The 112,848-nt window shown below is 68.3% G+C and carries 100 protein-coding genes and 1 tRNA gene (1 of these 101 only partly in view); 57 read left to right on the top strand and 44 right to left on the bottom strand.

The genetic code is table 11. The annotated features are described in order from the left end of the window. A protein-coding gene (locus ABIN76_RS02410; protein WP_346958123.1) for a DUF5655 domain-containing protein crosses the window boundary here: on the bottom strand, positions 1 to 54 show its start. The gene continues 384 nt to the left of window position 1, outside the view; only the first 54 of its 438 coding nucleotides appear in the window; the start codon lies at positions 52 to 54; the stop codon falls past the left edge of the window. A 290-nt stretch (positions 55 to 344) separates the two neighbouring features. On the opposite strand from ABIN76_RS02410, the gene ABIN76_RS02405 reads away from it, so the two are divergent. Further along, positions 345 to 1,109, top strand: a complete 765-nt coding sequence (locus ABIN76_RS02405; RefSeq protein WP_346958122.1) for an SDR family oxidoreductase — start codon at positions 345 to 347, stop codon at positions 1,107 to 1,109. 90 nt (positions 1,110 to 1,199) lie between these two features. Here ABIN76_RS02405 and serB read toward each other — a convergent pair whose 3' ends face one another. Next, positions 1,200 to 2,096, bottom strand: coding sequence for a phosphoserine phosphatase SerB (serB, locus tag ABIN76_RS02400; RefSeq protein WP_346958121.1), 897 nt, complete (start codon positions 2,094 to 2,096; stop codon positions 1,200 to 1,202). Positions 2,097 to 2,229: 133 nt separating this feature from the next. On the opposite strand from serB, the gene ABIN76_RS02395 reads away from it, so the two are divergent. From ABIN76_RS02395 to ABIN76_RS02375, 5 genes are all read left to right on the top strand, one after another. Next, positions 2,230 to 3,015, top strand: coding sequence for an ABC transporter ATP-binding protein (locus ABIN76_RS02395; protein WP_346958120.1), 786 nt, complete (start codon positions 2,230 to 2,232; stop codon positions 3,013 to 3,015). Between the two features lie 18 nt (positions 3,016 to 3,033). After that, the gene (locus ABIN76_RS02390) at positions 3,034 to 3,819 is read left to right on the top strand and encodes a sulfite exporter TauE/SafE family protein (RefSeq protein ID WP_346958119.1); all 786 of its coding nucleotides are present in this window, start codon (positions 3,034 to 3,036) and stop codon (positions 3,817 to 3,819) included. 7 nt (positions 3,820 to 3,826) lie between these two features. Continuing rightward, entirely contained in the window at positions 3,827 to 4,636 is an 810-nt protein-coding gene (locus ABIN76_RS02385) for an RNA methyltransferase (protein ID WP_346958118.1), read from the top strand. Between the two features lie 186 nt (positions 4,637 to 4,822). After that, the gene (locus ABIN76_RS02380) at positions 4,823 to 5,080 is read left to right on the top strand and encodes a type B 50S ribosomal protein L31 (protein ID WP_056739465.1); all 258 of its coding nucleotides are present in this window, start codon (positions 4,823 to 4,825) and stop codon (positions 5,078 to 5,080) included. A gap of 143 nt (positions 5,081 to 5,223) precedes the next feature. After that, positions 5,224 to 6,327 carry a biotin/lipoate A/B protein ligase family protein gene (locus ABIN76_RS02375; protein ID WP_346958117.1) on the top strand — a complete coding sequence of 368 codons (1,104 nt, stop codon included), beginning with the start codon at positions 5,224 to 5,226 and terminating at the stop codon, positions 6,325 to 6,327. Positions 6,328 to 6,346: 19 nt separating this feature from the next. Here the strand turns inward: ABIN76_RS02375 and pepN are convergent, their stop codons facing one another. After that, positions 6,347 to 8,956, bottom strand: coding sequence for an aminopeptidase N (pepN, locus tag ABIN76_RS02370; RefSeq protein WP_346958116.1), 2,610 nt, complete (start codon positions 8,954 to 8,956; stop codon positions 6,347 to 6,349). Between the two features lie 55 nt (positions 8,957 to 9,011). Further along, positions 9,012 to 10,046, bottom strand: a complete 1,035-nt coding sequence (locus ABIN76_RS02365) for a putative sulfate exporter family transporter (RefSeq protein WP_346958115.1) — start codon at positions 10,044 to 10,046, stop codon at positions 9,012 to 9,014. Between the two features lie 111 nt (positions 10,047 to 10,157). Here ABIN76_RS02365 and ABIN76_RS02360 point away from each other — a divergent pair, with 111 nt between their 5' ends. The 3 genes from ABIN76_RS02360 to ABIN76_RS02350 are packed head-to-tail and all read left to right on the top strand — an operon-like array spanning position 10,158 to position 13,520. Then, positions 10,158 to 11,753: a circularly permuted type 2 ATP-grasp protein gene (locus ABIN76_RS02360; RefSeq protein ID WP_346958114.1), complete on the top strand. Its 1,596-nt coding sequence runs from the start codon at positions 10,158 to 10,160 to the stop codon at positions 11,751 to 11,753. Next, positions 11,746 to 12,672, top strand: coding sequence for an alpha-E domain-containing protein (locus ABIN76_RS02355; RefSeq protein WP_056739454.1), 927 nt, complete (start codon positions 11,746 to 11,748; stop codon positions 12,670 to 12,672). The genes ABIN76_RS02360 and ABIN76_RS02355 overlap by 8 nt, the downstream gene beginning before the upstream one ends. Further along, positions 12,669 to 13,520 (top strand): transglutaminase family protein, encoded by an 852-nt coding sequence (locus tag ABIN76_RS02350; RefSeq protein ID WP_346958113.1) that lies wholly within the window; start codon positions 12,669 to 12,671, stop codon positions 13,518 to 13,520. Before ABIN76_RS02355 ends, ABIN76_RS02350 begins: the two co-directional genes overlap by 4 nt. A 50-nt stretch (positions 13,521 to 13,570) precedes the next feature. On the opposite strand, the gene ABIN76_RS02345 is transcribed toward ABIN76_RS02350, so the two are convergent. After that, complete coding sequence (locus ABIN76_RS02345; RefSeq protein ID WP_346958112.1) at positions 13,571 to 14,056, bottom strand: pyridoxamine 5'-phosphate oxidase family protein; 486 nt, start codon at positions 14,054 to 14,056, stop codon at positions 13,571 to 13,573. Positions 14,057 to 14,217: 161 nt separating this feature from the next. Between ABIN76_RS02345 and ABIN76_RS02340 the strand changes: the two genes are divergently transcribed. Continuing rightward, the gene (locus ABIN76_RS02340; RefSeq protein WP_346958337.1) at positions 14,218 to 15,915 is read left to right on the top strand and encodes a GAF domain-containing sensor histidine kinase; all 1,698 of its coding nucleotides are present in this window, start codon (positions 14,218 to 14,220) and stop codon (positions 15,913 to 15,915) included. Positions 15,916 to 15,959: 44 nt separating this feature from the next. Here ABIN76_RS02340 and ABIN76_RS02335 read toward each other — a convergent pair whose 3' ends face one another. Beyond that, positions 15,960 to 16,685 carry a response regulator transcription factor gene (locus ABIN76_RS02335; RefSeq protein ID WP_346958111.1) on the bottom strand — a complete coding sequence of 242 codons (726 nt, stop codon included), beginning with the start codon at positions 16,683 to 16,685 and terminating at the stop codon, positions 15,960 to 15,962. 363 nt (positions 16,686 to 17,048) lie between these two features. Here ABIN76_RS02335 and ABIN76_RS02330 point away from each other — a divergent pair, with 363 nt between their 5' ends. Further along, a complete protein-coding gene (locus tag ABIN76_RS02330; RefSeq protein ID WP_346958110.1) occupies positions 17,049 to 17,492 on the top strand; it encodes a universal stress protein in 444 nt (147 codons plus the stop codon). 51 nt (positions 17,493 to 17,543) lie between these two features. Here the strand turns inward: ABIN76_RS02330 and ABIN76_RS02325 are convergent, their stop codons facing one another. The 3 genes from ABIN76_RS02325 to glgC form a co-directional block, all read right to left on the bottom strand. Then, on the bottom strand, positions 17,544 to 18,011 hold the full coding sequence (locus ABIN76_RS02325; protein WP_346958109.1) for a pyridoxamine 5'-phosphate oxidase family protein: 468 nt from the start codon (positions 18,009 to 18,011) through the stop codon (positions 17,544 to 17,546). 96 nt (positions 18,012 to 18,107) lie between these two features. Continuing rightward, a complete protein-coding gene (locus tag ABIN76_RS02320) occupies positions 18,108 to 19,601 on the bottom strand; it encodes an SDR family NAD(P)-dependent oxidoreductase (protein WP_346958108.1) in 1,494 nt (497 codons plus the stop codon). Positions 19,602 to 19,701: 100 nt separating this feature from the next. Continuing rightward, entirely contained in the window at positions 19,702 to 21,120 is a 1,419-nt protein-coding gene (glgC, locus tag ABIN76_RS02315; RefSeq protein WP_346958107.1) for a glucose-1-phosphate adenylyltransferase, read from the bottom strand. 102 nt (positions 21,121 to 21,222) lie between these two features. Here glgC and glgA point away from each other — a divergent pair, with 102 nt between their 5' ends. Next, positions 21,223 to 22,422 carry a glycogen synthase gene (gene glgA / locus ABIN76_RS02310; RefSeq protein ID WP_346958106.1) on the top strand — a complete coding sequence of 400 codons (1,200 nt, stop codon included), beginning with the start codon at positions 21,223 to 21,225 and terminating at the stop codon, positions 22,420 to 22,422. 111 nt (positions 22,423 to 22,533) lie between these two features. Here glgA and ABIN76_RS02305 read toward each other — a convergent pair whose 3' ends face one another. Together ABIN76_RS02305 and ABIN76_RS02300 are read right to left on the bottom strand one after the other, a co-directional pair. Further along, entirely contained in the window at positions 22,534 to 24,717 is a 2,184-nt protein-coding gene (locus ABIN76_RS02305; protein ID WP_346958105.1) for an acyl-CoA dehydrogenase, read from the bottom strand. Between the two features lie 110 nt (positions 24,718 to 24,827). Continuing rightward, on the bottom strand, positions 24,828 to 25,538 hold the full coding sequence (locus ABIN76_RS02300; protein ID WP_346958104.1) for a TetR/AcrR family transcriptional regulator: 711 nt from the start codon (positions 25,536 to 25,538) through the stop codon (positions 24,828 to 24,830). Between the two features lie 62 nt (positions 25,539 to 25,600). On the opposite strand from ABIN76_RS02300, the gene ABIN76_RS02295 reads away from it, so the two are divergent. The 3 genes from ABIN76_RS02295 to ABIN76_RS02285 are packed head-to-tail and all read left to right on the top strand — an operon-like array spanning position 25,601 to position 29,232. Continuing rightward, positions 25,601 to 26,971, top strand: coding sequence for an acetyl-CoA C-acetyltransferase (locus ABIN76_RS02295; protein WP_346958103.1), 1,371 nt, complete (start codon positions 25,601 to 25,603; stop codon positions 26,969 to 26,971). Between the two features lie 9 nt (positions 26,972 to 26,980). Next, on the top strand, positions 26,981 to 28,321 hold the full coding sequence (locus ABIN76_RS02290) for a 3-oxoacyl-ACP reductase (RefSeq protein WP_346958102.1): 1,341 nt from the start codon (positions 26,981 to 26,983) through the stop codon (positions 28,319 to 28,321). Further along, positions 28,318 to 29,232 (top strand): MaoC/PaaZ C-terminal domain-containing protein, encoded by a 915-nt coding sequence (locus tag ABIN76_RS02285; protein ID WP_346958101.1) that lies wholly within the window; start codon positions 28,318 to 28,320, stop codon positions 29,230 to 29,232. Before ABIN76_RS02290 ends, ABIN76_RS02285 begins: the two co-directional genes overlap by 4 nt. An 89-nt stretch (positions 29,233 to 29,321) precedes the next feature. Here the strand turns inward: ABIN76_RS02285 and ABIN76_RS02280 are convergent, their stop codons facing one another. The 5 genes from ABIN76_RS02280 to ABIN76_RS02260 form a co-directional block, all read right to left on the bottom strand. Further along, positions 29,322 to 30,482 carry an aromatic acid exporter family protein gene (locus ABIN76_RS02280; protein ID WP_346958100.1) on the bottom strand — a complete coding sequence of 387 codons (1,161 nt, stop codon included), beginning with the start codon at positions 30,480 to 30,482 and terminating at the stop codon, positions 29,322 to 29,324. A 69-nt stretch (positions 30,483 to 30,551) separates the two neighbouring features. Then, entirely contained in the window at positions 30,552 to 31,700 is a 1,149-nt protein-coding gene (locus tag ABIN76_RS02275) for a serine hydrolase domain-containing protein (protein WP_346958099.1), read from the bottom strand. A 42-nt stretch (positions 31,701 to 31,742) separates the two neighbouring features. Beyond that, on the bottom strand, positions 31,743 to 32,804 hold the full coding sequence (locus ABIN76_RS02270) for a glutathione S-transferase family protein (protein WP_346958098.1): 1,062 nt from the start codon (positions 32,802 to 32,804) through the stop codon (positions 31,743 to 31,745). Positions 32,805 to 32,852: 48 nt separating this feature from the next. Continuing rightward, positions 32,853 to 33,626, bottom strand: coding sequence for a M50 family metallopeptidase (locus tag ABIN76_RS02265; RefSeq protein WP_346958097.1), 774 nt, complete (start codon positions 33,624 to 33,626; stop codon positions 32,853 to 32,855). Between the two features lie 23 nt (positions 33,627 to 33,649). Continuing rightward, positions 33,650 to 34,003 (bottom strand): TraR/DksA C4-type zinc finger protein, encoded by a 354-nt coding sequence (locus ABIN76_RS02260; protein ID WP_346958096.1) that lies wholly within the window; start codon positions 34,001 to 34,003, stop codon positions 33,650 to 33,652. A gap of 164 nt (positions 34,004 to 34,167) precedes the next feature. Between ABIN76_RS02260 and ABIN76_RS02255 the strand changes: the two genes are divergently transcribed. The 3 genes from ABIN76_RS02255 to ABIN76_RS02245 all read left to right on the top strand — a co-directional run bounded on the left by ABIN76_RS02255 (position 34,168) and on the right by ABIN76_RS02245 (position 38,216). Next, positions 34,168 to 34,710: a hemerythrin domain-containing protein gene (locus tag ABIN76_RS02255; protein ID WP_346958095.1), complete on the top strand. Its 543-nt coding sequence runs from the start codon at positions 34,168 to 34,170 to the stop codon at positions 34,708 to 34,710. 7 nt (positions 34,711 to 34,717) lie between these two features. Continuing rightward, positions 34,718 to 36,994, top strand: a complete 2,277-nt coding sequence (gene malQ, locus ABIN76_RS02250) for a 4-alpha-glucanotransferase (protein WP_346958094.1) — start codon at positions 34,718 to 34,720, stop codon at positions 36,992 to 36,994. 589 nt (positions 36,995 to 37,583) lie between these two features. Beyond that, positions 37,584 to 38,216, top strand: coding sequence for a GNAT family protein (locus tag ABIN76_RS02245; RefSeq protein ID WP_346958093.1), 633 nt, complete (start codon positions 37,584 to 37,586; stop codon positions 38,214 to 38,216). A gap of 177 nt (positions 38,217 to 38,393) precedes the next feature. Here the strand turns inward: ABIN76_RS02245 and ABIN76_RS02240 are convergent, their stop codons facing one another. Together ABIN76_RS02240 and ABIN76_RS02235 are read right to left on the bottom strand one after the other, a co-directional pair. Beyond that, entirely contained in the window at positions 38,394 to 38,870 is a 477-nt protein-coding gene (locus tag ABIN76_RS02240; RefSeq protein WP_346958092.1) for a hypothetical protein, read from the bottom strand. A gap of 186 nt (positions 38,871 to 39,056) precedes the next feature. Further along, positions 39,057 to 39,139: transfer RNA gene (locus tag ABIN76_RS02235), tRNA-Leu, on the bottom strand. 151 nt (positions 39,140 to 39,290) lie between these two features. Here ABIN76_RS02235 and ABIN76_RS02230 point away from each other — a divergent pair. Then, positions 39,291 to 40,595 carry a M20/M25/M40 family metallo-hydrolase gene (locus ABIN76_RS02230; protein WP_346958091.1) on the top strand — a complete coding sequence of 435 codons (1,305 nt, stop codon included), beginning with the start codon at positions 39,291 to 39,293 and terminating at the stop codon, positions 40,593 to 40,595. A gap of 31 nt (positions 40,596 to 40,626) precedes the next feature. Then, a complete protein-coding gene (locus tag ABIN76_RS02225; RefSeq protein WP_346958336.1) occupies positions 40,627 to 41,787 on the top strand; it encodes an acyl-CoA dehydrogenase family protein in 1,161 nt (386 codons plus the stop codon). Here the strand turns inward: ABIN76_RS02225 and ABIN76_RS02220 are convergent. Continuing rightward, positions 41,784 to 42,017: a DUF5703 family protein gene (locus tag ABIN76_RS02220; RefSeq protein ID WP_346958090.1), complete on the bottom strand. Its 234-nt coding sequence runs from the start codon at positions 42,015 to 42,017 to the stop codon at positions 41,784 to 41,786. The two genes, ABIN76_RS02225 and ABIN76_RS02220, sit on opposite strands and share 4 nt — an antisense overlap. A 39-nt stretch (positions 42,018 to 42,056) precedes the next feature. Here ABIN76_RS02220 and ABIN76_RS02215 point away from each other — a divergent pair, with 39 nt between their 5' ends. Next, a complete protein-coding gene (locus tag ABIN76_RS02215) occupies positions 42,057 to 42,326 on the top strand; it encodes a hypothetical protein (RefSeq protein ID WP_346958089.1) in 270 nt (89 codons plus the stop codon). Between the two features lie 293 nt (positions 42,327 to 42,619). After that, the gene (locus tag ABIN76_RS02210) at positions 42,620 to 45,055 is read left to right on the top strand and encodes a DUF2156 domain-containing protein (protein ID WP_346958088.1); all 2,436 of its coding nucleotides are present in this window, start codon (positions 42,620 to 42,622) and stop codon (positions 45,053 to 45,055) included. A 67-nt stretch (positions 45,056 to 45,122) separates the two neighbouring features. On the opposite strand, the gene ABIN76_RS02205 is transcribed toward ABIN76_RS02210, so the two are convergent. Together ABIN76_RS02205 and ABIN76_RS02200 are read right to left on the bottom strand one after the other, a co-directional pair. Next, complete coding sequence (locus ABIN76_RS02205; protein ID WP_346958087.1) at positions 45,123 to 46,442, bottom strand: alpha/beta hydrolase-fold protein; 1,320 nt, start codon at positions 46,440 to 46,442, stop codon at positions 45,123 to 45,125. Positions 46,443 to 46,504: 62 nt separating this feature from the next. Then, complete coding sequence (locus tag ABIN76_RS02200) at positions 46,505 to 47,440, bottom strand: aldo/keto reductase (protein WP_346958086.1); 936 nt, start codon at positions 47,438 to 47,440, stop codon at positions 46,505 to 46,507. Between the two features lie 51 nt (positions 47,441 to 47,491). On the opposite strand from ABIN76_RS02200, the gene ABIN76_RS02195 reads away from it, so the two are divergent. Both ABIN76_RS02195 and mshC read left to right on the top strand, forming a co-directional pair. Then, positions 47,492 to 48,325 carry an undecaprenyl-diphosphate phosphatase gene (locus tag ABIN76_RS02195; protein ID WP_346958085.1) on the top strand — a complete coding sequence of 278 codons (834 nt, stop codon included), beginning with the start codon at positions 47,492 to 47,494 and terminating at the stop codon, positions 48,323 to 48,325. Positions 48,326 to 48,340: 15 nt separating this feature from the next. Continuing rightward, positions 48,341 to 49,630: a cysteine--1-D-myo-inosityl 2-amino-2-deoxy-alpha-D-glucopyranoside ligase gene (gene mshC / locus ABIN76_RS02190; RefSeq protein ID WP_346958084.1), complete on the top strand. Its 1,290-nt coding sequence runs from the start codon at positions 48,341 to 48,343 to the stop codon at positions 49,628 to 49,630. Between the two features lie 118 nt (positions 49,631 to 49,748). On the opposite strand, the gene ABIN76_RS02185 is transcribed toward mshC, so the two are convergent. Continuing rightward, positions 49,749 to 50,654, bottom strand: coding sequence for a PAC2 family protein (locus ABIN76_RS02185; RefSeq protein ID WP_346958083.1), 906 nt, complete (start codon positions 50,652 to 50,654; stop codon positions 49,749 to 49,751). A gap of 121 nt (positions 50,655 to 50,775) precedes the next feature. Between ABIN76_RS02185 and ABIN76_RS02180 the strand changes: the two genes are divergently transcribed. The 18 genes from ABIN76_RS02180 (at position 50,776) to ABIN76_RS02095 (ending at position 71,718) form a co-directional block, all read left to right on the top strand. Next, positions 50,776 to 51,522 (top strand): HAD family phosphatase, encoded by a 747-nt coding sequence (locus ABIN76_RS02180; protein WP_346958082.1) that lies wholly within the window; start codon positions 50,776 to 50,778, stop codon positions 51,520 to 51,522. Continuing rightward, positions 51,515 to 52,744 carry a site-2 protease family protein gene (locus ABIN76_RS02175; protein WP_346958081.1) on the top strand — a complete coding sequence of 410 codons (1,230 nt, stop codon included), beginning with the start codon at positions 51,515 to 51,517 and terminating at the stop codon, positions 52,742 to 52,744. Before ABIN76_RS02180 ends, ABIN76_RS02175 begins: the two co-directional genes overlap by 8 nt. Before the next feature lie 110 nt (positions 52,745 to 52,854). Beyond that, positions 52,855 to 53,979, top strand: coding sequence for a tRNA (adenine-N1)-methyltransferase (locus ABIN76_RS02170; RefSeq protein WP_346958080.1), 1,125 nt, complete (start codon positions 52,855 to 52,857; stop codon positions 53,977 to 53,979). Positions 53,980 to 54,060: 81 nt separating this feature from the next. Then, entirely contained in the window at positions 54,061 to 55,875 is a 1,815-nt protein-coding gene (gene arc / locus ABIN76_RS02165; protein ID WP_346958335.1) for a proteasome ATPase, read from the top strand. Between the two features lie 47 nt (positions 55,876 to 55,922). After that, positions 55,923 to 57,533, top strand: a complete 1,611-nt coding sequence (gene dop, locus ABIN76_RS02160; protein ID WP_346958334.1) for a depupylase/deamidase Dop — start codon at positions 55,923 to 55,925, stop codon at positions 57,531 to 57,533. Between the two features lie 110 nt (positions 57,534 to 57,643). Further along, complete coding sequence (locus tag ABIN76_RS02155; protein WP_146337557.1) at positions 57,644 to 57,844, top strand: ubiquitin-like protein Pup; 201 nt, start codon at positions 57,644 to 57,646, stop codon at positions 57,842 to 57,844. A gap of 100 nt (positions 57,845 to 57,944) precedes the next feature. After that, the gene (gene prcB / locus ABIN76_RS02150; RefSeq protein ID WP_346958079.1) at positions 57,945 to 58,772 is read left to right on the top strand and encodes a proteasome subunit beta; all 828 of its coding nucleotides are present in this window, start codon (positions 57,945 to 57,947) and stop codon (positions 58,770 to 58,772) included. Position 58,773: 1 nt separating this feature from the next. Then, on the top strand, positions 58,774 to 59,481 hold the full coding sequence (prcA, locus tag ABIN76_RS02145) for a proteasome subunit alpha (RefSeq protein ID WP_346958078.1): 708 nt from the start codon (positions 58,774 to 58,776) through the stop codon (positions 59,479 to 59,481). Position 59,482: 1 nt separating this feature from the next. Next, entirely contained in the window at positions 59,483 to 60,847 is a 1,365-nt protein-coding gene (pafA, locus tag ABIN76_RS02140) for a Pup--protein ligase (RefSeq protein ID WP_346958077.1), read from the top strand. A 112-nt stretch (positions 60,848 to 60,959) separates the two neighbouring features. Continuing rightward, positions 60,960 to 61,895: an FKBP-type peptidyl-prolyl cis-trans isomerase gene (locus ABIN76_RS02135; protein ID WP_346958076.1), complete on the top strand. Its 936-nt coding sequence runs from the start codon at positions 60,960 to 60,962 to the stop codon at positions 61,893 to 61,895. 40 nt (positions 61,896 to 61,935) lie between these two features. After that, positions 61,936 to 62,331: an FKBP-type peptidyl-prolyl cis-trans isomerase gene (locus ABIN76_RS02130; protein ID WP_175323652.1), complete on the top strand. Its 396-nt coding sequence runs from the start codon at positions 61,936 to 61,938 to the stop codon at positions 62,329 to 62,331. 174 nt (positions 62,332 to 62,505) lie between these two features. Continuing rightward, positions 62,506 to 64,596: a WYL domain-containing protein gene (locus ABIN76_RS02125; RefSeq protein ID WP_346958075.1), complete on the top strand. Its 2,091-nt coding sequence runs from the start codon at positions 62,506 to 62,508 to the stop codon at positions 64,594 to 64,596. A gap of 5 nt (positions 64,597 to 64,601) precedes the next feature. Continuing rightward, entirely contained in the window at positions 64,602 to 65,000 is a 399-nt protein-coding gene (locus ABIN76_RS02120) for a hypothetical protein (protein ID WP_346958074.1), read from the top strand. Between the two features lie 35 nt (positions 65,001 to 65,035). After that, a complete protein-coding gene (tatA, locus tag ABIN76_RS02115) occupies positions 65,036 to 65,305 on the top strand; it encodes a Sec-independent protein translocase subunit TatA (RefSeq protein WP_346958073.1) in 270 nt (89 codons plus the stop codon). A 48-nt stretch (positions 65,306 to 65,353) separates the two neighbouring features. Beyond that, a complete protein-coding gene (gene tatC, locus ABIN76_RS02110) occupies positions 65,354 to 66,148 on the top strand; it encodes a twin-arginine translocase subunit TatC (protein WP_346958333.1) in 795 nt (264 codons plus the stop codon). A gap of 24 nt (positions 66,149 to 66,172) precedes the next feature. Beyond that, entirely contained in the window at positions 66,173 to 69,076 is a 2,904-nt protein-coding gene (locus ABIN76_RS02105) for a DEAD/DEAH box helicase (protein WP_346958072.1), read from the top strand. 84 nt (positions 69,077 to 69,160) lie between these two features. Further along, complete coding sequence (locus ABIN76_RS02100) at positions 69,161 to 70,834, top strand: amidohydrolase family protein (RefSeq protein WP_346958071.1); 1,674 nt, start codon at positions 69,161 to 69,163, stop codon at positions 70,832 to 70,834. Positions 70,835 to 70,980: 146 nt separating this feature from the next. Further along, positions 70,981 to 71,718 (top strand): polyprenol monophosphomannose synthase, encoded by a 738-nt coding sequence (locus ABIN76_RS02095; protein WP_346958070.1) that lies wholly within the window; start codon positions 70,981 to 70,983, stop codon positions 71,716 to 71,718. A 77-nt stretch (positions 71,719 to 71,795) separates the two neighbouring features. Here the strand turns inward: ABIN76_RS02095 and ABIN76_RS02090 are convergent, their stop codons facing one another. The 4 genes from ABIN76_RS02090 to ABIN76_RS02075 all read right to left on the bottom strand — a co-directional run bounded on the left by ABIN76_RS02090 (position 71,796) and on the right by ABIN76_RS02075 (position 74,974). Further along, a complete protein-coding gene (locus tag ABIN76_RS02090) occupies positions 71,796 to 72,143 on the bottom strand; it encodes an RNA polymerase-binding protein RbpA (protein ID WP_026266329.1) in 348 nt (115 codons plus the stop codon). Between the two features lie 293 nt (positions 72,144 to 72,436). Then, positions 72,437 to 73,393, bottom strand: a complete 957-nt coding sequence (locus ABIN76_RS02085) for an SPFH domain-containing protein (protein WP_346958069.1) — start codon at positions 73,391 to 73,393, stop codon at positions 72,437 to 72,439. Between the two features lie 131 nt (positions 73,394 to 73,524). Further along, complete coding sequence (locus ABIN76_RS02080) at positions 73,525 to 73,986, bottom strand: NfeD family protein (protein WP_346958068.1); 462 nt, start codon at positions 73,984 to 73,986, stop codon at positions 73,525 to 73,527. Positions 73,987 to 74,110: 124 nt separating this feature from the next. Then, positions 74,111 to 74,974 (bottom strand): methyltransferase domain-containing protein, encoded by an 864-nt coding sequence (locus ABIN76_RS02075; protein WP_346958067.1) that lies wholly within the window; start codon positions 74,972 to 74,974, stop codon positions 74,111 to 74,113. 110 nt (positions 74,975 to 75,084) lie between these two features. Between ABIN76_RS02075 and ABIN76_RS02070 the strand changes: the two genes are divergently transcribed. Next, positions 75,085 to 77,178, top strand: a complete 2,094-nt coding sequence (locus ABIN76_RS02070) for a S9 family peptidase (RefSeq protein ID WP_346958066.1) — start codon at positions 75,085 to 75,087, stop codon at positions 77,176 to 77,178. A 9-nt stretch (positions 77,179 to 77,187) separates the two neighbouring features. Here ABIN76_RS02070 and ABIN76_RS02065 read toward each other — a convergent pair whose 3' ends face one another. Next, positions 77,188 to 77,895 carry a peptide deformylase gene (locus tag ABIN76_RS02065; protein ID WP_346958065.1) on the bottom strand — a complete coding sequence of 236 codons (708 nt, stop codon included), beginning with the start codon at positions 77,893 to 77,895 and terminating at the stop codon, positions 77,188 to 77,190. Between the two features lie 9 nt (positions 77,896 to 77,904). Then, positions 77,905 to 78,834 carry a hypothetical protein gene (locus ABIN76_RS02060; RefSeq protein ID WP_346958064.1) on the bottom strand — a complete coding sequence of 310 codons (930 nt, stop codon included), beginning with the start codon at positions 78,832 to 78,834 and terminating at the stop codon, positions 77,905 to 77,907. Positions 78,835 to 78,969: 135 nt separating this feature from the next. On the opposite strand from ABIN76_RS02060, the gene ABIN76_RS02055 reads away from it, so the two are divergent. After that, positions 78,970 to 79,380 (top strand): nuclear transport factor 2 family protein, encoded by a 411-nt coding sequence (locus ABIN76_RS02055; protein ID WP_346958063.1) that lies wholly within the window; start codon positions 78,970 to 78,972, stop codon positions 79,378 to 79,380. A 14-nt stretch (positions 79,381 to 79,394) separates the two neighbouring features. Here the strand turns inward: ABIN76_RS02055 and ABIN76_RS02050 are convergent, their stop codons facing one another. From ABIN76_RS02050 to ABIN76_RS02040, 3 genes are read right to left on the bottom strand one after another with little or no spacing between them, the layout of a single operon-like run. Next, on the bottom strand, positions 79,395 to 80,555 hold the full coding sequence (locus ABIN76_RS02050) for an NAD(P)/FAD-dependent oxidoreductase (RefSeq protein WP_346958062.1): 1,161 nt from the start codon (positions 80,553 to 80,555) through the stop codon (positions 79,395 to 79,397). Continuing rightward, entirely contained in the window at positions 80,552 to 81,268 is a 717-nt protein-coding gene (locus tag ABIN76_RS02045; protein WP_346958061.1) for a class I SAM-dependent methyltransferase, read from the bottom strand. The genes ABIN76_RS02050 and ABIN76_RS02045 overlap by 4 nt, the downstream gene beginning before the upstream one ends. Positions 81,269 to 81,279: 11 nt before the next feature. Next, positions 81,280 to 82,509: a type III polyketide synthase gene (locus ABIN76_RS02040; RefSeq protein WP_346958060.1), complete on the bottom strand. Its 1,230-nt coding sequence runs from the start codon at positions 82,507 to 82,509 to the stop codon at positions 81,280 to 81,282. 171 nt (positions 82,510 to 82,680) lie between these two features. Between ABIN76_RS02040 and ABIN76_RS02035 the strand changes: the two genes are divergently transcribed. Further along, positions 82,681 to 85,080, top strand: a complete 2,400-nt coding sequence (locus ABIN76_RS02035; RefSeq protein ID WP_346958059.1) for an excinuclease ABC subunit UvrA — start codon at positions 82,681 to 82,683, stop codon at positions 85,078 to 85,080. 1,843 nt (positions 85,081 to 86,923) lie between these two features. Here the strand turns inward: ABIN76_RS02035 and ABIN76_RS02030 are convergent. Together ABIN76_RS02030 and ABIN76_RS02025 are read right to left on the bottom strand one after the other, a co-directional pair. Further along, positions 86,924 to 87,247 carry a hypothetical protein gene (locus ABIN76_RS02030; RefSeq protein ID WP_346958058.1) on the bottom strand — a complete coding sequence of 108 codons (324 nt, stop codon included), beginning with the start codon at positions 87,245 to 87,247 and terminating at the stop codon, positions 86,924 to 86,926. Between the two features lie 220 nt (positions 87,248 to 87,467). Beyond that, positions 87,468 to 88,040: a cysteine hydrolase family protein gene (locus tag ABIN76_RS02025; RefSeq protein WP_346958057.1), complete on the bottom strand. Its 573-nt coding sequence runs from the start codon at positions 88,038 to 88,040 to the stop codon at positions 87,468 to 87,470. A gap of 98 nt (positions 88,041 to 88,138) precedes the next feature. Here ABIN76_RS02025 and ABIN76_RS02020 point away from each other — a divergent pair, with 98 nt between their 5' ends. Beyond that, on the top strand, positions 88,139 to 88,555 hold the full coding sequence (locus tag ABIN76_RS02020) for a DUF3054 domain-containing protein (protein WP_346958056.1): 417 nt from the start codon (positions 88,139 to 88,141) through the stop codon (positions 88,553 to 88,555). A gap of 87 nt (positions 88,556 to 88,642) precedes the next feature. Then, on the top strand, positions 88,643 to 88,924 hold the full coding sequence (locus ABIN76_RS02015; protein WP_138769293.1) for an Lrp/AsnC family transcriptional regulator: 282 nt from the start codon (positions 88,643 to 88,645) through the stop codon (positions 88,922 to 88,924). A 24-nt stretch (positions 88,925 to 88,948) separates the two neighbouring features. On the opposite strand, the gene trpD is transcribed toward ABIN76_RS02015, so the two are convergent. Continuing rightward, positions 88,949 to 90,007 (bottom strand): anthranilate phosphoribosyltransferase, encoded by a 1,059-nt coding sequence (gene trpD / locus ABIN76_RS02010; RefSeq protein ID WP_346958055.1) that lies wholly within the window; start codon positions 90,005 to 90,007, stop codon positions 88,949 to 88,951. Between the two features lie 208 nt (positions 90,008 to 90,215). Here trpD and ABIN76_RS02005 point away from each other — a divergent pair, with 208 nt between their 5' ends. The 4 genes from ABIN76_RS02005 to ABIN76_RS01990 all read left to right on the top strand — a co-directional run bounded on the left by ABIN76_RS02005 (position 90,216) and on the right by ABIN76_RS01990 (position 94,497). Next, entirely contained in the window at positions 90,216 to 90,794 is a 579-nt protein-coding gene (locus tag ABIN76_RS02005) for a heme-copper oxidase subunit III (RefSeq protein ID WP_346958054.1), read from the top strand. 87 nt (positions 90,795 to 90,881) lie between these two features. Continuing rightward, positions 90,882 to 91,670, top strand: coding sequence for a c-type cytochrome (locus tag ABIN76_RS02000; protein WP_346958053.1), 789 nt, complete (start codon positions 90,882 to 90,884; stop codon positions 91,668 to 91,670). Positions 91,671 to 91,769: 99 nt separating this feature from the next. Further along, positions 91,770 to 92,840, top strand: coding sequence for a Rieske 2Fe-2S domain-containing protein (locus ABIN76_RS01995; protein ID WP_346958052.1), 1,071 nt, complete (start codon positions 91,770 to 91,772; stop codon positions 92,838 to 92,840). After that, positions 92,818 to 94,497, top strand: a complete 1,680-nt coding sequence (locus ABIN76_RS01990) for a cytochrome bc complex cytochrome b subunit (RefSeq protein WP_346958051.1) — start codon at positions 92,818 to 92,820, stop codon at positions 94,495 to 94,497. Before ABIN76_RS01995 ends, ABIN76_RS01990 begins: the two co-directional genes overlap by 23 nt. 138 nt (positions 94,498 to 94,635) lie before the next feature. Here ABIN76_RS01990 and ABIN76_RS01985 read toward each other — a convergent pair whose 3' ends face one another. Beyond that, positions 94,636 to 95,403: a GntR family transcriptional regulator gene (locus ABIN76_RS01985; RefSeq protein WP_346958332.1), complete on the bottom strand. Its 768-nt coding sequence runs from the start codon at positions 95,401 to 95,403 to the stop codon at positions 94,636 to 94,638. A 227-nt stretch (positions 95,404 to 95,630) separates the two neighbouring features. Here ABIN76_RS01985 and ABIN76_RS01980 point away from each other — a divergent pair, with 227 nt between their 5' ends. After that, on the top strand, positions 95,631 to 95,921 hold the full coding sequence (locus ABIN76_RS01980) for an HPr family phosphocarrier protein (protein ID WP_346958050.1): 291 nt from the start codon (positions 95,631 to 95,633) through the stop codon (positions 95,919 to 95,921). A gap of 111 nt (positions 95,922 to 96,032) precedes the next feature. Here the strand turns inward: ABIN76_RS01980 and ABIN76_RS01975 are convergent, their stop codons facing one another. From ABIN76_RS01975 to ABIN76_RS01955, 5 genes are all read right to left on the bottom strand, one after another. Then, a complete protein-coding gene (locus ABIN76_RS01975; protein WP_346958049.1) occupies positions 96,033 to 96,434 on the bottom strand; it encodes a cytochrome c oxidase subunit 4 in 402 nt (133 codons plus the stop codon). Then, complete coding sequence (ctaD, locus tag ABIN76_RS01970; protein ID WP_346958048.1) at positions 96,431 to 98,155, bottom strand: cytochrome c oxidase subunit I; 1,725 nt, start codon at positions 98,153 to 98,155, stop codon at positions 96,431 to 96,433. The genes ABIN76_RS01975 and ctaD overlap by 4 nt, the downstream gene beginning before the upstream one ends. Before the next feature lie 12 nt (positions 98,156 to 98,167). Continuing rightward, positions 98,168 to 99,040, bottom strand: coding sequence for a cytochrome c oxidase subunit II (coxB, locus tag ABIN76_RS01965; RefSeq protein ID WP_346958047.1), 873 nt, complete (start codon positions 99,038 to 99,040; stop codon positions 98,168 to 98,170). A gap of 205 nt (positions 99,041 to 99,245) precedes the next feature. Next, a complete protein-coding gene (locus ABIN76_RS01960) occupies positions 99,246 to 99,635 on the bottom strand; it encodes an iron-sulfur cluster assembly accessory protein (RefSeq protein WP_138769282.1) in 390 nt (129 codons plus the stop codon). A gap of 171 nt (positions 99,636 to 99,806) precedes the next feature. Further along, positions 99,807 to 101,231 (bottom strand): dipeptidase, encoded by a 1,425-nt coding sequence (locus ABIN76_RS01955; RefSeq protein ID WP_346958046.1) that lies wholly within the window; start codon positions 101,229 to 101,231, stop codon positions 99,807 to 99,809. 109 nt (positions 101,232 to 101,340) lie between these two features. Between ABIN76_RS01955 and ABIN76_RS01950 the strand changes: the two genes are divergently transcribed. Then, entirely contained in the window at positions 101,341 to 101,940 is a 600-nt protein-coding gene (locus ABIN76_RS01950; protein ID WP_346958045.1) for a DUF3043 domain-containing protein, read from the top strand. 109 nt (positions 101,941 to 102,049) lie between these two features. Here the strand turns inward: ABIN76_RS01950 and ABIN76_RS01945 are convergent, their stop codons facing one another. Continuing rightward, positions 102,050 to 103,123 carry a quinone-dependent dihydroorotate dehydrogenase gene (locus ABIN76_RS01945; protein ID WP_346958044.1) on the bottom strand — a complete coding sequence of 358 codons (1,074 nt, stop codon included), beginning with the start codon at positions 103,121 to 103,123 and terminating at the stop codon, positions 102,050 to 102,052. 90 nt (positions 103,124 to 103,213) lie between these two features. Between ABIN76_RS01945 and ABIN76_RS01940 the strand changes: the two genes are divergently transcribed. Genes ABIN76_RS01940 through ABIN76_RS01930 form a run of 3 tightly spaced genes read left to right on the top strand, consistent with a single transcriptional unit; the run spans position 103,214 to position 107,023 of the window. Then, a complete protein-coding gene (locus tag ABIN76_RS01940; protein WP_346958043.1) occupies positions 103,214 to 104,923 on the top strand; it encodes an FAD-binding dehydrogenase in 1,710 nt (569 codons plus the stop codon). A 55-nt stretch (positions 104,924 to 104,978) separates the two neighbouring features. Beyond that, positions 104,979 to 105,965 (top strand): alpha/beta hydrolase, encoded by a 987-nt coding sequence (locus ABIN76_RS01935; RefSeq protein ID WP_346958331.1) that lies wholly within the window; start codon positions 104,979 to 104,981, stop codon positions 105,963 to 105,965. Then, the gene (locus tag ABIN76_RS01930) at positions 105,965 to 107,023 is read left to right on the top strand and encodes an alpha/beta hydrolase (RefSeq protein ID WP_346958330.1); all 1,059 of its coding nucleotides are present in this window, start codon (positions 105,965 to 105,967) and stop codon (positions 107,021 to 107,023) included. The genes ABIN76_RS01935 and ABIN76_RS01930 overlap by 1 nt, the downstream gene beginning before the upstream one ends. Positions 107,024 to 107,063: 40 nt before the next feature. Here ABIN76_RS01930 and ABIN76_RS01925 read toward each other — a convergent pair whose 3' ends face one another. From ABIN76_RS01925 to leuA, 3 genes are all read right to left on the bottom strand, one after another. Next, entirely contained in the window at positions 107,064 to 107,903 is an 840-nt protein-coding gene (locus ABIN76_RS01925; RefSeq protein WP_346958042.1) for an isoprenyl transferase, read from the bottom strand. 2 nt (positions 107,904 to 107,905) lie between these two features. Then, positions 107,906 to 108,661, bottom strand: coding sequence for a DNA repair protein RecO (gene recO, locus ABIN76_RS01920; protein WP_346958041.1), 756 nt, complete (start codon positions 108,659 to 108,661; stop codon positions 107,906 to 107,908). Positions 108,662 to 108,779: 118 nt separating this feature from the next. Further along, a complete protein-coding gene (gene leuA, locus ABIN76_RS01915) occupies positions 108,780 to 110,519 on the bottom strand; it encodes a 2-isopropylmalate synthase (RefSeq protein WP_346958040.1) in 1,740 nt (579 codons plus the stop codon). 252 nt (positions 110,520 to 110,771) lie between these two features. On the opposite strand from leuA, the gene ABIN76_RS01910 reads away from it, so the two are divergent. Continuing rightward, positions 110,772 to 112,724, top strand: a complete 1,953-nt coding sequence (locus tag ABIN76_RS01910; protein ID WP_346958329.1) for a M13-type metalloendopeptidase — start codon at positions 110,772 to 110,774, stop codon at positions 112,722 to 112,724. The last annotated feature ends 124 nt before the right edge of the window (positions 112,725 to 112,848 follow it).

Below are 112,848 nucleotides of genomic sequence, written 5' to 3'. Positions count from 1 at the left end.
GGGCGACCCGTAAAAGACTTCCTCCGGTGTGGACTCGGTGCCCTGGCTCCCCATGGCCGCGAGCCTACGCCGCCACCGGTCCCCGCAGCCACTCGCACCGTCTTCCACCAGGGGGACATGTCCAGTCTTCGTCGCGGCGGGTGGGCATATGGGTACTATGTCCATTGCCCGACGCACCCGGAGGGCATGTCCCGCGGAGCGTGCCGCGACCCGAACGACGCGGCCGCCGGAACTAGGCCTGCGCGGCTTCTTTGTGGACCCCGGACAATCGAATTGCTGCGGACCGCTGGCATGATGGACAGCAGACCCCACAGTATTTGGACGTTTGGAACAAAGGAGCTCGAATGGGACTGCTGGACAACAAGACCGCGATCGTTACCGGTTCATCGCGCGGCATTGGCGCAGAGGTAGCCAAGTTCCTCGCCGCCGAGGGTGCCGCCGTCGTCGTGAACTACCGCCAAAAGGCGCCGCGCGCCAACAAGGTGGTCGCGGAAATCGAGGCAGCGGGCGGCCGGGCCGCAGCCGTAGGCGCTGACCTCACCACGCAGGAAGGCGTCCAGGCCCTCGCCAGCGCAGCGATGGAGAACTTCGGCTCGCTGGATCTGCTGGTCCTCAACGCCTCCGGTGGCATGGAGTCCGGCATGGAAGAGGGCTACGCGCTCAAGCTCAACCGCGACGCCCAGGTGAACATGCTCAACGCAGCCGTGCCGCTGATGTCCGAAGGGTCGCGGGTGGTCTTTGTGACCAGCCATCAGGCCCACTTCATCGAGACCGTGCCCACCATGCCCGAGTATGAGCCCGTCGCCCGCAGCAAGCGCGCCGGCGAGGACGCGCTCCGGGAGCTCGTTCCGAGCCTCGCCGACAAGGGCATCTCCCTGGTGGTGGTCTCCGGCGACATGATCGAAGGCACCGTCACCGCCACGCTCCTGGACCGCTCCAACCCGGGCGCCATCGAGGCCCGCCGCGCCGAGGCCGGCAAGCTGTACTCGGTGAACGAATTTGCCGCCGAGGTCGCCAAGATGGCCACCGCCGACGTCGAGACCGGCCACACCGAATACGTCGGCGGCGCCGACTACTTCGACAAGTCGAGCGGCGCGGGCAGCAACTAGCAACCGCCGAGATGGCACTTGGCGGCAGTGGTTTTCAAGAACACTGCCGCCAAGTGTCATCTGGCGTTAACGCGGACGCCAGGCCGGGCCCTACACTCCGGCGATGTGCCGGACGGCGTCGAGGTACGGCATGTTCACGGCTGCGTCCGCCACGGCGCGGACTGCCGGCTTGGCGTTGAACGCGACCCCGATGCCCGCGGCGCCCAGCATGTCCAGGTCATTGGCCCCGTCGCCCACCGCGATGGTGTGCTCCATCGGGATGCCCTCGGCCGCGGCCCACTCCCGCAGGTACTTTTCCTTGGCGGCGCGGTCCACCACGTCGCCGAGTACTTTCCCGGTCAGCGCGCCGTCCACAATTTCCAGTTCGTTGGCTATCCAGTAGTCCAGCCCCAGGTCCTCGGCTATCGGCCGCAGGATCTGGTTGAAGCCGCCCGACACCACCGCGACGGCGTGCCCGGCCGCCTTGAACGCCGCCACCAGCTCGGCCGCGCCGTCGCTCAGGGTCACCTCCGCCCGGACGGACTCGACGACGTCGGCCGGCAGCCCGGCGAGCACCGCCACCCGGGCGTGCAGGCTCTGCGCGAAGTCCAGTTCCCCGCGCATGGCCGCCTCCGTCACGGCCGTCACTTCCTCGCGCTTGCCGGCGTAGGCCGCCAGGAGCTCAATGACTTCCTGCCGGATCAGCGTGGAGTCCACGTCCATGATCAGGAACTTCCGCGGGGCCTCCCGCAGGGCGGCGGGGACAACGGCCGTGTCGACGCCGTCAATCCGCGCCGCGGCGATGCTCCGGCGGAGCCCGGCCAGCCCTTCCGCCGTGGGGGCGTCCGGCATGGTGCAGTCGGCGGAGTAAACCGAGAATCGGCCGTCGCCAGCGGTGCTTTCGGCGCCGATGGACAACCCCGCTCCGGCCAGCGACCGGCGCAGCTGCGCTACTTCGGGAAGGGACAAATTGACGCCGTAGCTGACCGCGGTCACGTTCGAACTCATGGCCTCAATCCTAGCGAGCGGGCCGCAGCCGCCCTGAATTCGTTTCACGCCGGTGACGCACCCCGGGGGCGCCACTGCGGGCCCGCCGCCCCGGTTATCAGTCGTCCGCTTTTTTGTCCTAGTGTCTACTCCTATGAGTGATGTTCTTGAAATGGCCGCCGTCAGCGTTGTACGTGGGGCAAAAACGCTCCTGGACAAGGTTGACTGGCAGGTCAAGGAAGGCGAGCGTTGGGTGATCCTGGGCCCCAACGGCGCCGGCAAGACCACTCTGTTGCAGGTGGCCGCCGCCCGCCTCCACCCGACCAGTGGTATGGCCGGGATCCTCGAAGAGATCCTCGGCGCCGTGGACGTCTTCGAACTCCGCCCGCGGATCGGCCTGTCCTCCGCCGCCCTCGCCAACCAGATCCCGGAGCACGAAAAGGTCCTCAACGTCGTGGTGACCGCCGCGTACGGCGTCACCGGCCGCTGGCGCGAGGGCTACGAAAAGGACGACGAACGCCGCGCCTTCGCCCTGCTCAATGAGTGGGGGATGGGCCCGCTGCTCAACCGCCCATTCGCGTCACTCTCCGAGGGCGAACGCAAGCGTGTGCAGATTGCCCGCGCGCTCATGACGGACCCGGAACTGCTGCTGCTCGACGAGCCTGCCGCCGGCCTGGACCTGGGCGGCCGCGAAGACCTCGTCCACCGGCTCAGCGAGCTGGCCCGGGACGAAGCCGCCCCGGCGATCGTGCTGGTCACGCACCACCTCGAAGAAGTGCCCCCCGGGTTCACGCACGCCCTGCTGATGCGCGACGGCGGCGTGGTCGCCTCCGGCCCGCTGGCAGACGTGCTGACCGCGGACAACCTCAGCAAGACGTTCGGCGTCGACCTCGACGTCAGCGAGACCGGCGGCCGGTACACCGCCACCGCCCGCCGCTGAAGGGCCCGCTGACAGCGCGTGGAGTTCCTCAGTAGCGTCTTCATTTTCGTCGCCGGCCTCTGGGCCGGCACCATCAACAGCGTGGTGGGTTCCGGCACCCTGGTGACGTTCCCGGTGCTGATCGCCCTTGGCTTCGCCCCGGTGACCGCCTCGATCAGCAACGCCATGGGCCTGGTGGCCGGCAGCGCGGCCGGGGCCTGGGGATACCGCAAGGAGCTCGCCGGCCGGCGGAACCAACTCCTGCGGCTGCTGCCCGCCTCGCTGCTGGGCGGAATCACCGGCGCCTACCTGCTGCTGCACCTGCCGGAGCAGGTTTTCCACTACGCTGCGCCCGCCCTGATCGTGGTGGCCCTGCTGATGGTGGTGTTCCAGCCCAGGCTGCAGCGTTGGGTGCAGAACCGCGAAGAGAACCCGGAACACGCCATCCGGGACAAGCGACACGGCTTCCTGTTGGTGGTACTGGTCTACCTCGCGGGCGTCTACGGCGGGTACTTCGTGGCGGCGCAGGGCATCCTGCTGGTCGGCATCCTCGGCGTATTCATGGCCGGAACCATGCAGAACGCCAACGCCATGAAGAACATCCTGGTCCTTGGCGTGAACCTCGTCGCCGCAGCGTCCTACCTGCTGTTCGCCTTCGACCGGATCAGCTGGCCCGCGGTCGGGCTGATCGCCGTCAGTTCGCTAATCGGCGGCCTGGTCGGTTCCAAGGTGGGCCGCCGCCTGTCGCCGCCGGTGCTGCGCGGTGTCATCTTCATCCTGGGAACGGTGGCACTGGGCTTCATGATCGCGAAGCTGGTGAATTGAGCGGCCCATGAGCTTCCACCACCTCGAATCCGCCGACGACCCCCGGGTCGCCGACTACACCCAGCTGACCGACGTGCACCTGCGCAAACTCCGTGAACCCGCGGAGGGCATGTACATCGCGGAGTCCTCCCGGGTGCTGCGCCGCGCCCTCGCCGCCGGGCACCGGCCGCGCTCGTTCTTCCTCGCGGAGAAATGGCTCGAGGACCTCGCCGACGTGTTTGAGGCCTACCCGGACGTGCCGGCGTACATCGGCTCGGCCGCGCTGCTGGAGGAAATCACCGGCTTCCACCTGCACCGCGGCGCAATGGCGGCCATGCACCGCCCGGCTCCCGTGCCGCTGCCCGAACTGCTCGCCGGTGCCCGCCGGATCGCGGTCCTGGAGGACATCGTGGACCACACGAATGTCGGCGCGATTTTCCGCTCCGCGGCCGCCCTGGGGCTGGACGCCGTACTGGTCTCCCCGCGCTGCGGGGACCCGCTCTACCGGCGCAGCGTCCGCGTGAGCATGGGCACCGTGTTCCAGGTCCCGTGGGCCCGGCTCGAAGACTGGCCAGGGGAGCTGGCGGTGCTCAAGGAACACGGTTTCCTCGTCGCCGCGATGGAACTGACACCGGACGCCGTGGATGTCGACGTGCTCGCGGCCCGGAACCCCGACCGGCTGGCCCTGGTGCTCGGCACCGAAGGCGCCGGGATGAGCGGGGCAACCCTCGCCGCCGTCGACCTGGCCGTGAAGATCCCGATGCGCGCCGGCGTCGATTCGCTCAACGTCGCGGCCGCGTCCGCCGTCGCGTTCTGGGAACTGCGGCCCCGCGACTGACGCCCCATCCGGGCCGCCGCTGCCGTCGGCAGGATCCCGGGAGTCCGCCCGCGGGCCGGTTCGTCCAGGCGCAGGATCTGGGCTATTATTGATAGCTGGCCGTGCTGCGCCTTTCGGCGCCGGGCAGCCACTCCCACTCATACCTGGCAGCTGGCAAAATCCAGTTGCGCGAACAAAGGTCCAATTATGCAGTCTGATATCCACCCGAAGTACGAAGCTGTTGTTTTCAACGACCTGGCTTCCGGCGTCAAGTTCCTGACCAAGTCCACCGTGTCTTCCTCGAAGACCATCGAGTGGGAAGACGGAAACACCTACCCGGTCATCGACGTCGAAATCTCCTCCGAGTCCCACCCGTTCTACACGGGCAAGCAGCGCATCATGGACTCTGCAGGCCGCGTCGAGCGCTTCAACGCTCGCTTCAAGGGCTTCGGCGGCAAGAAGTAACCTTCTTCACCCCAAGGTCTTTTGGAAAAGCCCGCACCGGCAACGGTGCGGGCTTTTTGCGTCCCGAAGCCGGCCGGGTGCGGGGCCGCTGCGGTTCACGGCCGGGTTCTGTTTCGGCCGGGCAGTGGGGCAGGATTGAGGGTATGACTTCCTTCCCTTCCCCCGCAGCGCCCAGCACCGAGGACGACGGCGGCCGGCGACACGGAGAGTATAAGGTTCCCGGCGGCAAGCTGGTGGTAGCCGATCTCGACGTCGTGGACGGCGTCCTGGCCCACGTCTCGATCAGCGGGGATTTCTTCCTCGAACCCGACGAGGCGCTCCTGGACATCAACCGCAGCCTCACCGGGCTGCCGGTGGACGCCGGCGCGGCGGACCTGGCCGCAGCCGTGACCGCGGCCCTGCCGGAGGACGCCGTGCTCTTCGGATTCTCGGCCGAAGCGGTCGCCATCGCGGTCCGCCGGGCCCTGGCCAAGGCCACCGGCTGGGGCGACCACCACTGGAACATCATCGCCCCGTCCGTGCTGCCCACGCACGTGAACGTAGCCCTCGACGAGGTCCTCACCGAGGAGGTCGGTGCCGGGCGCCGCAACCCGACGCTGCGGTTCTGGGACTGGGAGGAACCGTCGGTTGTGATCGGCAGTTTCCAGTCCGTCCGCAACGAGGTCCACCCCGACGGCGTCAGCCGACACGGCATCAGCGTGGTCCGCCGGATCAGCGGCGGCGGAGCCATGTTCATGGAGGCCGGCAACTGCATCACCTACTCGCTCTACCTGCCGCAAACCCTCGTGGACGGCATCAGCTTCGCGGACTCGTACGCTTTCCTGGACGCCTGGGTCATGGCCGCGCTGGAAAAGGTCGGCATCAACGCCTTCTACGTGCCGCTGAACGACATTGCCACCGACCAGGGCAAGATCGGCGGTGCCGCGCAAAAGCGTCTCGCCAACGGCGGCATGCTGCACCACGTCACCATGAGCTACGACATCGACGCCGACAAGATGGTCGACGTGCTGCGGATCGGCAAGGAGAAGCTCTCCGACAAGGGCACCACCAGCGCCAAGAAACGCGTCGACCCGCTGCGGCGGCAGACCGGGCTGGCCCGCGCCGAGATCGTCGCCGCCATGATCGAGGTCTTCACTGAACGGTACGCGGCGACGCCGGCGGAACTCACCGAGGCCGAACTCGACGCCGCCCGCCGCCGGGTGGAGACCAAGTTCGGCACCACGGAGTGGCTGCACCGGGTCCCGTAGCGGCCGCGGGGCGGGGTTGCTAGGCCGCCGCCTGCGCGGTGAGCGCGCGGAGCAACTGGCTGCGCTGTTCGATGATGATCCGGCGCAGTGCCCGCGGCGCGTCCGGATGTTCGGCCAGCCACTGGTCCGTCCGGGCGATCACCGGGTGCCCGGCCGGGGCGCCGCCGCCCCGGCCGAGGTCCTGGCCGGCCGGGTAGAGCCCGCGGACGATCCGGCTGGCGATCTCGATGCTGCGGTCCGCCCAGACCCGTTCGAGGCACTCGAAGTAGGGTTCCACGTAGTTATCCAGCAGGGTGGCCGGCGCCGTGTTGAAGCCCGCGATGGTGGCACTGAGTAGCTGGTTGGACAGTTCCGTGCCGTGGACCGCGGCGTCCCAGGCGGCATCCTTGACCGCCGGGTCGGGCCGGGCCGCGAGGGCCGTGGCGTGACCGGACTTGCCCGAGGCGGTGTTGTCCCGGTCCAGTTCGGCGTCCAGCTGCGCCGGGTCCGCCTGCCCGTTGGCCGCGAGGGCGTGCCAGAGGTTCCAGCGGAGCTCCGCGTCGACGGAAAGGCCTTCGATGACGGTGCTGCCGTCCAGCAGGCCCCTGACCAGGTCCAGCTCTCCCGCGTCGTAGCGGCTCGTGGCGGCCACGGTGCGCGCCCAGGCCAGCTGTTGGTCGGAGCCGGGCGCCGCGTTCCGCAGCTCCGCGGCCGCTGCGCTGAGGAAGGCGCTGCGGACGGTGCTCCGCGTGGCGGCGGGCACGTAGCGTTCGATTGCCGTTCCGGCGTTGCCCAGGACATTCAGGAGCACACCGATGCCGGTCTCGGCGGGGCCGAAGCGCTGCACAGCCTCGACGTAGCGGGCCGCGGGCGTGACGGCGTCCCGGGCTGAGTCCCACAACGCGGTCCAGCACAGGGCCCGTGCCATCGGATCGCCGATCGAGCCCAGCGAACTGCGCACGGTGGCCTCCGAGTGCGGATCCAGCCGGACTTTGGCGTAGCTGAGGTCCTCGTCGTTGACCAGCAGCAGCGCCGGGCGGGCCATCCCGGCGAGCTGGCCCACCAGGGTGCGTTCGCCGTCGACGTCGGTCTCCACACTGTCGGTGCGGACCAAGGCTCCGGCGGCGTCGGGGTTGTACAGGCCGATCCGCAGCCGGTGCGGGCGCGGCTCCTGGCGGCCGGTGATCGGGTCTTCGGCGTGCTGGAGCAGGGACACGGCGCCCAGGACGCCGTCGTGCTCTTCGATCTCGGTGCTGAGGGTCGAGATGCCGGAGGTCTGCAGCCACTGCCGGGCCCACGTGGCGAGGTCCCGGCCGGAGGCAGCGCTGAGTGCGGCCAGCAGGTCCGCCAGGGTGGTGTTGCCGTAGGCATGGTCGCGGAAGTACCGGCGTGAGCCGGCGATGAACGCGTCGAAGCCCACGTAGGCGACCAGTTGCTTGAGCACCGAGGCGCCCTTGGCGTAGGTGATGCCGTCGAAGTTCTGCTTCGCGGCCTCGAGGTCCGGGATGTCCGCGACGATCGGGTGCGTGGTAGGCAGCTGGTCCTGGACGTAGGCCCAGGCCTTGCGGTTGTTGGCGAAGTTGACCCACGCGGTCGCCCAGTCCGTGGTCCGGTCCACCCCGAGGGTGCCCATGTAGTCGGCGAAGGACTCCTTGAGCCACAGATCGTCCCACCACCGCATCGTGACGAGGTCTCCGAACCACATGTGCGCCATCTCGTGCAGCAGCGTGTTGGCACGGCCCTGGTACTGCGAGTCGGCCGCCCGGGAGGTGAAGACGTAGCTTTCGGTGAATGTGACCAGGCCCGGGTTCTCCATGGCGCCGAGGTTGTACTCGGGCACGAAGGCCTGCTCGTATTTGCCCCAGGGGTACGGGTAGTCGAAGAGGTCGTTGAAGAAGTCCAGGCCGTTCCTGGTCAACCGGAACAGTTCTGCCGCGTCGAAGGACGGTGCCATGGAAGCGCGGCAGTAGAGCCCCAGCGGCACGTCAAGGGCGGTTCCATCCGCGAGGTTCCCGTGCCAGGTGTCCTCGGCCTTGAAGTAGGGGCCGGCGAGCACGGTGGTGATATAGGTGGACATCGGCTTGGTGGGGGCGAAGTCCCAGCGGCTTGTTGCCGGGTCGCTGGTCAGCTGGGTGCGGAGGGTTTCGGCGCCGTTGGAGGACACCTGCCACTCGGACGGGGCCATCACGTGGAAGGTGAACTCGGCCTTGAGGTCGGGTTGTTCGAAATTCGCGAATACGCGCCGCGCGTCGGCCGGCTCGTACTGGGTGTAGAGGTAGCACTGGCCGTCGGCGGGGTCGAAGAAGCGGTGCATGCCCTCGCCGGAGGTGCTGAACAGGGCGGTGCCGGTGACCGTGACCTGGTTATCGGCCTGCAGGTTGTCCAGGCGGATCCGGGAGCCGTCCACGACGTCGGCAACGGGCAGGCCCTTGCCGTTGAGGAAGACGCTGTGCACCGAACTGCCGATGAAGTCCAGGAAGGTGGAAGCGCCGGGTTCGCTGGCGGAGAAGGTGATGACACTGCGGCTGGTGTAGCCCGCAACCGCGGGATCCGCCGCCTGGCGGACGTCGAGGGAGACGTCGTAGCTGTGGGTGGTGATCAGGGCTGAGCGGGTTGCCGCTTCGTCACGGCTCAGGTTCTGGTTCGACACTCCGCTATCTAATCACGGGCGGTGCCGCGGGGCCGGGAATCGGCGGGGCGGTCGGTCAGCGGCCGGGGATAAGGACGACGGCGGCGGCCAGTCCCAGCGCGGCGATCAGCAGCCACGACGCCAGCGCGGCCAACAGGGCGGGGGTACCGGTCCGCAACAGGTGCCCGACCCGGACGGCCGACCCGAGGCCGAAGAGTGCCATGCCCAGCAGCACGTCCTGCAGCACCGCGGCCGCCCCGAGTACCTCTGGGGAGAGCCAGCCGGCGGACCGCAGGGCGGCCATGGCGATGAACCCCAGCACGAACAACGGCACGACCGGGGGAAGCTTCCCGCCGTCGTCGGACCCGAGCCGGTGGTGGATCCCGGCCGCTGCGACCATGGGTGCGAGCAGCAGTACCCGGGTGAGCTTGACGATGACGGCGACGGCGAGCGCCGAGGCGCCGGCAGTCTGCGCGGTGGCGACGACCTGCCCGACGTCGTGCACCGACGCGCCCGCCCAGGCCCCGAAAGCCTCCGGGCCCAGCCCCAGCGGCCCGATCAGCAGCGGCAGGACGCCGATCGCGAGTGTGCCGCAGAGCGTGACCAGCGCGATCGGCAGCACGGTGTCCTGCTGCCGGATGCGGCGCACGGCGGCCATCGCGCCGATCGCGGAGGCGCCGCAGATGGCGAATCCGGTCGCGAGCAGCAACGACACCGCCGGCGGCAGCCGGAACAGCCGGCCGATGCCGTAGGTGCCGGCGAACGCCGCCAGCACCACCCCGGTGATCACTAACAGCGCGGGCACGCCCAGGCCCAGCACGTCCACCACACTGACCTTGAGCCCCAGCACCACGATCCCGCTGCGCATCAGGTGCTTGCCGGCGAAGTCCAGTCCAGGCCGGCCGGCCCCGGCGCTCCAGCCGGACACGCCGGGAAGGTTCGCGGCGAGCAGCCCCAGCAGCACGGCCACGGTCATGGCCGGCAGCGCGGGCAGCGCCAGGTGGACGGCGAGGGCGGCGGCGACGGCAGCAGCGCAGGCCAGCAGGCCGGGCACCAGCGGCTGCAGGCGGCCCGGGCGGCGGTGCGGAAAGGAGGGGCGGATCAAAGGCACGCACCCCACCTTGCCGCAACCGCCGGCTAAATATCGCAGCGTGGGCCGCAACACGCCCCGCGGGCCTGCGCCGAAATGATTTCGTAACGAAAAGGTGGTTGGCTAGTGGGCATGTCTGACCTATTCCAGGATTACTCCGAGGCCGCCGGCCGCAGCGGCGCCTACGACGAGATGTTCACCCCGGACCAGCAGGCCCGGCGCTCCTACGGGCAGGTGGCCGGGGCACTGCAGGAACTGTCGCTGGCCGACGTCACCGCCCGCGCCGACTCCATGGCGCGGACCTTCCTGGACCGCGGCGTGACTTTCGACTTCGCGGGGGAGGAGCGGCCCTTCCCGCTGGACATTGTGCCCCGGGTGATCCCGGCCGATGAGTGGACGGTCCTGGAACGCGGCGTCGCCCAGCGTGTCCGGGCGCTTGAGGCGTTCCTCAACGACGTGTACGACAAGATGACGGTGGTCTCCGACGGCGTCATTCCGCGGCAGCTGGTGACCACCAGCGCGCATTTCCACCGCCAGGTCCACGGCTTCGAACCGGCCGGCGGCGTCCGCGTCCACATTTCCGGCATCGACGTCGTCCGCGACGCGGCGGGAACCTTCCGGGTGCTCGAAGACAACGTCCGGGTCCCCTCCGGTGTCAGCTACGTCCTGGAGAACCGCCGTGCCATGGCCAAGGGCCTGCCGGAGGCGTTCGGCCAGCAGCTCATCCGCCCGGTGGAGGAATACCCGCGCCGGCTGCTGTCCGCGCTGCGCAAAACGGCGCCGTCCGGCGTCGACGACCCCACCGTGGTGGTCCTGACCCCCGGCGTGTTCAACAGCGCCTACTTCGAGCACACCCTGCTGGCGGGCCTGATGGGCGTCGAGCTGGTCGAGGGCCGGGACCTGATCTGCCGCGGCAACCGGGTCTACATGCGCACCACCGCCGGTGAACAGCGCGTGGACGTGATCTACAAGCGGATCGACGACGAGTTCCTCGACCCGCTGCAGTTCCGCTCCGACTCCATGCTCGGCTGCCCGGGACTGGTCAACGCCGCCCGCGCCGGCGGCGTCACGATCGCCAACGCGGTGGGCAACGGCGTCGCGGACGACAAGCTGGTCTACAGCTACGTGCCGGACCTGATCCGGTACTACCTCAGCGAGGAACCCGTGATCGCCAACGTGGACACCTTCCGGCTCGAAGAGAAGGAAGCCCGCGAGCATGTGCTGGACCGGCTCGACGAGCTGGTGGTCAAGCCGGTGGACGGCTCCGGCGGCAAGGGCCTCGTGATCGGCCCCGACGCGTCCAAGGACGAGCTCGAGGCCCTGCGCAAGCGCATCATCGCCGACCCGCGCGGCTGGATCGCGCAGCCGGTGCTGCAGCTCTCCACCGTGCCCACACTCAGTGGCGACAAGTTCGGCCCGCGGCACGTGGACCTGCGGCCCTTCGCGGTGAACGACGGCGACGACGTCTGGGTCCTGCCCGGCGGCCTCACCCGGGTGGCGCTCAAGGAGGGCTCCCTGATCGTGAACTCCAGCCAGGGCGGCGGCTCCAAGGACACCTGGGTGCTGGCGGATTCCCCGCAGGTCCCGGTCGAGGTCATCCCGCGGCCAGCCATCGCGGTCCGCGAGCGGGTGTCGGTCTGGCCGGTGGAGAGCAACTGGCGCGACAGCCAGAAGGAACAGCAACAGCAGCAGATGTCCGAGGCGCAGGAGGTAGCCGCGAATGCTTAGCCGTATCGCCGAGTCACTGTTTTGGATCGGCCGTTATGTGGAACGTGCCGACGGCACCGCCCGCATCCTGGACGTCCACCTGGAACGGCTGAACCACTTGCCGATGGAGGAGCAGCGCAGCGTCGCGCAGGAACTCCTCGCCGTGATGGGTGCGCGGCCGCAGTCCGAGGAGTTCGGCCTCGATGAGCTGCTGCACGCCCTGGCCTACGACAAGCACAGCGCCACCTCGATCGCCGGGTCCCTCGGCGCCGCGCGTGAGAACGCCCGGCGGGCCAGGGAAACCGTGTCTTCCGGGCTCTGGGAAAGCCTGAACACCACCTATTACGGGCTGAACCAGCATCGGAAGGACGTGGTGGGCACGTACCGCTTCTGCAACTGGGTACTGGAACGCACCGCCATGGTCAGCGGCCTCGCGGACACCACGGTCAGCCACGACGAAAGCTGGTTGTTCCTGGTGCTGGGCCGTTCGCTGGAGCGCGCCGACATGACCGCGCGGATGCTCTCCACCCGGGACGTGCTCTCGGCCGGCATGTCCTGGGTGAACATGCTCCGCTGCGCCGGCGCGTACGAGTCGTTCCTGCGGACCCGGCGCGCCGCCTTCGGTGACCAGCACGCGGCCGAGTTCCTGCTGCTGGACCGGCTGTTCCCGCGGTCCATCGTCTACGCCCTGCGCGACGCCGACGACTGCCTCGCCAAGCTGGATCCGTCGGCCCAGCGGGTCGGCTTCATCAACGACGCCCGCCGGATCGTGGGCCAGGCCCGGACGTTCCTGGAGTTCCACCGCACCGATGACCTGATGTCCGAACTGCCGGAGCACATGGAGCGTGTGCAGAAGGCCGTGTCGCAGGCCTCGGACGCCATTTCCCGTAAGTACTTCAATCAGGCAGACGAACTGGCCTGGGTGGGAGAAGTTTCATGACCCGGCTCAGCATCACCCACAAGACCGCGTACAAGTACAACAAGCGGGTCACGCTCTCGTACAACGAGGCACGGATGACGCCGCTGACGGACCCCCAGCAGGTGGTGCTTGAGTCCTCGATGAAGGTCTCGCCGTCGCAGGCGGCGCTTAGCAGCTACCGCGACTACTGGGGCACCCGGGTGACGGCGTTCGACATGCAGATGCCGCACGACCACCTTGAGGTCCTCTCCACCACCACGGTGGAGGTCCACCGCGTGGAGCGGATCCCGGCCGAGGCGGACATTGTGGGCTGGGACGTACTCGCCGCGCCGGAGACGCTCAACCAGTTCAGCGACTGGATCCCGCAGTCGCAGCTGACCGGTCCGGGCGCCGAGGTCCTCGCGATCGTCCCCGGCGTCGTCGAGGGGCGGAACCCGCACGAGGCGGCCATGGCCGTCTTCGAATGGATGCGCGGCGAGATGAGCTACATGAAAGGCTCCACCGGCGTCACCACGAACGCCGAAGAGGCGTGGAACCAGCGCCAGGGCGTCTGCCAGGACCTCGCGCACCTGGCCATCGGGGCGCTGCGCAGCTGCGGGATCCCGGCCCGGTACGTCTCCGGCTACCTGCACCCGCGTTCGACGGCGGAGCTCGGCGAGACGGTCGCCGGGCAGTCCCATGCGTGGCTGGAGTGGTGGGACGGCGAGTGGCGCAGCTGGGATCCGACCAACCACAAGCCGGCCGGGGACTTCCACGTGACCGTGGCGCGCGGCCGGGACTACCGCGACGTACCGCCGCTGAAGGGCATCCTGTCCGGCGGCGGAGGCTCCGCGCTGGCCGTGACGGTGGAAATCACCCGGCTGGCCTGAACCGCGCCCTAGCCGCATCCGACGCGGCTGGGGGCTGTTCGGGCTGGGGGTTATTCGAAGCCGGAGCGGGTCGCGTCATCCAGCGGCGTCCACCAGGTCAGCGGGGGCACAATCTTGAAACGCCGTCCGGTGACGGAGTCCGGCGTGATCCGGACGAAGTGCTCCTTCTTGCCCGCCTGCCAGGGGAACAGCAGCAGGCCCACGGTGTCCAGGACCTCCTCCTGGTTCTTCACCGCGGCGGCCTGGCCTTTGATGACCACGCTCCAGGCAATCCCGCTGTCCGCGTCCACGCCGTCGGCCTCGACGGCCACCGGGGTGTCTCCGGTGGCGGCCTGCAGCTTGGTGCCCTCCGCGGTACGGAACACGAGGGTTCCGTGGTCCACCTTGTAGTTGATCGGGAAGATGTCCGGGTGGTCGTCCACCCAGACGGCCATCCGGCCCACCGTGACGCTGCGCAACAGCCTCCAGCACTCGTGGTTCTCCAGGTTTTCGACGTCGTGGGGCTGGCCGGCGGCAGCTTTCGGATCAGTGCTCATGGCGCCGAGCCTACGTCAGCCCGCGGCGGTGGGGCTAGGGCATAACGGCCCGGCGGCGTAACAAACCTCAGCCCCTTTTAGGTCCCCGCGCTGCGGATGGGGGTATTCTGGCAACACGTCATCGGCGCGGATGTACGTCGTGAGAATTGGGGCCAATGAAGATGCATTCACCTGGTAACAGCCCGGACATCGTCTCCTCCGGCAACCCCCGGATCGAGGACCTGCTCAAGGACTTTGTCTCCCGCGCCGGAGAGCTGCTCCAGTCCCAGGAGCGCATGGCCGGCCTGCTCGAAGCGGTCGTCGCCGTGGCCGAGGACCTCAGCTTGGACGCCGTGCTGGAACGTGTGGTGCAGTCCGCCTGCGGCCTTTTGCATGCACGCTACGGCGCCCTCGGCGTGATCGGCGACGACCATGCGCTCAGCCACTTCATCACCGTCGGAATCGACGGCGAACTCGCCCGGCAGATCGGCCCGCTGCCCACCGGGCACGGGGTGCTGGGCCTGCTGATCAGCGATCCCAGGCCGCTGCGGCTCCATGACCTGCGCAAACATCCGGAGGCCTACGGTTTCCCGGAGCACCATCCGCCCATGCAGTCCTTCCTCGGCGTCCCGGTCCGGGTCCGGGACACCGTGTTCGGCAACCTTTACCTGACCGAGAAGGAAGGCGGCGGGGACTTCACCGCGGAAGATGAGGCGCTTGCGGTGGCGCTGGCCGCCGCCGCCGGCGTCGCGATCGAGAACGCGAAACTTTACGACGACTCCCGGCGCCGTGCCCGTTGGCTGGAAGCGTGCATGGACGTGTCCGGGCTGATGCTCGGCAGCGACCGGGACTACACCTCGGGTGGCCTCGATCCCATCGCGGCCCGGGCGCTGCAGGAGTCCGACTCCCAGCTGGCCCTGATTGTGGCACCGGATGTGTCCGGCCCCGGTTACATCGTGGCCGGTGCCGCGGGGGAGCGGGCGAAGAACTTCGCCGGCAAATCCCTGACCCTTGACGCACCCGAGCTGCAGGACGTGCTTAACGGCGGCGAACCGGTCATCTTCGAGCACACGGACGGGATGCTGGAGGGCACCGACGGCGGCTGCCTGGGCCCGCTGCTCGCGGTCGCCCTCAGCACCCAGGGCGCCCACCACGGGCTGCTGCTGCTGGCCCGCAAACAGGAATCGCTGCGGTACGCGCGCACCGACATCGAGATGGGGGCCGTCTTCGGCTCGCATGTGGCCCTGGCCCTGGAACTCGCCCGGGTGCACCGGCTCCGCGAGGAACTGCTGGTCTTCACCGACCGGGACCGGATCGCCCGGGACCTGCACGACCTGGTCATCCAGCGCTTGTTCGCCGCCGGGCTGAGCGTCCAGAGCCTGACCCGGTTCACCAAGGACGAACTGGCAACGGAGCGGATCCGCAACATCACCGGCGAACTGGACGAGGCGATCCGCAGCCTGCGGGACACCATCTACTCGCTCAAGAGCAGCAGCGGGGAGACCGAACTGCTCAGCGGCAGGATCCGGCGCGTGACCCGCAGTTCGGCCAAATCCATGCCCTTCACGCCCCGGCTCACGCTGACCGGGCCGGTGGACGCGGTCACGCCGGACAAGGCGGACAACGTAGTGGCGGTGGTCTCCGAAGGGCTGAGCAACGCCGTCCGGCATTCCGGCGCGGATGCCATCTCGGTCTCCGTCGCCGTCATCAAGGGCCAGGTCACGGTGGTCATCACGGACAACGGCTCCGGGTTCAACGACAGCCAGGAACGCAACGGCCTGGCCAACCTGGAAGACCGGGCACGGATGCTGGACGGCCAGTGCACCATCACGACGGCGCCGGACGCCGGCACCAGCGTTGAATGGTCCGTCCCGCTCTAGCGGCTATCGGCCCCGCTCCCGGCGTGGCCTGTCCGCCCGAGCCGTCAGCGCACGCTGTGCTGCCGGGCAGCGTCGGCAGGTGTGCCCGCCGGGGCGCCGGCCGGGCTGGCGATGAAGACCGCCGCCTGGGTCCGGCGCTCGAAGCCCAGTTTGGCCAGCAGGGACGAGACGTAATTTTTCACGGTCTTTTCGGCCAGGAACATCTCGGCCGCGATCTGGCGGTTCGTCAGGCCGCCGCCGACCAGCTCCAGCACCCTGCGCTCCTGCGGCGTGAGGGCAGCGGTGCGCGGATCGACCTCCTCGGTTTCCACCAGGCTCTCAACGATCCCGGCAGCGACGCCATCCTCGAAGAGGGATTCGCCGGCCGCGGCGCGGCGCAGCGCACCGATCAGGTCGGTGCCGCCGATCTCCTTGAGGACGTAACCGGAGGCCCCGGCGAGGACGGCACCGCGCAGGGCCTGCTCGTCGTCAAAACTGGTGAGGATGATGCAGTTCAGCGAGGGATCGATGGAGCGCACGTCCCGGCAGACCTCGATTCCGGTGCCGTCGGGCAGCCGGGCGTCCAGGACACAGACGTCGGGGTGTAGCGCCGGGATCCGGCGGGTCGCCTCCACCGCAGATCCGGAGCTGCCGACCACGAGGAAGCCCTCGCCCTCCAGCAGTTCCTGCAGGCCGCGGCGGACCAGTTCGTGGTCGTCGAGGATGAACACACGGATCACAGCCGGATGGCCCTCGGCTGCAGTGAGACCGGCATCTGCCCAGGCAATCATGTTTCTCCCGTCAGGGCGCCGTTGCTGCCACGCTTCCCGCGGAGCTCCCCAGCTCGCGTCGCAGGTGCGTAACAGACTTCGCCCGTCCATCTTGTGCGGAACCCTAACCGCTGGATCCTGAGTTGTGGTGGAGTCGTACCTTCCATTGTGACCTCCAGAGGCCGCCAATGGTCGCGGGGCCCGAATATTTCTTCGCCCCGCACAGCCAGTCTCCGGCCGGCCGCCGGTCCCGGGCAAGGGCCGTTCGGCCCACGGCGGCCCGTGGGCCGGTTCGGGGCCGTGACTTTCGGCCCTAGCCCGGGCTACGCGGGCGGCGGAATCCTTGGAGCTACGCGCCGCGGGGGCACGACGAAGGGACCAGTCATGAGCGAGGCTACGGGCATTCGGACCATCCTGGTCGGCGTCGACGGATCGGAGGCCTCGGTGGAGGCGCTGCGCCAGGCCCAGGGCCTGGCGCTTCCGTTGTCCGCCAACATCGTTGCGCTGGCCTGCTGGGACGTGCCGCCGGTGTACGACGGCTACGTGGCCATGGGGATTAATGACTTTGACGTGCGCGCCGGTGAAATCCTGCAGGAAACAGTGGTGAAGGCCTTCGGCGACACCCTTCCTGCCAACGTGGAAACCCGGCTGGTCCAGGGGCATCCGCGCCGGATGCTGCTCGAGGAAAGCCGCAACGCGGACCTGCTGGTGCTGGGCCGGCGCGGACATGGCGGCTTCGGCGGCCTGCTGCTCGGCTCGGTGAGCTCCGCGCTCGTGGCGCACGCACACTGCCCCGTCCTGGTGGTGCACGCGCCGGGAAAGCGCTAGCCGGGCCGGCCCCGGGACGGATCAGCCCGGGGAAGCATTCACGGCTCCGGACTACTCAAAAGCGGCCCGGCGCGGGTCCGCAAGTCGTGTGTGCCACACATCCGGGTTGTTGACCTTGAAACGGCGACCGGTGAGGGCCTTCGGCGCCAGCCGTACGTAGTAGTTCTTTTCACCAGGCTGCCAGGGCTCCAGCAGCAGCCCGTCCACCGCGTCTTTGTCCGCCTGGTCTTCGATCAGTTCGGCCTCACCGCGGGCAACGACGCTCCATGCCGTCTGCTCGTGGGCGTCGTACCCGTCGATTTCAAACGCCACCGGCTTGGAGGTGATGGCGCCCCAGAGCTTTGTCCCTCCGGCGGTGCGGAACACGATCGAGCGGCGCTGCAGGACAAAGTTCACCGGGAAAACCTCCGGATGGCCGTCCACAATCAAGGCAATCCGCCCGACCACTTCGCCGTCGAGCAGCACCCAGCACTGGTCGATGGACAACTGGAAATTTGGCGGTGGCGTCGTCGTATTCACAGCTCCACGTTACGGACAGCCCTTGGGGCCCATTAGGGCCATAAGGCCCGTGGCGCCGCCACCGCGGCGCTGCTAGAACACCGCACGGGCCCGGGCCTACCAGGGGCTGGGCTTGTAGTCCTTGAGGAACACGCCGTACTGGTCCTCGCCCGACTCGCCCATAACGATCGGGTCGTAGACCCGGGCCGCGCCGTCGACAAGGTCCAGCGGGGCGTGGAAGCCTTCCTTCATCAGCCGAACCTTCGTGTAGTGGGGACGTTCGTCGGTGATCCAGCCGGTGTCGACGGCGGTCATCAGAATGCCGTCGGAGTCCAGCATTTCCTTGGCGGACGTGCGCGTCATCATGTTCAGCGCGGCCTTGGCCATGTTGGTGTGCGGGTGACCGGGGCCCTTGTAGGCGCGGGAGAACTGGCCCTCCATGGCGCTGACGTTCACGATGTACTTCCGCCGCGCCGTGGAGCGCTTCATCGCCCCGCGCAGCCGGCTGACCAGCAGGAACGGCGCGGTGACGTTGCAGAGCTGCACTTCGAGCATCTCCAGCGGATCCACTTCGTCCACCACCTGGGTCCAGCTGTTGATGCTGGCGAGGTCCGGGACCAGACCGCCGGCGTCGATCGCGGTGCCCGCGGCGATCCGCTCCAGTGAGGCGGAACCGGTGGACAGCGCCAGCGAGGTGATGGCGTCGCCGGCCAGCACGGGGTGCTCCAGGACCGAGCTGGCCAGGGCGAGCGGGTGCTTGTCGTGGGCGTGGCCGAAGGTGACCAGTTCGGGGCCGCCGTTGGCCGCCTGCAGCTCCGCCGGCAGCGGCTCGTCCTCGGCGTCGACGAGCGGCTTGTAAGCGTTGCCCGAGCGCCGGACCGTCTGGGCCGCGTTGTTGATGATGATATCCAGCGGGCCGGCGGCGTCGAGAGAGTCCGTCAGCGCCATCACCTGGGAGGGATCGCGCAGGTCGATGCCCACGATCCGCAGCCGGTGCAGCCAGTCCGCGCTGTCCTCCATCGCGGCGAAGCGCCGGGCGGCGTCCTTGGGGAAGCGGGTGGTGATGGTGGTGTGGGCGCCGTCGCGGAGCAGCCGCAGGGCTATGTACATGCCGATCTTGGCCCGGCCGCCGGTCAACAGTGCGCGGCGGCCGCTCAGGTCGGTCCGCGCATCGCGCTTGCTGTGGCTGAAGAGGGCGCATTCGGGGCAGAGCTGGTGGTAAAAGGCGTCCACCTGCGTGTAGTGCTGCTTGCAGATGTAGCAGGGCCGCGAGCGGATCAGGTGCCCGGCGACCTCGCCGGTGGCAGAGGGCGCCAGCTTGTTGCCGCGCGTCTCGTCATCGATCCGGTCCGGGGCCGCCGTCGCGGTCTGGGCGATCACGGCGCGGTCCGCCTCGGCGATGAGGTCCCGCTTGGTGGTCCGGCGGTGGCGCTTGACCGCCTTGAACATCTTGCCGGTCGCACGGCGGATCGAGACGTAGTCCGGGTGCTCTTCGTCGTAGACGTGGATGCTGTTGAGCACCTTGAGGCAGGCCGCGATTTCCGCGGGGGTCAGGTCAACCGGGGCCGGTGAATCGCTGGCCGGCACGGGGGGCAGGTCGGGAGAGCTCATTGGGCCAATTTTACAGCCTGTCACGGCCCCGACCCGACGCCGGATATTGCTGGCCCGGAACCGGGGGCGCCGATTGGCGGCCCCGGCTCAGGCCCGCGGCTCAGTACGCCTTTGTGGAGGTCTTCCCGGGAGGCTCGACGCCGACGGCGGCGGCGTGCACCTCGCCGACCTTTTCCACGGACTCGCGCCCGGCCGGCCAGTTTTCGGTGGCCGTCTTCACGGCGTCCGGCACCAGGTACAGGTTGGCCGCGGACAGGGAGCGTTCGGCGTCGCCGGGTTCGGGCACCTCCTGGCCCTTTGACAGGACCGTGATGCCGGAGTCGGTGACCTTGAACCCGCGGGCCCGGTCCAGTTCGGGGTCCAGGCCGATCGCGGCGCCGGCGGGGATCCGGACGTTCTTGTCGACGATGGCGCGCTTGATCACGGCGCCCGCGCCGACCTGGACCTTGTCCATCAGCACCGAGTCGAGCACGCGGCTGGCCGTGCCGACGTAGACGTCGTTGGAGAGTACGGAGCCCTCCACGATGCCGCCGGAGATCACGACGCCGCTGGCCACGATCGAGTCCAGCGCTGTGCCCACGGTGCCGCCCTCGCCGCGGACGAACTTCGCCGGCGGGGAGATGCTCTGGCGGGTGTAGATCGGCCATTCCGAGTTGTACAGGTTGAACACCGGCACGGGGGAGATCAGGTCCATGTGGGCGTCGTAGAACGAATCGATGGTGCCGACGTCGCGCCAGTAGGTGCGGTCGCGTTCGGTGGAGCCGGGGATGTCGTTGAGGGTGAAGTCGTAGACCCCGGCCTCGCCCTGGTCGACGAAGTAGGGAATGATGTCCCCGCCCATGTCGTGCTTGGTGTCGAGCCGCTCGGCGTCGACGTGCAGCGCCTCCACGAGGGCGTCGGCGTTGAAGACGTAGTTGCCCATGGACGCCAGGAACTGGCTGGGGTCCGCGGCGAGGCCCGGGGTCGAGGAGGGCTTCTCCACGAAGGCCGCGATCTTTTCCGGGTTCTCCTGGTCCACCTCGATCACACCGAACTGGTCGGCCATGTGCAGGGGCTGGCGCACGGCGGCCACCGTTGCCTTGGCGCCGCTGGCGACATGCTGGGCGACCATCTGCGCGAAATCCATGCGGTACACGTGGTCCGCGCCGACCACGACGACGATGTCCGGGTTGGCATCGTGGATCAGGTTCAGGGACTGGTAGATGGCGTTGGCGCTGCCCAGGAACCAGCTCTTGCCGACGCGCTGCTGGGCGGGCACGGAGGCGATGTAGTTGCCCAGCTGCGTGGACATACGCCACGTTTCGGAAATGTGCCGGTCGAGGCTGTGGGATTTGTATTGCGTGAGGACAACAATCTGCAAATACCGGGAATTCACCAGGTTGGAAAGGGCAAAATCAATGAGCCGGTAACTTCCGGCGAACGGAACGGCCGGCTTGGCCCGGTCGGCCGTCAACGGCATCAGCCTATTTCCCTCGCCACCTGCGAGGACAATGGCCAAGACTTTCTTCTGCTGCGGCATGTGATCGCTCCTGAACGCCTTCGTTGCTCCCCAAAAACCGTCCGGTGTGCCCGGACCTCTTCACACTAGAACAGATCAGCCGGAAGGACTACCTTGGGGTTTGTGCGAATAGACATTGTGACCAAGGAATTCCCGCCCGAAATCTATGGGGGCGCCGGCGTCCACGTGGCCGAACTCAGCCGGGTGCTGGCCCAGAGGGTGGATCTGCAGGTGCGGGCCTTCGGTGCGCCGCGCACCCCGGACTACCACGGGGCGACCGTAACGTCCTACGCCGTGCCGGAGGATCTGGCCGGCGCCAACGCGGCGGTGCAGACCCTCGGCGTGGACCTGCGGATCGTTCCGGACATCGCCGGCGCGGACCTCGTGCACTCGCACACCTGGTACGCCAACATGGCGGGGCACATCGCCTCGCTGCTGCACGGCATCCCGCACGTGCTCAGCGCGCACAGCCTCGAGCCGCTCCGGCCCTGGAAGGCAGAGCAGCTCGGCGGCGGCTACGCCCTCTCGTCCTGGGTGGAGAAAACCGCCTACGAGTCCGCCGCCGCGATCATCGCCGTGTCCGAAGGAATGCGGCAGGACATCCTGCGCAGCTACCCTGAGGTGGACCCGGCCAAGGTCCGCGTGGTCCACAACGGCATCGACGTCAGCCTCTGGAACCGTGACGAGAATGACGACGTGGTCCGTGCCCTGGGCATTGACCCGGCGCGGCCCAGCGTGGTCTTCGTGGGCCGCAACACCCGGCAGAAGGGCGTCCCGTACCTGCTGCGGGCCGCTGCGAAGCTGCCCGCCGACGTCCAGCTGGTGCTGTGCCTCGGCGCCGCGGACACGCCGGAACTCGCCGCGGAGACCGCCCGGCTGATCGAGGAACTGCAGGGCCAGCGCAGCGGCGTGATCCTCGTGGAGCGGATGCTGCCGCGCAACGAACTGGTCCAGGTCCTCAGCCACGCCACCGCGTTTGCCTGCCCGTCCATCTATGAGCCGCTCGGGATCGTGAACTTGGAGGCGATGGCCTGCGGCGCCGCGGTGGTGGCCAGCGCCACCGGCGGCATCCCCGAGGTGGTCCAGCACGGCGAGACCGGTTTGCTGGTGCAGCTTGAGCAGGTCACCGACGGGACCGGCACCCCGCTGGATCCGGAGAAGTTCGTGACGGAGTTCGCCGCGGCCCTGACCGAGGTGGTCTCCGACCCGGCCCGCGCCCGCGCGATGGGCCAGGCCGGCCGCCGCCGGGCCGAGGAGCACTTCTCCTGGGAGTCCATCACGGAGACCACCCTTGAGGTCTACCGGTCGGTCCTCCCGCAGTAGCAGCGCCTGCAATGGAAGACCGCAACAACGACGACGGCGCCGCCCCGGCCATGGGGCGGCGCCGTCGTCGTGCGGTGCTGTCAGTTCGCCGCACCGTTTTTCGCCGCGCTGTTATTTAGTGCGCTGGGCCTTGCCGAGGGCCTTCCCGGCCTGGGCCTTTCCGGGGGCCTTGTCTTCCCGCGCTGTGCGGGCCAGCAGGATCTTCTCGTCCAGCGGCGCCTGGCCGCTGGCGCGCTGCTGGCGGAAGAATTCCCGGGCTTCGTCCTGGCGGGTTTTCTCCGCCCCGGTGGCGATCGCGGCGCGGAGGTGCTCCGGGCCGAAATCGAAGGCGTCCACCAGGTCCAGGGCGTGCGGGCGGAGCTTGACGAGGAGCCGGTTGATGTATTCGCCCACGGTGCGGGCGCGCTGCATGGAGAGCCGGCCGTTCATCAGGTACCAGGACAGGTTTTTCTCGATCAGGGACAGGCCGAACAGGTCGCGCAGCCAGGTCAGGACCGCCTTGGTGCCGGGGTCCGCGACGTGGCCCAGCGCCTCGGTGAAGGCCTCCCACTGCAGCAGTTCGGCGTGTGCCTGGGCCGCCTCGATGAGCTCGTTCTGGTGGCTGTTGAACAGCGCCGCGGCCTGCTGTTGCGGCAGCTTGTTCGCCCCCTTCAGCGCGGAACCGACGTCGGCGACCATGGCCTGGACCCGCTCGGTCAGCAGGGCCCGCTGGCCCGCCTCGTCCTTGATGGCGCTGGCGGCTTTCTGGACCGAACCGGAGTCCGCCACAAACTGGGCGACGCCGCGCAGCCCGGTCCGGTGGATGGCCGCGCCGGTGGCCTGGCCCACGACGTAGCGGGCCAGCACGCCGAAGTCCACGTTGCGGAATTCCTTGGCGTAGTCGGCCAGCAGGCGCTTCGCGACCAGCTGCAGCAGCACGGTGTTGTCGCCTTCGAAGGTGGCGTAGACGTCCAGGTCGGCGCGCAGCGAGGCGAACCGGTTCTCGATCAGGAAGCCGGCGCCGCCGCAGGCTTCGCGGCACTCCTGCAAGGTGTCGAGGGCGTGCCAGGTGCTGAGCGGTTTCAGCGCCGCGGCCAGGGTTTCGAGGTCCTGGCGGTCCTCGTCGGTGTCGTTCCGGCCGGAGAACACGTCGTCGAACTTCTGCAGCAGCTGCTCGCTGGCGAAGCTGGCCGCATAGGTGGTGGCGAGCCGGGTGAACAGCCGGCGCTGGTGCCGCTGGTAGTCCAGCAGCACCTCCTCGTCCGTGGCGGAGGAGGCGTTGAACTGGCGGCGTTCGGAGGCGTACTGGATGGCAGTCTTGAGGGCCAGTTTCGACGCGGTTACGGCGGCGCCGTCCAGCGACACCCGGCCCTGGACCAGGGTGCCCAGCATGGTGAAGAAGCGGCGCCCCGGGCTGGCGATGGGCGAGCTGTAGGTGCCGTCGGCGTCGACGTTGCCGTAGCGGTTGAGCAGGTTTTCCCGCGGTATCCGTACCTGGTTGAAGTGCAGCCGGCCGTTGTCGATGCCGTTCAGGCCGCCCTTGACCCCGTCGTCCTCGCCGCCGATGCCGGGAAGGAATTCCTTGGTCTGCGGGTCGCGCAGCTCCATGTAGAACGCGTGCACGCCATGGTTGATGCCGTTGGTCACCAGCTGGGCGAAGACGACGGCGGCCAGTCCGTCGGTGGCCGCGTTGCCGATGTAGTCCTTCCAGGCGGCGCGGAACGGTGTGTGCACCACGAATTCGCCGGCGACCGGGTCGTAGGTGGCGGTGGTGGCGATGCTGGCGACGTCCGAGCCGTGGCCGGTCTCGGTCATGGCGAAGCAGCCGGGGATCTCCAGGCTCATGATGCCCGGCAGCCACTTCTTGTGGTGTTCCTCGGTGCCGAGATGGTTCACGGCGGAGCCGAAGAGGCCCCACTGCACGCCGGCCTTGATCTGCAGCGAGGGGTCGGCAATGACCAGCTCCTGGAAGCCCGCCACGTTGCCGCCGTGCTCGTCCGCGCCGCCGACCTCCGCCGGGAAGGCGCGGTGCACGGCGCCGTTGTCCACCAGGATCTTTAGCTGGCCGAAGACCCGCTGCCGGTGTTCGGTGTGGGTCAGCCCCTCGGTCTTGTGCAGTTCCGGCCGGCCGGCCAGCTCGCGGGCCTGCCGGCGGACCGCTGCCCACTTGCCCAGCAGCTGCTCGCCGAGCGCGGCGACGTCGACGGCGGGGGTTCCGCCGGCATGGGTTCCGGCGGCGGAGGCGGCCGGCGGGGTGCTGGTTCCGGTGGCCGGGGGAGTGAGGCGGCCCGCAGCGCGGTCGGCTAGTTCAGTCATGTCGATTCCTTCGTTGGCACTGACATTGCGGTTTCTGGCAACTTGCGGTGCTGGCAATTTGCCGCTTTGGCGATTGATGGTTGGCAGTAAGAGGTTCGGGCAGTGGTGGTCTAGGGCCGGGTGTCCGGTGCGGGGCCCGGCGGGTCCTGCAGTTCGGGCGCGATGCCGAAACAAAGCCAGTCGGTGATCTGGCGGGCCATCGCTTCCTGGCCCGGCTTGGCCGGGGAGGCCGGACTGGCCAACCACTGTTCGCCCGCGCTCCGGACCAGGCCGATCGCGGCGTTCGGCCAGAAGCCGATCACGGCTTCCTTGCCCGGAACGGCGCGCAGCTGGTTCCGCATGGGCAGGGCGATCATCTCGCTGATCGCAGCGAAGAAATGGCCCAGCGCCCCGGCCGCGGCGAGGGAACCTGCGTGGCTCTCGGCGTCGCCGGGTGCGTAACGGGTGACAAAGGTGTAGACGTTCGGGCTGGTCTCGGCCATTTGCAGGTAGGCCGAGACCATGGCGTACAGCCCTTCGCGCGGGGTCTGGGCGGCCTGGGCGGCTTCCTGGATGCGCCGCTGCATCTGGTTCAGCACCACTTCGCCCACGGCCTGCTGGAGACCGGCCTTGTCGCCAAAGTAGCGGTAGAAGACAGACTTGGACGTCCCGGCGGCCGCGGCGATGTCCTCCATCGAGGCTTCGCTACCCAGTGCGTGCACTGCCTTGCGCGCGGACTTGATCAACTCGCGGCGCCGCTCCTCGCGGTGGGACTGCCAGCGGGAGGCGCGGCCGTCGACGGGGCCGCCCGGAGCGGGGGGTTCAGCCTGGAGGATGTTCACGATACCCAGCGTATCAGGTACGCTGGGTATCAGTAATCCGCTTTGATCAAAGGAGACAGCACATGCCTGAAAACGGAACGTCCACGACCGGACCGAAGGACAGCACGGGGCCGGCCGCAGCAGCAGCCGCGGCCCCGCAGCTCCGCAAGGCCGTGGTGGTCGGCGGCAACCGCATCCCCTTTGCCCGGACCGGCGGCGCCTACACGAAGTCCTCCAACCAGGACATGCTCACCGCTGCCCTGGACGGACTCATTGCCCGGTTCGGCCTGCAGGACGAGCGGATCGGCGAGGTTGCTGCCGGGGCGGTCCTGAAGCATTCCCGCGACTTCAACCTCACCCGCGAGGCTGTACTCGGCTCGGCGCTGTCCGCCGAGACCCCCGCGTATGACCTGCAGCAGGCCTGCGCCACCGGCCTTGAGACCGTGCTGGGCCTGGCCAACAAGATCAAACTGGGCCAGATCGAGTCCGCCATTGCCGGCGGCGTTGACTCCGCCTCGGACGCCCCGATCGCCGTCAGCGAGGGGCTGCGCGAAATCCTGCTGGACCTGAGCCGCGCCAAGACCCTGCCGCAGCGGCTGCAGGTGCTCAGCCGGCTCCGGCCCAAGGACCTCGCCCCGGACGCCCCGAACACCGGCGAGCCGCGGACCGGACTGTCCATGGGCGAACACCAGGCGCTCACCACCGCGCAGTGGAAGATCACCCGGGAGGCCCAGGACGAACTGGCGTACAACAGCCACCGCAACCTGGCCGCGGCCTACGACGCCGGTTTCTTCGATGACCTCCTCACCCCGTACCGCGGGCTCAGCAAGGACTCCAACCTGCGCCCGGACACCACGCTCGAGAAGCTCGCGGGCCTGAAACCGGTCTTCGGCAAGAACCTCGGCGCTGAAGCGACCATGACGGCCGGCAATTCCACCCCGCTCACCGACGGCGCTTCCACCGTGCTGCTCGCCACCGAGGAATGGGCCGACGCGCACGACCTGCCGAAACTGGCCACCGTCCTCGACGGCGAGGCTGCCGCCGTCGACTTTGTCCACGGCAAGGACGGCCTGCTGATGGCGCCGGCGTTCGCCGTCCCGCGCCTGCTGGCCCGCCACGGCCTGGGCTTTGCGGACATCGACTTCTTTGAAATCCATGAGGCCTTCGCCGGCACCGTGCTGAGCACCCTGGCCGCGTGGGAAAACGAGGAGTTCTGCCGCACCCGGCTCGGCCTCGACGGCGCCCTCGGCAGCATCGACCGGGCCCGGCTCAACGTCAACGGCTCCTCCCTCGCCGCGGGGCACCCCTTCGCCGCCACCGGCGGACGGATCGTCGCCTCGCTGGCGAAGATGCTGCACGCCAAGGGGCAGGTCGACGGCCGGCCGGCACGCGGACTGATCTCCATCTGCGCCGCCGGCGGCCAGGGCGTCGTCGCTATTCTCGAAGCACACTAGGGGAACCGAATGACTGACAAATACACCCAGTTCGTGAGCAAGGGCCTCGGCAAGGACATCGCCCGGAAGCTCGGCCTGCCGCAGCCCGTAGCGCTCCGGCGTCACCGGCCCGGCCAGCCGCTGGTCCAGGGACCCGTGCTGGTGCAGGGCACCGGCAGTGGCGCCGATGAACTCGCCGCCGCGCTGCTTTCCTGGGACCTCGACGTCCGCCGCCACGCCGTGCCGCGCGAGAAGCTCGGCGCGATCATCCTGGTGCTGGACGAGGCGACCCGGCCGGAGGACCTGGAAAAGCCCGTGCTCAACGCCGCGGCCTCGCTCCGGGACCTCGCCGCCAACGCCCGCGTTCTGACCATCTCCCGCGCCGCCGCGGGCACCGCGGATCCGGCCGCCGCGGCGGCCCGGCAGGGCATCGACGGGCTGCTGCGCTCCCTGGCCAAGGAACTGCGCGCCGGCGCAACCGGCAACGGCATCCTGCTGGCCAACGACGCGCGGACCACGAGCCCCAGCGCCCTGGGCGCGCTCCGGTTCTTCCTCTCCGGGCGTTCCGCTTTCGTGGACGGCCAGTTCCTCACCGTTTCCTCCGAGGCCGGTCAGCTGCCGGCCGACGCCGAGAAGCCGCTGGCGGGCAAGGTTGCGGTTGTGACCGGAGCCGCCCGCGGAATCGGCGCGGCGATTGCCCGCACGCTGTACCGCGACGGCGCCACCGTCGTCGCCGTCGACGTCCCGGCCGCCGGGGACCACCTCGCCAAGGTCGCCAACGAGGTGCACGGTACCGCCCTGCAGCTGGACATCAGCCGGGACGACGCCGGACAGCGCATCATCGACCACGCCGTGGAGCGCCACGGCGGGCTGGACATCGTGATCCACAACGCCGGCATCACGCGGGACAAACTGCTCGCCAACATGGACCAGTCCCGCTGGAGCTCGGTGATTGCCGTGAATATCGCCGCCCAGCTGCGGATCAACGAGGCGCTGCTGGCCTCGGAGCACTTCCGGAACTCTCCGCGGATTGTCTCCGTTGCCTCCACCAGCGGCATCGCCGGGAACCGCGGGCAGACCAACTACGCCGCGTCCAAGGGCGGCGTAATGGGCATGGTCCGTGCCACGGCGCCGCTGCTCGCCGCGCACGGCGGCTCCATCAACGCCGTCGCGCCCGGTTTCATTGAGACCGAGATGACGGCCCGGATCCCTTTCGCCACCCGCGAGGTGGCCCGGCGGCTCAATTCACTGCAGCAGGGCGGCCAGCCCGGGGACGTGGCGGAGGCCATCGCGTTCCTGGCCAGCGACGCCGCCGGCGGGATCTCCGGCGAGGTGCTGCGCGTCTGCGGGCAGAACCTGGTGGGCGCATGACCGGCAGGCAGCCTGTAATCCTGGCCGAGATGCCGTCGCTCTCCAAGCTGTACGTCAACGCCGCCGCCACCGCGGCGCGCCGCCGGCTCCTGGGGGCGCACGCCGGCACGCAGCTTCCCGGTGTCAGCCACGAGGTCCGCGGTGTCAAAGCCGGAGTCACGAACCTGACGGCCTACCAGCACCTGATCGGCGAAACAGCCAGCGATGTGCTGCCGGCCGGATTCATCCACGCCCTGACGTTCCCGCTGTCCATGTCCGTGATGAACCGGGACGACTTCCCGTTGCCGCTGCTGGGGATGATCCACCTCACCAACAAGGTGGTCCAGTCCGCCCCGGTGCTGTTTACCGAAGCGCTGGACATCCGTGCCTGGGCGGAAAACCTGCGCGGGCACCGGTCCGGCACCCAGCTGGACGTGGTGGCGGAGGTGCGCGGGGCCGGGGAGGACTTCGTCCGCTGGCGCGGCGTCTCCACCTACCTTGCGAAGGGTGTGTTCCTGCCGGGGATCGACAAGCCGTCCGCGGCCGCCGCGCCCGGGGGGTTCCGCGTGCCGGATCCGACGGCGTTGTGGCAGCTCGGCGTGGACACCGGCCGGGCGTACGCCGCCGTTTCCGGTGACTTCAACCCGATCCACCTCAGTGTCCTCAGCGCCAAGGCCCTGGGCATGCGGCGCTCCATCGCGCACGGCATGTACCTCGCCTCGAGGGCGTTGGCCGACGTCGGCGCCGCCAAGGGCGACGCGTTCAGCTGGGACGTGGCGTTCGAGGCGCCGGTGTTCCTGCCGGCGAGGGTGGCGCTGGACATCAGTACCGTGCAGTCGGACGACGGAGCGTGGCTGCGCTCCGAGTACGTGGCGTGGAGCCCGCATTCGGGGCGCAAGCACTTCAGCGGAGCGGTGGCGTCGCTGAAGTAGCCCGTGCAGCTGTTCAACGGCGGCGGCGGCCGTTCCCGGAAGTTTCGGGGACGGCCGCCGTTCTGCTGCCGCGGCTGGCTGTGTGGCGGCTAGCTGGGGCCCGCGGGCGCGGCATCCGCTTCGCGGTTTCCACCGCCTGGTTTCGCCACGCGCATCATCCGGTGCAGGCTCAGCAGGATCGACTCGACGGCGCTGGGGGCGCCGACGGAGTGGTCCTCGGCCGCGACCCGGGCGGTAAAGGCCTTGACCGCGGAGTCGGCTTCCTCGATGAGTTCGGCCTGCCGCTGTGGTTCCTCCTCCTCGGCGGCGCGCAGGACGTCGCCCACCAGGGTCATGGCCTCGGCAAGCGGCTCGGCGTACCCGTCGGGGATCACAAAGGGGGTGTCCGTCGCCCAGATGACGTCCGAGAGCACCTGCGTCACATCCTGGATGTGGAAGGTTAGCCGTTCCAGATCGCGCAGGTCGCGGTAGTCCGCCTCCACGTCGCGGGGATGCAACCGGCGCCGCGGATTGGCTTGGCGGCTCGCGTCCGCTTTCTGCACGGCGGCCCGCACGGACCGCGCGCGCCCGGCGAGCGCCTCGGAGCGGCGCGACCAGTCCTCATGTTCCGGCGGCCAGTTCTCACGCAGGGCCTTGCCCATGTCCCAGAGCTGCTGCGCCAGCGCCAGCCGCAGCTCGGCCAGGCTGAGTGCGGCGGCCTTGAAGTGCAGCGGCGGGAAGACGAGCAGGTTCACCACGATGCCGACGCAGACTCCGACGCCCATCTGGAAGAGATAGCCGAAGGAGAACTTGTCCGGGTTGTGCCCGCCGACCAGCAGCACCAGCAGCGCCGCCGTCGGGATCCAGTCGCTGCCCGAGCCGATCCGGGGCAGCCCGGCGAGGATGACGCCGAGTCCCATCACGATGGCGACGGTGACGGGACTCGGGTCGCCCAGGCTGAACAGCACAAAGGCCAGGCCGATCCCGATGGCCAGTCCGACGAGGGTCTGGAAGCCCTGGCGCATGGAACCGGAAACATTTTCGTACATCGCGACCAGCGCGCCGAGCGGGGCGTAGTACGGGTAGTCCGCCGCGGATCCGGGCATAAACGGGGCAATGAAAAACGCCAGGCCGGCGGCAATCGCCGCCTTCGTGGCCAGTTGCAGGCGCGGCCACAGCAGGGCAGCGGACACACTCCCGGCCGCGGCGCGGCCCAGCCGGCGGATTCGCGAGGGGTGTGCTCCGTCGACGTGTTCTTTTTCGTGTGCCATCCCGGCTCACCCTAGGGCCGCGTCGTTGCTGCGACAACTGGACGAACTCCGCCGGCGCCGCTGATGGCGTCAGGCGCAGGCGTGGCAGGCTTGCCGGACCGCGGCGGAGAGCCGGTGGGCCTTGCCGCCGGTGCGGCCTTGCTCACTGCGCCGGGGGACGTAGCCGAAGCCGATCCCGTAGCCCGGGTCGGCGAAGCCCAGCGCGGCGTTGGCGCCCTCGTGGCCGAAGGCGAGGTGGCTGCCGAAGTCCCGGCCGGGCTGCGGCTTCATAAACACCACGGCGAACGCATTGTCCTGTCCCGAGGAACGGTCCAGGCCCCAGACCTGCTCTTCGGCCATCAGCCCGATGGTCGCGGGCGCCAGGAAACCGGGACCGCCGTCGACGCCCGTGGTGGCCGCGGCATAGAGCCGGGCGAGCCCTTCCGCCGAGCCGGTCCCCCCGGCGCTGCTCATGCCGGCGGCACGGACGCTGCGGTGGTTGGGCAGCTCCATGATGCCGCTGACCGGAGCGTTGCTGTTCAGGCCGGCATAGCCGAGCGGGTCCAGCCACTCCGCGGCCGGGTCATCCGTGTAGAGCACCTCCCGGAAGCGCGGCTCCTCCCCGGCGGGCAGGCCCAGGAAGAAGTCGATGCCGAACGGACGGCGGAGCCGGTCATCGTAGAGTTCCTGCAGCGGCGCGCCCGCGGTCCTCCTGCAGAGTTCCTCCATCAAAATGCCGATGGTCAGCGCGTGGTAGCCGAAGATGTGTCCCGGACGCCACAGCGGCGCGGCGTCGGCCAAGCGGCGGGCGGCTTCCGGCGTCGTGAACTCCTCGAGCGAGAAGCCGCCAGGGATACCCGGCAGGCCCGCCTGGTGGGAGAGGGCCTGCCGGACGGTGAGCCTGTCCTTGCCGCGGGCGCCGAATTCGGGCCAGTAGGACGCCACGGTGGCGTCCAGGTCCAGCAGCCCGTCCTGCACCAGCAGGGCGATGACGAAGGCCGCGGCGCCCTTCGAGCAGGAGTAGGTTCCGGTGATGTCACCCGGGCCCAGGCCGGGACCGCCGCTTAGGTCAAGGACCTTGGCGCCTCCGCGGTACACCGCCAGCTGCGCACTGAACTCGGGGTCCTGGGCCAGGAACGTGTCAAAGAGTTCACGGACGGCCGCAAACTCCGGGTCGGCGGTTCCGACCGAGAGTGACGGAGCCAGGGGCTGCGCGGCCGGGGTGGGGGAGAGTTTCATGGCCCCACCGTAGCGCCGCCCGCCGGCCGGCGCCGCCGGTGTTCAGCCGGCGCCGTGTCCGGCGGTGACTTCCTCGCCGGCCCGGACGGGGCCGGGCGGCGTACCGTCGCCGAAGGGGCGGCCGCCGAGGGCTTCCCGGCCATGCGCCGTGAGCCAGTTGCCCAGCGCCGGGCCCTTCGGGACGACGCCGGTGGGGTTGATGTCCTCATGGACGATGTAATAGTGCTGCTTGATCTGCACGAAATCCGTGGTGTCGCCGAAACCTGGGGTCTGGAACAGATCGCGGGCGTAGCCCCACAGCGCAGGCATTTCGCTGAGCTTCTGCCGGTTGCACTTGAAGTGCCCGTGGTAGACGGCGTCGAAGCGCGCCAGCGTGGTGAACAGCCGGACGTCCGCTTCGGTGATCGTGTCGCCCACGAGGTAGCGCTGGCTGGTAAGCCGATCCTCCAGCCAGTCCAGCGCCGTCCACAGGCGGTCGTAGGCGGCGTCGTAGGCGTCCTGGGAGCCGGCAAAGCCGCAGCGGTAGACGCCGTTGTTCACCTCGGTGAAGACGCGCTTGTTGACGGCGTCGATCTCTTCGCGAAGGGCCTCGGGGTAGAGGTCCGGGGCGCCGGCACGGTGGTACTCGGTCCACTCGGTGGAGAAGTCGAGGGTGATCTGCGGGAAGTTGTTGGTCACCACCGCGCCGCTGGGGATGTCAACGATGGCCGGGACCGTGATGCCGCGCGGGTAGTCCGGGAAGCGGCGGAAATAAGCCTCCTGGATCCGCTCAATGCCGAGGACGGGGTCCTTGCCGCCGGGGTCAAGGTCGAAGGTCCAGGACCGGGCATCGTGGGTGGGTCCGGGCTGGCCAAGGGAGATCACGTCTTCCAGTCCCAGCAGCCGCCGCACAATCACGGTGCGGTTGGCCCAGGGGCAGGCCCGGGCAGCGACCAGCCGGTAGCGTCCGGGCTCAACGGGCCAGCCGGGCTCGCCGTTGGCACCCGGGGCGCCGTCGCGGGTGATCCGGTCCTCGATGTAGTTGGTGTCCCGGTTGAACTCCGCGCCGCCGGTGACGTAGGCGCCCCTGGTGCTGAATTCCGTGCTTGTGGTTGTCTCACTCATGCCCCCAGCCTATGTGCAGTGCCTGGCGGGCGCATGCTGGGGGCGTGCCTAGGGCAGCAGGCCGGCGAGGACGGGTGCCATCGGCTGCCAGGCGGCCCACCAGGCCGCTGCCACCACCAGCGCGAACAGTCCAATCCAGGCGAACGCCGGCAGCGGCGTGGACCGGGACAACAGGTACGCGTCCGACGTCGAGAGCCGGTTCCGGTGTCTGGTGTGCACCGCCGCCAGCTTGCCCAGGTCCCGGACGGCGGCCACCAGCAGCGCGAGGCCCAGGCCGATCATCACGTGGCCAATAAACACCGCCGGGACGAACAGCACTAGCAGCACCGCGGCGAGCACCGCCGCGGCCGTAATCAGTACACCGGCGCCGTTGCGCAGGAAGGCAAAGGACAGCAGCAGCAGGAGCGTGCCGGCCGACATCGCCGCCGGGCCCCAGCCATTGAAGCCGGACCAGACCATCGCGGCGCCCACCACGGCGGGGACCGGGTAGCCCCAGAACGTCGACCAAACCGCGGCCAGCGGGCGGCGGCTGTAGCTGGTGGTGGTGCCGGAATGGTCCAGGCCCAGCCGGATGCCGCCAAGCCGCTGCCCCGTCATCAGGGCGGCGAACGCGTGGCCCAGCTCGTGGGTCACGGTGGCGAGCAGGCCAAAGTACCGCCAGCTGGCGCGCGGCAAGGACAGCACGACGGCGACGGCGACCACCAGCAGAAGCTCGGTACCGGTCACCACCGGAGCGGGGGCGTGGCTGAACCCGGCCACGATCCGCTGCCACCACGTGCCGGCGAGGTCGTTGGCGGCGAGGGCTGTTGCGTCAATGCTCATGGGGGACTGCGACGCCTTCCCGGTCAGGCGCGCCCGGCGCTGTGCCGGATGCAGTAGGGCGTCCACGGCCTGGCTTCCAGCCGGCCCTCGGCGATGGGCTCGCCGCAGACTTCGCAGATCCCGTAGCTGCCGGCGTCGATGCGGGCCAGCGCCGCCTCGATGTGGGTGAGCCCCGCCCTGCTCTGTTCCAGCAGCGCGGTCGCCTGGGAGAGTTCGAAGGCGATCGTCGCGCCCTCCGGATCGTGTTCGTCGTCGACGTTGGAGTCCTGCCGCGCGGCGTTCACTGAGGTGATGTCCTTGCGGAGGGCGGGCAGCAGGGCAAGTTTCCGGTCGCGCTCCTCGGTGAGGAGGACCCGGAAACGTTCGACGTCAACCATAAGATACAAGGCTAGCGCGGCGGGCTGTGCGGCGGCGAAACGCTCCCGGCCGCCGAGCATCGCGGCACGGACCGGGAGAGCGTGCGCCGGGCCGAAAGGCCTGTTGCCGGGAGCCGGACCGGACGTACAGTGGGACCAGAATCCCGCCCAGCCAGGGAGATGCCATGCAGACGCCGGTTCCCAAGAACGCCGAGGACGAAGCCCGGGCGCTCGCTGCCGTACAGACCCACCACGCGGGGATGCTCAAACGGCTTGATGCGCTGGTCACCGCGCTCACCCATGCGGTGCGGGCAGATGATGCCGCAGCGGAGCACGACGCTCACGAGGTGCTGGTCGAATGGTGCGAGACCGAACTGGTCCCGCACGCGCTCGCCGAGGAGGGGCCGCTGTACGGCGGCGCCGGTGACGCCCCGGAGGGCCGGCTGCTGGTAGCGGGGATGCTCGCTGAACACCAGGTGATCGTTGGGCTCGTCGAACGGCTCCGGGCCGCGCAGGGGGTCGACGCCGCCGTCGCCGCCGGCGCGATCGGCGAGGTGTTCACCCTGCACCTGGACAAGGAGAACCGCCTCTTGATGCCGTTCATCGTGGCGTCGCCCGGGCTCAGCCTGGCCGAGTCCGTCGCCGGGCTGCACGAACTGGTGGGAGAGGCCCACCTCCACGCCATCCAGCACAGCGCCGAGCCGCCGGCACGCCCGGTCGACGGCTGACGCGCCCATGACGGACGGCAGCGAGCCGCGCGACGCCGGACCGGGACCGGCGGACGACGCCGACGCCCTGCTGCGTGAACTGGCGGCGGTCCACCGGGTGGGAACCTCTTACTGGGGCTGGGACGGGGTGGAACGCGCGGTGGCCGGCAGCACCCTGCGCCGGGTCCTCACTGCCCTGGGCATAGCCACCGATGGCGCGGGGCAGCTGCGGGCTTCCCTGGCCGAGGCTGAGGTGGCTCACTGGCGGCGGCTCCTGCCGCCCATTGTGGTGGCACGTGAGGGGTCCGCGGTCACTTTCCACGTCCACGTGCCGCATGGCAGCCACGTCAGCGTATGGGTCGTCACGGAGGACGGAACGCGGCGCGAGGCCCGGCAACTGGAGAACTGGGAGGCGCCCCGCGACGTCGACGGTGTCCTCACCGGGCGGGCGAGCTTCGGTATCCCGGACGGTCTGGCGCTGGGCTGGCATAACATCCTGGCCGACGGGGCCGGCACCCGCGCCGAGTGTCCCCTTGTGGTCACCCCGCAGCGGCTGCGGACCACCGAGGCGTTGGCGGGCCGCCGCAGCTGGGGACTCACGGCCCAGCTCTACTCCGTCAGGTCCGCGCGGTCCTGGGGGATTGGCGACTTCGCCGATCTGGCCGACCTCGCCGTGGTGGCAGGGGCCGAGGGGGCGGGCTTCGTCCTGGTCAATCCGCTGCACGCCGCGGAGCCACGTCCGCCGGTGGAGGACTCGCCGTACCTGCCCACCACCCGTCGCTTCTTCAACCCGTTGTACATCCGGGTGGAGGAGATCCCGGAGTACGCCTACCTGGCCCCGCAGTCCCTGGCCGAAACCGAGCGGCTGGCGTCCCGCCTGCGCGCCGCCAACCGGGAGTCGGCGCTGCTGGACCGCAACTCCAGTTATCAGGCGAAGCTGGACGCGCTCGAGCTCGTGTTCCGGGTCCGTCGGGGCCCGGCGCGCTCACGCCGCTTCAGCGATTTCTGCCGTGACCAGGGGCAGGGGCTCGACGACTTCGCCCTGTGGTCGGCTCTCGCGGAGTCCCTCGGCCCGTCGGCCCGCGACTGGGACGACGTCGCGTCCTCACCGGACACCGGGTACGCCACGGCGCAACGGGCGGCGCTCGCGGACCGCATCGAGTTCCACCGCTGGCTGCAGTGGATCTGCGACCAACAACTCGAATCGGCACAGGACGCTGCTCGGCGGTCCGGCATGGACATCGGGATCGTGCACGATCTGGCGGTCGGTGTGAAGCTCGGCGGCGCCGACGCCTGGGCGCTCGGCGGCGTCCTCGCGCAGGGCGTGACGGTGGGCGCGCCGCCGGACATGTTCAACCAGCAGGGCCAGAACTGGACACAGCCTCCGTGGCACCCGGGGAAGCTGGCCGAGTCCGGCTACGCCGCCTACCGGGACATGCTGCGGACCGTACTGCGCCATGCCGGCGGAATCCGGGTGGACCACGTCCTGGGCCTGTTCCGGCTCTGGTGGATTCCGGAGGGCGCCGGGCCGGGCGAGGGCACTTACGTGTACTACGACCACGAAGCCTTGGTCGGCATCCTGGCCCTCGAAGCACAGCACGCCGGTGCCATTGTCATCGGCGAGGACCTCGGCGTCTTCGAGCCCTGGGTCCGGGACTACCTGGCGGAACGCGGGATCTTCGGCACCTCGATCCTGTGGTTCGAACACGACGATGACGGCCCGCTGGCGCCGGAACGCTACCGGCAACAATGCCTGACCAGCGTCAATACCCATGACCTGCCGCCCACCGCGGGCTACCTGGCCGGCGCACATGTAACCCTGCGGGAGTCCCTCGGATTGCTGCGGCGTCCGGTGGCAGAAGAACGTGCCGCCGACGCCGCGGACCAGGACGCGGTGCTGGCGCTGGTGCGGCAACACGGACTGCTGCCGGCGGCGGGAGCCGCAGGGGAGCAGGCCACAGTGGAGGCGCTGTACGAGTTCACGGCCCTTACGCCGTCGTCCCTGCTGGGAGTGGCGCTGGTGGATGCTGTGGGGGAGACCCGCACCCAGAACCAGCCGGGCACCAGCACCGAATACCCCAACTGGTGCATACCGCTCGCCGGGCCGGACGGCGTCGTCCTCATCGAGGAGCTGCCGGACAACGCCAGGTTCCATACCCTCCTCGGCACCGTCCAGCAGGCCCTGCACCGCGGTGCCCGGACGGAGGAAGCTGATGAGGCGAGCCCCGAGGATGGCCGGGGCGGCACCGGCGCGGGGAATATCCGGCGCCGTCACGGGAACGGCGGGCGCGGCGACGAGTTATAGCCTCGCGGTGATCGGCGGCGTTCCCTACGGCTCAACCCGGCAGGGGGAACCCGCTGGAGCGGCTTGCCCCTGTCCGTTCGGTCTTCTTCCCGGTCCCCGGCCGCGCCCTCGAAATGGAAGTCGTTCTACGGTCCCTCGGGCACTGTCTCGAACCTGAGCCGGGTGACCATCGAGGGTGCTTCCACCGCTAACGAATGGGTTCGCCTCAACGTCGTTTCCGGCTATGAAGTACTCCAGATCCAGCGTGTCCCCTACATTTAGCGGATGGTCTCAAACCGGCCTTGCGGGTTCGGCGAGGAGGACATCCGTGGGCTGGAATCTCGCTGACGCGATTTCCGCGCCGGTTCCGGGCGGACGCACCTTGGGCCCGGGGTGCGTCGGTCCGATTCCGCAGCGTTTTTGGAAACCGCCGCGGGGCCCCGACACGGCCTTACGCCCTCGGCGTGGACCCCCGTGGTGCCGCCCGCCAGCGTGTCGTTGCGGGGTGGGGCACCGGGGTGATAATTTCTGTTGCCGCCGCATATTTGCGGACAACGACGGCTCCCGGATTTCCCGCTCCGACGCATCCCCGCGCACCAGAAAGGCCGCAATGGCGCTGCTCCTTCCCGACACTTTGCCGACCCTTCAAACGGTCACCGGCAGGTTTGTCCTGGCACCATTCACGCCGCTCGACGTCGAGCCGCTGGCCCGGCTGCTGGGCCGCGACGAAATCTGGTCCCAAGGCTTCAGCGACAGTGAGGCCCGGCCTGCCGGCGAGGCGGACCTGACGGCGTTCGTGGAGCGGCGCTTCGCAGGGCTGCAGGTCTTCTCGGTGTACCAGAAGCTCCCGCTGGGACAGTCCCGCTTCATCGGTACCACCGGCATCACCGAACACGACGACGGGACCGAGCGGGTGAAGATCGGCCGCACCGTGCTGGACCCGGACTTCTGGGGGGCGAAGGTGAACCACGAGGTGAAAATCAGCCTGCTTGACTGGTTATTCTCCTGCGGGGCTGGCCGGATCGAATGCGATGTGGATGCCCGCAACCAGCGGTCGCTGTCCTCGCTGGCGCGCTTCGGCTTCACGGCCGAGGGAACCCGGCGCCGGTCCTCCCGGAACGCCGACGGCCTCTGGCGCGACTTCGTCATCTTGTCGCTGCTGACCGAGGAGTGGCCGGTCCTGCGGCCCCGCGCGCTGGCCTCGCTGGCCGGCCACATGCCCGCCGGGCTGCTCGCCGTTTAGGTTCTCCCGGCCGGCACGTGGAAACGGCCGGAGCCCAGCTCCAGCGGCCAGTAAGGCCTGCTGTTCCGGCGGCAAGCTGGTTTCAAGCGGCCAGTAAGGCCTGCTGTTCCGGCGGCAAGCTGGTTTCAACGGTCACGAAAGGCCGGACTCGAGGTGTGGACACATCACCGCCGGCGCTTACTCGCGCCGGTAGCTTTGCTCTGAGAGGTGAAGTATGTCACCGACGGGCGTTTCTTCCAGGTACCACGAAAAGGACTGGATGGACTTGTCCTCGCCGAAGAACGTCGCGGTGGAGCCGTTGAAGGCGGCTTTTCCTTTATAGATGGGTGCGCCCTCACGGGCCGTGTCCCACAAGACGTAGCCCGCCTCCTTCGTCAGCATCAGGTGGCGGCTTGAATCTTTGCCCACCCCGCCAATCCAGGAACCTTCCAAGCCGTCCGGCAACATCGACGTCGGCGACTGCGGTGGCGGGACCGGGGGCACGGGGGCCACCGCGGACGATGACAGTGGAGCCTGAGGTGACCCGGACGGGTTACCGCCATCGCCCACAATCTTCGGACCGGCGAAAATCAAAGTCAGCACAGTGCCTACAAGGGCAAAGCCGCCGGTGATCCAAGCAGCCTTCGTAGCGGAGTCTTTGCCGGACTGATCCATGGTGCCTCCTGGCCTCAGCCCCCTGTTACAGATTGGTACCGAGTGCGGCTGGGTGTCAACGCCGCAAGCGCTACCCGGCGATTGATAGGCCGGGAGCGAGGTGAAAGGCGGGCATCACCTGACCCGCCCGGCGAGAAAACAAAAATGCCCCGGAATCCATGAAGGATTCCAGGGCATTTCCTGTTGTGCGCGGAGGGGGACTTGAACCCCCACCCCCTTTCGAGGACTAGCACCTCAAGCTAGCGCGTCTGCCATTCCGCCACCCGCGCAGGTGGTATTTCCGGGAAGAAATTCGCCTTTCAGCGTTTTGCTTTTCTCGGAAGCAGCGAGAAAGACTCTAGCACGAAGATTCCGGAAACAAATAATCGGGGCCAGTGGGTAGGCTGAAGCCAGCACTGAGCCACTGCCACGAGGAGCGATATGACTGACGTTCGGCCCGAAGATGAGGTTGTCCGGATCTGCCAGGAACTGATCCGGATCGACACGTCCAACTACGGTGACGGTTCCGGGCCGGGGGAGCGGGCGGCGGCCGAATACACCGCCGGCCTCATCACGGAGGTCGGGCTGGACGCCGAAATCTTCGAGTCGGCGCCGGGCCGGGCGAATGTTGTCACCCGGCTCGCCGGTGAGGACCCATCGGCCAGCGCCCTCGTGGTCCACGGCCACCTCGACGTCGTCCCTGCGCTGCGCGAGCAGTGGTCCGTGGACCCCTTCGGGGCCGAACTCAAGGACGGCCTGATCTGGGGCCGCGGCGCCGTGGACATGAAGGACATGGACGCCATGATCCTCTCGGTCCTGCGGGACTTCGCGCGCACGGGCCGTAAACCCAAGCGTGACCTGATCTTCGCCTTCTTCGCCGACGAGGAGGCCGGCGGCAAGTACGGCGCCGGGTACGCCGTCGAACACCGTCGCGAACTCTTCGATGGCGCCACCGAAGCGATCTCCGAGGTGGGCGGATTCTCTGCCACCATCGGCGGCCAGCGCACCTACCTCCTGCAGACCGCCGAGAAGGGGCTGTCCTGGCTCCGACTGGTGGCCCACGGCCGCGCAGGCCACGGCTCCCAGATCAACACGGACAACGCGGTGACCCGGCTGGCCAGCGCCGTCTCGAGGATCGGCGAATACCGCTGGCCGGTGGAGCTGACGCCCACCACCCGGCAGTTCCTCGACGGCGTCACCGAACTCACCGGCGTCGAATTCGACCCAGACGACCCGGACAAGATCCTGAAGGAGCTCGGCACCGTGGCCCGCTTCGTCGGCGCCACACTGCAAAACACCACCAACCCCACCCTGCTCAAGGGCGGCTACAAGCACAACGTGATCCCGGAATCGGCCGAGGCCTTGGTGGACTGCCGCACTCTGCCGGGACAGCAGGAGCAGGTCCTCGAGATCGTCCGGGAACTGGCCGGCACCGGCGTGGACGTCAGCTACGTCCACCAGGACGTCTCGCTCGAAGTCCCGTTCGCCGGCAACCTGGTGGACTCCATGATCGACGCGCTCCACTCCGAGGATCCCGGCGCGAAGGTCCTGCCCTACACGCTCTCCGGCGGCACGGACAACAAAGCCCTGAGCCGGCTCGGCATCACCGGCTACGGCTTCGCCCCGCTGATGCTCCCGGACGAGCTGGACTTCACCGGCATGTTCCACGGAGTGGACGAGCGGGTGCCGGCCGACTCTCTGAAGTTCGGCGCACGCGTGCTGAACACCCTGCTGAGCAACTACTGAGCGGCACCTACGAGGAATGGCCCCCACCGACATGACGCCCGACGACATCCTGCCCGACGCGCTGCTGGAGCGGATCCGCGGCCGCGCAGCCGGCTACGACCGCGACAACGCGTTCTTCACCGAGGACCTCCGGGACCTCACCGCCGCCGGATACCTGAAGATCTTCGTCCCGGTGTCCGAGGGCGGCCTGGGCCTGGGACTCGCCGGTGCCGCGCAGTTGCAGCGGCGGCTGGCGACGGCGGCCCCCGCCACCGCGCTGGCGATCAACATGCACCTGGTCTGGACCGGCGTCGCACACGTGCTCGCCGCCCGGGGCGACTCCGCGCTGGACTTCGTCCTGAAGGAGGCGGCGCAGGGTGAGATTTTCGCGTTCGGCAACTCCGAGGCAGGCAACGATTCCGTGCTCTTCGACTCGCGGACCGAGGCGACACCCCTGCCGGACGGAAGCTATGGCTTCACCGGCCGGAAGATCTTCACCAGCCTCTCGCCGGCCTGGACGCGGCTGGGCATTTTCGGCAAGGACGCAACGGCCCGGGACGGCGACGGCGAACTGGTGCACGGCTTCATCGACCGCGAGACTCCCGGCTACGAAATCCTGTCCGACTGGGACACCCTGGGCATGCGGGCCAGCCAGTCGAACACCACGGTCCTGGAAGGGGCCGTGGTGCCGCCGGAGCGGATCTTCCGCAAACTTCCCGTCGGCCCCAACGCGGACCCGCTGATTTTCGCCATCTTCGCCTGCTTCGAGACGCTGCTGGCCGCGGTATACACGGGGATCGGAGAACGGGCGCTGCAGCTCGGCGTCGAAGCGGTCAAGCGCCGCACCTCGTTCAAGAACGGCGGACGCAGCTACGCACAGGACCCGGACATCCGCTGGAAAGTCGCAGAAGCGGCCATGGCGATGGACGCGCTCTACCCGCAGCTCGCCGCGGTAGCGGCCGACGTCGATGCCCTCGCCGGGCACGGCGGGCAGTGGTTTCCTAAGCTGGTCGGGGTGAAGGTGAACGCCACCGAAACGTCGCGCAGGGTGGTCGACCTGGCGATCAGGGTCTCCGGCGGATCCAGCTATTTCCGCGGTTCCGAACTCGAACGCCTCTACCGGGACGTGTTGGCCGGCATGTTCCATCCCTCCGACGACGAATCGGCGCACAACACGGTCGCCAATGCCTGGCTCGGCCCGCTGGAGTCCTAAACCGTCCGCTGGACCTGGATGACTTTCCGGCGGAGCCAGAAGCGCCGCCCGCCGCCCACGTAGAGGACACTGCGTTCGAGTTCCCACTTGCCGTACTCCGAGTGCGCGGCGAGGAGGCGGCGCGCCTCGGGCAGCGAATCTTCAGGACTGACCGTCAGCACGAGGTACTCGTACTGACGTGCGTAGTCCCGTTCCCGACGGACCGAGCTGCTCAGAAATTGTTCCTTCATTGCTCTCCATTTTCGTCTTTTTCGGGCTAACGTGAAGTCATGAGCATCGATCCGCGTGTCGCGCTTCAGTCCCTTACCTCCGCGCTGGAAGAACATTTGGCCGCTGCTGCGGCGCGGCGCGGGGACGGGGATCCCGCGGTCGAAGCGGCGTTTTTCGCCGTCGCCGATGCCTTTGAAGTCTACGATGACTCGCTTTATGAAGCGTATGGCGAGGTGACCCCGCTTGAGGTCATCGATGAAGAAGATGACGACGACGATAGCGAAGACGTCGACGACGAGGAAGACCTCGAACTGCTCCAGGACAACTAAGGAACTCCCCAGCTTCCGGGCGTATCCTGACCACGGTTGCTGCGGGACGCCGCCAGGCTTCCCGTCAGTTGCCGGGTTTCGGAAAGGTTCGGAGGTTGTCGTTGGCTGCACCATGGCGCCGTGGCAGCCTGCCCGGGGCAGGCGTCAGCGAAACCGCCCCGACGGTGAATTCTGTTGCCGCGGAGGCCCCGGCTGCGGTGCCTGCGCCCGGCAACGCCTTTCGGGATAGCCGGCCGGTCCGGCTGCTCAGGCGTTGGGGCCGGAGTATCTGCAGGATCCCGTTGGCGCTGTCCATGGTGTTGCTGCTGTGGGCAGTTGGAATTTTCACCGGCTCCGTGATCTCCGGGCCTCCGGCCGGGCTCCGGACCGCAGTGACCGCGGACCCGGACTTGCTGGTGCGCGGCCCATGGTGGCCAGTGTTCACCTCCGCGCTCTTTCCCGGACCGTTCGCCTCCTATGTCCTGGCGACAGCCGTCATCCTGGGGTGCGTCGGCCTGGCCGAAACAACCTTGGGAATCGGCCGGGCCGCCCTCGCCTTCCTCGCCGGACACCTCGGGGCGCTGCTCCTGTATTTCGCGGTGGCCGATCTCGGGGCTGCCGTCGGCAGCGAATGGCTGTCCGCTTTGCGCCATCCCGGGCCGATGGGGCCGTTCGCCGCGTCCCTGGCCTCCGTGATGGCCGCTAGCCCGCGGATCAGCGCCCTCTGGCGCCGAAGAATCCGGTCGGTGGGCATCGCCGTGACGGTGATGCTCCTGCTCTATATCGGGCATCCGCAAAACCTCCACACCCTGCTGGGTGTGGTCTCCGGGCTCGGCATCGGTGTGGTGATGGGCGGCAGGCACGGCGGCGGCCGCTTGACCCATTCCACCAGCCGGGAAGTCAGGGCACTGCTGTCCATGGTGGTGGCAGTTTTCGCGGCCGGACCGGTGCTGGCCAGTCTGGCGAAGGCACCCTCGGGGCCACTGGCCGTGCTCAGGAACCTGATTGTCAACCCGCTCCCCACTATCAACGATCTGCAGGCCAGCTGCTCGGCCGCGGTCGACCTTTCCTGCCTTCAGATCATCCACAGCCCGGGGCTGCGCGGCCCGGGCGGGGAGGCCCTGGCCCTGGTTCCCCTGGTGCTCCTGCTGGTCTGCGCGGAGGGGCTGCGCCGGGGAAACCGCGCCGCCCTGTGGGTGACGATTTCCGTCCAGTTGGTCATTGGTGTCCTGTCCGCCGTCTACCTGCAGCTTTTCGCCCAGTTCGGACGGTCCGTGCGGAGCGGGTCACGGCTGCTCTCGGTGGACTCGGGCGTTGCGGAGGTCCTCCCCGTAGTGCTGGTGCCGTTGCTGATAGCGGCGGCGCTGTTCGCCGCCCGGAGGCACTTCAACGTCGACGCCGACCCGGTCCTGGGCCGCCGTTCGCTGATCCTCCTGGCTGGCGTTTTCGCCCTGTTCGTTACGGGATACGTGGTGGCGTGGTTCGCCGAGGACAACTACTACCACCGGGCCGGGCTGCTGGCCCTGTTGGCCACCCTGCCGCGGATGTTCCTGCCGTATCCGTTCTCGTTCCGGTACTCGGTCTCGGTCTACCCGCACGGAGTGTGGTCGCCGCTGATCTTCAGTTATGGCGGCGCCGTGTTCTGGTTCATCTGCCTGGTCAGCATCCTCGCCATGTTCGTCAGCCGGAAACTCCGGGACCTCCGTGCGGACAGCGGCATCTCGCTGGCCCGGCGGCTGGTACGCCAGGGCGGCGGCTCGCTGTCCTGGATGGCGCTCTGGCCCAACAACCAATACTGGTTCAACGACGCCGAGACGGTGGGCATCGCCTACCAGATCCACTACAACGTGGCGCTGACAGTCGGCGGGCCCTTCGGCAAACCCGAGGACTTCGAACCGGCCGTTGAGGCCTTCACGGCGTTCTGTGCTCAACAGTCGCTCTCGCCGTGCTGGTACTCCGTTACGGACGAACACTGGCCGCAGCTCCGGGACCTCGGGTTCAGCCGGGTGAGGGTGGCTGAGGAAACCCTGCTGCCGCTGGACACGATCGAGTTCAAAGGCAGTCAGTGGCAGGGAGTCCGCACGGCCCTGAACAAAGCCAGGAAGCTGGCCGTTGAGGCCAGGTGGTGTACCTACGCCGAGCTCACAGGTTCACTGCGGACCCAGGTACACGAAATCTCCGAGGCGTGGGTCTCCGAGAAGACCCTGCCGGAGATGGGGTTCACCCTGGGCGGCCTCGAGGAACTCAAGGACGAGAACGTGCTGCTGTGTCTGGCGGTGGATTCCGCCGGTAAGGTCCACGGTGTGACCAGTTGGCTGCCGGTGTTCAAGGACGGAGCCGTCGCCGGCCGCACGCTCGATTTCATGCGCCGGAGCCCGGACGGCTTCAAGGGCGTGATGGAGTTCCTGATTGCCTCCGCCGTGCTGCATTTCGACGGAACCATGGACCAGATTTCCTTGTCCGGCTCGCCGCTGGCGCCGCCCCACGGCGGTGACGCGGCACCCGAATCCACCGACGGCGCCGCGGTCGGCCGCTTCCTTGACTGGCTGGGCGCGGTGCTGGAACCGGTGTACGGTTTCCGGTCGCTGGCGGCGTTCAAACAGCGCTTCCACCCCCGGCACCGGACTCTCTACATGATGTACCACGACCCTCTGGCGCTCCCGGTCATCGGCCGGGCGCTCACCGAGGCGTACATGCCCACCATGTCCCTCCGGCATACGGCCAGACTGGTCCGCGGCGTTATCGGGTGACGGCCGCCGTTGCCGCAGGAGGGCTGGCGGCCGCCGGCGCCGGGTCCTGCGGTCCCGCGGCGGCAGTTTAGCCGGTGACGCCCAGACGGCCCATCAGCCAGTCCATGTTCTTCTCGACGCCGTATTTCCAGGCTGTCCAGGCATGTCCGCCGGGTGCTTCCTGGAACTGGACGTTGATGCCTGCGCTCCTCATGGCCTGGTAGACCTGAACGCCCTGGGGCCGGTAGAAAGAATCCGCGGCGCCGACGGAGATGATCCCGGCGGTACCCGGATACGCGCGGGTCTTGATGACGTCGAGAGCGTTCTGCTTCTTGAATTCGGCGACGCTGCCGCCAAAGTATTCCTGCAGGAGCACCTGGTGTCCCTGCCTGATGGTCGGCTGGTTTTCGCCGGAACTGTCGATGAAGGTGGGGTACACCCCCGGGTAGTTGATGGCCAGCTGCATCGCGCAGGTCCCGCCGTAAGAGAACCCGCCTACCGCCCACTGGCTGCTGGAGTGCCGGCCGGCCCCGAACGTCGCCTTGACCCAGTTCGGCACGTCCCGGCTCAGGTACGTTCCGGCCTGCCCCTGCTTGCTGTTCAGGCACAGCGGCGGGTAATTGGCTCCCTTCCCGCCGGCGTCGGGCATCACCACGATCGGCGCCAGCCCCTTGTGCGAGGACGCATAATCGTCCATGAACTGGGCGATCCGGCCGTTGCGCAGCCAGTTGGAGGGTTCACCCGGGACGCCGTGGATGAGGACCAGGACCGGCAGGTCGGCCCGGGGGGTGGCCAGGTATGCCGGGGGGAGATACACAAAGGCTGCGGAGGACACCTGATGGGAGAGCGGCGCCGGGATCAACGCTCGGACCACGGTCCCCGAACCCGGCATGCCCGCCGGCGCCGTCCAGTTCGACAGCGTGGTCGGTGGTTGTCCCTGGCGCGGCTGCGGGTCCCGCCGTTCCTGGCTCTTGAACTGGTCCAGGGTTTCAATCTTGACGCCCGTATCCCCGAAAACGGAACCCAGGGTGGGGTAGTACTCGAAGTTCTGGTTAATCAGCGACCCTGAGGCCAGGACGACGACGAGCGCTGCGGGCAGCACGGCGACGCGCGCCGTCAGCCGGCGCAGGTCCTGGATCTTCGGCACAACCAGGAGCAATGCCAGGATGCCGAGGCCGGCGTAGACGTAGACACGTTTGGGCAAGGGCGCGCCCCAGAGGTTCCACACCCGCTCGGTTAACAGCCAGGCGAGGGCGCTGAGAACCACTGCGGCCACGGCCGCGGCCGGAACCCGCCTCCTCAGATGCCGTCGGTGGCCCCAGACCAGCCAGGCCAGGGCCGCCGCCGCCAGAAGGTAGAGGACCACAGGCACGACGCCGGTTGTGATCGCAAGGTTCTGCAGGTTCATGGCCCCAGATTAGGACCGCTACCCGGGAGTCCGCCCGGAAACGGCAGAAAGATTGGCCACGATCAGGACGGGCTCGAGACATCCTCCAGTGCGGTGGCGATTTCGGGCGGCAGCGGCGCCAGCACCGCGTCCATGATTTCCTTCAGCTGGACCGGCGTCCGAGCGCCCACCACGGCTGTAGCGACCCCGTGCTGGGACAGCAGCCAGCTCAGCGAGACGTCCAGCGCGGTGCGTCCCAGTCCCTTGGCCGCCATGGCCACCGCCTCTACCACGCTGGAGGCGGCCCCTTCGAGATAGGGCTCCACGTAGCCGGCCAGTTTTTGCTGCGCGGCCCGGGAATCGGCGGGAATATGGCCGCGGTACTTGCCCGTCAGGACGCCGCGTCCCAGCGGGCCCCACGCCATCAGGCCCAGCCCCGCATCTTCGATGGCCGGGATCAGCTCGTCCTCGGCCTTGCGCTGCAGCAAGGAGTACTCGGCCTGGCAGGCCACCAGCGGGAAGCCCGCCACGGCGGCGGCCTTGGCCGTCTGCCAGCCGTTGAAGTTGGAGACTCCGGCGTAGCGTGCCCGGCCGGAGCGGACAGCGAATTCCAGGGCGGAGAGAGTTTCTTCCAGCGGCACGTTCGGATCCCAGGCCTGGGCGAACCAGAGGTCCACGTAGTCGGTGCCGAGGCGGGCCAGGCTGGCGTCCAGGCCGGAGAGCATCCCGTTGCGGGAGGTGTCGACGCTGCGCCGCCCGCCCGACGTCGTCAGGCCGGCTTTGGTGGAGATCACCACTTCGGAGCGGGCGACGACGTCGCCGAGCATTCCGCCGAGCATGACCTCCGCCCCGCCGCCGGCGTAGGACGCCGCGGTGTCAATCAGTGTGCCGCCCCCGTCGACAAAAGCCCGGAGCAGCCCGGCGGCATCCTGTTCATCGGTCTCACCGGCCCACGACATAGTGCCAAGGGAAAGGGACGAGACACGCAACCCACTGTTGCCGACATAACGCTGCTGCATGCCTGCAAGCTTACGATGCTTCGGAACCTCCATAACGTAGGGTCTATAAACGTGAACTGGTTAGAAGCGGCCTTTCTGGGCCTTGTGCAGGGACTGACAGAATTCCTCCCGATTTCCTCCAGCGCCCATCTGCGGATCGTGGGGGCGTTCCTGCCGAACGCAGCCGACCCCGGGGCCGCCTTCACCGCCATCACCCAGCTGGGTACGGAAACTGCGGTGATTGTCTACTTCTGGCGCGACATCGTCCGGATTGTCCGGGCCTGGTTCGGCTCGCTCACCGGCAAGGTGTCCCGGCAGGACCCGGATGCCCGGATGGGCTGGCTCGTGATCCTGGGCAGCCTGCCCATCATCGTCCTTGGCCTGCTCTTCCAGGACCAGATCGAATCGGTCCTCCGCAGCCTGTGGATTGTCGCCACCACCCTGATCGTCTTCGGCATGATCCTCGCCGTCGCCGACGCCGTCGGCCGCCAGGAACGTGACCTGACCAAACTCAGCTACAAGCACGGCATCCTCTACGGGCTCGCGCAGGCGATGGCCCTCATCCCCGGGGTGTCCCGCTCCGGGGGCACCATCACCGCCGGCCTGCTGATGGGATACACCCGGGAGGCCGCCGCCCGCTACTCGTTCCTGCTCGCGATCCCTGCCGTGTTCGGCAGTGGCCTGTACCAGCTCTACAAGGTGGTTTCCAAGGACGGGATCACCGGACCCTACGGCCTGCCCGAGACCGGCCTGGCCACCGCCATTGCCTTCGTGGTGGGCTACCTCATCATCGGCTGGTTCCTCAAGTACGTCTCCACCCGCAGCTACCGGCTCTTCGTCTGGTACCGCATCTTCCTGGGCCTGGCGCTGTACCTGCTGCTCGGTTTCAATGTCATCAGCGCCTAGCACTAGGCTTGGGTTGTGAAATCCTGGATCTCCCGCCCTGTTCCCCAGCTCCCGGGCAGCATGCCCGCGCTTCGCCTTTTTGACACCGCCAAGGGCGGCCTCGTCACCCTCGAGGCGACGGGGGAACAGTCCATGTACGTATGCGGCATCACCCCGTACGACGCCACGCACATGGGCCACGCGGCCAGCTACGTCGCCTTTGACCTGCTCAACCGGGCCTGGCGCGACGGGCGCCAGCGGGTCGCCTACGTGCAGAACGTGACCGACGTCGATGATCCCCTGCTGGAGCGTGCGACGGCGACCGGCGTGGACTGGCGTGAGCTCGCCGCCAGCCAGATCGAGCTGTTCCAGACCGACATGGAAGCGCTCAACGTGCTGGCCCCGGACAACTACGTGGGCGCCGTCGAGGCCGTGCCGCTGATTGTGCCGGCGATCGAATCCCTCCTGAAGCGGGGGCTGGCCTACCGGGTGTCCGGCACCGCCGGCGAGCCCGACGGTGATGTCTACTACGACGTCGAGGCCGCCGGAAAGCATTCCGCCGAGGCGCGGGACGCCTGGACGCTGGGTTCCATCTCCGGGCTCTCGGATGCCGAAATGCTGGAACTGTTTGCCGAGCGCGGCGGCGACCCCGGCCGGGCCGGGAAGCGCCAGGCCCTGGACCCGCTGCTCTGGCGGGTGGCCCGGGAGGGCGAGCCCAGCTGGCCCGGCGGGGAACTGGGGGAGGGGCGCCCCGGCTGGCACATTGAATGCACCGTGATCGCGCAAAAATACCTGCCCGCACCGTTTACGGTGCAGGGCGGCGGGTCCGACCTGGTCTTCCCGCACCACGAGATGGGTGCAGGGCACGCGTACTCGCTGACCGGCGTTCCGCTGGCCAAACATTTCGCGCACGCCGGCATGGTGGGCCTTGAGGGCGAAAAGATGAGCAAGTCCAAGGGCAACCTCGTCCTCGTCTCCAAGCTCCGTGCCGCCGGCGAAGAACCCGGCGCGATCCGGCTGGCCATCCTGGCCCACCACTACCGCAGCGACTGGTCCTGGACCGAGGAGGGCTTCGCCGAGGCTAAAGACCGGCTCCGCACCTGGCGGGCCGCCCTCCAGACCGCCCCGGCAGGCTCGGCCGGACCGCTCGTCGCAGAACTGCGGGCTGCGCTCTCGGACGACCTCAACGCCCCGCGCGCCCTCGCAGCCGTAGACGCCTGGGCCGCGGCAGCGCTGGCGGACGGATCAGCAGAGGGTGCCGCTTCGGCCGCCGACGCGGCACTGGTGAGCGACGCCGTCGACGCGCTGCTCGGCGTCGAACTCTAAGTCCGGCGGCCCGCCAGCAGGCGGGCGACACGAAAAAGCGCTGGCGACACCCGGATTTCCGGTGTCGCCAGCGCTTTTGCGTCGCGCCGGGCAGCATGCGCCTCCCCGGGCTGCAGCCCTAGGGTTTGTCCTTGCCGCGGCGCTTAAGGTAGCGCTCAAACTCGCGGGCGATCGACTCGCCGCTGGCCTCGGGCAGGTCCGCGGTGTCCTTGGCTTCCTCGAGCTGGCGGACGTAGGCGGCGATCTCCGGGTCCTCGGTGGCGAGTTCGTCCACACCGCGTTCCCACGCGTCCGCGTCCTCCACCAGTTCTTGCGTGTCCAACGGGACCTGCAGGAGCTCTTCGATTCGGTTCAGCAGGGCCAGCTGGGCCTTGGGCGAGGGCGCCTGGGCCACGTAGTGCGGGACGGCGGCCCAGAGCGAGACCGTGGGCAGCCCGGCCAGCAGGGCCACCTCCGCGAGGACCCCGACAATCCCCACGGGGCCCTCGTACTGGGATGCCTCCAGGTCCATCCGCTCCCGCAGCGCTGCGTCGTCAGTCGAGGCGCTGACCGGGATGGGGCGGCTGTGCGGCACATCCGCCAGCAACGCCCCGACCAGGATCACGTAGTCCACCTTCAACGCTTCGGCGTGCACCAGCAGTTCGGCCGTGTAGGCGCGCCACTTGTAGGACGGCTCGGTGCCCTGGACAAAGATGACATCCACGTTGGAACCGGGCACGCTGGCCTTGAAAATCCGGGTGGACGGCCACTTGATCTTCCGTTCACCGGATGCGGTGCGGCGGATCGTGGGGCGGGTGAACTGGAAGTCGTAGTACTCGTCAGCGTCAATTGAGCCCACCTTCTTGCCGCCCCAAAGCTTGTTCAGGTAGCGCAGCGCATCGCTCGCGGCTTCGCCGGCGTCGTTCCAGCCTTCGAAGGCCGCAAGCATTACGGTGATGCGCTGGCCCTCGGGCACGGGCTGCAGCAGCCGCTCCGGCTCGGGCGTGACGCCCGTTTCCGTGGTGTCTGGCTCGAAGCTATTCATGTGTTCACCCTACGTCCAAGTCCCGGGCGCGCGCAGGAAGGCACCCGTCCCGAGTACCCCGAAATTCGCCATCGGCGTAGCGTTGGATGCCGCGCCGGGCCCGCACCGTAGACTGAGGGACATGCGATCCACAGCCTCCCAGCCCCTGCTCAAAGCCGCGTTATGGGACATGGACGGCACCATCGTGGACACCGAACGGTACTGGATTGAAGCCGAACACGCCCTCGTGGCCGCGCACGGCGGACAGTGGTCGCATGAGAAGGCCATGCAACTCGTGGGCCAGTCGCTGGTCTACTCGGCCGGCATCCTGCAGGACGCCGGCGTGGCCCTGGAAGTGCGCGACATCATTGACACCCTCACCGGGCATGTCGTCAGCCTGGTCCGGGAGTCCGTGCCGTGGCGTCCCGGCGCACGCGAGCTGTTGGACGAGCTGCATACGGCAGGCGTGCGCTGCGCCCTGGTCACCATGTCCGAGGCGCCGCTGGCGCGGGAGATCGTTGCCAGCCTGCCCAAACCCTATTTCGAGTTCCTGGTGACCGGGGACACGGTCACGCAGGGCAAGCCGCACCCCGAGGCCTACCTGAAGGCCGTGGAACTCCTGCAACAGGAGGACCCCGACCTGGACCACCGGCACTGTGTGGCACTGGAAGACTCCGCCCCCGGGGTTGCCGCGGCCGTGGCCTCCGGCGTCCTCACCGTCGCCATCCCGCACATCGTCCCGCTGCCGGACGATCCGCGGCGCGCGACGTGGGAGACCCTGGCCGGGCGCACCGTCGCGGATCTTGAAGAACTCATCGCGCTCCGGCACGAAGCTGCCGGTGCAGGCCTGGCACAGGCCGCCGGCACCGGAGGGCGGGGCCTTGACTGAACCGTCGGCGCCGCGGCCGAAGCAGCAGCCGGAGGAACGTCCCTTTTCGCTTCGCGGCGGGATTCCGCTGGGCCGGATCGGCGGCATCCCCGTGGTGCTGGCCTACTCATGGTTCGCCATCGCGGCTTTCACAGTGATTGCCTACGGCCCGGTGCTGGCCCACAACGACCCCCGGCTGGGCGCCACCGCCTACCTCGTGGCGTTCGCTTATTCGGTGCTGCTGCTGATCTCCGTCCTGGTCCATGAGCTTGCCCACGCGCTCACCGCCCGGCTCTACCACTGGCCCACCCAGAAGATCGTCCTTAACTTGTGGGGCGGCCACACCCAGTTCGAAGAGTTCACCGCCTCGCCGGGCCGGTCCGTACTGGTTGCCATGGCCGGTCCCGCCGCCAACCTGATCCTCGCGGCCGGCGGCTGGCTGCTGGTCTCCGGCGGGCAGCTGGAGGGCGTGGCGGACACCCTGGCTAACATCTTCGTCTGGGCCAACCTGCTGATCGGCATCTTCAACGTGCTGCCCGGGCTGCCGCTGGACGGCGGCCGGTTGGTGGAATCCGCGGTCTGGAAGGCCACCGGCAGTCACGAGAAGGGCACCATCGCGGCAGGCTGGGCCGGCAGGATCATCGTGATCGCCCTCGCCGTCTGGTTCGTGGTCCTGCCCCTGCTCAGCGGCAACCGGCCGGACACCTCGCTGATGCTGATCACCCTCCTGGTGGGCAGCTTCCTCTGGATGGGTGCCAGCGCCTCGATCCAGCAGGCCCGCTACCGGAGCCGGCTGCACCTGGTAGACGCCGCCGCCCTCGCCGAGCCGGCGGTGGGCCTGCCGGACACCGCCTCCGTCCTGGACGTGCTGCGGCACTCGCCGCGCGGGGTTCCCGCCGTCGTGCTCTACGGCCCGGATCAACGGCCGTCCGCCGTCGTCGACGAAGCCGCCGCGGCGGACGTTCCCGCCGCACTGGCCGCCGCCACCCCGGCGACCGCCGTGTCCTATCCGCTGGCCGCGGGCGCGTACGTCAAGGAAGCCGACCGCGGCGCCGAACTGCTTGCCTACCTCGCCCAGCTCGAAGGATCGGACTACGCGGTGGTCAACGACGGCGGAACCGTCACGGGCCTGTTGCGCCAGCTGACCGTCCTCAACGCCCTGACCGGCAAGCAGCCGCCAAGTGCCGCCGGTTCACAGGCCGCCGGTTCACAGGCCGGCGGCGAGGGCCGTGATCAGGACTAGAACCGGTAGAGTTACCTGCCGGTCGTGAATTTCCCGGCCCAACGACGCGGGCCGGTGCCAGCCGCCACATCCGCGGCCACCAAAGCTTTACAGGAGCGAGGAAACATCTCATGAGCAGCGACACTGCCGCCAGCGGCACCCCCAACGGGGCCAGCACAGCCGCGGCGAGCACAGCCGCGAACAGCACCCCGGCGCCAGCCACTGCCACAGGCCCGGCAGCAGGCGCTGCGCCAGCCAACGCGCCGACCGGCGCGAACCGGCGCCGCGGGCCGTTCCGTGAAGGCGAGCGGGTGCAGCTCACGGACGAACGCGGCCGGATGAACACCATCAGCCTTGAGGCCGGCGGGGCGTTCCACACGCACCGCGGTTTCCTCAACCACGACGAAATCATCGGCAAGCCGGACGGCTCCGTCGTGGTCAACAACGTCGGCCAGCAGTACCAGACGCTCCGCCCGCTGCTCTCGGACTTCGTGCTCTCGATGCCGCGCGGCGCCGCCGTGGTGTACCCCAAGGACGCCGGCCAGATCGTCACCATGGCGGACATCTTCCCGGGCGCCCGGGTGGTCGAAGCCGGCGTCGGTTCCGGTGCGCTGTCCATTTCGCTGCTGCGCGCGGTCGGGGACAACGGCTACCTGCACTCGTTCGAACGGCGGGAGGAATTCGCCGACATCGCCCGCGGCAACGTCGAGACGATCTTCGGCGGCCCGCACCCGGCGTGGCAGATCAGCCTGGGCGATTTCCAGGACGAGGTCGTGCGCACCGAGGCTCCCGGCTCCGTGGACCGGGTGGTCCTGGACATGCTCGCGCCGTGGGAATGCCTCGACGCCGTCGCAACCGTGCTGGCCCCGGGCGGCGTGTGGATCAACTACGTCGCGACCGTCACCCAGCTGTCCCGCACCGCGGAGGCCATCCGCGCCGACGGCCGCTTCACCGAGCCGGACGCGTGGGAATCCATGGTCCGCGGCTGGCACCTCGAGGGGCTCGCCGTCCGCCCGGACCACCGGATGGTTGCGCACACCGGATTCCTGCTGGTCACCCGCCGGCTGGCCGACGGCGTGACCGGCATCTCCGTGAAGCGCCGGCCGTCCAAGACCGAATTCGACGCCGAAGACGTCAACGCCTGGACCCCCGGCGCCGTCGGCGAGCGGGCGGTCTCGGACAAGAAGCTGCGCCGGGCCGCCCGCGACGCGATCGCCGGCACCAACGTCAAGGACGACCCCGAGGTTACGAACTAGTCCGTATTTCGGAAGTCTTCGGCAGCACCCGCCGACTTGGGGCTATGGTCTTAATAGAAGTACTGAAGGGGCTGATGCATGATGGAGACTCCGAACACCGACCACGGCCGGACGCCGGCGGAGGACGAGGCCCAGGCGGCTGCCGCTGCCGCACGGGCGGAACGCGCGGGGGCAGCTGACGTCGACGGCTACGCCGCCAATGAGCTGTCCGTCGCCGAGCGCCAGGTGAATATCCTGCGCGACAAGCTCCGCCATATCGACCGCCAGCTGGCCGCGGCCACGCAGAACAACTCGAAGCTGGTCGGCATGCTGGAAACGGCCAAGGCCGAGATCCTGCGGCTGAAAAACGCCCTGGACCAGGAAGGCCAGCCGCCGTACAGCTTCGGCACCATCCTGCAGCTGAACCCGAAGCGCCACCCGGAGCCGGGCAGCAGCGGCCAGGCCGCCACCGAAGAGTCCGTGGACATCTTCAACGCCGGACGCAAAATGCGGGTGGGCATCAGCCCGCTGGTGAACATCAACCAGCTCGCCGTCGGGCAGGAAGTCCTGCTCAACGAGGCCCTGCTGGTGGTGGCCGGCCTCGGCTACGAACGCGCCGGCGATCTGGTCACGCTCAAGGAAATGCTGGGATCTGACCGCGCCCTGGTGGTGGGCCGCGCCGATGAGGAGCGGGTCATCCGGCTCTCCGGCGCACTCCTGGCGCAGAAACTGCGGGTAGGGGACGCGCTCTCGATCGATAGCCGCACGGGCTACGCGCTGGAGAAGATCCCGCGGTCCGAAGTCGAGAACCTTGTCCTCGAAGAAGTCCCGGACATCACCTACCAGGACATCGGCGGTCTGGGACCGCAAATCGAACAGATCCGTGACGCCGTCGAACTGCCGTTCCTGCACCCGGACCTGTACCGGGAACACGGTCTCAAGGCGCCCAAGGGCATCCTGCTCTACGGCCCGCCGGGCTGCGGCAAGACGCTTATCGCCAAGGCGGTGGCCAACTCGCTTGCGGCGCGGGCTGCCGAGCGCGCCGGCAAGACGGACATGAAGAGCTACTTCCTGAACATCAAGGGGCCCGAGCTCCTAGACAAATACGTGGGGGAAACCGAACGGCACATCCGGCTGATCTTCGCCCGGGCCCGTGAAAAGGCCTCCGAGGGCAGCCCCGTGGTGGTGTTCTTCGACGAGATGGACTCGCTGTTCCGCACCCGCGGCACCGGCATCTCCTCCGACGTCGAGACCACCATCGTGCCGCAGCTGCTCAGCGAGATCGACGGCGTGGAGCGGCTGGACAACGTGATCGTGATCGGCGCCTCCAACCGGGAGGACATGATCGATCCGGCCATCCTGCGGCCGGGCCGGCTGGACGTGAAGGTTAAAATCCAGCGCCCCGACGCTGAAGCCGCGGCGGACATCTTCAACAAGTACATCACCACGGACCTGCCCTTCCACGAGCAGGACCTGGCCGAGCACAACGGCGACATCCAGGCGACGGTGGACGCCATGATCCAGCGCACCGTGGAAGCCATGTACTCCACCGAGAAGTCCAACGAGTACCTTGAGGTCACCTACGCCAACGGCGACACCGAGATGCTCTACTTCAAGGACTTCAACTCCGGCGCCGTGGTGCAGAACGTAGTGGACCGCGCCAAGAAGTCCGCCATCAAGGACCTTCTTACCAGCGGGCAGAAGGGCCTGCGCATCGACCACCTGCTCCGGGCCGTGATCGACGAGTTCCGGGAGCACGAGGACATGCCCAACACCACCAACCCGGACGACTGGGCTCGGATTTCGGGAAAGAAGGGCGAACGCATCACGTACATCCGCACCATCGTCCAAGGCAAGGCCGGCCAGGAGCCCGGGAAGTCCATCGAGACGATGCCCAGCACGGGCCAGTACCTGTGACCGCGGGGCCCGCAGCGGTGTCCGGAGGCCTGCCCGTCGGCGGCGCCATGCGGGTGATGGGCTCGGAGACCGAATACGGCATCCACGCGCCCTCCGCACCGGGAGCGAACGCCACCATGATGTCGGCCCGGGTGATCCAGGCGTACGCCCAGGTGACGCGGCAGCGCGCCGCCGGAGGCGCCGAGACCCGGTGGGACTATACCGACGAGGAGCCGCTGCACGACGCCCGGGGCTGGACCCTGGAGCGGAGCGCCGCCGAACCGGAACAGCTCACCGACCGGCCGCCGGCGCTGGACGCGGAAGCGATCGCCCTCGCCTACGGCCGTGCCGAACTGGACCACGACGGCGAGGACGAGTCCGGCTCGCTGCTGATGAACATGGTGCTGGGCAACGGCGCCCGGCTTTATGTGGACCACGCGCACCCCGAATATTCCAGCCCGGAAGTGACCACCCCGCGCGACGCCGTGACCTGGGACGCCGCGGGGGACCTCGTGGCGCTGGCCGCGGTCCGCCGGCTGGCCGCTGACCCGGACCTCCCGCCGATCAACCTGTATAAGAACAACACGGACAACAAGTCGGTTTCCTACGGCTCGCACGAGAACTACCTGATGCCCCGCTCGGTCCCGTTCGGTGACATAGCCCGGGGGCTGACACCGTTTTTCATCACCCGCCAGATCATGTGCGGCGCCGGCCGCGTCGGCCTGGGCCAGGACAGTTCACGGCCCGGCTACCAGATCAGCCAGCGGGCCGACTTCTTCGAAACCGAGGTGGGACTCGAAACCACCATCCGGCGCCCCATCATCAACACCCGGGACGAACCGCACGCCACGGCTGACAAGTACCGCCGGTTGCACGTCATCATCGGCGACGCGAACCTCAGCCAGGGCGCGAACTTCCTGAAGTTCGGCAGCACTGCCATGGTCCTGAGCCTGATCGAGGCGGGCCTGGCGCCCCGCGTCGAGGTCCACGAGCCGGTGGCCGCCCTGCAGGCGGTCAGCCACGACACCTCGCTCACCGCGACGCTGCGGCTGCTCGACGGGCGCCGCGTCACCGCCCTGGACCTGCAGTGGATGTACTTCGAGGCCGCCGCCAAGCTCGCGCAGGACACCGGCGTGGCGGACGCCGTCGACGGCGACGGGCATACCCATGCGGTGCTGGAGCGCTGGTCCGCGACCTTGACCGAACTGGACAGCGACCGGGCGGCCGCCGCGTCGACCGTGGAATGGCTGGCCAAGCTCTCCCTGCTCGAGGGCTACCGCCAGCGCGACGGGCTGGACTGGTCCGATGCGCGGCTGGGGCTGGTGGACCTGCAATGGGCCGACATCCGCCCCGAGAAGGGCCTCTACCACCGGCTGCTGGCCCGCGACCGGATGCAGCGGATCGTCGACGACGAAGCGATCGCCCGGGCGGTCACCGAACCGCCGTCGGACACCAGGGCGTTCTTCCGCGGCCGCTGCGTCAGCCGCTTCGGCACCGATCTTGTGGGGGCGAGCTGGGATTCGGTGATCTTTGACCTGCCCGGCCGCGGCAAGCTGCAGCGGGTGCCAACCCGCGAACCGCTGCGCGGGACGGAGGCCCTGACCGGGGGCCTGTTCGCCCGGCACCGGGAGGCCGGGCCGTTCCTGGCGGAGCTGCTGGGGCTGCCGCCCGGTTCGTAGGCCCAAAGACCCCCCGTACGGGGTCCGGGCGTGGCAATATGGCTTACAGGATGTCCTGTGCAGGAGGGGACAGCCAGTGCGATTAAACAGTGGGATAGAAGGAGAAAACAATGGCAGGCCAGGAGCAGCAGCAGCCGCAGTCCCGCGACACCGAGGTCGAGGAAGACATCCCCGCGCCTCCCGCGGCACCCGAAGCGCAGGCCTCGGCCGCGACCCAGGGCGTGGACGACCTGCTCGATGAGATTGACGGCGTGCTGGAGTCCAACGCCGAGGAGTTCGTCCGGGCTTTCGTCCAGAAGGGTGGCCAGTAGCCCGCCCGGGCGCGGCCGCCAGCGAGGGAGGACCGGAACTGCGCATATACAGGGCTGAATACCGGAAGTCGTTGATCCACTACGTTGAGGGAGTGCACCAGTGCAGGAATCATCAGCCAACCAGGTAGCAGCGAACGCGACGTCCTCATTCACCGAGCACCTGCAGCGTTCACGGCCCGAACTGCTGCCGTACAACGCCCTCCCGCACGGCTTGCCCTCCGGCCCCGCCGCCGCGCCGCTCCAGACCCCGCACGCGACCACCATCGTGGCTATGACCTACGCCGGGGGAGTGCTGATGGCGGGGGACCGCCGCGCGACCATGGGCAACGTGATCGCCAGCCGGCACATCGAGAAGGTGTTTCCCGCTGACCAGTACTCCGTCCTCGGCATTGCCGGAACCGCAGGCATCGCGCTGGACATCACCCGGCTGTTCCAGGTGGAACTCGAGCACTACGAAAAAATCGAAGGCACCCAGCTGAGCCTGGACGGCAAGGCCAACCGGCTCGGCGCCATGATCCGCGGAAACCTGCCGATGGCAATGCAGGGCCTCGCGGTCATCCCGCTGTTCGCCGGATTTGACCGGCCCGCCGGCGTCGGCCGGCTGTTCTCCTACGATGTGACCGGCGGCCGCTACGAGGAGCAGGAACACCACACCGTGGGTTCGGGATCCATGTTTGCCCGCGGCGCGCTGAAGAAGCTCTGGCGGCCCAACCTCTCCGAGGCGGACGCCGTCCAGGTGGCCGTTGAAGCGCTCTATGACGCGGCCGACGACGACTCCGCCACGGGCGGACCGGACCCGGTCCGGCAGCTGTGGCCGGTGGTCTACACCGTGAGCCGCTCCGGTGCCATCCGGGTCCCGGAGCGCGAACTCGCCGCGGTTGCCGGCGCCATCATCGAGTCCCGGGCCGTGGCCCAGCGGGAGGCCTGAGATGACCCAGCAGTTCTATGTCTCCCCGGAACAGCTGATGAAGGACCGGGCGGACTTCGCCCGGAAAGGCATCGCGCGGGGGCGTTCTGTGGTGGTCATCAGCTGCCGGGACGGTATTGCGCTGGTGGCGGAGAACCCGTCGCCGTCGCTGCACAAGATCGGCGAGATTTACGACAAGATCGCCTTCGCCGCGGTCGGCAAATACAACGAGTTCGAGAGCCTGCGCCAGGCCGGGGTGCGGTACGCTGACGTTCGCGGCTACTCCTACGACCGCGAGGACGTCACAGCCCGGGGCCTGGCCAGCGTCTACGCGCAAAGCCTCGGTGCGGTGTTCACGGCCGAGCAGAAACCCTTCGAAGTGGAGCTGGCGGTGGCCGAAGTGGGGCCCGGGCAGGAATCGGACCACCTGTACCGACTGACCTTCGACGGGTCGATCGCCGACGAGCACGGGTTCATCGTGATGGGCGGCCAGGCGGACAAGGTGTCCGAAGCGGTCGCGGCAGGCTGGCGCGGCGAACTCGACTTCGCAGGGGCCATCCGGCTGGCCCTGGCCGGACTGATAGCGGACAAGGAAGCCGCCGCGCTGCCGGCGTCGGCCGTGGAGGTCGCCGTGCTGGACCGCGGCTCCGAAAGCAGCCGCGGCACCCGCCGCGCTTTCCGCCGCCTCGACGACGCCGACGTCGAGGCACTGCTGGCTGAGGAGAACTGACATGGACAAGCGCATCTTCGGAATCGAAACCGAGTTCGGAATTTCCTATTCCAGCCCGGAATCCCGCCCGCTGGCGCCGGAGGAGGTGGCCCGCTACCTCTTCCGCAAGGTGGTCAGCTGGGGGAGGTCCTCCAACGTGTTCCTCACCAACGGATCCCGGCTCTACCTCGACGTCGGTTCGCACCCCGAGTACGCCACCGCCGAGTGCGATGACCTCGCGCAGCTGATCGCCCACGACCGGGCCGGCGAACTCATCCTGGACGACCTCGTGGACGAGGCGCAGGAACGCCTCGCGGCCGAAGGCTTCAACGGCACCGTGTACCTGTTCAAGAACAACACCGACTCGGCGGGCAACTCCTACGGCAGCCACGAAAACTACCTGATACCCCGCCGCGGGGAGTTCTCCCGGCTGGCTGAAATCCTGATCCCGTTCCTGGTGACCCGCCAGTTGATCGCCGGGGCGGGAAAGATCCTGAAGACCCCGCACGGTGCCACCTACGCGTTCTCCCAGCGCGCGGACCATATCTGGGAGGGAGTCTCCTCCGCCACGACCCGGTCCCGGCCCATCATCAACACCCGCGACGAGCCGCACGCCGACGCCGAGTTCTACCGCCGCCTGCACGTGATCGTCGGGGACTCGAACATGTCCGAGACCACGGCGCTGCTCAAGGTCGGGACGGTGGACCTGATCCTGCGGATGATCGAGGCCGGTGTGATCATGCGCGACATGCGGATGGAAAACCCGATCCGCAGCATCCGCGAGATTTCCCACGACCTCAGCGGCCGCGCGCTGGTGCGCCTCGCCAACGGCCGGCAGCTCACCGCCCTGGAGATCCAGCGCGAGTACCTGACCAAGGTCACCGAATTCGTAGCCGACCGCGGAGCCCACAACGCGCACGTGCCGCTCATCCTGGACCTCTGGGAACGCACCCTGGACGCGATTGAAAGCGGCAACACCGCCACCATCGACACCGAGGTGGACTGGGCCATCAAGAAGAAGCTGATGGACAACTACCGTGAGCGGCACGGCCTGGAACTGGATGCCCCGCGGATCGCCCAGCTGGATCTCACCTACCACGACATTTCACGCAGCCGCGGCCTCTTCTACCTGCTGCAGTCCCGCGGGGCGGCCCGGCGCGTCGTCGACGACACCGCCGTCAAGGACGCCGTCGACGCCCCGCCGCAGACCACCCGGGCCAAACTGCGCGGCGACTTTGTCCGGCGGGCCCAGGAACTGGGCCGGGACTACACCGTTGACTGGGTGCATTTGAAGCTCAACGACCGCGCGCACCAGACCATCCTGTGCAAGGATCCCTTCCGGAGTGTGGACGACCGGGTGGACGCCCTGCTGGACTCTATGGGCTGATACCCAGCTTTCCGCGTTATTCTGGGGGAGGTGCCGTTTCACGGCCACCGCGTGCTTTGCCGCTGGCTACCGTCCGGCGAAGCGTCCATCCTGCCCCGACGAAAGTTCTTACGTGCGCCGACTATTAGCAATTCTCCTCCCCGGACTGCTGCTGCTCACCGCTTGTGGTGGCGGCGAGCCCGCCGCCCCGGAGCCCACCAGCCAGTCCGCCGGTGAGACCGCGAAGCTGGACTCCCTGAAACTGACCGAGAACGGCGACAAGAAGGCGCCCGGCGTTGAGTTCACCAAGCCGCTTGAGGTCAAAGACCCCACCATCAAGGTGGTCACGGAAGGCAACGGCGACCGCGTCAAAGCCAACCAGGTCGCGGACATCTCCATCGTCGCCTTCAACGGCAAGGACGGCTCCACCCTCGAAGATACCTTTGCGAAGGACCCCGAGAAGCTTGAGCTGAACGATGAGCTCAAGACCGGCAGCGCCGTCATCTACAACGCCTTCGTCGGCGCCAAGGTGGGCTCCCAGCTGGCCCTGGCCGTCCCCGGCAAGGCCGCCAGCGCCGAGGGCGGCGCCGCCCAGCCCGCGCAGCTGCTCGTCATCAAGATCCTCGCCGCCAAGGACGCCCCCAAGGTCCTGGACAAGCCCGAAGGCGACGCCGTGACCCCGCCGGCCGGCCTGCCCACCGTGACCGAAAACGACAAGGGCGTTCCGGTCATCTCGGTCAAGGGCGTCGCCGCGCCCAAGGCACTCATCTCCCAGGACCTGATCAAGGGCAAGGGCCAGGCGGTCAAGGAAACCGACACCGTCACCGTGAACTACGTCGGCGTCACGCTGGCCGGCGGCAAGGTCTTTGATTCCAGCTTCGACAGCGGCAAGAAGGCCACGTTCCCGCTCAACGGCGTGATCAAGGGCTGGACCCAGGGCCTCGCCGGCAAGACCGTCGGCTCCCGCGTCCTCCTGGTCATCCCCAAGGACCTCGCCTACGGCGACAAGGGCCAGGGCGATGCCAAGGGCGACCTCGTCTTCGTCGTCGACATCCTCGGCGTCAAGTAACCACCCGCAGATTCAGCAAGCCACCCAAGAAGGAGCAACCATGTCATTTGGACAGCGCAACCTCGACCGCCAGAAGCCGGAAATTGACTTCCCCGAGGGCGACGTACCCACCGAACTCGTCATCACCGACCTGATCGAGGGCGACGGCGCCGAGGCCAAGGCCGGCGACACCGTCTCCACCCACTACGTCGGCGTGGCCTGGTCCACCGGCGAAGAGTTCGACGCCTCCTGGGGCCGGGGCGCACCCCTGGACTTCCGGGTCGGCGTCGGCCAGGTCATCCAGGGCTGGGACCAGGGTCTGCTGGGCATGAAGGTCGGCGGCCGCCGCCGGCTGGAGATCCCCTCCGAGATGGCCTACGGCGCCCGCGGCGCAGGCGGAGCGATCGGCCCCAACGAGGCCCTGATCTTCGTCGTCGACCTCGTCGCCGTCCGCTAGTCCCCACCGGCTCCCTGCCCTCGCAAGCTCGGGCCGGGGCCCTCGCCGGCGTGGGCCCACCCACCCACCTGTTCCCTGCATAGCAGTCGAAAGCGCGGTAACAATCGGAAAGTTCTTCCGGCTGTTACCGCGCTTTCTCCGTTTTGGCGGCGGGGACTTTAGTACCCTTGCGGAGTGTCCGCCTCACGTACTGAACGACTCCTGAACCTGCTCATCGCGCTGCTCAACACCAAGTATGGTCTGCGCCGCAGCGAACTGCGCCACAACGTTTACCATGACACCACCAGCTCGGAGGCCGCCTTCGGCCGCATGTTCGAGCGGGACAAGGGCGAGCTCCGCCACTTCGGCTTCGACGTGGAGACCGTCACGGACAAGGGCTGGGGCTCCGACGATCCGGCCACCACCAGGTACCGGATCGGCAAGGAATCCAACCGGCTCCCGGACGTCAGCCTCACCCCGGCCGAGTGCACCGTCCTGATTCTCGCGGCGCAGCTCTGGGAACGGGCCGCCCTCGGGTCCGCCGCCCGTGACGCCGTCCGCAAGCTGCAGGCCGCCGGCGGCCTGCAGGACGCGGAGCTCCCCGCGGGCGTCCAGCCGCGCATCCGGCCGGCCGGTCAGGCCTTCGAGGATCTCGTCTCCGCCATCCACGCCCAACACCCGGTCAGCTTCAGCTACCTGGCCGGCAGCACCGGCCAGGAGCAGACGCGGACGGTCGAGCCCTGGGGGCTGGGCAGCCGCTTCGGGCAGTGGTACCTCGTCGGCCACGACCGCGCCCGCAGTGACAAGCGGTTCTTCCGGCTGTCACGGTTCACCTCCGCCGTCACCGTGCTGGACCAGGAGACTTTCAGTCCGCCGTCGTCCTTCAATGTCCGTGAGCAGCTCGCCGCGCTGCCCGAACTGCCGGTTCGGCACGCGATCATCGACGTCGCCCACGGTGCGCTGCTGGGCCTGCGCAAGCGTGCCGAGCCCTACACCGGGGACGACGGGCGCGGGGACGAAGACGGCGGGACGCCCGGCGCCGCGGCCTACGGCGGCGACGGCACCACAGCGGGCACCACAGCGGCCGCAGCAGCACCGACGCGCGCCGGCTTCGACCGGCTCAGCGTGCCGTACCGCGACGCGGAGACCCTCGCCGAGGAGTTGGCCTCCTACGGCGCGAAAGCCGTCGTCGTCGCACCCTCCGGGCTGCACGCCGCCGTCCGGAGGCGGCTGGCCGCCGCAGCCGCCTTCGCCGCGGCCCCGGTGCCGCCGGTCGAGTTCCCCAGCGCGGGGCCGGCCAAGCGTCCGCGGAAACGCACCTCCGAAGACCAGCTCAAACGGATGCTGCAGCTGGTCCCGTTCCTGGTGCACAACCAGGGCCTGCATATCAGCGAGGTCGCTGCGCGGTTCGGCATCACCCGCAAGGAACTCGAAGACGACCTGCGCATCCTGATCTGCTCCGGCCTGCCCGAGGGCTACCCGGACGATCTGCTGGACATCCGGTGGGACGACGACCACGTCTACATTTTCGAGGACCTTGACCTGAAACGCCCGGTCCGGTTCAGCGTCGACGAGGCGTGCGCCCTGCTCACCGGGCTGGAGGCCCTCAACGGCCTGCCCGGACTCGCCGAAGGCGGCACCCTGGAGTCCGTCACACTGAAGCTCATGGCCGCCGCCGGCGAGGAGGGCCTCAAGGCCGCTGCCTTGTCCGGCCCGGAGGTGGCGCCGGAAGACTCCGGCACACTCGAGACCGCACGCCAGGCAATCACCGCCGGCGCGCAGTTGCGGCTGAGCTATCTCTCGCCGCAGCGGGACGCCGTCACCGAACGCGACATCGACCCGCAACGGCTCTACTCGCTGGACAGCACCTGGTACCTCGAGGCGTACTGCCACTCCGCACAGGGCCTGCGCAATTTCCGGCTGGACCGCATCCAGAGCCTGCAGCCCAACGGACACCCGGTGTCCTCGACCGCCGCCCCTGCCGAAGGTTTCCCGGTCAAGCTTTTCACCCCCAACGACGACGACGCCGTGGTGGTTGTCGAACTGACCAGGCAGGGCGCCGGGCTCGCTGACGACTACTACGCCGAGCGGACGGCGGCGCTTCCCGACGGCCACATCCTCGCGGAAATCCGTTTCGGCAGCGCCGGCTGGCTGCCGATGTTCGTCGCCCAGCACGGCGGGGCCGTCCGCATCCTGCAGCCGCCCGGGCTCGCGGCTGCCACCAGGGACTGGCTTGACGCCGCCCTGGCCCGGTACGAGGACCACCCGGCACGCCAGCTAGACTGATCAGCATGCCTTGGTGGTCCTGGATCGTAATCTGGATAGCGCTCGTTTCGCTGTCCCTGTTGTTCTTCGGCGTGCTCGGCGTGCGGCTGTACCGGCAGTTCATGGCCACGGTCAAGGAGCTCGGCGAGGCGGGGGAGCGCTTCTCGGCCGTCGGGTCCCCGCCGCTTACCTCCGGTTCAGCCGCTGTTCATGTCGGCGTCGTAGGCTCGGACGGCGACGACGCGGGGGAAGGATCCGGACCGTCCGCGGTTCCGGGTTCGGCTGTTTTTGCCCCGCCCGCGTCGATGCGACATGATTACCATGCATCCAAAGTTGCCCGTCAGGAAGCCCGGCGGTTGCGCCGGATCCGGCGTAAAACGGAACGTGGCCAGCCCCAGGCGCTGCGCGACATCGAACTCCGTTAGACATAGGATGTATTCAAACGAAAGGACCACCCGGCATGAGGCTTGAAGGCTGGCATCTCATCATCATCATCGTCCTGGCACTGGTGCTTTTCGCAGCACCTAAGCTGCCGGGCATGGCCCGCAGCCTGGGCCAGTCGATGCGGATCTTCAAATCCGAGGTCCGCGAAATGAAGAAGGACGGCACGCCCGAGGCGCAGGCCGACTCCGACGCCGTTGAAGGCAAAGTCGTGAACCACCCCCGGTCCACCGGCACCGAGAGCCGCCCGGGCGAGGGAACCGACGTTCCGCCGCCGAACCGCGCCTAGAACCACATGGCAGTAACCATGAGCCGCCGATCGAACCCCGAGGGCCGGATGGCCCTTCTCGATCACCTCAAAGAGCTGCGGAACCGGCTCTTCAAGTCGGCGATCGCCGTCGTGCTGGGGACCGTCGTCGGATTCCTCGTATACCAGCCGATGCTCGCGGCGCTGATCAAGCCGATCCGCGACCTGAACGAGCACGAGGGCCGGCAGGCGTCACTGAACTTCGACGGCGTCGCGAGTTCGTTCGACCTGATGATCCAGGTCTCCGTGTTCCTGGGCCTGATCGTTGCCAGCCCCGTCTGGCTTTACCAGCTCTGGGCTTTCATCGTGCCCGGACTGCACAAGAAGGAACGGCGGCTGGCGCTGTCGTTCGTGGCCGCGGCCGTGCCCCTGTTTGTCGGCGGCGTGCTGCTGGCCTGGCTGGTGCTGCCCAACGCGGTGCGGGTGCTCACCGAGTTCACCCCCTCCGGCGGCTCCAACTTCATCAGCGCCCAGGTCTACCTGTCCTTTGTACTGCGCCTGCTGCTCGCCTTCGGAATCGCCTTCCTGCTGCCGGTGGTCCTGTTCGGGCTGAACCTGGCCGGGCTGGTCAAGGGCCGGCAGCTGCTCAGGAGCTGGCGGATCACCGTGTTCCTGGTCTGCCTCTTCGCGGCCATGGCCGCCCCGGGCGCCGATGCGATGAGCATGTTCTACCTTGCCGTGCCCATGCTGATCCTGTTCTTCACCGCGATCGGTCTCTGCCTGCTCAACGACCGCCGGCGGGAGAAGCGCGCCGCCAAGGTTGCCGCCGAGACCGAAGCCACTGCGGACCAGGCGACTCCCAGCTCCGAGCTGGAGAATCTCTAGCGCTCAGCACACTAGGCTGGATGCATGTCCTCACTACCCGGGCCGGAGTCCCCGTCCGAGCGCTACCGTGCCAGCGCCGAGCGGGCCGCAGAAGCCAAAACCTACCTGGGCGGATTCACCCGTTCGCTCGCGTTCGATCTTGATCCCTTCCAGCGTGAGGCGTGCCTGTCCCTGCAGGCGGGCCGCGGGGTACTGGTGGCGGCACCGACCGGCGCCGGAAAAACGATCGTGGGCGAGTTCGCGATCTACCTGGCACTCCAGCGGGGCCTGAAGGCGTTTTATACAACGCCGATCAAGGCACTGAGCAACCAGAAGTACACCGAGCTGGCGGAGAAGTACGGCGCGGCGCAGGTGGGCCTGCTGACCGGTGACACCAGCATCAACGGCGAAGCTCCGGTGGTGGTCATGACCACCGAAGTGCTCCGCAACATGCTCTACGCCGACTCGGACACCCTGGACGACCTCGGCTACGTGGTGATGGATGAAGTGCATTACCTCGCCGACCGGTTCCGCGGCGCCGTGTGGGAGGAAGTCATTATCCACCTGCCCAGCGAGGTCCAGGTCGCCTCGCTCAGCGCCACGGTCTCCAATGCCGAGGAATTCGGCGCCTGGCTGGACACCGTCCGCGGCCAGACCGACGTGATCGTCTCCGAACACCGCCCCGTCCCGCTGTGGCAGCACGTCATGGTGGGGCGCAAGATCGTTGACTTGTTTGCCGGCGACACCAGCTTCGATGAGATCGCGCCCGCGGGCGAGGACAACGTCGCCGCCACCGCGGAACCCGCAAGTGCAGGCGGGGGCACGGCCATTACCGAGCGCGCCGGCTACGAGGTCAACCCGGAACTCCTTTCGATGGCGCGAGCCGAGAGCCAGATGAACTTCCGCGGCCGCTTCGGCCACGGCGGGCGGAACCAGCGCAACCGGCGCGGCCAGCGGGAGGAGGCTCCGCAGGGCGGCCCGCGCAGCCCCGTCCGGAAAGCCAGCCGCCCGCAGGTCATCGCCAGCCTGGACCGGATGGACCTGCTGCCGGCCATCACCTTCATCTTTTCGCGCGCCGGCTGCGACGCCGCCGTGGCGCAGTGCGTCTCCGCCGGGCTCTGGCTGACCACGGAGCAGGAACAGCTCATCATTGCCCGGCGGGTTGACGAGGCGGCCCAGGACATCCCCGCCGACGACCTGGACGTCCTGGGCTTCTGGAGCTGGCGCGACGGGCTGCTCCGCGGCCTCGCCGCACACCACGCCGGCATGCTGCCCACGTTCAAGGAAGTCGTGGAGAAACTGTTCGTGGACGGGCTGGTCAAAGCCGTGTTCGCCACCGAGACCCTCGCGCTGGGCGTCAACATGCCCGCGCGCTGCGTTGTGCTGGAGAAGCTCGACAAGTTCAACGGCGAGGCGCACGTCAACATCACTGCGGGGGAGTACACCCAGCTGACCGGGCGGGCGGGCCGCCGCGGGATCGACGTCGAGGGCCACGCCGTCGTGCTGTGGCAGCCGGGCACCGACCCGGCAGCGGTCGCCGGCCTCGCCTCGCGCCGGACCTACCCGCTGAACTCCAGCTTCCGGCCCACCTACAACATGTCCATCAACCTTGTGGCCCAGTTTGGCCGCCCCCGCGCCCGGGAAATCCTCGAGTCCTCCTTCGCCCAGTTCCAGGCGGACCGTTCCGTCGTGGGGCTCGCAAAGCAGGTCCGCAGCCGGGAGGAATCCCTCGCCGGGTTCAGCAAGGCGATGACCTGCCACCTGGGCGATTTCACCGAATATTCCCGGCTGCGCCGGGCACTCTCCGACGCGGAGAACACCGCGTCGAAGGGCACCTCGCGGGCCCGGAAGTCGCTCACCGAGGACTCCCTGAGCCGACTGCTGCCCGGCGACGTCGTTGACGTGCCGTCCGGCCGGGCGCCAGGCCTCGCCGTCGTGCTCAGCTCGGACCACCACTCCCGCGAGCCGCGGCCGGCGGTGATGACACTGGACAACCAGCTTCGCCGGATCGGCCTGCACGATGTCGAGGGCCCGCTGGCCCCGATCACCCGGGTCAGGATCCCCAAGTCGTTCAACGCCAAGGTGCCGAAGTCCCGGCGCGATCTGGCCTCCTCGGTCCGCAACGCCATCCGGGAGAGCCGCCCGCCGGCACCGCCGAACCGGAATGAGGACTTCGGCCGCGCCGCCGCCCTGCCGAACATGGAGAAGAAGATCGCGGAACTGCGCCGCGAGCTGAGAGCCCACCCCTGCCACGGCTGCAGCGAACGCGAGGACCACGCCCGCTGGTCCGAGCGCTGGTGGAAGCTTCGCCAGGAAACCGACGGCCTGATCCGGCAGATCCAGGGCCGCACCAACACCATCGCCAAAACCTTCGACCGGGTCTGCGGGGTCCTCTCCAGCTATGGCTACCTGGAAACCTCGGACGCCGGGGTGCTCTCGATCAGCCCGGACGGCCAGCGGCTGCGCCGGATCTACGGGGAGAAAGACCTGCTGATTTCGCAGGCCCTCCGGCTGGGTGCCTTCAGCGACCTCGACGCCGCCGAAATAGCGGCCCTCGCCAGCGTCCTGGTGTACCAGGCCAAACGCGAGGACCGGGGCCTCCGGCCCAAAATGCCGAGCGTCTCGTTGGAGTCCGCCGTCGACATCGTGGTCCGCGAATGGTCGGCGCTGGAGGACGTCGAGGAAGCCAGCAAGCTGCCGCTGACCGGCGAGCCGGAACTCGGCCTCGTCTGGCCGATCTTCAAGTGGGCCAAGGGCCGGCACCTCCAGGAGGTGCTTAGCGGCACGGACCTGGCCGCGGGCGACTTCGTCCGCTGGGTCAAACAGGTCATCGACCTGCTGGACCAGCTGGCCAAGATCCCCGGCCTGGAACCGCGCGTGGCGCGGCTCTGCGCTGATGCGATCACCCTGGTCAAACGCGGCGTCGTCGCCTACTCGGCCGTCGCGTGACCGCCCCCTGACGGCCGACGCAGCCTTCCCTTCACCCTGCCCGATCCCACCGGCCCGGCCCCCAGCTACAAGGAGTTCCACACCATGACCGCTTCACCGTCCGAGGCTACCCAGGCACCGCGCAAGGTGACGCTGTACCGCAACGGCTCCGTCTACACCGCCGCGGATCCCTTCGCCACGGCCATGCTGGTTGACGGGGACACCGTCGCCTGGGTCGGTTCGGAACAAGCTGCCACGTCCATCGCCGACGCCTCGATGGAGGTCATCGACCTGCAGGGCGCCCTCTTGGCCCCGGGCTTTGTGGACTCGCACGTGCATCTGACCGAGACCGGGATCGCGCTGGACTCGCTGCAGCTGGGCGGCGTCCGCTCCGCGGCCCAGCTGCTCGACGCCGTCGCCGGCTTCTGCGTCTCCGCGTCCAGTGCCGGCGGCACGGTGCTGGGGCATGGCTGGGACGAGACGCTCTGGGACGATCCCACCCTGCCCAGCCGCGAAGAACTCGAGCGCGCCGCCGGCGGCCGGCAGGTGTACCTCTCACGGGTGGATGTGCACTCGGCCCTGGTCTCCGCCTCCCTGGCGACCGCCTCCGGCCTGGAGTCCCTTGACGGCTATGCCGCCGACGGGCAGGTCAAGCGCGCCGCCCACACCGCCGCGCGGCTGGCCGCCCGGCAACTCCCGGCCGGCGCCTTGCGCGGCTACCAACAGGCCGCCCTGGCCGAGGCGGCCGCCAACGGCTACGTGGCCCTGGCGGAGATGGCCGCCCCGCACATCGGCAGCGTCGAGGACCTGCAGCTCGCCGCCAGCTGGAATGACGTGGACCGGACCGGCGGCGCTGTTCCCGAAGTCCTGCCCTACTGGGGCCAACTGGCCGGCTCGGTGGAACAGGCCCGGTCCATCCTGGACGGCCTGGGCGTGCCGGTCCTGGGCCTGGCCGGAGACTTGAACATGGACGGCTCGATCGGTTCCCGCACCGCCGCGCTGCGCAGCGACTACAGCGACGCGCCGGGGGAGCGGGGCACCCGTTACCTGTCCGTTGACGAAGCGGCGGCGCATCTTGCCGCGTGCTCGGTACTGGGGATCCAGGCGGGCTTCCACGTGATCGGCGACGCCGGGCTCGACGCCGCGCTCGATGCTCTGGACCAGGCGGCCGCCGAAGTTGGGGAACAGCGCGTCCGCGCCGCCGGCCACCGTCTCGAGCACGTCGAAATCGCCGACCCGGCCGCCGTCGCGAGGCTGGCCAGGTATTCGGTCACGGTGAGCGCGCAGCCCGGCTTCGACGCCCTCTGGGGCGGGGAGGAGAGCCTCTACGCCCAGCGGCTCGGCTCCCGCCACACGGCCATGAACCCGTTCGGCTCCTTCTACTCCGCCGGGGTTCCGGTTTGCTTCGGCAGTGACAGTCCCGTCACCGCGCTGCGGCCCTGGTCCAGCGTGCGCGCCTGCCTGGAACACCACAACGCCGACGAGCGGATCTCGGCCCGCGCCGCCTTCCTGGGCCACACCCGGGCCGGCTGGCGGGCAGCCCGCTACCGGAACCCGATGGCCGGCCAACTCGTCCCCGGCGCCCCGGCCAGCTTCGCGGTCTGGGAAGTCGAAGAGCTGATGGTCCAGGTGGCCGACGGCCGGGTCCAGTCCTGGAGCACGGACCCGCGCGCCCGGACACCGCTGCTGCCCGCCCTGGACACCGGCAACGACCCGGTCTGCCTGCAGACCGTGCGGGACGGCGTCGAGCTCTTCAACAACGGCTCGCTCGGGCGCTAAGCCGCCCGCCGGGTGTGCTCCGCGCCACCCGGGCCGAACACGGGCAGCCGCCCGGCGGCTGTCTATAATGGGAAGCTGTGCCCGTCGTCGGCTAATAACCGGCCGTTCCGGCCTACCGACCGCTCCCTTCAAGGAAAGGCCCCGCTGTGCGCGTCCTCACGATCATCCCGACCTACAACGAGCTGGAATCGTTGCCCAAGACCCTTGGGCGTCTCCGCACTGCCGTGCCGGCCTCCGACGTCCTGGTCGTTGACGACAACAGCCCCGACGGCACGGGCCAGCTGGCGGACAGCATCGCGGCCGAGGACAGCCAGGTCCACGTCCTGCACCGTGAAGGCAAGGCCGGCCTCGGGGCGGCGTACATCGCCGGCTTTAAATGGGGCTTGGACGCCGGCTACGACATCCTCGTGGAGATGGATGCCGACGGATCGCACAAGCCCGAGCAGCTGCCCCAGCTGATCGAGGCCGTGGAGCAGGGCGCGGACCTCGCCATGGGTTCGCGCTGGGTCCCGGGCGGCAGCGTCGTTAACTGGCCGCTGTACCGGCAGGCCATCTCCCGGGTCGGCAGCACCTACGCGCGGATCATGCTGGGCGTGAAAATCAAGGACGTCACGGGCGGTTTCCGCGCGTTCCGCCGGACCACCCTGGAAAAGCTCAACCTGGATTCAGTGGACTCGGTTGGCTACGGCTTCCAGGTGGATCTGGCCTGGCGGGTGGCCAAGCTGGGCCTGAATATCGTCGAACGGCCCATTACGTTTGTGGAGCGCGAGCTGGGCGCCTCGAAGATGAGCGGCAACATCGTGGTCGAGGCCATGATCAACGTCACCAAATGGGGCCTCACCGCCCGCTGGAACACGCTCAGCCGCAAGCTCGGCCGCAAGTAGGACCAGCCGACACCAAAAAGGCCGGGCCGGCACCTCGTTGAGGTGTCGGCCCGGCCTTTTGACGCGGGGACGGCTGTCTAGGCAGAACGCCGTTCGCCGCGGCGTTCACGCAGGATGGTGAGCCGGTCTTCCAGGATCTGCTCAAGCTCCGGCAGGGAGCGCCGTTCCAGCAGCATGTCCCAGTGCGTGCGCACGGCCTTCTCGTTGCTGTTGACGGGACGTTCGCCGTCGACCAGCAGGGCTTCCTTGCCGGTCTTCGAGACCCAGACCGGGGGAATCTCCGCTTCGGAGGAGAAGGTCACGAACACCTGCTCGCCGTCCTCGCAGCGGTACTCAACGCGCTGGCGCGGAGCCGGCTCTACACCGGATTCGGTCTCCATGCTCTGTGCGCCAAGGCGCATACCCCGCAGGCTGCGATCGCTCATCTTTTCTCCCTTATGATCGGTTCGCAGGGCCAAGCCCTGCGCTAGCCGGGGGCCACCAGGACCACGCCGGACTACTTTTGCATGCGTTTTGCGTGGCGTTCACCACTGCCGAAATCTTCAGTAGATATAACGCGCCGCGAAGCGTAATTGTTCCGGCAGGCTGAACCGTCCGGACAAATAACCCACTATACGCGGGAGAGCCGCTACGGGTAAAGCCGGACCGCGCAGGGAGGCACCCGCCCGGCGGGTGCCTCCCTGGTCATCCGCAGCTTTGGTGCCGCTGCCCGCCCGGCTCAGGGCTCCGGCGTCGAGCCGGTCGAAGCTGCCGGCGACGGCGTGCCGGACATTCCGGCGGGAGCCTCCGCACGCGGGTCCGGGTTGGTACCGCCCAGGACGCTGCCGATGCCCTTGAGCGCCTCGCCGACCTCGCTGGGAATGATCCACAGCTTGTTGGAGGTGCCTTCGGCCAGCTTCGGCAGTGTCTGCAGGTACTGGTAGGCCAGGAGCTTCTGGTCCGGGTTGCCCTTGTGGATGGCGTCGAAGACCTTCTGGATGGCCTGGGCCTCGCCGTCGGCCCGCAGGATTGCCGCCTGGGCGTCACCTTCGGCTTTCAGGATGGAGGACTGCCGCTGGCCTTCGGCAGTCAGGATCGCGGACTGCTTGGTGCCCTCGGCGGTCAGGATCGCGGCGCGGCGGTCCCGCTCGGCGCGCATCTGCTTCTCCATCGAGTCCTGGATGGAGTGGGGCGGATCAATGGCCTTGAGCTCCACCCGGGAGACACGGATGCCCCAGCGGCCGGTCGCCTCGTCCAGCACGCCGCGCAGCTGTCCGTTGATCTGGTCGCGGGAGGTCAGCGCCTCCTCGAGGTTCAGCCCGCCCACCACGTTGCGCAGCGTGGTGGTGGTGAGCTGTTCGACGGCCTGGATGTAGTTGGCGATCTCGTAGGTGGCTGCCCGCGCATCGGTAACCTGGAAGTAAACGACCGTGTCGATGGACACCACAAGGTTGTCCTCGGTGATCACCGGCTGCGGCGGGAAGGAAACCACCTGTTCGCGCAGGTCGAGCAGGGGCAACAGCCGGTCAACGAAGGGAATCAGGATGGTCAGGCCCGGGTTCAGCGTCCGCTGGTACTTGCCCAGGCGCTCCACGACGCCGGCACGCGCCTGCGGCACGATCCGCACCGAGCGCACCAGCACGATTATTACGAACGCAACGAGTACCAGCAGCACTATTGCGACTGCGATATCCATACATCACCTTTTCCCCAGTTATGTGGTTCTGCTTTGTTGGGCGGCAGCCTGGCTGCCGCTGGTCCTGCGGCCGGTGGCGGCTGCAGGAAGATCGTGTCCCGGACGGGCAGGTTCTCCAAGGGGCCGGGTTGTTACTTCCCGGCCCGGTCCGGCTGCGGGATGACGACGGCGGTGGCGCCGTCGATGGCACGGACGACGGCGTGCTGCCCGGGGGCGATGACGCCGGATTCGTAACGGGCGCTCCAGACATCGCCGCCGATCTTGACCAGGCCCCCGTTGGCGCTGACGGACTCAACAACGAGGGCGGATTCACCGATCAGGCGTTCGACGTTGCTGCGCTGGTCTGCCGGGCTGCTGCGCAGGTGCTTGAGGGCCACGGGCCGCACAAAACCGATCATCAGCAGGGAGACGACGCTGAAGACGACAATCTGCAGCCAGAAGTCGGCGCCGGCGAAGGCGGCGACCAACCCGGCCAGGGCACCGCCGCCGAGCATGATGAAGAAGAGGTCGAGGGTGAGCATTTCCACCACGGCAAACACCAGGAAGACTGTGAGCCACAGTGCCCACCAGTTTTCAGCCAGCCATTCGAACATCGTTCCCCCTTAGCTCCGCCCGGGAGCCGCGAGCGCAGACCCTCCGTAAGCTGGTTCCATCCTAAGCCGGACGGCCGGGAGGGGGACAGGCTGCCGGCATCGGCGGCCTAACGTGGCCAACTCGTTATGCGGATCCGGCCCCCACGGGACGCGGTTCGAAGACGCTGATCCGGAACCTGGCGGACACGGCGGAGCGGGACGGCAGGCCGGTCACCCTGGCCGCGAGGGCTTCGCGGTCCAGGTGGTGCCCGGCCGGCCCCATCAGGGCGAGGCTCGCGACGTCGGCTGGCGCCAGGGCCAGCATCAGGTCCAGTTCCCGGACCTCGCAGGCCACGAAATGCCCGGCCAGCGACGCGGCGAGGCGTTCCTCCTTGGCCGGTTCGATGCCCAGCATTCCGGTCTGCCCGGCAATTTCGGCCAGGTGCCCGGGCCTGGGCGTGACCACGATCAGCCGCCCGCCCGGACGGATTACACGGGCGAACTCGGCGGCATTGCGCGGCGCGAAGACCACGGTGACGACGTCGACGGACCCGTCCGCCAGCGGAAGCGGTTGCCACACATCGGCGACGAGGTTAACCGCCTCCGGGTTCAGCCGGGCCGCCCGGCGCAACGCGAACTTGGAGATGTCCACGCCGACGGCCGCGGCCGGGACGCGGTCCAGCACGGCGCGCAGGTAGTGCCCGGTGCCGGTGCCGGCATCCAGGACTGCGGCGTCGTCGAAGGTGAGGAGCGGCGCGGCAAGCTCGGCGACAGCCTCGGCCAGTTCGCGGTAGTGCCCGGCGGACAGGAAGTCGAAGCGGGCCGCGACCATGTCCGCGGTATCCGCTTCGAAGACGGTTCCTTTGCCGGTCAGGAAGTTGAAGTACCCCTGCCTGGCGGCGTCGAAGCTGTGCCCGGCGGGGCATACCAGCGAGCGGCCGCCGCTGCCTGCCCCGAAGGGGCTCCGGCAGACGGGGCACACGAGGGCGGCGAGCGGAGCAGCGGGCATAGAGTCCATCGTAGGGCCGGGACGTTTTCCCGGGCACCGTGATCCGCGGGCCGCGCCGTGCCGGTGTGAGGTATTTCACCTCGGTGGCGGCAAGGGCTAGGCTCGCAATCGTGAAATCCGAACATTTGCCCCTGCTCAAGTCCGTTTCCGTGCCCGCCGTGCACCCGGACGGCTCCCGGGCCGTCGTGTCCGTGGTCCGCCCCGATTTCGACGCCGACGCCTATGTGGGCCAGTTGTGGAGCGTGCCGGTGGACCCGGCACTGCGGCCGCGCCGGCTGACCCGCGGCTTCCGCGACACCGCACCGGGGTTTTCCCCGGACGGCCAGGTGCTCGGATTCCTCCGCGCCGCCGCCGGCGGCAAACCGCAGCTGCATGTGGTCGAGGCCTCCGGCGGGGAACCGGTGCCGCTGACGGATGCGCCGCTGGGTGTCAGTGCCTTTGCCTGGTCCCCGGATTCGCGCAGCATCGTCTTCAGCGCCAGGACTCCCGAGGAAGGCCGCTACGGCACGGTTGACGGTGTCTCCGCCGGAGCCGAGGATGCCCGCCTGATTACTGATTATCAATACCGGATGAACGGCGTCGGCTACACCGCGGACAAACCGCTGCAGCTCTTCGTCGTCGCGGTCCCCGACCTGGACGAGGAACCACCGGTACCTCCCGCCGGCCGGGCGCTCAAGGCGGCCAAGGCCGCCACGGCCGCCGACGCAGCCGACGGCGGCAAGGGCGACCGGAGCCTGCCGGAGGCGCGCCAGCTGACCACGGCCGCGACCGACCACAACGGTGCCAGCTACAGCGCCGACGGCAGCGCCGTGTACTTCACCGCCGCCCTGCACGAGGACAGCGACAACGACCTGGTCAGCGGGATCTACCGGGTTCCGGTTGCTGCCGGGGCGGCCGGCGACGGCCCCGAGGCCGTGGTCCCCGCCAACACCGGCAACACCGGCGGGCTGTCCGTCGCGGCCGTCCGGCAGAGCCGGGACGGCCGATGGCTCTACTTCGCGGCTCAGGACCTGGGCACCGAGGGTAAGGACTTCGTGGCCCGCAACACGGCGCTGTACGTTATGCCTGCGGGCGGCGGGGACGCCGTCGCGCTGAGCGACGCGGAGACCATGGACCTTGGCGGCGCCCTGGAGCTGCGCGGTACGGACGGCGTCCTGGTGCTGAACAACTCCCGTGGCACCGTCGAGCTGCTGGAATTCGGCCCCGACGGCCAACGCAGCGTGCTGCTCGACGGCGGGCACGTGGTCACCGGCGCCGCCGAGGCCGGGGGCGCGTTGCTGCTGAGCTTCAGCGATGCGGAGACCGCCGGGGATGTCGCGGTCCTCGAGGGCGGCCGGCTCCGGGTCCTCAGTGACTTCTCGGCCCCGCTGCGGGCCGAAGCGGGGATCATCATCACCCCGCAGGAACTCACCTTCGCGTCCGGGGACGGTTATCCGGTGCACGGCTGGCTGGTCAGGCCCGCGGGCGACGGTCCGCACCCGGTGCTGCTGAACATCCACGGCGGCCCCTTCGCCCAGTTCACCGGCGCGCTGTTCGACGAGGCCCAGGTGTACGCGGCGGCCGGCTACGCGGTGCTTATGTGCAACCCGCGCGGCTCTGCCGGTTACGGCCAGGCCCACGGCCGCTCCATCAAGGAACGCATGGGAACGGTGGACATGCAGGACGTCCTGGCCTTCCTGGACGGGGCGCTGGCGAAGTTTGAAGAGCTCGATGCGGACGCCCTGGGCATCATGGGCGGATCCTACGGCGGCTATCTCACGGCCTGGACCATCAGCCACGACCACCGCTTCAAGGCCTCGATCGTGGAGCGCGGCTTCCTGGATCCGGTGAGCTTCACCGGCTCCTCGGACATCGGCTGGTTCTTCGGCGGCGAATACACCGGCCGCACCCCGGAGCAAATGGCAGCGCAGAGCCCGATGGCGCGGGCGGAACAGGTACGGACGCCCACCCTGGTCATCCACAGCGAGGAGGACCTGCGCTGCCCCGTGGAGCAGGGCCAGCGCTACTTCACCGCCCTCAAGCAACTGGGCGTCGAGGCTGCCTTCCTGGTCTTCCCGGGCGAGAACCACGAACTGTCGCGGTCCGGAACCCCGCACCACCGCCGGCAGCGCTTCGACCAGATCCTGCAGTGGTGGTCACGGCACCTTCCGACGGCGGCCAACCCCGCCCCGGACGGCCCGGCAGCGGCGCAACTGGCAGGCTAAAACGCCGGGCTAAACTCCCGGCTGAGCGGCGGCCCCGCCCGGCAGGAACCCCAGTTCCTGCCGGGCGTGGTCGATGTCCGGCTGGGCCCAGCGGGCGGAGTATTCGGCGTTGCTGCTGAGCGAGCGCAGCTCGGCCCGGTCCAGGTAGAGGATTCCGTGCAGATGGTCGGTCTCGTGCTGGACGATGCGGGCCTGCCAGCCGGTGAAGTCGCGCTGCTGCGGCGTGCCGTCCGGCGCCGTGAACTCCAGCCGCACCGATTCCGGCCGCAGCACGGCGGCCTGCAGCCCGTTCAACGACAGGCAGCCCTCGTAGAAGGCCTTCCCGGCTGTGCCGATCGGCTCGTAGCGGGGGTTCAGCATGGCGAAGAACGGCAGCGGCTCCCGGCCCCGGGCCGCGGCGACGTCCGGGTCGACGTCGAACCGGTCCTCCAAGACGGCAAGCTGCAGGGGGATCCCCAGCTGCGGCGCGGCAAGGCCCACTCCCGGGGCTTTGTGCATGACCCGACGCATCAGGTCGATCAGCCGGCCCAGCTCCGCTTCGTCGAGCTGGCCGGTGAAGGGCACGGCCTGCTGCCGGAGGACCGGGTGGCCCACCTGGACGATGGGCGGCAGCACCCCGGCGTTCAGGACCTCGTCCACGGCTTCCCGGATGCTCTCGTCGCTGGCGTGCGAGTGGGGGGCGTCGATGTTTGCGTCGTTCCTCGCGTCTGAAGACATGGCAACAGACTACTGGCGTCCGCACGTTGCGGTGACGAAATCGTAGATGCGTCCGCGCAGCAGTGCGCCGGCGTCGATCTTGAGCACGCCTTCCCGACCGGCGACCGTGACCCGGAGCGGGATCAGCGTGCCCACCTTGTCCTCCGCCACGGCGTGCGGATCGCACCGCGCCGGCCGGATACCCAGCGACAGTTCGCGCACCGGCCCGGCCGCGTCCACCCGGAGCCCGCGCGGCCACGGAGCACTCGGGTCCTCGTCCAGCAAGGTGGTCCCGCCGATGCTGTTGATGGTCAGCGTCCCGCCGCCACCAATAGCGTCGGTCGCTTTTCGCGGGGTGATGACCAGGCGCACCACCGCGGACCGGGCGTCGGCGGACAACCAAAGGTCGGGACTGAACCGGAAGCCGGCAACCGCGTCGGCGGCCTGCGCCACGCACATCTCGGCGTTGTTCCGGACCAGGACGCCGAAGGGATCGTTTGCCGGCAGCGTGAACTCTTTGGCCGGAGCCCCGGCTGCCTCCTCAAGCCGGACCTCGACGACGGCGGACGGCTCCGGGGATGGGCTGGAGGGCTCTGCCGGGCCGGGACAGGAAGCTGCCGGCAGCCGGGCCGGCAGGCTCTTCGTCTGGCCCGGCGGCAGCTCGGTTCCCGCCCCGGCGGGCGTCCAGCCGAGTCCGGAGGCAAAGAGCGGGCTCTGCAGCCTGGCCGCGAGCACCGTGACAGCGGCGCCGGTGGTGTTGGTCAGCTGGATTTCGATGATCTGCCTGCTGTAGTTGTCGCGAAACTGGCTAAGCTCCGCAGTCAGCGGCCCGGTCACGGCGGACTCCAGCGACGGGCCGCTGAGGGACACGGCTGGGCCTGTGTCCGGGCTGCAGGAGACGGCCGCGAGCAAGACCAGGGCCGCGGCGGAGCGGCGGATCATCAGGGAGGGGCTGCCCATGCGGTCAGTTTAGGCCGCCGGCCGGCGACGGTCAGCAGGCGGCGCCGGACATCACAGCGGGGGCGGCATGAGGCGGGCGTAACCTCACGGCGGGGCAGGGGAGGGCCGCCGGACCCATCAGCTAGCCTGAGGTCCATGACTCCTGCGACGCCCCTTGACTGCGTGCTGGGCCTGCTCCGGACCATCGAAGCCGGCGGCGGCGCCGTGGCGCTCTCTCCGTTCCTGGCCGAGGACTACGTCCTGACCGAGGCGCCCCACCTGCTCGGACCGGAGGGATCCACCCGCACCCGGGACCAGGTCCTGGCCGGCGCAGAGCATAGCGGCGAGGTCGTTTCCGGCCAGCGCTTCGAGGTCCAGCGCACCACCAGCGAGGGCGGCCGGGTGGTCGTGGAGGCCGAATGGTCTGCGACCGCGCAGATGGATCTGCCGTACTGGGACAAGGGCGAAACGATCCGGGCCCGGACCGCATCGGTGTTTGAGGTGCTGGAGGGCCGGATCGTGCGCCAGCACAGCTACGACTGCTACTACCCGCCGCGCCAGGCATAGCGCGGCGTCCCCGGCTACTGCATGGTGAAGCGCCGGGCGACACGCCGATTGACGGCGGGAACCGCGGCCGCGGCGGCAATGGCCCCGTTGCGGGCGGACAGCAGCCCTCTGCGCAGGGGCCGGCCCAGCGCCATGTTGATCTCGGACTGCCGAGCCGCGCGCACCGCCTCGCGCATCCGGTTCTGTTCGAATTCCGCCAGCCCGGTGCGGCGGCCGGTCAGGAGCGCCGGCACCAGCGGCGCCAGCGCCAGTGCGTCGAGCCAGCCCAGGCTCATGCCCTGGCCGCCGATCGGGCTGATCTCGTGGGCGGCGTCGCCGATCAGGATGCCCCGGCCCGCGGCCATCCGGTGGGCCAGGCGGGAGCGCACGCCGAAGCCGCTGAGCATACTGTTGCTGCCGGCGTCGACGTCGATGCCGGTCCGCCGCCGGACCTCCCGGGCCAGCCATCCGGCGTCGGGGCCGTTGGCCGGGCTGGTGTCCGGCGTCCCGGCAGCGGCCCCGTCCGGGCCCAGGCGGACCACCCAGCGGCGCAGTTTCCCCGGCAGCGGGAACGATTCGACGATGCCGTCGCCGGCAAGGAACAGGGCCGCATCCGCGCCGAAGCCGGTGCCGTCGGCAAAGTCACCCATCAGGTAGCGGTCGGGGTAGTCCCGGTGCCGCACCGGCACGCCGAGGGCGGCCCGGGCGGCAGACCGGACCCCGTCCGCGGCGATCAGGAGGGGCGCCGCGAAGCTGGCCGGACGCCCGCCGTCGCACGCCTGGACCTCGACCTGCCGGCCGTCGTCCCGCAGCCCGGTGACCCGCACGCCGCGGTGCAGTGCCGCCGGGTCGAGTTCCCGCAGCCGCTGCTCCAGCACGGCTTCGGTGCAACCCTGCGGCAGGGACAGCACGAACGGGAACCGTGCGGACACCCGGGCGAAGGACATTTCGGCCAGCGTCCTGCCCCCGTTGAGGGCCAGGCCGCGCCGGATCGGGACGCCGCGGCGGACGAGTTCATGGTCCACCCCGATCTGCCCGAGCGCGTCGAGCGCCGGCGGATGGATGCCGATGGCCCGCGAGTGCGGTTCCGGCGCCGTCCGTTGTTCGAGGACCGTAACCTCGAGCCCCTGCTGCAGCAGCAGGGTGGCCATGAACAGCCCCACCGGCCCGCCGCCGGCGATGACGACGTCGGTCACGGGCCGCCGCCGGCGCTGAGGGCTGGTGCCTGATCCAGGATCAGCAGGTTGCGGAAGGGGGAGCGGGGCAGCACGGTCCAGCCCGGGGGAGCGGCGCCGCGCAGCTCCGCCGCGGTATAGCTGCGCCGGATCGAGGTCAGCCCGTCCTGCCGGATGTAGGAGCCCGGGAAGACCAGGGCCCCGGCGGAGAACAGCGCGTACGCAGCCGGGCTGCGCCGGAGATCGTTGTGGATGACCAGGCCGGTGCTCAGCGCGGCCGATTCCGCAAGGAACCCGGCGAGCTCGCCGGCGTCCAGGTGGTGCAGCACGTGGTTGGACACCACGACGTCGAAGCGCGCACCTGCGTCGAGCAGCTCCGCGGCGGCCTGCCGCCGGAACGTGACGCCGGCGCGGGTCCGGTGGCGGGCGGCGAACGCGGCCGCCCGCCGGTCAGGGTCGATTGCGGTGATCTCCAAGCGCAGCCCGTCGCGCGCCGCCCAGCGGGACAGCAGTACCGGTACGTCGCCGCCGCCGCAGCCGATGTCCAGCAACGTGGTGGTGGACGCCGCGGAGAGCAGCGGCCGCAGCTGCTGCCGGTAAATCCCCCTCCAGCCGGACACGGCACGGTTGACGAGGGCGAACTGGGCGTAGGTCCGGTCCAGGCGGGTCGGGTCGCAATCAGGCCGGTCCATCTCCTCGACGGCGTCCAGGGCGCGGGTGCGCAGCGGTGCCATGGTGCCGGCGCTCAGGCCAGCGCGGCTGCCGGCCGGGGTGCACCGCGCTGTCCCGGGTTGGCATCGGCGGTCCCGGCGGCCTTTGGCGCGGTGATTTTCGTGAAGAGCGCGGTTTCGACTGTCAGGCCAGGGCCGAACGCCATCGAGCAGATGCGTTCGCCGTCCCCGGGCGCCGCGGTACCCGGGTCGTCCCCGTCTGCGGGGAGGTCGAGGATGTGCCGGATCACGAACAACACCGTGGCGCTGCTCATGTTGCCGTAATTGCGCAGGGTTTCCCGGGCCGGAAGCAGTTGCTCGTCGCTGAGCTCGAGCCTGGACTGCACCTTGTCCAGGATGCTGCGGCCGCCGGGGTGGATGGCCCAGTGCCTGATGTCCCGGTACGGGCGGCCCAGGAGCGACCCGTCCCCGGACAGGAGAGGCTCGAGCGCGCCGATGATGTGGTCGTCGATGATGTGTGGGACGTAGCTGCCCAGGACCATCTCGAAGCCCTCGTCGCCGATGTTCCAGGCCATGGCTTCCTCACCCACCGGAGTCAGGACCGTTTCAAAACTATCCAGGGTGAGCAGCGCGGGCTGGTCAGGGATGTCGCGGGCGCTGATGACGGCGGCCGCCGCGCCGTCGGCGAATAATGCCGATCCCATGATGGTGTCCGGGTCGTTGGAGGTCCGGACGTGCAGGGAGCAGAGTTCTGCGCAGACCACCAGCACCACGGCTTCCGGGTCCGCGTCGCAAAACGATTTAGCGGCCCGCAGCGCCGGGAACGCGGCGTAGCAGCCCATAAAACCGAGATGGTAGCGCTGGACCGCGGGATTCAGCCCGAGCGCGCGGACAATCTTGTAGTCGGGACCAGGGTTGAAGAAGCCGGTGCAGGAGACCGTGACGAGATGCGTGATGTCACTGCGGTCGACGCCGGGCGCGGCGGACACCGCCTTTTCGGCCGCCTCGATGAACAGCTTGGTGGCCTCGGTGGCGAAGATGTCGTTCCTGACCTTGGTGCTGGGGCTGAGCAGCAGGCCGGTGGCTGGGTCGAAGAACTGCGGGTTCTCCGCCCGGCTGCGTGTGGTCAGCTCGGCCAGAGCCGTGTAGCGGGTGTCGATGGCGGCGGAGTCAAAGCAGGTGCTCACGAGCCGGGAGCCGAGGCGGCTGAGTCCCGGCTGCGCGGCGAACACATCGCGGGCTTCGGATTGGATTAACACGGTGGGCGGGACAGCAGTTTCCAGGGACCTCAGGTAGACCGTCATGGTTCATTCTCAGTGAGGCCCGCGGATATGACAATGGAGTGTCGACGCCGGTCCGCCTGCCGGGCGGCCCGGCGAAGGATAAGACCACCGACTGTTCTAAGCTGGTCCCATCGGGCCAGGCGACGCCGTCGGACACCGCCGGGGCGGCCCCGCCGAGCAGAGGGAGACACCATGAGCGCAGCCACCGGGACGCAGACGGACACCCAGCACGCTTCGCCGCACGTTGCCGACACCCACGACCTGATCCGCGTGCAGGGCGCGCGGGAGAACAACCTCAAGGACATCAGCGTTGAAATCCCGAAGCGCAGGTTGACGGTGTTCACCGGCGTCTCCGGCTCGGGGAAGAGTTCGCTGGTCTTCGCCACGATCGCTGCGGAGTCGCAGCGGATGATCAACGAGACCTACAGCGCCTTCGTGCAGGGCTTTATGCCCAACCTGGCGCGGCCCGATGTCGACTTCCTGGAGGGGCTGACGACGGCGATCATCGTGGACCAGGAACGGATGGGCGCAAACCCGCGGTCCACCGTTGGCACCGCCACCGACGCCAACGCCATGCTCCGCATTCTCTTCAGCCGGCTCGGGGCGCCGCACGTGGGACCGCCCACGGCCTTCTCCTTCAACGTCCCGACCCGGAAGGCCAGCGGGGTGATGAGCACGGAGAAGGCCGGCGGACGGGTGGAGAAGAGTGTGGTGCAAGGCGCGGTGTACCTGGGCGGCATGTGCCCCCGGTGCGAGGGGATGGGCTCGGTCTCCGACTTTGACCTGACGGCGCTTTATGACGACAGCAAGTCCCTCGCCGAGGGTGCCCTGACGGTCCCGGGATACAGCATGGACGGCTGGTACGGCCGCATCTTCAGCGGCGCCGGCTTCGATATGGACAAGCCGATCGCGAAGTACACCAAAAAGGAAATGAACGACCTGCTCTACAAGGAGCCGACGAAGATCAAGGTCGAGGGCATCAACCTCACCTACGAGGGCCTGGTCCCGAAGATCCAGAAATCGATGCTTTCCAAGGATGTCGAGGCGATGCAGCCGCACATCCGGGCCTTCGTCGACCGGGCCATTACCTTCCAGGCCTGCCCCGAGTGCAACGGCACCCGGCTCAGCAAGGAGGCGCGGTCCTCGAAGATCCGGGGGAAGAACATCGCCGAACTGTGCGGGATGCAAATCAGTGACCTGGCCCTGTGGGTCCGTGAGCTCGACGAGCCTTCGGTCGAGCCGCTCCTGAAAGGCCTGCGGCACCTGCTCGATTCGTTTGCGGACATCGGGCTGGGCTACCTTTCGCTGGACCGGCCGGCGGGGACGCTGTCCGGGGGAGAGGCGCAGCGGACCAAGATGATCCGGCATCTCGGGTCGTCCCTGACCGACATCACCTACGTCTTCGACGAGCCGACGATCGGCCTGCACCCGCATGACATCGAGCGGATGAACCAGCTGCTGCTGCAGCTCCGGGATAAGGGCAATACCGTGCTCGTCGTCGAGCACAAACCCGAGACCATCGCGATCGCTGACCACGTTGTTGACCTTGGCCCCGGCGCGGGCACCGGGGGCGGCAGTGTCTGCTTCGAGGGAAGCGTGGAGGGCCTGCGGGGCAGTGACACCATCACCGGCCACCACCTCGACGACCGGGCGGCAGTCAAGGAAACGGCGCGTACGCCGTCGGGCTCGCTTGAAGTGCGCGGCGCGTCGACAAACAACCTCCGGGACGTCGACGTCGATATCCCGCTCGGGGTGCTGTGTGTGCTCACCGGCGTCGCCGGGTCCGGCAAGAGTTCGCTGGTCCAGGGTTCGGTGGCCGGCCGGGACGGCGTGGTGCTGATCGACCAGGGCGCCATCAAGGGTTCACGGCGCAGCAACCCGGCGACGTACACGGGCCTGCTTGAGCCGATCCGGAAGGCGTTTGCGAAGGCCAACGGCGTCAAACCGGCGCTGTTCAGCTCCAACTCCGAGGGCGCCTGTCCCACCTGCAACGGCGCCGGTGTCATCTTCACCGAGCTCGGCGTGATGGCCACGGTCGAGTCAACCTGCGAGGACTGCGAGGGACGGAGGTTTCTGGCGTCAGTGCTGGAATACAAGCTGGCCGGCCGCAACATCGCCGAGGTCCTGGCGATGTCGATGACCGAGGCCGAGCTGTTCTTCGGCGACGGGGAGGCCCGCACGCCGGCCGCGCACAAAATCCTCGACCGGCTCGTGGACGTTGGCCTCGGCTACCTCAGCCTGGGCCAGCCGCTCACCACGCTCTCCGGCGGCGAGCGGCAGCGGCTCAAACTGGCCACCCAGATGGCGGAGAAGGGGGACGTCTACGTCCTCGACGAACCGACCACGGGCCTGCACCTGGCCGACGTCCGGAACCTGCTCGGACTGCTGGACCGGCTGGTCGATTCAGGCAAGTCGGTGATTGTTATCGAGCACCACCAGGCGGTCATGGCGCACGCCGACTGGATCATCGACCTGGGCCCCGGCGCAGGGCACGACGGCGGCCGGATCGTCTTTGAGGGCACGCCCGCCGAGCTGGTTGCTGCTAAGTCCACGCTGACCGGGGAGCATCTGGCGGCCTACGTCGGTCCTTGAATCCAAGGACTGCCCGAGTCAACAAATGAGCGGGGGACTAATGCAGGTTTCCCGGTTGGTATTTAGCATGATTTATGGGAAGCCCGCAGCATTGGGCCTTTTTATGGGGTCAAATTCGGTATGTCGTACTCATTGACAAGCAATATTAATTTGCTATATTGATTTTGAATTTTCGAAAAAATGCGCAGGGGAGTGGTCGCACCAGGCCGGGCTCTACTGGTTGTCGGCAGCTTGACCGGCCCGCGTGGGCATGCCGCGGCCCCGGGTCAAACCGGCGGCTAAACGCCCAGGAAGGCCGATCCGGACAAGGCCGCAGGCTCCGGAGGAATCTTCGAGTGCAGCACGGCTGAATTCTGACGGTGGCTACCCGCGCCGCAATACTCGCCCCGAATCCCGCCCAAAGCTCCATGCCGCATGAACTGCCACGGTTTAGCTAACATCTGGCCGGCAACTTCGAGAATTGTGCCATTTGTAGCCAGCGCACCCCAAAGCCACCCAGATCCGATTTCCGTGGCGCATTCTGACTCAGGTTCAGACCGGATGCCGTCGCCGTCGCCCCGGCTGCCTCCACGCGACACATGTGTGCCAGCGGCACACGCTTGAACTGACGAAACCGACGGCTCCTGAAGCAGCAGCAACCCTGCGCCCAGGCAGCCCCTTCCAGCCCATCAGCGTAACGCCGATAATCTACATTATGTAAAGTAGAAGACTTCGTAACTCATCGGGAGAACCATTGCCGCCCACCCCGCGGTCGATTCAGCCTCGCAGGCAAGGAGCCCTCGTCGGAGCTCCGGTCCTGCCACATCTTGATAGATGATCTCTATTCCCGGGCCTTTCGGAGTACGAAGGAGTGATCGATAGACCTTCTCGTTGTGACAGCACGTCCGTAGCCCGCGGATCAATGTATTCCGACTCCAATGGCTCGATCAGTCCTGGCGTAAGCGACGGACTCCATAGAAAGTAGTCCCACTGGCCATCTTTAGTTCTTCTCTCATCCAGCAGGCCAGTCTTAGTGACCTCAATAGCGTCGACGTAGTGCTTGCCCTGTTTCAACTTGGTAGCAGCCAGAAGGCGGTAAGGCGCCCACTCTTCCGGCAGTGCGCAGATCGCGCGCTCCATCGTGTCCGCCGTGAGACTTTCGATCTCAGACGTTAGACCGCGCCCCTCACGATGCCACTTCCCAGGGGAAGCCAGCGATCCGGGAATCATCACGTATCCCTGAGGAACAAGGCATTGTGGAACTCACCAGATGATCCATCACCCAGCGCACGACGTTCGCGCGCGGGTGGCATCCCACCCCCGCTCGTGCGCAGGTTCATACGATCCGGCCCGCCCTCGGTCGACTCGGGTTCCAGGGACTTCATCATAGGGCGGACTCTGGAAGTGGCAGTCAACGCCTTCTTCCGGAGGCCAATGAAGGACGATCCGCCCGAATGTTGTGAGCACACGAGCTGCGCAGGAAGGCCCGCCGGTCCCCCGGCGGGCCTTCCTGTCACATCAACGGCATTCACTCAATACAGCTACGGGCGCCCCGCCGTTCGGCTACCAGTCGCCCGACAGCTGGATCATGAATAATTAAGGCTGAGCAGCAGCGCTTTCAGTTGCTCGTATTGGTCGGTTGCCATCCACGCCTTAGCTCCTCCCCTGTCAGGGAACCCGGCACCATCAAAAATGACACGGGTGAACAATCCGCCGTTAGCCGTTGGGACGAGATTGCACCACGATGCAACCCCATCGCCGGACGTCAGGGATCGCGGATCGGCCAGCCCCATGACGTAGGCGTCTGCCCCCGCCCGGGACTCGACGGCGAACCCGAAGACAGGCACAGTGCCGTCCGGCGATGTCATGCCCAGACCGTCTGGTGGTCCAGGACTTGGCGTGACACGGGACCGCCAGCGCAGCCGGCGGTGACGCCGTTACCGAGGAAGAGCAGATCGTTGCCGTCAGCGTCGGCAACAGTGACTTCAACACCCGGGAGACCGGCAGGCGGGCGCGCCGTCCGCACGGTCCACGCCGCCGGGTAGGCAAAGGAAATGTGGCCGTCCGGGAAGGTGTAGGTCTTCAGCCCGCGTGGTGCCGGCTTCCGCGACGGTGCGGGAGCAGCCGGCGCGGGAGTGGATGCCGGCGGGAAGGTTAGTGTTGCCGTGCGGTTGGCCGTGGTGCTCACGGGGACGTTCGAGCCGGCGGCGGGAGCGGTCTGGGGCTGTGGGCCGCAGCCGGCAAGCAAAAGGCTGGCGGCAAGTCCGGCCGTTGTGACGGTCGTGAGAAATCTGGTGCGGTTCGAAATCATGGTGTGTAACCCCCAATATGTGTGAAGGCGGGTTGAACGTCCCGCTACACATAAGGTTTCCCGGACACCGTCCGGTCTTACAGCCCGGCCAAGAATGTTAGTGCGGCGCCGCGCCATTCACCTCAAAAGTCACGTCGGCAGTCTGCGCGACACCCGCAGCGCGGCCCGGAGCCGATTGGTTCTGCCAGTAGAGGTTCGTGTGCGCAATAACCAGCTCCGGCGGGGGTGCTCCCCAGGCAGTGAGGTCCTCGGTACTGTGGGCGTCGGCCACGAGGGTGACGTCGTAACCGCGGACAAACGCTCCGTGGATCGTGGACCTGATGCATTCGTCCGTCTGCGCCCCGGCTACCAGCAGGTGCCCCACGCTGGCGGCGGCGAGGATCTCCCCCAGATCAGTTCCCTCGAACGAGTCGCCGTAGGACTTATGCACCAGCGGTTCCTCATCCCGCCGCGAGAGCTCGGGGACGTACTGCCAGGCCTCACTCCCCCGCTCCAGCTGGGCGTCGGAATGCTGAACCCAGACGATCGGGACCGCCGCGCCGCGGGCCTTATCCACGAGTGCTGCGATATTCGCGATTACGGCGTCGCGCTGATAGATGCCCTCGACCACGCCCTTTTGCACGTCGATCACCATCAGCGCGGTGTGGGGCCTACCGGACAGCGTTGTCATAACCATCTCCCCTACTCGAATCTCCGGCCTCTCCTGCACCATGCTAGGCCGCACCGCCGACATGCAATACAGCGTTCGGGCGCAGCTAGGCTGGGAGCATGCCATCGAACACTCCCAAGCTGACCCGCCCGTCGTCGATCACGCGCACCGCCCTGCTGGCCGCCGCTGCTGACGCGGCCCTGATCCTGCTCTTCGCGGCGATCGGACGCGACGCCCACCAGCGCGGCGAGATCATCACCGGGGTCCTGGCGACGGCCTGGCCCTTCCTCGCCGGCGCGGCCGCCGCGTGGCTCGCCCTGCGGCTGTGGCGCGGCCCCTTGGCGGTGTGGCCCGCCGGCGTCGCCGTCTGGCTCGGCACGGTGGCGGTCGGCATGCTGCTCCGGGCCCTCACCGGGCAGGTTGTGGTGTTGCCGTTTGTGATCGTGGCGCTGCTCAGCCTGGCCGTTTTCCTGCTCGGCTACCGCCTCCTGGCCGCGGGTGCACGGCGTTTGAAGGCACGGCGCCAGCGGGCCTGATGCACTAGGCTTGCAAGCAGATGGCACGGCCTCCTTAGGGCCATTCAACGAGCCAGCAACGGCGCACCAGATCCGAAAGGTCCCCACGTGATCACCGCTTTCGTCCTGATCAAGACAGACGCTTCCGCCATCCCGGAGACGGCTGAAAAAATCTCCGCGATTCCCGGCATCAGCGAGGTCTACTCGGTGACGGGTGAATGGGACCTGATCGCGATCGCACGCGTCGCCAAGCACGAGGATCTCGCGGATGTGATTGCGGACAAGCTCTCCAAGGTGCCCGCCGTGGTGCACACCACCACCCACATCGCGTTCCGCGCTTACTCCCAGCACGACCTGGATGCAGCGTTCGCGTTGGGGTTCGAACAGTAAGCCGACCTACCTACAGCGGCGGCCTCAGCCGCGGGACAGGGCGACCCAGCGGTCCAGCACCGCGGCGGCCGCGCCGGAATCGATGGATTCCTCGGCCCGCTTCATCGCGGCCGACATCCGTTCGGTCAGCGGGCCCGAAGCATCCAGGTCGAAGGACACCAGGCCCGCCGCGGCATTAAGCAAAGTGGCGTCCCGTGCCGGGCCAGGCTTTCCGGACAGCACAGAACGGACGACGGCGGCATTGGCGGCGGCGTCGCCCCCGCGCAGCTCCTCGACGGTTGCCTGGCGGATACCCAGGTCGCGCGGGTCGAAGACTTCCTCAGCCACTGCGCCGTCGCGGATTTCCCAGATCCGGGACGGACCCGTGGTGGTCAGTTCGTCCAGCCCGTCGTCGCCCCGGAACACCAGGCCGCGGCTGCCGCGCTTGGCGAGCACGCCCGCCACCAGGGGCGCCATCCGCTCATTCGCGACGCCGACGGCGGACGCCTGCACGTGCGCGGGGTTGGTCATCGGTCCCAGGAAATTGAACGCAGTCGGCACGCCCAGTTCGCGGCGCGCGACGGCGGCATGCCGCATCGAGGGGTGGAACACCTGGGCAAAGCAGAAGGTGATGCCGGCCTCCTCGGCGTTCCGGGCCACCCGCGGAATGGGCAGGTCCAGCCGGACCCCCAGGGCCTCAAGCACGTCGGCCGAACCCGACGTCGACGAGGAGGCCCGCCCGCCGTGCTTGACCACCTTGGCGCCCGCCCCTGCCGAAACAAGGGCGGCCATGGTGGAGATGTTGACAGTATTCAGCTGGTCGCCGCCGGTACCAACTATGTCCAGCTTTTCACCCGCGATCTCGATCGGGTTGGCGGAGTCGATCATCGCCTCGACGAGGCCGGTGAGTTCTTCCACCGTCTCGCCCTTGGCGCGCAGCGCCACCAGGAAGCCGGCCACCTGGGCGGGCGTCGCCTCGCCGGACATGATGGAAGTCATAGCCCACTCAGTGTCGCCGGCGGTGAGGTGGGTGCCGTTGATGAGGGCGCCAATGAGGCGCGGCCAAGTCTTGCCTACCGCCTGTGCAGATGCCTGAGAAGTCACGATCTGATGCTATCGAGCCGGGGGGTGCAATGCCCAATGCGAAGGGGCCCCGGAACTTTTCCGCGCGATTTCGCGTCTTTGTAGAAAAAGTCCTCCCGAAACGCGGTTTGCGTTGGGCAGGACGGACTTTTACAGACATAATGTCTATGTGACATCTGCGACCCATGCCCCCAGTACCCCGGCGCACCCGACGCTGAATCGCCCGAACATGGTTTCCGTTGGAACCGTCGTCTGGCTGTCCAGTGAGTTGATGTTCTTCGCCGGTCTCTTTGCCATGTACTTCACACTCCGTTCGACGTCCGGACAGATGTGGGCCGAAGAGACAGCCAAGCTCAACTTCCCGTTTGCGCTCGTAAACACCATCGTCCTCGTGGCCAGTTCCTTCACTTGCCAGATGGGCGTCTTCGCCGCCGAACGGCTCCAGCCGCGCAGGCTCGGCGGGCCCCTGAGCTTCACCCGCTGGGGAATGAATGAGTGGTTCACGCTCACGTTCATCATGGGTGCGTTCTTCGTGGCCGGCCAGTCGACCGAGTACGCCATGCTCGTCTCCGAGCACGTCTCGCTCTCGTCCAACGCCTACGGTTCAGCGTTCTACATCACTACGGGATTCCACGGCCTGCACGTTATCGGCGGCCTTGTTGCCTTCCTGCTCATCATCGGACGCTCTTTCGCGGCGAAGAAGTTCGGACACTTCGAGGCAACGTCCGCGATCGTCACCTCGTACTACTGGCACTTCGTTGACGTCGTGTGGATCGGCCTCTTCCTGGTCATCTACGTCCTCAAGTAGCCACGACTTGACTCTTTTTCTACAAGAGGCAGAATTTCAAGAAGCGGCTCCCGGAGCCAACGCAGGATCGAGTAAAGGAACCACCACGTGAAGGCACTCTCGCAGAAGCGACGTCACCCACTGGCAGCAATTGCACTGCTCCTGATGGGCCTCCTGGTCACGGGTGGGCTGTACGCCGTTGCCACTACTGTCAATCAGGCTAAGGCCGAGACCACCGCTTACAGCTCAAGCGACGTAGAGCAAGGCGGTAAGCTCTTTGTCGCCAACTGCGCCACCTGCCACGGCATCGGTGCCAGCGGTTCGAAGGCGGGACCATCGCTTGTGGGCGTCGGCGCCGCCGCCGTTGACTTCCAGGTTGGCACCGGCCGTATGCCCCTTCAGATGAACGGTCCGCAGGCCCAAAAGAAGCCCGCACAGTTCAACGAGGAGCAGACCAAGCAGCTGGCGGCTTACGTTGCCTCCCTCGGCCCGGGTCCGGCCGTTCCCGAAGCAGGCGTGCTTGACGGGAAGGGCGACGCAGCCAAGGGCGGCGAGCTCTTCCGTACCAACTGCGCCATGTGCCACAACGCTGCTGCCGCAGGCGGCGCCCTGACCCGGGGCAAGTTCGCGCCGGCTCTCGCCGACGTCTCCGGCAAGCACATCTATGAAGCCATGGTCACCGGCCCGCAGAACATGCCGGTCTTCAGTGACGCAAACATCTCACCCGAGGGAAAGCGTGACATCATCACCTTCCTCAAGCAGATCGAGGCCAACGGCTCCCCCGGCGGCAACGACCTCGGCGCGCTTGGTCCGGTATCCGAAGGCCTCTTTGTATGGATCGCCGGCCTGGGCGTCATCATCGCCTTCACCATCTGGCTGACTTCGCGGACGTCCTAGACGCCGCGGTACCTGTAAGAATTTTCTGTTGATCCGTCAGCAGTTTGAATTGAAAACTAACTCGGCATTGGCCGAGACGAGAGAAGGATGAGGCGAATTATGGGCAACCATAGTGACGGCAGTCCGAGCCACTCGGGCACCGTAGCTACGGCTGGTCAGAATGAGGCGGAGAAGTTCCAGGATCCTGGCATTCCCCCGCATCGTTTGCGCCTGGCTGACACGGACCCGAGGGCCGCCAAGCGAGCGGAACGGCAGGTGGCCATTCTGTTCGGCGCCTCGGCCGTTGGCACCCTGATATTCCTGGTGGCGTACTTCGCCATCGATCTTGGAACTGACTCCTCGATCGCCACCATCCGGCTGCAGAACACCCTGCTGGGCATCGGAACCGCCTTTGCCATGCTGGGAATCGGCACCGGCATCGTGCACTGGGCCAAGGCTCTTATGCCGGACCACGAGGTGTCGGAAGAGCGCCACGCCATCCGCACCGAGGAGGACCGCCTGGCGGCCGTCCGGATCGTCGACGACATCGTCGAGGAAACCGGCATCAAACGCCGCCCTCTGATCCGCAACACCCTGCTGGGCGCCGTCGCGCTGGCCCCGCTGCCGGCCCTGGCCGTCTTCGGCGACCTGGGTCCCCGTCCGGACAACAAGCTGGCGCACACTATGTGGGCACCGGTGGACGGCAAGACCAAGCGCCTCACCCGCGACCCCGATGGCACCCCCATCAAGGCCTCGGACGTCACCATTGGATCCGCCTTCCATGTCATCCCGGAAGGCCTGAACGAGCTGCAGGAAGGCAAGTTGAACGAGAAGGCGAAGTCCGTCGTCCTGCTCATGCGCCTCAACCCGGAATCCCTCAAGCCCTCCCCGGGCCGCGAAGACTGGAGCTACAACGGCATCGTTGCCTACTCCAAGATCTGCACCCACGTTGGCTGTCCTGTTGCCCTCTACGAGCAGCAGACCCACCACCTGCTGTGCCCGTGCCACCAGTCCACCTTCGACCTGACCCAGGAATGCAAGGTTATCTTTGGCCCCGCCAGTCGGCCGCTCCCGCAGTTGCCCATCGCCGTAGACGACGAGGGCTACCTCTACGCTACGAGCGACTTCAAAGAACCTGTTGGACCTAGCTACTGGGAGCGTGATGAGCATGAGCGCAACATCAACAGCTGACACCCCCACCTTCGTCGCCAAGACCAAGGGCGGCCGCATCACCGATTTTGTCGACCAGCGCGTGGGCGGTTCCGGAATGCTCCGGGAATTCGGCCGCAAGGTCTTCCCGGACCACTGGTCCTTTATGTTCGGCGAAGTGGCCCTGTACTCCTTTGTTATCCTGCTGCTTTCAGGCACCTTCCTGACGTTCTTCTTCGACCCGTCGATGGCGGAAACCCACTACCAGGGTTCTTACCTGCCGCTGAAGAACGTCGAAATGTCGGTGGCCTACAACTCCTCGCTGAACATCTCCTTCGATGTCCGCGGCGGCCTGTTCATGCGCCAGGTCCACCACTGGTCCGCACTGCTGTTCGTGGCTTCGGTGGCCGTGCACATGCTGCGCGTCTTCTTCACCGGGGCCTTCCGCAAGCCCCGCGAAATGAACTGGGTGGTGGGCAGCGTCTTGCTCATCCTGGCCATGGCCGCCGGCTTCACCGGCTACTCGCTTCCCGATGACCTGCTCTCCGGCAACGGCCTGCGCATTATCGACGGTGTGATCAAGTCCATCCCGGTGATTGGCACGTACATCTCGTTCTTCCTCTTCGGCGGGGAATTCCCGGGCACCGCCATCATCGGCCGCTTGTACATGCTCCACATCCTGCTGGTTCCCGCCCTGATCCTCCTGATGATCGCCGTACACCTCTTTATGGTGGTCGTGCACAAGCACACCCAGTACCCCGGCCCGGGCCGCAACGACGGCAACGTTGTCGGCTACCCCCTCGGCCCGGTCTACGCGGCAAAGGCCGGCGGCTTCTTCTTCATCGTGTTCGGTGTCATCGCCCTGATGGCCGGCTTCTTCACGGTCAATCCGATCTGGAACTACGGTCCGTACGATCCGTCCCCCGTGTCCGCCGGCACCCAGCCTGACTGGTACATCGGCTTCGTTGACGGCGCGCTGCGCCTGATGCCTGGCACCTTCGGCGACTGGCGCGTCGAGCAAGTCTGGTTCGGCCACGTCTTTACGTTCAACGTACTGCTGCCGGCTCTGGTCCCTGCGGGCATCCTCTTCACAGTGATGTTTGCCTACCCGTGGATCGAACGGTGGATCACCAAGGACGACCGGGAGCACCACGTTCTGGACCGTCCCCGCAATGCGCCGACCCGTACGGCCATCGGCATGGCCGGCTTCGTCTGGTACTGCGTGATGTGGGCAGCCGCAGGTTCCGACCTCATCGCCACGCACTTCCACGTGGCCCTGAACGACGTCACGTACTGGCTGCGGGCTCTGTTCTTCATCGGACCGATCCTCGCCTTCATCGTCACGAAACGCGTCGCCTTGGCCCTGCAGCGCAAGGACCGCGAAATCGCCCTCCACGGCCGCGAGACCGGCCGCATCGTGCGGCTGCCGCACGGTGAATTCATCGAGGTCCACGCCCCGCTGGATGAATACAAGCGCTACAAGCTGGTCGGCTTCGAGTCCCCGTCGCCGCTCCCGGCACAGCCGAACAGCCACGGCGTCGTGGACCGGAAGGAAAAGCGGCGTGCGCTGCTCTCCAGGTGGTTCTTCGAGGACCGGGTAGCCCCGGCCACCCCGGCAGAGCTCGCGGCGGCCCACGGCCACCACGGTGCCCCCGTGTCGGTCGAAGCGGCTGCTGAGCAGAAGAGCCTCAGCCACTAAGGCACGGCATCAGCTAACAGAAGGGCCTGGTCCACGCGGACCGGGCCTTTCTGCGTCCCCTGGAACCAACAGCAGCGCGGGGTCACGTCGCGCCCATCGGAGGACAATCATGGGCGCTGAGTGACCCCGCGTTGCAGGTCAGGGGCGGTAGCCGGAGGCGTAGTTCCGGGTCGGCCGGACGCCGGGGCGCTGCAGCGGAACCCAGAGCTTGTACCGGTCCGCCCGGTAGTACGAAACGGAGTAGTCGACCATGGCCCGCGCAACGAAGGCGTGCCGCTGAATTTTCAACAGCGGTGTACCGACCTCCACATTGAGCAGGCGCGCCGTGGACGGCGAAGCGGCGGTCGCCTCGATCATGTCCTCGCCCCACTCCATCACCAGGCCGTAGCGCTCGCTCAGCACGTTGTAGAGCGACGTCGGCGGCTCGCCGTCGAGCAGTCCGGGCACACGGTGCGCCGGGATGAAGTTCTCGTCCACGCTCATGGGCTCGCTGTCGGCCAGCAGGAGCCGACGGAACCGCACCAGCGGCGTCCCCTCCTCCAGTTGGAGTTCCCGGGCCAGGAAGGCGCTGGCGTTGATCTGCTCGAAGCTGAGCACCTTGGCCGCCGGAACCATACCGCGGCGCTGCATCTCCTCGCTGTAGGAGGTCAGCTTCACCTGGAGGTCCAGCTTGGGCTTGCGGACGAAGGTGCCGAGCCCGACGACGCGCTCGATCACCTCTTCACCCACCAGGGCGTCGATGGCCTGGCGCACGGTCATCCTGGCCAGGCCGAACCGTTCCGAAAGGTCCCGTTCGGAGGGTAGCGCCGATCCCGGCGGGCAGGAACTGACGATGTGGGCGCGGAGGATCTCGCGGAGCTGGACGTAGATGGGGGTGCCGCTGTTCCGGTCGATCTCGTCGGCCATCCCGGCCGCGTTAGAGCCCACGGCGGGGCCTGCTGGATTCGTTCATACTTCAAGGGTAGGGCACATCCACGGCAGGTCTAGACCACTACCGGCCCCGGTTCGCCCGGGGCTTCTCCCCCGGCTACGCTGGATATGCCCGGCGCCTGACGGCAGTGCCTGATCCGCCGTGCCGGGCTCCCGCAGCCCGGCCGGTGCCGCTGGGCACCAGCACATTTGAAGGAGCTCCATTGCCAGCACGCAAGGCGGTCGTCCAGGCTTCCATTGGGCTACATGCCCGCCCGGCGGCAGCGTTCGTCCGCGCCGTATCGCAGACCGGGTTCGCCGTCACGATCAGCAGGGACGGCAGGCCCGGGGTGGATGCCCGATCGCTCCTGGAAGTCATGACCGAGGACTTCCCCTGCGGCTGTGAGGTGGAGCTGGAGGTCCGGGCCGACGCGGTCCCGGCGGGGTCAAGCCTCACCGACGCCGAAGACGCCCTCGCCGAGCTGTGCGCCCTGCTGGAGTCGCAGGCCGGCTGACCGCACGGCGGGCGAGGCCGGTCACCTGCCTACGACACCGGCCACAAGCAGACGACGGCGGGCCCCACCATAATGGTGGGGCCCGCCGTCGTCGTTGATCAGTGCCAGGCGCTAGTGCGCGTGGTCACCGCGGCTGTACTCGTAGACCCAGCCCACGAGCGCCACCACGGCCAGGCCGCCGGCAATGAACGTGATCCAGAAGCCCACGGCCAGGCCGAGGAAACCACCAGCGCAGGACAGTCCCAGGACCAGCGGCCACCAGCTCCAGGGGCTGAAGTGGCCCTGCTCGCCGGCGCCTTCGTGGATCTCAGCATCGCTGCGGTCCTCGGGACGCATCCCGACGCGCCTGCCGGTGAAGCCCAGGTAGGCGCCGATCATGCCGGCCAGCCCGCCAAGCAGCAGGATACCGAGGATGCCGACCCACTCCGACCAGCCGGTCAGGAAGCCGTAAATCACCGAGACCGGGACGAAGAAAAACACCCCGAGTCCAAAAATCCTTGATTCGATCTTCACTGGGCGGTGTCCTTCTGGTCGGCGTTACCGAGCGCCGCTGCTGCCGGGGCAGGAGAGTCGACGGTGTAGTTCTGGGAAAGCTCGGGGTGGTGCAGGTCCAGGGCAGGACGCTCCGAGCGGATCCGCGGAAGCGAGGTGAAGTTGTGCCGCGGCGGCGGGCAGGACGTCGCCCATTCGAGCGAGGCGCCGAAGCCCCACGGGTCATCGACCATTACCTTTTCGTTGCTGCGCCAGGTGATATACACGTTCCAGAAGAACGGGATCAGCGAGGCACCCAAAAGGAAGGAACCGTAGGTCGAGAACTGGTTCATCCACGTGAAATTGTCCTGCGGCATGTAGTCCGCGTAGCGGCGGGGCATCCCTGACACACCCAGCCAGTGCTGGATCAGGAAGGTAGCGTGGAAACCCAGGAAGAGCATCCAGAAGTGGATCTTGCCAAGGCGCTCGTTGAGCATCTTGCCGGTCCACTTCGGCCACCAGAAGTAGAAGCCGGCGAACATCGCGAAGACGACAGTGCCGAAAACCACATAGTGGAAGTGTGCAACAACAAAATAGGTGTCCGAGACGTTGAAGTCCAGTGGCGGCGAGGCCAAGATGATGCCCGTCAATCCACCGAAAAGGAACGTCACCAGGAAGCCGATGCTCCACAACATGGGGGTTTCAAACGTTATCGAGCCCCGCCACATTGTGCCGATCCAGTTGAAGAATTTTACGCCGGTCGGAACAGCGATCAGCATCGTCATGAAGGAGAAGAACGGCAGCAGGACCGAGCCAGTGACGTACATGTGGTGTGCCCACACAGTCACGGAGAGGGCGGCGATGGAAATCGTTGCGTAGACCAGGCCCTTGTAGCCGAAGATTGGCTTGCGGCTGAAGACCGGGATGATCTCAGAAACGATCCCGAAGAACGGCAGCGCGATGATGTATACCTCGGGGTGGCCGAAGAACCAGAACAGGTGCTGCCAGAGAATGGCGCCTCCGTTTTCCGGATCGAAAATGTGGGCACCGAAGCGGCGGTCCGCGCCGAGAGCGAACAGGGCGGCAGCCAACGGTGGAAACGCCATGAGCACCAGGATGGCGGTGACCAAGGTGTTCCAGGTAAAGATCGGCATCCGCCACATGGTCATGCCGGGGGCGCGCATGCAGATGATCGTGGTGATGAAGTTGACCGCGCCGAGGATGGTGCCGAAGCCGGAGAGCGCCAGGCCGAAGACCCACAGGTCCCCGCCCACCCCGGGACTGAAGGTCGTGTTGGACAGGGGAGCGTACGCGAACCAGCCGAACGAGGCGGCCCCCTGCGGGGTGATGAAGCCTGAGACGGCGATCGTGGAACCGAACAGGAAGAACCAGAAGGCCAGCGCGTTGAGCCGCGGAAAGGCGACGTCGGGGGCGCCGATCTGCAGCGGCATGATGACGTTGGCGAAGCCGGCGAACAGCGGGGTCGCGAACATCAGCAGCATCACGGTGCCGTGCATGGTAAAGAGTTGGTTGTACTGCTCTTTGGTCTGCAGGATCTGCATGCCGGGCTCGAAGAGCTCGGCACGGATCAGCAGCGCCATCACGCCGCCGAGGCAGAAGAAGACGAAGGACGCGATCAGGTACATGTACCCGATGGTCTTGTGATCGGTCGACGTAATCCAGTTGACGACGATGCGCCCCTTGGATTTGGGTACTACGGGAGCCTCAAGGATCCCGGAGGGCTGAGAGTAGGTCGTTGCCACTTCGCGCTCCCTTTACTTGTTCTCAGTCTTGGCCGGGAGACGGTCGTACTCTTCGTCGAGCAGCCCGGTCTTGCCGTCCTGGCGGAGTTGCTCCAGGTGTGACTTAAACTCCGACTCGGAGACAACCTTTACCCGGAACAGCATTTCGGAATGGTACTCGCCACAGAGTTCGGCGCACTTGCCGTCGTAGGTTCCCTCTTTAGTGGGGGTGAACCGGATGTAGTTGGTCTTGCCCGGGATCATGTCGCGCTTCTGCAGGAAGGCCGGAACCCAGAAGGAGTGGATGACGTCGCGCGAGTTGAGCTCGAGGTCGACGGACTTGTTGACCGGCAGGTACAGGGTCGGCAGCTTCTCCTTGTCCACTGCTGCTCCCGTGAGGGTCGTCTGCACACCGGCATCGTAGACGTTCTCGGCGATGACGTCCCCCTTCTTGTAGTTGAAGTCCCAGGCCCACTGCTTGCCGCGGACGTCGACGACGACATCGGCCGGCTGGGAGCGGTCATCAATCGCCTGCTGGTCGCGGTCGGTGAAGTAGAAGAAGACCAGGACCATAAACAGCGGGATCGTCAGGTAAAAAACCTCGAGGGGCAGGTTAAAGCTGTTCTGGCGGGGGAAGCCCACAGTGCCCTTCCGCCTCCGGTAAGCGACAATGCACCAGATCACCAAGCCCCAGGTAATGATGCCGACGACCAGCGCGGCAATCCATGAGTTGACCCAGAGGTCCATGATGCGGCCAGTGTTGCTGGTGGTGCCACGCTCAGTGGGCAGCCACCCTTTCTGTACCTCTGGTGAACATCCAGTCAAAGCCAACGCGCCGGCTAGTGCCAAGCCAGTGATCGTAGTGATCTGTTTGCGTCGGCTGCCGGTTCGGTTCTGCGAACTCACAGACGGCCCTTCCTACTTGTTGCTGTCGCCCGGCCGCCGATGGCGTTCCGGGCACACTAAAAGTTTTACTACTCGATGTAGAGCTTACCGCTCCCCACGAGTTTTCGCCCACATGTCCGCGCCGTGCGTCGGTGGAGTTTTCGACGCTTCCGGCAACCGCTCCCAGGACGGCACTAAGGCCGGGCTGGTTGCCCGGCCTCAGGCCTTAGTGGAAGGAATCTCCGCAGGCGCAGGATCCGCCCGCATTCGGGTTATCAATGGTGAATCCCTGCTTCGAGATGGTGTCCTCGAAGTCGATGCTGGCCCCGCTCAGGTAGGGGACGCTCATCTTGTCGACGACGACTTCGACGCCGTCGTAATCGCGGACGGCGTCGCCCTCAAGGAGGCGCTCGTCGAAGTAGAGCTGGTAGATCAGTCCGGAACAACCGCCCGGCTGCACGGCAACGCGGAGCCGAAGATCAGTGCGGCCTTCCTGTTCCAGCAGGCTGCGGACCTTGCCGGCAGCGACGTCGGTCAGCTGGACCTCGTGGCTGGCCAGCTCCTGGTCCGCCTGGACGGTGGTGTCGGCGCTGTTTTCATTGGTTGTAGTGCTCATGGCCTACCTTCTTACGACGGTGGTGGCGGCTCCGCCTGCGCGGTGCCCGCCCCTACTTAAACGGTATGGGCTATAGCTACATGCTACGTCGATCAGCCCTCTAGCTCTAACTCCTTGCGTAACCGTCAGCACCGGCTGGATGTTCCCCCGGAACGCCGTGAAGACAGGGCCTCAGGCGAGGCCCTCGGCGTTCAGCCGGGCCAGCAGCAACGCCTCTGCCACGATCGCGTTCCTGAAGTCCTCCAGGTGCAGCGACTCGTTGGCGCTGTGGGCGCGGGAATCGGGATCCTCCACGCCCGTGACCAGGATCTGCACGTCCGGGTACAGCTCGGTGAGGTCGGCGATGAACGGGATGGAACCGCCGATGCCGGTTTCGACGGCCGGCACGCCCCAGGCCTCGCCGAGCGCCCACATCGCCAGGCGGGCGGCCGGCGAGGAGGTGTCCGTCAGGAAGGCGTTGCCGCTCTCCCCCGGGGTGAAGACCACCTCGGCGCCGAAGGGGGCGTGCGATTCGACGTGCCGGCGGACTGCCTCCATGGCGTCGGCCGGGTCCTGCCCGGGGGCCAGCCGCAGGCTGAACTTGGCACGGGCCCGCGGCAGCAGGGTGTTGGAGGCGACGTCCACGGCGGGCGCGTCGAAGCCGATGATGGACAGGGCGGGTTTGGTCCACATACGCGAGGCGATGGACCCGGTGCCGGCGAGCTTCACGCCGTCGAGCACCGAGGCGTCGTTGCGGTATTCCTCTTCGGTGAGGTCGACGGCGGCGTCGTCGCGGCTGACGAGGCCCTCGATCGCGACGCTGCCCTCGTCGTCGTGCAGGGTGGCGATCAACCGCGCCAGCAGGGTCGGGGCGTCCAGCACGGGGCCGCCGAACATGCCGGAATGGACGGCGTGGTCCAGGACCTTGACCTCGATGGTGCCGTCCACTAGGCCGCGCAGGCTGGTGGTGAGGGCCGGGATGCCGACCTTCCAGTTGGAGGAGTCGGCGACGACGATCACGTCCGAGCGCAGCAGTTCCCGGTGGGTCTCCAGGAAGGAACGGAAGGTGGGTGAACCGGCTTCCTCCTCACCTTCGAAGAAGAAGGTCACGCCCAGGCCCAGCTCCGCCCCCAGCACGCGGGTCACGGCGGAGTAGGCTGCGACGTGGGCCAGGATGCCGGCCTTGTCGTCTGCGGCGCCGCGGCCGTAGAGGCGGCCGTCGCGTTCGACGGCGGTGAACGGCTCGGTCTCCCAGAGCGCGAGGTCGCCGGTCGGCTGGACGTCGTGGTGGGCGTAGAGCAGGATGGTTGGCTTGCCGGCCGCGGCGGGGCGGCGCGCGACGACGGCCGGGCCGCCCGGGCTGCCGTCCTCCTTGTCGCAGCGCAGGATCCGGACGTCGTCGAAGCCGCTGGCGCGGACCAGTTCGGCGACGGCGTCGGCGCTGGCGTTCAGCGGGGCAGGATCGAAGCTCGGCCAGGCGATGCCCGGAATCGCCACGAGCTCCTTCAATTGCCGGACGGTGGCGTCGAAGGAGTCGTTGACGGCCTGGCGGAGGGCGCCGGCATCGATGGAGCCGACGGCGGAGGGCTGCGGGTTCCCCGCGGGTGATGAAGTCATGGCCAAAACACTACCCGTGTCCGGCATCACTACAAACAGCGCCACAGCGGCCCGAGGGCCCCGGTGTGGGCTGGGTCTCGGGCCACCTGCCGCAAGGTATTCTGTAGGGGTGTTTGGACGTAAAAAGGAAGCGCCCTCGGCGCAGGACGTAGTTGACCAGCAGGTGGCCGAGGCAGCAGCCCGGGACGCCGCAATCGGCAAGGGCGCACCCACGCCCAAGCGCAGCGCGCAGGTGGCGGCCCGCAAGCGGCCCCTGGTGCCGGAGGACCGCAAGGCCTCCAGGGCCGCCGAGCGCACCGCCATCGCGGACCAGCGGCTCAAAATGCGCCAGGCCATGGATACCGGTGACGAGAAGTTCCTGCCGCTGCGGGACAAGGGCCCGCAGAAGCGCTTCGCCCGCGACTATGTGGACGCCCGGTTCAGCCTCGGCGAGTACCTGATGTTCGGCGCCCTCGTTTTCGTTGTGATCTCCCTGCTGGTCCCGGCGAGCAGCGAACAGATGATTTATGTCCTGGGTGGTTTCTGGGTGATGTTCCTGGCCGTCTTCGTGGACGTATTTATCCTGTCCCGGAAGCTCAAGAAGCGCCTTGCGGAGAAGTTCGGCGAGGTCGAGCGTGGCACGGTCTGGTATGGCTCGATGCGCTCCCTGCAGTTCCGCCGCCTCCGCCTGCCCAAGCCGCAGGTCAAGCGCGGCGAATTCCCCGCCTGAATCCGGCCAGCAAAAAGCCCCCGGCAGTTGGACTGCCGGGGGCTTTTGCGCGTCCGGGACCTGTGCGCGCCGTCCGGACCGGCCGGTCCGCCCCGCGCGGAAGTTCCGGTCAGGGCCGGACGGGCCGCTTCGCCAGCTCGCGGTTGATCCGCGCCGCCCAGAAGGGGCCCTCGTAGAGGAACGCGGTGTAGCCCTGCACCAGGGTGGCGCCGGCCTCGAGCCGGTCCCGGACGTCCTGGCCGGATTCGACCCCGCCCACCGAGACCAGCGTGATCGCCCCGCCCGTGGCGGCCTTGAGCCGGGCCAGCACTTCCAGCGAGCGTTTGCGCAGCGGCGCACCGGAGAGTCCGCCGGCGCCGCAGGCTTCGACCTGTTCCGGGCTGGAGACCAGGCCGGTGCGGGCAATGGTGGTGTTGGTGGCGATGATGCCGTCCAGCTTGAGGTCCAAGGCCAGCCGGGCGACGTCGGCGATGTCCTCGTCGCTGAGGTCCGGGGCGATCTTGACCAGCAGCGGCACGTGCCGGCCGGCCGCGCTGTCCGCCGCCTCCCCCACGGCGGCCAGCAGCGGCCGCAGCGTGTCGACGTCCTGCAGCAGGCGCAGCCCCGGGGTGTTCGGGGAACTGACGTTGACCACCAGGTAGTCGGCGGCGGGGGCCAGGCTGCGGGCGCTGACAAGATAGTCCGCCACCGCGTCCTCGAGCTCCACCACCTTGCTCTTGCCAATATTGACCCCGATCACCGGGCGGACGCCCGGGTAGCGGCGTTGCAGGGCTGCCCGGGCGGAGCGGAGCCGGGGCGCCACCGCGGCGGCGCCGTCGTTGTTGAAGCCCATCCGGTTGATCACGGCCCGGTCCGCGATCAGGCGGAACAGCCGCGGCGCCGGGTTGCCGGGCTGGGCCTGGCCGGTGATCGTGCCCACCTCGACGTGGCCGAAGCCGAGGTCGGTCAGTGCTTCGATGCCGTGGCCTTCCTTGTCGAAGCCGGCGGCGAGCCCGAACGGCGAGGGAAAGGTCAGGCCGAAGGCCTCGGTCCGCAGCGACGCCGCGGGGGCGGTAAAGCGCTGCAGGGCCCGTGCGGCGCCGCAGCGGTTGGCCAGCCGGATGCCCAGGAAGCCGATCTTGTGGGCGCGCTCGGCGTCCATCCAGGAGAAGGCGAGCCGGAAGAAGGTGGGATATACGCGCATGCCCCTAGTTTTCCGGTTCCGGCCGCGCAAACCAAAACAGGGGAACCGCACCGGACAAAACCGCACCCCGCCGGGCGCTAGCATGAAGCCATGACCAGCGAGGATGCAGTCCACAGCAGCGTGCCCGGCGCGGGCTCCGGCGCTTCGCCCGGCGCCCGGATCGAGGCCGACGTCGTGGTGGTCGGCGCCGGACTCGCCGGGCTAGTGGCCGCGGCGGAGGCCTACACGGCGGGCCGGCGGGTGGCGTTGCTGGAGCAGGAGCCGGAGGCTTCGGCCGGCGGCCAGGCGCACTGGTCCTTCGGTGGCCTGTTCCTGGTTAACACCCCGGAGCAGCGCCGGCTGGGCGTCCGCGACAGCGCGGACCTGGCCCTCGCCGACTGGCTGTCCTCCGCCGCCTTCGACCGCCCGGAGGACGACCTCGCCCGCCGGTGGGCTGAGGCCTACGTGGATTTCGCCGCCGGCGAGAAACGCGCCTGGCTCGCCTCGCTCGGCATCGGGCTGTTTCCACTGGTGCAATGGGCCGAACGGGGCGGCTACGGCCCCGACGGCCACGGCAACACCGTGCCGCGCTTCCACGTCGTCTGGGGCACCGGCCCGGCGCTCGTCGCTCCGTTTCTCGCGAAGCTGCGCGAGGGTGTGGCCGCCGGGCGGGTTTCCTTCCACTTCCGGCACCGGGCGACCGAACTGGCGACGACGGCGGGCCGGCTCAGCGGCGTCCGCGGCGAGGTCCTGGAGTCCAGCGCCGCCGGCCGCGGCGAGCAGTCATCCCGCAGCGTCACCGGCTCCTTTGAAGCGGTCGCCGGGTCCGTCGTGGTCACCAGTGGCGGGATCGGCGGCAACCACGGCGCGGTGCGGCGGCAGTGGCCCGGCGGCGGCGCCCCCGCGGCCATGCTGAGCGGTGTGCCGGCCTCTGTGGATGGGGAATTCCTCGCCGCGGTGGACCGCGCCGGCGGCCGGCTGATCAACGGCGACCGGATGTGGCACTACCCGGAAGGCATCCACAACTACGATCCGGTCTGGCCGCAGCACGGCATCCGGATCCTGCCCGGACCCTCGGCGCTCTGGCTCGACGCCACCGGCAGGATGCTCCCGGCACCGCTGTTCCCGGGCTTCGACTCGCTCGGCGCGCTGCGGCACATCCTCCGCACCGGCCACACCCACTCCTGGTTTGTGCTGAACAAGGCCATCGCGCTGAAGGAGTTCGCGCTCTCCGGCTCCGAGCAGAACCCGGACCTGACCGGCAAGGACGTCCGCCAGCTCGCCGGCCGCCTCAAGCGGTCCGGGGACAGCCCGCTGCAGCGCTTCCTGGACCGCGGCGTGGACTTCCTGCAGGCCGGCAGCCCCACGGAGCTGGCCGCGAAGATGAACGCGCTTGCCGGCACGCCGCTGATCGACGCCGCCGAGCTGGACCGGCTGATCCGGTCCCGGGACCGCCAGTTCGCGAGCGGGCTGGGCAAGGACCCGCAGCTCGCGGCCATCCGCGCCGCCCGCCGCTTCGCCACGGACAAAATCATGCGGGTAGCCCCGCCGCACCGGATGCTTGACCCCCGGCACGGGCCGCTGCTGGCGGTGCGGCTCTCCGTGCTGACCCGCAAGAGCCTCGGCGGGATCCAGACCGACCTGCACTCCCGGGTCCTGGACGACGACGGCGCTCCGGTCGCCGGGCTGTACGCCGCCGGTGAAGCGGCCGGATTCGGCGGCGGCGGCATCCACGGCTACCGCGCCCTGGAAGGCACCTTCCTGGGCGGGTGCCTGTTCTCGGGGCGCACGGCCGGCCGCGCCGCAGCCTCGGCCCTGTAACCGGCGGGGCCAACCAATGAACCGGCGGATGAACCGAGAGAACGGGAGGGACCAGATGGACTGGCAGACCGACATCCTGGGCCAGGACTTCGCGGCCTGCGCGTTCCAGGCCGCCGGCCCGGACGGGGTGGAGCGGACCGCCACCCTGGTCCGGCACCTCCCTTCAGCCGGCTCCGGCCCGGCTCCGCGGCGGGCAGTGCTCTTCCTGCACGGCTGGAGCGACTACTTCTTCAACGAGGAGCTCGCGGAGTTCTGGACCGGCCAGGGTTTCGGCTTTTTCGCCCTGGACATGCACAACCACGGCAGGAGCCTGCGGCCCGGCACACACGGCGGCTACGTGGCGGACCTGGCCGACTACGACGCCGAGATCACCGCTGCGATCGGCATCATCGAGTCCCTGGGCCCCCAGGGGTCCCCTCCCCCGCCGGTGACGCTGATGGGACATTCCACCGGCGGCCTCATCGCGGCCCTGTGGGCGAGCCGGCACCCGCGGGCCGCCGCGTCGCTGGTCCTCGACAGCCCTTGGCTGGAGATGCACGGCAGCCCGGCGGTCCGCCGGGCCGCGCGGACCATGGTGGAGCCGCTGGCCCGCTTCCGGCCCGAGTCCGTGATCCGGCTGCCGGAGCGTGCCTTCTACTGGCGCAGCATCAGCAGCGCCGCCGAGGGCGAATGGGTCCTGGACGACAACTACCGGCCGCCGCGGGCCTTCCCGGTGCGGGCAGGCTGGCTCAGCGCCGTGCTTGCCGGCCAGTCCCGGGTGGCCCGGGGGCTCAACATCGACGTGCCCATCCTGGTGATGATTTCCGGTGCCAGCGCCAACGGCATGTTCTGGAAGGAGTCCATGCGGCGCACCGACGCGGTGCTGGATGTGAACACGATTGCGTTGCGCGCCCTGAGCCTGGGGCGCACGGTGACCCTGGAGCGGATCGACGGCGCCTTGCACGACGTTTTCCTGTCCGCGCCGCGGGTCCGCGCGGACGCCTATGCCCGGCTGGCCCGCTGGATCCGGGCCTACGTCCTGGACGACGGCGGTTCCGCGTGATGCTTCCGGCGGAGACACTGCGGTGGCGCCCGGATGTGCTGGGGAGCCGGTTCGAGTCCCTGGAGCTGCCGCTGCTGCCGGACGATGAAGGACCCGTCGTTGCCACCCTGGTCCGGCACGCCGCAGCGGCCGGTCCGGCGGGCTGTACGGAGGCCGGCCCGGCGGACGGTGCCGCTGCAGAGGCCCCGGACACTTTCGGGAGCCGGGCGCCGGAGAAAGTGGTCCTCTACCTGCACGGCTGGGCCGATTACTTCCTGCAGACCGAACTCGCCGAGCAGATCGCGGCCGCCGGCTTCCATTTCTACGCCCTGGACCTGCGGAAATTCGGGCGCAGCCTGCGCAGCTGGCAGACCCCCGGCTACACCACCGACCTGGCAGTCTATGACGAGGACCTCGCCGCCGCGTTTGCTGCCATCACCGCCGATGTGGCGTCCCGGACGGGCAGCGCCGGGACGCCCACGGTGCACCTGCTCGCGCACTCCCTCGGCGGCCTCGTCGCGGCCCTGTGGGCGGACCGGAACCCGGGAGCACTGGGCACGCTGGTGCTGAACGCACCGTGGCTGGAACTGCAGGGCAGCAGCCTGATCCGGAACATCGCCATGCAGTTGGTGGAACCGCTGGCGCGCACCGACCCGCGGCGGCCGTTGCTGCTGCCCAGCATGCCCGGCTACTGGGACAGTGTGAGCGGCTCGGCGCACGGCGAATGGGACCTGGATCCGCAATGGCGGCCCCGGGCGTCGTTCCCGATCCGGCCGGGCTGGACGAAGGCGGTCCTGGCCGGCCACGCAGCCGTCCAGCGGCGGCTGGACATTACCTCGCCGGTGCTGGTGATGCTGTCCGGCCGCACCCACATCCAGGCCGACTTCTCGGAGGCGCTCATGGACGTCGACGCCGTGATCGACGTCGAGGAAACTGCGCGGCGGGCGCTGGGGCTGGGCCGCCGGGCTGCCGTCTTCCGCTACCCCGGGGCCATTCACGACGTTTTCCTCTCCCGGCGCGCGGTGCGGCAGGAGGCCTACCACGACCTTCTGCTCTGGTTGAGCCTCTACCCCGGCTGACCCCCCAGGCGAAAGCTGCCCGTGCCGGGCGGGCAGTCAGTCAGGCGCCGCCGGCGGGGGCCGCGGCGTCCACCGCGCCGCCGTAGCGGCGGTCCCGCTGGGCATAGATCTCGACGGCGTCCCACAAGGTGCGCCGGTCCACGTCGGGCCACAGCGTGTCGAGGAAGACAAACTCAGCGTAGGCGGACTGCCAGAGCATGAAGTTGGACAGCCGCTGCTCCCCGGAGCTGCGCAGGAACAGGTCGACGTCGGGCAGGTCCGGCTCGTCCAGGTACTTCTGGATGGTGCGTTCGGTGATGGCACCGGGCTTGAGCCGGCCTGCGGCCACTTCCTCGGCGATGGCGGAGACGGCGTCGGTGATTTCCGCCCGGCCGCCGTAGTTAACACACATGTTCAAGGTGCAGGTGCTGTTACCGCGGGTGTATTCCTCGGCCTCTTCGAGTTCCCGGATCACCGAGCCCCAGAGTTTGGGCCGGCGGCCGGACCAGCGGATCCTGACGCCCCACTCGTCCAGCTGGTTCCGCTGCCGACGCAGCACATCCTTGTTAAATCCCATCAGGAAGCGGACTTCCTCGGGCGAGCGGCGCCAGTTCTCGGTGGAGAAGGCGTAGACGCTCACGTGCTCGATACCGAGTTCAATGGCCCCGGCCATCACATCCAGCAGCGCCGGCTCCCCCGCCTTATGGCCCTCGATCCGCGGCAGGCCCCGCTGGTTGGCCCAGCGGCCGTTGCCGTCCATCACGATCGCGACGTGCCGCGGAATGAACTCCGCCGGGATCGCGGGCGGCACCGCCCCGGAGGGGTGCGGATACGGCGCCACCACGTCGGCGCTGCGCCGGCGCACCGGATTCTTGGCTGGGGTCTTTTTGCCTAGGGCCACGGTCAGGTTCGCTCCACATGTTTGAGGGATTTCAGGACACGTTCCAGATGCCACTGCAGGTAGCTGGCCACCAGGCCGGCAGCCTCCCGGCGATGGACCGGGGCGGAGGCGTCCGCCGCCCCCCAGTCACCGGTCAACAGCGCCCCCAGCAGCAACACGGTCTCCCCGGCCGGAGCCGGCGAACCCGGCGGCCGGCACTGCGCGCAGACCATGCCGCCCAGCGGGGCGGAAAACGCGGTGTGCGGCCCCGGCGCGCCGCAGCGGGCGCAGTCGGTGAAGCTGGGTGCCCAGCCGCCGGTGGACAGCGCCCGCAGCAGGTAGGAATCCAGGATGAGTTCGGGGGCGTGATCGCCGCGGCTCAGCGAGGCCAGCGCCCCGACCAGCAGGTTGTACTGCGCGGTTCCCGCCTCGCCGTCGACGTCGGTGAGCTTCTCGGCGGTTTCGGTCATCGCGGCGGCGACGGTGTAGCGGCCGTAGTCGGCGGCGATGCTGGACCCGTACGCGCCCTTGGCGACAGCCTGCGTCACCACGTCCAGGGTGCGCCCGGAGATGAGCTGCAGGTCTGCGACCATAAACGGCTCGAGCCGCGCACCGAACCGGCTGGACGTGCGGCGGACGCCCTTGGCGACGGCCCGGACCTGGCCGTGGTGCTTGGTCAGCAGGGTGATGATGCGGTCAGCCTCGCCCAGCTTATGGGTACGCAGGACCACGGCATCGTCGCGGTAGGCACGCGCAGCAAAGGAGGAAGGTTGGGCCACAGTTAATCTTCGCACTGACTTTGGGCAATAGCCGCCATTGGGAAAACCAGTAGGGCCGGCAGACACCGCCGCGCCGCCGGAAACCCCCGGCGGCGCGGCGTCTGCCATTGGGCGCCGCTTAGGTGCGGGCGTCCCGGATGGCGCGGTTGACGGCGGAAATGACGGCCTTCAGCGAGGCCATGGACGTGTTGGCATCGATCCCGACGCCCCACAGCACGCGCTCGCCCACGGCGCATTCGACGTAGGCCGCGGCCTGCGCGCTGCCGCCCTCGGACAGGGCGTGCTCGCTGTAGTCCAGCACGCGGACGTCGACGCCGTCCTCGCGCAGGATGCTCAGCAGGGCCGCGATCGGGCCGTTGCCGGTTCCCGTGCGGCGCAGCGGCTTGCCGTCCACCTTGAGCGCCGCGGTCAGCGTCATGGTCCCGTCCTCGTCCGATTCGGTGCTGACCGCGCCGAGCGCGTAGCGGCCCCACTGGGCTTCGGCGGCGGCGGAGGGCAGGTACTCGTCCTGGAACAGCTGCCACAGCTGGGCGCCGCTGACTTCGCCGCCCACCAGGTCCGTGCGGCGCTGGATGACGCCGGAGAACTCGATCTGCGCGCGGCGCGGCAGGTCCAGGTTGTGCTCGTTCTTGAGCAGGTACGCAACCCCGCCCTTGCCGGACTGCGAGTTGACCCGGATGACGGCTTCGTAGCTGCGGCCGAGGTCCTTGGGATCGACCGGCAGGTACGGGACCTGCCAGGCGTAGTCGGCCACGTCCTTGCCGGCGGACGCTGCGTCCTTTTCCAGGGCTTCCAGGCCCTTCTTGATGGCGTCCTGGTGCGAGCCGGAGAAGGCCGTGAAGACGAGGTCGCCGCCGTAGGGTGAGCGTTCGGCGACGGGCAGCTGGTTGCAGTACTCGACAGTGCGGCGGACGTCGTCGATGTCGGAAAAGTCGATCATCGGATCGATGCCCTGCACGAACATGTTCAGGCCCAGGGTGACCAGGTCGACGTTGCCGGTCCGCTCGCCGTTGCCGAACAGGCAGCCTTCGATCCGGTCCGCCCCGGCCAGGTATCCCAGTTCGGCGGCCGCCACGCCGGTGCCGCGGTCGTTGTGCGGGTGCAGCGAGAGGATGATGCCCTCCCGCGGGTGCAGGTGCCGGCTCATCCATTCGATGGAATCGGCGTACACATTGGGGGTGGCCATCTCGACCGTGGCCGGCAGGTTGATGATCACCTGGCGGTCGGCGGAGGCTTCGAAGACGTCGGCGACGGCGTTGCAGACGCGCACGGCGTAGGCGAGCTCGGTGCCGGTGAACGACTCCGGCGAGTACTCGTAAGTGATGTGGGTGTCCTCGAGGGTTTCCTCGTACTTCTTGCACAGCCGGGCACCCTGCAGGGCGATGTCGAGGATTCCGTCTTCGTCCTGGTTGAACACGACGCGGCGCTGCAGGACCGACGTCGAGTTGTAGAGGTGCACGATGGCCTGCTTGGCGCCGACCAGGGACTCGTAGGTCCGCTCGATCAGGTGCTCGCGGGCCTGGGTCAGGACCTGGATCGTGACGTCGTCCGGGATGTGGTTGCCCTCGATCAGCTGGCGGACGAAGTCGAAGTCCGTCTGCGAGGCCGAGGGGAAGCCGACTTCGATCTCCTTGTAGCCCATCCGGACCAGCAGATCGAACATCTTCATCTTGCGGGCCGGGCTCATCGGGTCGATCAGGGCCTGGTTGCCGTCACGCAGGTCAACCGCGCACCAGCGCGGGGCCTTGGTGATGACTTTGTCCGGCCAGGTGCGGTCCGGCAGTTCGACCGTGATCAGGTCCTGGAACGGGACGTAGCGGTGGACCGGCATTCCTGAGGGCTGCTGTGCGTTTCGCATTACTATCGGGGCCTTTTCTGTGGTTCCTGGTGAAAGGGTGGCCGGGCAACACAAACTCCGCAGCGAGGTTTGGCCTTGCGCTAGATCGCGTCTGAGGCCTCGCCGCGGCAGCTAAGAAGAAGCAGTTCTGCGCGCACATTTTCACAGTAACACGGGTGCGTAAGATGAAGGAGCCATACCTCCGTAACGTCCACCATGCAGACGCTGGACCGGCGCCAGGCCCGGTTCAGCGTCCCACTCGAAGGAGCATCAGTGCCGCTTTCCGGGATCGACAAGTCCACCATCGACGACGGCGTCCGCCCCCAGGACGACCTGTACCGGCATTTCAACGGCGGCTGGCTCAAGAGCACGGCCATCCCGGACGACCGGCCCCTGGAGGGCACATTCACGGCACTGCGCGACGGCTCGGAACTGGCGGTCAAGGAGATCATCCTGGAGGCAGCCGGCCGCGGCGAGGCCGCCACCGGCATCGAACGCAAGATCGGGGACCTGTACAACAGCTTCATGGACGAGGAGTCGGTGGAGGCCAAGGGCGCCGAGCCGATCCGGGAACGCCTGACCGAGGTGTTCGCCACCGGGTCCGTGGCCGAGCTGGTCCGGCTGGCCGGACGGCTCTTCCGCGCCGACGTCTCCGGACTGTTCTACATTTACCCGGCACCGGATGCGGGCAACCCGGACCGGATCCTGCTTTACACCGGCCAGGGCGGACTGGGCCTGCCGGATGAGTCCTACTACCGCGACGGAAAGTTCGCGCCGACGGTCCAGGCCTACCGGGAGCACGTCCGCACCATGTTCGACCTGGCCGGCGTCGCCGACGCGGAGGCAGCGGCGGGCCGGGTGGTGGAGCTGGAGACCTCGCTCGCCTCCCACCACTGGGACAAGGTCACGCTGCGCAATCCGCAGAAGACGTACAACCTGAAATCGGCCGAGGAAGTGTCGCAGCTGTTCCCGCTGTTGTCCGCCTGGTTCGACGCCGCCGCCATCGCGCCGGAGAAGCGCACCGAACTCGTGGTCAGCACGCCGGACTTCTTCGCGGGCGCCGCGGCGCTGCTGGAGTCTGTGCCGCTGGCCACCTGGCAGGAATGGCTCGCCATGCGGGTGGTCAGCGCGGCCGCACCATACCTGTCGGCCGCGTTCGTGGACGCCAATTTCGCCTTCTACGGCACCACACTGAGCGGCACGCCCCGCAACCGGGACCGCTGGAAGCGCGGCGTCGCCGTCGTCGAAGCGGCCCTCGGCGAGGCAGTGGGGCAGATCTACGTCGCCCGGCACTTCCCGGAAAGCCACAAGGAGCACATGCGTTCGCTGGTCGGCAACCTGATTGAGGCGTACCGCGACTCCATCACCGGACTGGCCTGGATGGGCGAAGAGACCAAGGTGGAGGCCTTGAAGAAGCTGGATTCCTTCCGGGCCAAGATCGGCTACCCGGACAAGTGGATCGACTACTCCGCGGTGGTGATCGACGAGGCGGACCTGCTGGGGAACGTGGAGCGCGCGCACAGCGCCGACGTCGACCGGCACCTGGACGAGGTGGGCAAGCCCGTGGACCGGGAAAAGTGGCTGATGACGCCGCAGACGGTGAACGCCTACTACCACCCGCTGCTGAACGAGATTGTGTTCCCGGCCGCCATCCTGCAGCCGCCGTTCTTCACCGCCGACGCCGACGACGCGGTGAACTACGGCGGCATCGGCGCCGTGATCGGCCACGAGATCGGCCACGGCTTCGATGACCAGGGCTCCCAGTACGACGGCAGCGGCCTGCTCCGGAACTGGTGGACCGAGGCGGACCGGACCGCGTTCGAGGCACTGACCTCCAAGCTGGTGGCCCAGTTCGACGCCCTCTCCCCGGCCGAAGCCGCCGGCCACCACGTCAACGGCAAGCTGACCCTCGGTGAGAACATCGGCGACCTCGGCGGCCTGACGATTGCCTACAAGGCGTACCTGATCAGCCTCGGCGGGCAGGAGCCGCCGGTCCTGGACGGACTCACCGGCGCCCAGCGCTTCTTCGCCTCCTGGGCCGCGAGCTGGCGGCAGGTCATCCGCAGCGAGGAGGCCATCCGCCGGCTCGCCACGGATCCGCACTCCCCCAACGAGTTCCGGACCAACACCATCGCCAAAAACCTCGACGCCTTCCATACGGCCTTCGGAACCGCGGAGCAGGACGGGATGTGGCTCGCGCCGGAGGAACGCGTCAGCATCTGGTAGCCGGTGCGCGCTGCCGCCGACGACACGACGGCGGCGACAGACAGATGACAGCGGCGGGCCGGGGGGTGATTGAACTGCTCCCCGAAAGTTGGACTGAGAATTCAGTTCTGACTTTCGGGGAGCA

It is taken from the genome of uncultured Arthrobacter sp., from assembly GCF_964021775.1.
Lineage (GTDB): Bacteria > Actinomycetota > Actinomycetes > Actinomycetales > Micrococcaceae > Arthrobacter.
This window is presented reverse-complemented; position numbering and strand designations above follow the sequence as displayed.

What these genes read in the sequence shown, in the direction of transcription:
- ABIN76_RS02405 (WP_346958122.1), top strand. Translation starts at nt 345, where the DNA reads ATGGGACTGCTGGACAACAAGACCGCGATCGTTACCGGTTCATCGCGC.
- serB (WP_346958121.1), bottom strand. Translation starts at nt 2,096, where the DNA reads ATGAGTTCGAACGTGACCGCGGTCAGCTACGGCGTCAATTTGTCCCTT.
- ABIN76_RS02395 (WP_346958120.1), top strand. Translation starts at nt 2,230, where the DNA reads ATGAGTGATGTTCTTGAAATGGCCGCCGTCAGCGTTGTACGTGGGGCA.
- ABIN76_RS02385 (WP_346958118.1), top strand. Translation starts at nt 3,827, where the DNA reads ATGAGCTTCCACCACCTCGAATCCGCCGACGACCCCCGGGTCGCCGAC.
- ABIN76_RS02380 (WP_056739465.1), top strand. Translation starts at nt 4,823, where the DNA reads ATGCAGTCTGATATCCACCCGAAGTACGAAGCTGTTGTTTTCAACGAC.
- ABIN76_RS02375 (WP_346958117.1), top strand. Translation starts at nt 5,224, where the DNA reads ATGACTTCCTTCCCTTCCCCCGCAGCGCCCAGCACCGAGGACGACGGC.
- ABIN76_RS02360 (WP_346958114.1), top strand. Translation starts at nt 10,158, where the DNA reads ATGTCTGACCTATTCCAGGATTACTCCGAGGCCGCCGGCCGCAGCGGC.
- ABIN76_RS02355 (WP_056739454.1), top strand. Translation starts at nt 11,746, where the DNA reads ATGCTTAGCCGTATCGCCGAGTCACTGTTTTGGATCGGCCGTTATGTG.
- ABIN76_RS02350 (WP_346958113.1), top strand. Translation starts at nt 12,669, where the DNA reads ATGACCCGGCTCAGCATCACCCACAAGACCGCGTACAAGTACAACAAG.
- ABIN76_RS02345 (WP_346958112.1), bottom strand. Translation starts at nt 14,056, where the DNA reads ATGAGCACTGATCCGAAAGCTGCCGCCGGCCAGCCCCACGACGTCGAA.
- ABIN76_RS02340 (WP_346958337.1), top strand. Translation starts at nt 14,218, where the DNA reads ATGCATTCACCTGGTAACAGCCCGGACATCGTCTCCTCCGGCAACCCC.
- ABIN76_RS02335 (WP_346958111.1), bottom strand. Translation starts at nt 16,685, where the DNA reads ATGATTGCCTGGGCAGATGCCGGTCTCACTGCAGCCGAGGGCCATCCG.
- ABIN76_RS02330 (WP_346958110.1), top strand. Translation starts at nt 17,049, where the DNA reads ATGAGCGAGGCTACGGGCATTCGGACCATCCTGGTCGGCGTCGACGGA.
- ABIN76_RS02320 (WP_346958108.1), bottom strand. Translation starts at nt 19,601, where the DNA reads ATGAGCTCTCCCGACCTGCCCCCCGTGCCGGCCAGCGATTCACCGGCC.
- glgC (WP_346958107.1), bottom strand. Translation starts at nt 21,120, where the DNA reads ATGCCGCAGCAGAAGAAAGTCTTGGCCATTGTCCTCGCAGGTGGCGAG.
- ABIN76_RS02305 (WP_346958105.1), bottom strand. Translation starts at nt 24,717, where the DNA reads ATGACTGAACTAGCCGACCGCGCTGCGGGCCGCCTCACTCCCCCGGCC.
- ABIN76_RS02295 (WP_346958103.1), top strand. Translation starts at nt 25,601, where the DNA reads ATGCCTGAAAACGGAACGTCCACGACCGGACCGAAGGACAGCACGGGG.
- ABIN76_RS02290 (WP_346958102.1), top strand. Translation starts at nt 26,981, where the DNA reads ATGACTGACAAATACACCCAGTTCGTGAGCAAGGGCCTCGGCAAGGAC.
- ABIN76_RS02285 (WP_346958101.1), top strand. Translation starts at nt 28,318, where the DNA reads ATGACCGGCAGGCAGCCTGTAATCCTGGCCGAGATGCCGTCGCTCTCC.
- ABIN76_RS02280 (WP_346958100.1), bottom strand. Translation starts at nt 30,482, where the DNA reads ATGGCACACGAAAAAGAACACGTCGACGGAGCACACCCCTCGCGAATC.
- ABIN76_RS02275 (WP_346958099.1), bottom strand. Translation starts at nt 31,700, where the DNA reads ATGAAACTCTCCCCCACCCCGGCCGCGCAGCCCCTGGCTCCGTCACTC.
- ABIN76_RS02270 (WP_346958098.1), bottom strand. Translation starts at nt 32,804, where the DNA reads ATGAGTGAGACAACCACAAGCACGGAATTCAGCACCAGGGGCGCCTAC.
- ABIN76_RS02265 (WP_346958097.1), bottom strand. Translation starts at nt 33,626, where the DNA reads ATGAGCATTGACGCAACAGCCCTCGCCGCCAACGACCTCGCCGGCACG.
- ABIN76_RS02260 (WP_346958096.1), bottom strand. Translation starts at nt 34,003, where the DNA reads ATGGTTGACGTCGAACGTTTCCGGGTCCTCCTCACCGAGGAGCGCGAC.
- ABIN76_RS02255 (WP_346958095.1), top strand. Translation starts at nt 34,168, where the DNA reads ATGCAGACGCCGGTTCCCAAGAACGCCGAGGACGAAGCCCGGGCGCTC.
- malQ (WP_346958094.1), top strand. Translation starts at nt 34,718, where the DNA reads ATGACGGACGGCAGCGAGCCGCGCGACGCCGGACCGGGACCGGCGGAC.
- ABIN76_RS02245 (WP_346958093.1), top strand. Translation starts at nt 37,584, where the DNA reads ATGGCGCTGCTCCTTCCCGACACTTTGCCGACCCTTCAAACGGTCACC.
- ABIN76_RS02240 (WP_346958092.1), bottom strand. Translation starts at nt 38,870, where the DNA reads ATGGATCAGTCCGGCAAAGACTCCGCTACGAAGGCTGCTTGGATCACC.
- ABIN76_RS02230 (WP_346958091.1), top strand. Translation starts at nt 39,291, where the DNA reads ATGACTGACGTTCGGCCCGAAGATGAGGTTGTCCGGATCTGCCAGGAA.
- ABIN76_RS02225 (WP_346958336.1), top strand. Translation starts at nt 40,627, where the DNA reads ATGACGCCCGACGACATCCTGCCCGACGCGCTGCTGGAGCGGATCCGC.
- ABIN76_RS02220 (WP_346958090.1), bottom strand. Translation starts at nt 42,017, where the DNA reads ATGAAGGAACAATTTCTGAGCAGCTCGGTCCGTCGGGAACGGGACTAC.
- ABIN76_RS02215 (WP_346958089.1), top strand. Translation starts at nt 42,057, where the DNA reads ATGAGCATCGATCCGCGTGTCGCGCTTCAGTCCCTTACCTCCGCGCTG.
- ABIN76_RS02210 (WP_346958088.1), top strand. Translation starts at nt 42,620, where the DNA reads ATGGTGTTGCTGCTGTGGGCAGTTGGAATTTTCACCGGCTCCGTGATC.
- ABIN76_RS02205 (WP_346958087.1), bottom strand. Translation starts at nt 46,442, where the DNA reads ATGAACCTGCAGAACCTTGCGATCACAACCGGCGTCGTGCCTGTGGTC.
- ABIN76_RS02200 (WP_346958086.1), bottom strand. Translation starts at nt 47,440, where the DNA reads ATGCAGCAGCGTTATGTCGGCAACAGTGGGTTGCGTGTCTCGTCCCTT.
- ABIN76_RS02185 (WP_346958083.1), bottom strand. Translation starts at nt 50,654, where the DNA reads ATGAATAGCTTCGAGCCAGACACCACGGAAACGGGCGTCACGCCCGAG.
- ABIN76_RS02180 (WP_346958082.1), top strand. Translation starts at nt 50,776, where the DNA reads ATGCGATCCACAGCCTCCCAGCCCCTGCTCAAAGCCGCGTTATGGGAC.
- ABIN76_RS02170 (WP_346958080.1), top strand. Translation starts at nt 52,855, where the DNA reads ATGAGCAGCGACACTGCCGCCAGCGGCACCCCCAACGGGGCCAGCACA.
- arc (WP_346958335.1), top strand. Translation starts at nt 54,061, where the DNA reads ATGGAGACTCCGAACACCGACCACGGCCGGACGCCGGCGGAGGACGAG.
- dop (WP_346958334.1), top strand. Translation starts at nt 55,923, where the DNA reads ATGCGGGTGATGGGCTCGGAGACCGAATACGGCATCCACGCGCCCTCC.
- ABIN76_RS02155 (WP_146337557.1), top strand. Translation starts at nt 57,644, where the DNA reads ATGGCAGGCCAGGAGCAGCAGCAGCCGCAGTCCCGCGACACCGAGGTC.
- prcA (WP_346958078.1), top strand. Translation starts at nt 58,774, where the DNA reads ATGACCCAGCAGTTCTATGTCTCCCCGGAACAGCTGATGAAGGACCGG.
- pafA (WP_346958077.1), top strand. Translation starts at nt 59,483, where the DNA reads ATGGACAAGCGCATCTTCGGAATCGAAACCGAGTTCGGAATTTCCTAT.
- ABIN76_RS02130 (WP_175323652.1), top strand. Translation starts at nt 61,936, where the DNA reads ATGTCATTTGGACAGCGCAACCTCGACCGCCAGAAGCCGGAAATTGAC.
- ABIN76_RS02120 (WP_346958074.1), top strand. Translation starts at nt 64,602, where the DNA reads ATGCCTTGGTGGTCCTGGATCGTAATCTGGATAGCGCTCGTTTCGCTG.
- tatA (WP_346958073.1), top strand. Translation starts at nt 65,036, where the DNA reads ATGAGGCTTGAAGGCTGGCATCTCATCATCATCATCGTCCTGGCACTG.
- tatC (WP_346958333.1), top strand. Translation starts at nt 65,354, where the DNA reads ATGGCCCTTCTCGATCACCTCAAAGAGCTGCGGAACCGGCTCTTCAAG.
- ABIN76_RS02105 (WP_346958072.1), top strand. Translation starts at nt 66,173, where the DNA reads ATGTCCTCACTACCCGGGCCGGAGTCCCCGTCCGAGCGCTACCGTGCC.
- ABIN76_RS02100 (WP_346958071.1), top strand. Translation starts at nt 69,161, where the DNA reads ATGACCGCTTCACCGTCCGAGGCTACCCAGGCACCGCGCAAGGTGACG.
- ABIN76_RS02090 (WP_026266329.1), bottom strand. Translation starts at nt 72,143, where the DNA reads ATGAGCGATCGCAGCCTGCGGGGTATGCGCCTTGGCGCACAGAGCATG.
- ABIN76_RS02085 (WP_346958069.1), bottom strand. Translation starts at nt 73,393, where the DNA reads ATGGATATCGCAGTCGCAATAGTGCTGCTGGTACTCGTTGCGTTCGTA.
- ABIN76_RS02080 (WP_346958068.1), bottom strand. Translation starts at nt 73,986, where the DNA reads ATGTTCGAATGGCTGGCTGAAAACTGGTGGGCACTGTGGCTCACAGTC.
- ABIN76_RS02075 (WP_346958067.1), bottom strand. Translation starts at nt 74,974, where the DNA reads ATGCCCGCTGCTCCGCTCGCCGCCCTCGTGTGCCCCGTCTGCCGGAGC.
- ABIN76_RS02065 (WP_346958065.1), bottom strand. Translation starts at nt 77,895, where the DNA reads ATGTCTTCAGACGCGAGGAACGACGCAAACATCGACGCCCCCCACTCG.
- ABIN76_RS02060 (WP_346958064.1), bottom strand. Translation starts at nt 78,834, where the DNA reads ATGGGCAGCCCCTCCCTGATGATCCGCCGCTCCGCCGCGGCCCTGGTC.
- ABIN76_RS02055 (WP_346958063.1), top strand. Translation starts at nt 78,970, where the DNA reads ATGACTCCTGCGACGCCCCTTGACTGCGTGCTGGGCCTGCTCCGGACC.
- ABIN76_RS02045 (WP_346958061.1), bottom strand. Translation starts at nt 81,268, where the DNA reads ATGGCACCGCTGCGCACCCGCGCCCTGGACGCCGTCGAGGAGATGGAC.
- ABIN76_RS02040 (WP_346958060.1), bottom strand. Translation starts at nt 82,509, where the DNA reads ATGACGGTCTACCTGAGGTCCCTGGAAACTGCTGTCCCGCCCACCGTG.
- ABIN76_RS02035 (WP_346958059.1), top strand. Translation starts at nt 82,681, where the DNA reads ATGAGCGCAGCCACCGGGACGCAGACGGACACCCAGCACGCTTCGCCG.
- ABIN76_RS02025 (WP_346958057.1), bottom strand. Translation starts at nt 88,040, where the DNA reads ATGACAACGCTGTCCGGTAGGCCCCACACCGCGCTGATGGTGATCGAC.
- ABIN76_RS02020 (WP_346958056.1), top strand. Translation starts at nt 88,139, where the DNA reads ATGCCATCGAACACTCCCAAGCTGACCCGCCCGTCGTCGATCACGCGC.
- ABIN76_RS02005 (WP_346958054.1), top strand. Translation starts at nt 90,216, where the DNA reads ATGGTTTCCGTTGGAACCGTCGTCTGGCTGTCCAGTGAGTTGATGTTC.
- ABIN76_RS01995 (WP_346958052.1), top strand. Translation starts at nt 91,770, where the DNA reads ATGGGCAACCATAGTGACGGCAGTCCGAGCCACTCGGGCACCGTAGCT.
- ABIN76_RS01990 (WP_346958051.1), top strand. Translation starts at nt 92,818, where the DNA reads ATGAGCGCAACATCAACAGCTGACACCCCCACCTTCGTCGCCAAGACC.
- ABIN76_RS01985 (WP_346958332.1), bottom strand. Translation starts at nt 95,403, where the DNA reads ATGGCCGACGAGATCGACCGGAACAGCGGCACCCCCATCTACGTCCAG.
- ABIN76_RS01960 (WP_138769282.1), bottom strand. Translation starts at nt 99,635, where the DNA reads ATGAGCACTACAACCAATGAAAACAGCGCCGACACCACCGTCCAGGCG.
- ABIN76_RS01955 (WP_346958046.1), bottom strand. Translation starts at nt 101,231, where the DNA reads ATGACTTCATCACCCGCGGGGAACCCGCAGCCCTCCGCCGTCGGCTCC.
- ABIN76_RS01945 (WP_346958044.1), bottom strand. Translation starts at nt 103,123, where the DNA reads ATGCGCGTATATCCCACCTTCTTCCGGCTCGCCTTCTCCTGGATGGAC.
- ABIN76_RS01940 (WP_346958043.1), top strand. Translation starts at nt 103,214, where the DNA reads ATGACCAGCGAGGATGCAGTCCACAGCAGCGTGCCCGGCGCGGGCTCC.
- ABIN76_RS01935 (WP_346958331.1), top strand. Translation starts at nt 104,979, where the DNA reads ATGGACTGGCAGACCGACATCCTGGGCCAGGACTTCGCGGCCTGCGCG.
- ABIN76_RS01930 (WP_346958330.1), top strand. Translation starts at nt 105,965, where the DNA reads ATGCTTCCGGCGGAGACACTGCGGTGGCGCCCGGATGTGCTGGGGAGC.
- leuA (WP_346958040.1), bottom strand. Translation starts at nt 110,519, where the DNA reads ATGCGAAACGCACAGCAGCCCTCAGGAATGCCGGTCCACCGCTACGTC.